Genomic DNA, 115,343 nt, shown 5'->3' on the forward strand with positions numbered 1-115,343 from the left:
ATATGCAAAGCGGCACGGTGAACGCGGCGGGCACCCTGGACGCCAGCGCGCCTGCGGGCGGCAATGGCGGCTTCATCGACACTTCGGCCGCGCACGTGAAGATCGACGATGCGCTGAAGGTGACGACGGCGGCAGCCAAGGGCTTGTCCGGCACCTGGCTGATCGATCCGACCGACTTCAATATCGCCGTTTCCGGCGGCGACATGACGGGCGCCTTCCTGAGCAACTCCTTGAAGTCGGGCAATGTGCAGATCCAGAGCGTGTCGGGCGGCAGCGGCACGCAAGGCAATATCAACGTCAACGACAATATCAACTGGACGGCCAACAAGCTGACCCTGACGGCGCAAAACAATATCAACATCAACAAGGCCATGCGCGGCGCGGGCACGGCCAGCCTGGCCCTCGAATATGGCCAGAGCGCGCTCGCGGCCGGCAATCTGTCCACCTATAACGTCAAGGCGGAAGTCGATTTGCCATCGGGCAATAATTTCAGCACCAAGCTGGGCAGTAACGGCAGCGTGACCGTGTATCAGGTGATCAACAGCCTGGGCGCTTTCAACAGCACGAGCGGCAACGATGTGCAGGGCATGCAGGGCAATTTGTCCGGCAACTATGTACTGGGCAGCAATATCGATGCCAGCGCCACGGGCAGCTGGGACATTGGCAAGGGATTTGTGCCCATCGGCAGCGCCGGGACGCCGTTCACGGGCAAGTTTGACGGCCTGGGGCATGAGCTGTATGGCTTGACCATCAACCGCGCCGAGATGCCGGTGGGGATGTTCGGCAACATCGGTACCGCCGGCAGCGTGCGCAACCTGAGCTTGAGCAATGTCAATATTTCGGGTTCGCAAGCCGTGTTCAGCGCCGCGTATACCGACATCGGCGCGCTGGCGGGGCGCAACAACGGCACCATCGAGAACGTGTCCAGCAGCGGCGCCGTGCATGGTTCCGGCTATATCAACATGGGCGCGCTGGTGGGCACCAATGCCGGTACGCTCAGCAACAGCCGCGCCGCCGGCACCGTCGTTGCCGGCGCGTATGGCGCCGCCGGCGGCCTGGTGGGCGTGAATGCGGCAGGCGGCTTGATCAAGGGCAGTTCCAGCGCCGTGGCCACCACCTCGGCCAATTATTTCGCCGGCGGTCTGGCGGTCTTCAACCGCGGCACGATCAGCGACAGCTACGCCACGGGCGCCGTCAGCGTCGGCAGTGCTGGCGGCAGCTATGGCGGCGGCCTGGCCGCCATTAACGACGCCACCGGCGTGGTGACGAACAGCTATGCCACGGGCAATGTCACGGGTGTATCCGGCCTGGGCGGCCTGCTGGGCAGGATAGAGTCGGGCGGCACGGTCGATAACAGCTATGCCACCGGCAATGTGACAGGCACTGGCAATAACATCGGCGGCCTGGTCGGCTTGTCGTATGGCCCGATACGCAACAGCTACGCCACCGGCAATGTGACTGCCAATTCCACCGTGGGCGGTGTCGTCGGCTACAACCTATCGACAATGACGAACGTCTATTACTCTGGCAAGCTCACGGCGGGGGGCGCCAGCGTCGGCATGATCGTCGGCGATAACAACGGCGGCACGGTGACGAATGCCTATTTCGACAAGAGCTTGAATGGCGCGATCGCCGCCATCGGCGCGACTGGCAACGCGGCCACTTCGAACGCGCTGGGCCTGACCAGCGCGCAGATGTTGCAAGGCAGTAATTTCGCAGGTTTCAATTTCACCAACACGGCCGGTGCGGCGGGCAACAACTGGGTGATCGTCAGCGGCGACGGTTCCATCAATGGCGCGAGCGCCGGCACGCGCCCCATGCTGGCGTCGGAATGGTCGAACACCATCAATTCCACGCACCAGCTGCAATTGATGGCAATGAACAAGGCCGCCAGCTACACGCTGGGCAGCAGCTTCAGCGCAGCCAGCACGGCCGCGAACGGCAACGACGTGTGGGGCAGCACTGGCTTTATTCCCGTCGGTACGGCAGGTTCGGCCTTCACGGGCAGCCTCGATGGTACCGGGCATATTGTTTCCAACCTCAATATTATCAAGTCGGGCGTGGCGGGCGTGGGCTTGTTTGGCGTCGTCGGTAGCGGCGGCGTGATCGCCAATGTGGGCTTGTCTGGCGGCGCAATCAGCGGCGGCGACAACACGGGCGCCCTGGCCGGCAGCAATGCGGGCACGATCAGCGGCAGCTTTGCCACCAGCGCCGTCACGGGCGCCAACAACGTTGGCGGCCTGGTGGGCACGAGTACGGGCACGCTCAAGGATAGCTATGCCAGCGGCGCGGTGACTGGCAGCAGTGGCGCGGGCGGCTTGGTGGGCAGCAACAGCGGCACCGTCGCCACCAGCTATGCGAATGGCAGCGTGAGCGGCGCGGGCGGCGGCCTGGTCGGCGCGGGCGCGGGCAGCGTCACGGGTAGTTACTGGGATACCACGGCCAGCGGCAAGGCAACGAGTGCGGGCGGCACGGACCTGACCACGAGCGGGCTCAAAACGCTGTCGAACTACACGGGCGCCGGCTGGGAATTGGCGCAGATGTGGGTAGTCTACGATGGCCAGAGCGCGCCTTTCTTGCGCTCGTTCATGAAGCAGATCACCGTGCGCGTTTCCTACGACAGCAAGGTGTATGACGGCGTGGCCTACGCTGGCGGCAGCAACAGCGTCAGCTACTCGAATACGGTGGCAGGCGCCAGCCTGCTGGGCACGCCCGTGTATGCGGGCAATGCCGCTGGCGCCGTGAATGCGGGCACGTATGGCGTGTCGGCCAGCGGCCTGTACTCTTCGGGCGGGCAGTCCGGCTATGCGATCAGCTATATCGACGGCGGCCTGGTGATCACGCCCAAGTCCGTCACCCTGAATGGCGCGGCCGTGAGCGGCAAGGTGTACGACGGCACCACCACGGCTTCCATCAGCGGCACCCTGAGCGGCGTGCTGGCCGGCGACCTGGCCAATGTGAGCTCGACCGTGAATGGCACGTATGCGAGCAAGAATGCGGGCAACGGCATTGCCGTGACGATCGACGCCGCCCTGGGCGGCAGCGCCGGCGGCAACTATGCGCTCGCGCCTGTCGTTGGCTTGACGGGGGATATCAGCAAGGCCACCATCAGCGGCGTGACCGGCATCGTCGCCGGCAACAAGACGTATGACGGCAGCGCCAACGCCAGCCTCAACACGACAGGCGCCACGTTTGCGGGCATGGTGGGCGGCGACAGCCTGAGCGTATCGGGCGCCAGCGGCAGCTTCGGCGACAAGAATGCGGGCACTGGCAAGACGGTCAGCATCAGCGGTATCGTTCTGGGCGGCACGGACGCGGGCAACTACAACCTGACCGGCACCACGGCCAGCAGCACAGCCGATATCGGCAAGGCCACCATCGCCAGCGTGGGCGGCATCGTGGCCGGCAACAAGACGTATGACGGCAGCGCCGCCGCCAGCCTGAACACGGCAGGGGCCACGTTTGCGGGCATGGTGGGCGGCGACAGCCTGACGGTGTCGGGCGCCAGCGGCAGCTTCGTCGACAAGAATGCCGCCAACGGCAAGACGGTCAATATCAGCGGCATGACCTTGGGCGGCACGGACGCCGATAACTATACTTTGGCCAGCAGCACGGCCAGCACGACGGCCAACATCAGCAAGGCCACTATCAATGGCGTGACCGGCATCGTTGCTGAAAATAAAGTGTATGACGGCAATGCCGCTGCCAGCCTGAACGCGGCGGGCGCCGCATTTGCCGGCATGGTGGGCGGCGACAGCCTGAGCGTGTCGGGTGCCAGCGGCAGCTTTGCCGACAAGAATGCCGCCAGCGGCAAGACGGTCAGCATCAGCGGCATCGCGCTGGGCGGCACGGACGCGGGCAACTACAGCCTGGCCAGCAGCACGGCCAGCAGCACAGCCGATATCAGCAAGGCCACCATCAGCGGCGTGGCCGGCATCGTAGCCGGCAACAAGGTGTATGACGGCAGCGCCGCCGCCAGCCTGAATACGGCGGGCGCCTCGTTTACGGGCATGGTGGGCGGCGACAGCCTGACGGTGTCGGGCGCCAGCGGCAGCTTTGCCGACAAGAACGCCGCCAACGGCAAGACGGTCAATATCAGCGGCATGACCTTGGGCGGCACGGATGCGGGCAACTACAACCTGGCCAGCAGCACGGCCAGCAGCAGCGCTAATATCAGCAAGGCCACCATCAATGGCGTGACCGGCATCGTTGCTGAAAATAAAGTATATGACGGCAATGCCACTGCCAGCCTGAATACGGCGGGCGCCGCATTTGCGGGCATGGTGGCCGGCGACAGCTTGAGCGTGTCGGGCGCCAGCGGCAGCTTTGCCGACAAGAATGCGGGCAATGGCAAGACGGTCAGCATCAGCGGCATCGCGCTGGGCGGCACGGATGCGGGTAATTACAACCTGACCGGCAGCACGGCCAGCAGCAGCGCCGACATCGCCAAGGCCACCATCGCCAGCGTGAGCGGCTTGGCGGCCGGCAACAAGGTGTATGACGGCAGCATGGCCGCCAGCCTGAACACTGCAGGCGCCGCTTTCAGCGGCATGGTGGCCGGCGACAACCTGACGGTGTCCAACGCGGTCGGCACGTTCAGCGACAAGAACGCCGGCAATGGCAAGGTCGTCAATGTCAGCGGTATCGTGCTGGGCGGCACGGATGCAGGCAATTACAACCTGGCCAGCGACACGGCCGCCAGCAGCGCCAATATCAGCGCCAAGGCGTTGACATTGACGGGCTTGAGTGGCGGCAATAAAGTCTACGACGGCACGGCCAATGCGAGCCTGGCCGGCGGCACCTTGAATGGCCTGGTCAATTCGGAAACCCTGGCCTTTATCGTCCAGGGCGCCAGCTACAGCGACAAGAACGCGGGCACGGGCAAGACCATTACGGTTGGCGGCGTGACCTTGAGCGATGGCACTGGCCTGGCCGGCAACTACACGCTGAATGCGCCTGCCAGCCTGACGGGGGATATTGCGAAGGCAACGATTTCCGGCATTAGCGGTTTGAGCGCCCTGGACAAGGTCTATAACGGCAACCTCAACGTCAGTCTCAGCCCCAGCTCGGCCGTGATTAATGGCAAGATTGCCGGCGACGATGTGCAGCTGTTCAGTGCGAGCGGCGCATTTACGGATAAAAACGTGGGCAGCAACAAGGCCGTCAATATTAGCAATATCGCCTTGTCCGGCAGCGACGTGGGAAATTATATTTTCACTAATAATTCTGCCACTGCCACGGCCAGTATCACGCCCAAGGCCGTCACGCTTTCCGGTGTGACGGCAGGCAATAAGGTCTACGATGGAACGACGGCGGCAATCTTGTTGGGCGGCAACTTGAGCGGCATGGTCGCGGGTGAAACGCTGGGCTTCAGCGGCGGCGTCGGCACGTTCAGCGACAAGAACGCGGGCACAGGCAAGCTGGTCACGATCAGCGGCACTGTCTTGCAGGACGGCACTGGCCTGGCCAGCAATTACACCTTCAGCAGCCCGGGCAATGTGAATGCCGACATCAGCAAGGCAAGCATTAGCGGCGTGACGAACGTGGGCGTCAATAACAAGACTTACGACGGCCTGGCGGATGCCACGCTCACCGGCGCGGCGACCTTCAATGGCAAGATTGGCAACGACAGCCTGACGCTGGCCGGCAATGGCGCCTTCAGCGACAAGAATGCGGGTACCGGCAAGACTGTCAGTGTGAGCGGCATCACCCTCGCTGGCGCCGATGCGGGCAACTACAACCTTGTCAGCACTGTTGCCAGCAGCACGGCCGACATCGCCAAGGCGGACATCAGCAGCGTGACGAACGTGGGCGTCAACAACAAGATCTACGATGGCTTGACCACGGCCACGCTCAATGGCGCGGCTATCTTCAACGGCAAGATCAGCGGCGATGTGCTGACGTTGGCCGGCAGCGGCGCCTTCGGCGACAAGAATGCGGGCACGGGCAAGACGGTGACGGTCAGCGGCATCACCCTCGGTGGCGCGGATGCGGGCAACTACAATCTTGTCAGCAATGCTTCCAGCGGCACGGCCGATATCGGCAAGGCAACTATCGGCAGCGTGACGGACGTGGGCGTGAACAGCAAGACTTACGATGGCTTGAGCACGGCCACGCTGAACGGCGCGGCGACCTTCAATGGCAAGATCGGCGGCGATACGCTGACGCTGGCCGGCACCAGTGCCTTCAGCGACAAGAATGCGGGCACGGGCAAGGCGGTGACGATCAGCGGCATCACGCTCGCTGGCGCCGATGCGGGCAACTACATTCTGAGCAGCAATACCGCCAGTGGCACGGCCGATATCACGCCAAAAGCCCTGACGCTCGTGGGCCAGCTAGCGGGCGACAAGGTGTATGACGGCAATGCGGTGGCGCAGCTGAGCGGCGGCAGCCTGTCCGGCCTGGTGGCGGGCGAAACCCTGGCCATCGCCGGACAGACGGCAGCGTTTGGCAACAAGAACGCGGGCAATGCCAAGGCCGTGACGGTCAGCGGCACCACCTTGCTGGACGGCTCCGGCTCGGCCAGCAACTACACGGTCAGCAATCCCACAGGCTTGACGGCCAACATCACGCCGGCGTCCATCAGCGCCATTTCCGGCATCGTGGCAGCGAACAAGGTGTACGACGGCGGCACGGCAGCCAGCCTGAACCTGGCGGGCGCCAGCTTCAATGGCATGGTGGCCGGCGACGCCTTGAGCCTGGCTGGCGGCCCCGTCCTTGGCGCATTCGGCGACAAGAATGCCGCAACGGGCAAGACCGTGACCATCAGCGGTCTGGGCCTGGGCGGCGCCGATGCAGGCAACTATGTGCTGGCCAGCAACCTGGCCAGTACCACGGCGGATATCACGCCAGCCACGCTGACGGTGAGCGCCAGCGGTGTCAACAAGGTGTATGACGCCACGACGAATGCCGTCGTCTCCCTGCGCGACAACCGCATCGGCAATGATCAGCTGAGTATTGCCAGCAATGGCGCCAGCTTCGGCGACAAGAATGCGGGCGTGGGCAAGACGGTGACGGTGGCCGGCATACGCCTGAGCGGCGCGGACGCGGGCAATTACGTGGTCAACGGCACCGCCAGCACCACGGCCACGATTACGCAGGCAGCGCTGACGGTGAAGGTCGATAACGCCGAAAAAGACCAGGGACGCGCCAATCCCGACTTCAGCGCCGGCTACAGCGGCTTGCTCGGTGGCGATACGCTGGCCGCTGAAGTGAGCGGCAAGCTGGCGTTCGGCACGCCGGCGACGACGGCTTCCGCGGCAGGCAGTTATCTGGTGTCGGCATCGGGCCAGGCGTCGACCAACTACGCGCTGAACTATGTTGACGGCGTGCTGACAGTCAAGCCGACGGAAGCGCTGCAAAGCGCGGTCGCGAGCGTGATCGCGGCTGTTGCCGTGGCGCCGTCGCAGGGTAATATGGTGCAGGCCGACATGATCGCCAGCGGCGAGGCGGCGCCAGGCAAGTCCGCCGCCACGCAGGATGCGCCGCGCGAGGCAGAGCAGGGCGCCGCGGGCAGCGCACCGGTGGTGCAGCTGGCGGGCAATGTCGTCAACAATGTCCTGCCCGGCTTGCGCCTGAGCGTGGTCGATAGCGGGCTGCGCCTGCCGGTCGAAGCTGGCGGCAACACGCGCCAGGACAGCCAGTAAGGCACGTGGCGTCTCCTTGCGGGGACGCCGGAGATGCCGCTTCGTGTTTCGAAGCGGCATTTTTTATGCCGGCGCGCCGTTGCAACGCTCATATAATTGCTGCACCATCGTTGTTTTCCATCAGAAGCGCAGCGCTGAACTGAAAGTACAATCGCATGACATCCAATTTCATCGGCGTGGCCGGCCTGCCGCGCGCCGGTTCCACCTTGCTGTGCCAGTTGCTGGCGCAGCATCCCGACCTGCATTGCGAAGGCAATAGTTCCCCCTTGTGCAACGCCTTGCTGGGCATGCGGCGCATGGTCAGCGACGATGCTTTCTTCCTGTCGCAACTCGATACGACATTCGAGACCAGCTACGGTCACCTGAAAACGGCCATGCAGGGTTTCTTGCGCGGCTGGTACCAGGACTGCGGCAAGCAGGGCGTGGTCGACAAGAACCGCGCCTGGCTGCACTGCGTGGAAATGCTGCTGCAACTGGCGCCGGAAGCGAAAATCATCGTTTGCGTGCGCGAACTGGGGCAAGTCTATGGCTCCATCGAGGCCCAGCACCAGCGCACCATCCTGCTCGACTTCGTCGATCACCTGGCCGACTTCGACCGCCTGGGGCGGGCCGACATGCTGTTTGCCAAGGACCGCACCATCGGTGCCCCATTGAGTTCGCTGCATGCCGTGCTGGACCTGCCCATCGAGGTGCAGCAGAAACTGTATTTCGTACGCTTCGAGGACTTGATGGCGCGGCCAGTGGAATGCATGTCGCACCTGTATACATGGCTGGGGCTGGCACCATTCCAGATCGATCCGCAGGCGCTGGCGGTCGGCATCCAGGAAAGCGACAGCCACTACCGCATGAAATACACGCACCGCCAGCAAGCCACCATCAGTGCGCCCAAGCAGCATGCGATTCCGCCGCGCATCCAGGCGCAAATCGAAAGTGCGTACGGCTGGTTTTATGAGCTGTATTATCCGGAAAGAGTGCAGGCGGCGCCGAAACCGGCCTGATTCTGGCGCGGCAGTGCTAATACCACTTGCCGCGCCATCGTTTGCGCGGTATTGCCGCTACCGCTCGCAGAATCTTCTTTTTTTCCTTTCCTCATTCTTCGCCTGCCACAGCGTGGCCAGACCGCCTGAAGTCACTGGTGTTGTAAAAAACACCGTTATATAAAACCACTTGACTACCAATTTTTAGCGTCGCATTCTCTGTGCAGAAAGCCGACGCTTCGCTGTGCTTTCTTTACGTACAACATAAAAGCTACTTCGATAGTTTTCGTATAACGTTCAGGAGACATTGTGAAGACACGGCAAATTAGCCGGCTGGCCTCGCCTTTGATGGCTGGCCTGCTGGGCAGCGCGCTGCTCGCTTGCGGCGGCAATTCCACCACCGAACCCCCATCGACCCTGCTGGCCGCCACGGCCGCCAGCGACAGTTGCGCGGCCTGGAGCGCCGCTGCCGTCTACACGGCGGGCCAGTGCGCCGTCTACGACGGCAAGGTGTACCGGGCCAAATGGTGGGTGCAGGGCACGGCGCCGAACAACGACCAGTGGGGACCGTGGAGCCTCGATAGCACCACGCCGACACCGACTCCCACGCCGACACCGACTCCCACGCCGACCCCGACACCGACTCCCACCCCGACGCCCACTCCAACACCGACGCCTACGCCTACGCCCGGCATTCCCACCAAGGCCCAGGCCGAAGCGAACGAGGCGGCGCTGACGAATAACGATTTCTTCCGCAAGGTCAAGGCCTCGATCCGCACCCTGGGCAATGCGGCCGTCGAAGCCGTGCAGCCCGGCCTGACCAGCAATCCCCTCAATGTCAAGCGCGTCGAGCGCCTGTTGCCGGCGGCGAAGTGGGATTACTATTTTGCCGCGCGCGACGCCAGCTATACGTATCAGCGCTTCCTGCAAGCGGTGGCCAAGTTCCCGGCCGTGTGCGACGACTACAGCGACGGGCGCAATGCGGACGCCATCTGCCGCCACAGCCTGGCGACCATGTTCGCCCATTTCGGGCAGGAAACGGGCGACCATAACGCCAGCAGCCCGCTGCCGCAATGGCGCCAGGGCTTGAAGTATTTGCGCGAACTGGGCTGCGACGAGACGGGCGCCGGCTGCGGTTACAACATCGAGTGCGCCGATCCCGTCTTCAACAAGGTGTGGACCTGCGGCAAGAATGCCGACGGCAGCTTCAAGAAGTATTTCGGCCGTGGCGCCAAGCAGCTGTCGTACAACTACAACTATGGGCCGTTTTCGCAAGCCATGCATGACGGCGATCAATCCGTGCTGCTGAAAAATCCGGACCTGGTGGCCTCGACGTGGCTGAACCTGGCGTCGGCCACGTTCTTCTTCGTCTATCCGCAACCGCCGAAACCGTCGATGCTGCATGTGCTCGATGGCACGTGGGTGCCGAACGCGGCCGATACGACGGCTGGCGCGGGCAATAACTTTGCCACCACCATCATGATCATCAACGCCGAATGCGGGCAGGGCACGGAAAAGCAGGCCGCGCAAAACCGCATCGATTACTACAAGCAATTTGCCGCCGACATGGGCTGGGATTATTCCGGCGAACAATTGTCTTGCGCCAACATGCAGCGCTTCACCCCGGCCAGTTCCGCCTCCTACAACATCTATTGGGAAAAGAACTGGAGCGCGGGTGGCGAGAACCAATGCCAGCTGGTCAGTTACCAAACCCCGTACAGCGCCTTGCTGGCCGGAAACTACGTGAAATGCGTGGAAGCCAACTGGAATGTGAAGTTGCAGTAGCAGTAAATGCAGGAATAGCCGGCCAGGGATAACAGTTGACAAGAGCCCCTTCAGGGGCCTGCAACAGCTCACAACGTACAACCTGTACAACCATAACGGAGACCAATACAACATGAAATCGAATGCATTATTGATGGCCCTGCTCAGCGGCGTGCTCGTCGCTTGCGGCGGCGGCCAGGAAGGCACGACCGCCACGCCCAACACCTTGCTGGCCGCCGCGGAAGCGTGCGCCGTCTGGGATGCCGCCACCGTCTACACGGGCGGCCAGTGCGTGCTGTACCAGGGCGTCACCTACAAGGCCAAGTGGTGGACGCAGGGCAATGTCCCCAGCGCCACCGACCAGTGGGGCCCATGGGCCGTGACGGATACCCCGACGCCGACACCGACCCCAACGCCGACACCGACCCCGACCCCGACCCCGACCCCGACACCGACACCGACACCGACACCGACACCAACGCCGACCCCGACGCCAACGCCGACACCGACCCCGACGCCGACACCGACTCCAACGCCCACACCGACGCCAACCCCCACGGCTTGCCGTCCGGACGGCTTGATCTCGGCCGTGCCGAATGTGCCGTATTGCAAGGTGTACGACGCGAATGGCCGCGAAGTGCTGGGCAATGGCTTGAACCGGCGCATCGTCGGCTATTTCGCCAGCTGGCGCACGGGCGCCGATGGCAGCCCGACTTACCTGGTGAACAATTTGCCGTGGGATAAGATCACCCACTTGAACTATGCGTTTGCCTCCGTCGATCCGGCCACGTCAAAAATCGCCATCGGCAGCGGTGCGGCCAATCCCGATACGGGCCTCACGTGGCCGAACGTGCCTGCCGCCGCCATGGACCCGTCGCTGCCGTACAAGGGCCACTTCAACTTGCTGTCGCAATACAAGAAGAAGTATCCGGGCGTGAAACTGATGATTTCCGTGGGCGGCTGGGCCGGCAGCGGCGGCTTCTATACGGCCACGACGAACGCGGACGGCAGCATCAACACGGCCGGCATCAACACCTTGGCCGATTCCATGGTGGCCTTCGTGCGCCAATACAACTTCTTCGATGGCGTCGATGTCGATTACGAACATCCGACCACCAACAATGAAGCAGGCAATCCGAACGACTTCGCCGTCTCGAAGCCGCGCCTGGCCGGCTTGATGACGAGCTACAACGTGCTGCTGAAGGTGCTGCGCCAGAAGCTCGACGAAGCGGCCGTGCAGGACAATAAATATTACCTGCTGACCATCGCCGGCTCGGCCTCGGGCTGGGTCTTGCGGGGCGAGGAAAACATGTCGGGATTGAAATATCTCGATTACGCCAGCCTGATGTCGTATGACTTGCACGGCGCGTGGAACCAGTACGTGGGACCGAACGCGGCGCTGTTTGACGACGGCAACGACGGTGAGTTGCGCGCCGGCAACGCCTACCAGTTCCAGAACATCGGCTATCTGAATACGGACTGGGCCTACCGCTATTACCGTGGCGCCATGCAGGCGGGGCGCATCAATATCGGCGTGCCGTTCTACACGCGGGGCTGGAAGGATGTGACGGGTGGCACGAATGGCTTGTGGGGCACGACGCCGTTGATCAGTTCCACGGTCACCTGTGCCGGCACCAAGACGTGCGGCACGGGCGCCACCGGCATCGACAACGTGTGGTATGACCTGGATTCGCAGGGCAAACCGACGCCAGGCGGCGGCAACCCCATCTGGCATGCGCTGAACTTGCAGAACGGTATCGTGCCGAGCTACCTGGATGCCTATAAAGTCACGGACAAGGCGCTGGTGGGTACGTATGTGCCGTATTACAGCAGCACCATGGTGGCGCCGTGGCTGTGGAATGCGACCAAGAAAGTATTCATTTCCACGGAAACCACGCAGTCGATCGCGGCCAAGGCCCAGTACATCGTCAACAACAATATCGGCGGCGTGATGATCTGGGAAATGGCGGGCGACTATGCCTGGGATGCCACGCGCAATGGCGGCAAGGGCGAGTATTTCATGGGCACCACCCTGACGGACGTGCTGTACCAGGCTTTCCGCACGGCTGGCGTGTATGGCAACAAGCGCGCCGAAATCGCCATGCCGGGCACGGCGGCCAATGTCAGCATCACCCTGGGCGGCTGGAAGCTGGGCGACAACAACTTCCCCATCAATCCGGTGATGACGGTGAAGAACAACACGGCATCGACCTTGCCGGGCGGCACCGTGGTGGAGTTCGACTATCCCGTCTCGGCGCCGTCGGACATGAGCGACCAGTCCGGCTTCGGCTTGACGGTGATCAATGCCGGCTACACGGGGCCGAACAATATCGGCGGCTTCACGAAGAACTACAACCGGGCCCGCTTTGCGATTCCCGCCTGGCAATCGCTGGCGCCGGGCGGCTCCGTGGCGCTGACCTTGAATTACCGCTTGCCGATCTCGGGACCTGCCAACTACACGGTCACCGTGGGCGGCACCAAGTATGCACTGACGCAAGAGTATCCGGAATTGCCGGTGGCGCTGCCGTAAGTTGAATCCGGTAGTGTAAACAGAGAAGGGCGGAACCGCGGTTCCGCCCTTTTTAGTTTCTGGCGTTAGCTAAGCTGGCTTAGAACCACGTTTCCACCTGGAAGCCGTACGAGGTGCCGCTGGTATTGTTGTTGTAGATCGGGCCGCCGTTGTTCGACGCATTGACCGAGGCGGTGGCCGCATCGTTCCATTTGCCGTAGGTCACGAAAGCGCGCAGCTCAGGACGCGACCACAGGCCAGGACCGGCCGAGATCGTCGGGGCGATGGTCAGCTTGGTCAGGCGCTTGGCCGGCAGGCCGCCCGCTTGCGTCACGCGGTCCGTGCCCAGTTCGCCCACCAGCTTGAAATTGTCGGTGAATGCGTACACGGGACGCACGCCGACCGAGGTCCAGGTCGACGAACCCTTGGCGTTCGACTCGTCTTTTTGCCACAGGGCGACGAATTCCATGCCGAAGTTGGCCATTGGCTGGATCGCCATGTCATTGAAGATACGTGTGCGTTTCACGTCCGAACCGAAATTGGTGTCGCCCGAAGCGCCGAACTGCGCACCCTGGCCGGTGCCGGGACCGACGCCGTACTGCACGCCGAAGGTATTGCCGCCGCCAAACACTTTACCTTGACGGTGGAAGGCCGACAGCTGCCAGCCATTATTGCGCTTGCCAGTGGCGACGTCATCCTTGCCTTCGCCGATGATGTAGGTCGCGGCCAGGTCCAGGGTGCCGTTTTCATTGACGGGAATCTCGCCAAAGATGAAGTTCTGACGCACGGCCGATTTGGTGTTGACGCCGCCGTTCGGCAACGCGACCTTGACGTCGTTGTCCTTGAAGAAAGCATACGAGAATTTACCCGGGCCAGCGGGAATGCGGTCCAGGCCGGCGCCCGTGCCGTTCATATTGATGTATTGCAAGTCCAACATGTGGATGTCAGGACGGTAGTAGAAGCGTTTACCGATCCAGGCCGTGCCGCCGTTCAGGAAATCGAGTCCCTGCGCTTCGACGTAGGCCTTGACGATGCCCAGCTTGTTGTCGCCGAAATCCGAGTTTGGCGCGTAGGCGTTGACCCAGATGGTGGCCAGGTAGTTCACGCCGCCGGACTTGGCGACGGACTTGGTGTAGCCGAATTCCGTGTAGGCGTCGCACTCATTGCCCAGACGGTATTTCATGGTATTGCCACCCAGGCCGAAGCAGCCTTGCGAACCGCCGTCGCCCGACGTATTGCTGCCAGCGCCGGCGCGCAGGTAGCCGTGGAAGCCTTCGGAGTCGGATGGGTACATCGGGTCGGCCATGGCGGAAGCGCTGGCGATGGCGAGGAGCAGGGCAGGCAAGGTTTTCAAGGCAGTGCGGTTCATGCGGTCTCCAGAAAAATGTAGGTGGTAGCGGTGGCGCCCCGGAAGGCTGTCACCGCACACGGTCTAATGCCGAAAACCAAGTCTAGCAGCGCTTTTTTAACCACCCTGATACAAAACGAACAAGTGACGATACTTTCTTTCAAAGTGTTGTTTTTATCCAATGTCGATACTCTTGCGCATAGTGGGCTTGCAAAGGAGTATCGAATTGCGGTTTTGGAGTATCAGAAAGTATCAAAGTCTGGTGCTACATTGTGGTCGTGGTGCTAAGTACCTGAGCATTGCCAACGACAAAAAACACTGGAGACACACAATGAAACGTTCCGCCATTGCCGCGCTGTGCGCCGGCTTCCTCAGTTCGTCCGCCTTCGCCGCAACCGACCTCGTCATCGCCACCGTCAACAATGGCCACATGATCGAAATGCAAAAGCTCAGCAAGTTCTTCGAGCAGGCCAATCCCGACATCAAGCTCAAATGGGTGACCCTGGAAGAGGGCGTCTTGCGCCAGCGCATGACCACCGATATCGCCACCAAGGGCGGCCAGTTCGACGTGATGACCATCGGCCTGTATGAAACGCCCATCTGGGGCAAGAAAAACTGGTTGATCCCTATCAAACCGGACGCCAAATACGATATCGACGACTTGCTGCCCGCCATACGCGAAGGCCTGTCCGGCGACGGCAAGCTGTACGCGTCGCCGTTCTATGGCGAAAGCTCGATGATCATGTACCGCAGCGACCTAGTCAAAAAGGCGGGCGTGACGATCGAGGACCGTCCTTCCTGGAACCAGTTGCGCGACGTGGCGGCCAAGCTGCACGATCCGGCCAACGGCGTGTACGGCATCTGCCTGCGCGGCAAGCCGGGTTGGGGCGACAACATGGCGCTGATCACCACCATGGCCAATTCCTATGGCGGCCAGTTGTTCGATATGCAATGGAAGCCGCAATTTACCAGCAAGCCGTGGAAAGACGCGGTCAATATGTATGTCGACCTGATGAAGAAATACGGCCCGCCGGGCGCGGCCGCCAACAGCTTCAATGAAAACCTGGCGCTGTTTAACCAGGGCAAGTGCGGCATCTGGATCGACGCGACCATCGCCGCTTCCTTCATCACCGACCCCAAGCAAAGCAAGGTGGCCGACAAGGTGGCGTTCGCCCAGTCGCCCGTGGGCGTGACGGAGCGGGGCGCCAACTGGCTGTGGATCTGGTCGCTTGCCATCCCGTCCAGCTCGAAGCACCCGAACGAGGCGCAGCGCTTCATCAACTGGGCCACCTCGCCCGACTACGTGAAACTGGTTGCCAAGGAAACGAGCTGGGCCAACGTGCCGACTGGCACGCGCAAGTCGACGTATGCGAGCCCCGAATTCCAGAAAGTGGCGAAGTTTGCCGCCGCCGAAGGCAAGGCCCTGGCCACCACGCGCGCCGTGCAAAGCACCTTGCCGCCGTCGCCGTACGTGGGCGTGCAATTTGCGTCGATTCCCGAATTCCAGGTGATCGGCGTGGCGGCCGGCCAGCAGATGGCGGCGGCGCTGCTGGGCAAGGTGACGGTGGACCAGGCGCTGGAATTGTCGCAGCAGACGGCTGAAAGAGAAATGCGCAAAGGCGGGTACTACAAATAAGACGTCTCCGGTCTTGCTGTGCCATTTGCTTTGTCAACAGGTGATGTGATCGGCCTTGCTGTTCAGCGGGCCGTCACTCCCTCACGTCCCAAGAGTATCCTATGAAACGCATTATCCCCCGGACTTTGCTGACGCCGGCCGTGGTCTCCGTCTCCGTCATTTCCGTGATCCCGCTGCTGATCACCCTGTATTACTCGTTCGTGCGTTATTCCATGCTCGATCCCAGCGGCCATCCTTTCCATGGCCTGGCCAATTTCCACTTTTTCTTTACGGATGCCTCGTTCCTGCCGGCCCTGCAGAACACGTTTACCCTGCTGTTTTCCGTCATGCTGATCACGGTGGTGCTGGGCACGGCGCTGGGCTTGCTGATCAATGAAGCGTTTCCGGGGCGCGCCGTCGTGCGCGTGCTCTTGATTTCGCCGTTCCTCGTCATGCCGGCCGTCAATGCCCTGATGTGGAAGAACATGCTGCTCAACCCGATCTACGGCCTGTTCGCGCAGATCAGCCTGTTCTTTGGCGCCACGCCCGTCGACTGGCTGTCGGCCCACCCCCTGTTTTCCATCATCATGATGGTTTCGTGGCAATGGCTGCCGTTTGCCTGCCTGATCTTCATGACGGCGCTGCAATCGATGGACCGGGAACAGCTGGAAGCGGCCCGCATGGATGGCGCCACGTATCTGCAGCAGTTGCGCTACCTCTACATTCCCCACCTGGGACGCGCCGTCTCGGTGGTGCTGATGATCGAAATGATCTTCTTGCTGTCGATCTTTGCGGAAATCTTTACCACCACGGGCGGCGGTCCCGGCTTCGACACGACCACCATCACTTTCATGATTTACCAGCAGGCACTGCTGTCCTATGACGTGGGAGCGGCCTCGGCCGGCGCCCTGTTCGCCGTGCTCATCGCCAACATCGCCGCCTTCTTCCTGATGCGCGTCATCGGCAAGAATCTGTCGAAATAAGGAGACCTTGATGCATAGCAAACTTAACTTATATGGCCGCACGGCTGCCGCCTGGCTGTTCGCGCTGCTGCTGTTCTTCCCCATCTTCTGGCTGGGCCTGATGGCCTTCAAGACGGAAGGGCAAGCCATTTCCACGCCGCCGCTGCTGTTCTTCACGCCGACGCTCGACAGCTTCCGCGAAGTGCTGGCGCGCGACAATTACTTCGGCTACGCGTGGAACTCGCTGTTTACCAGCGTGCTGTCGACGGCCATCGGCCTCCTGATTGCCATCCCGGCCGCGTATTCGATGGCTTTCTTTCCCACGGGCGGCACCATCGGCTTGCTGAAATTCATGCTCAGCTCGCGTTACATGCCCGGCGTGGGCGCCTTGATGCCGATCTATATCTGCTACCAGTACTTCGGCCTGCTCGACACGCGCATCGGCCTGACCATCATGTTCATGCTGATGAATTTGCCCATCATGATCTGGCTGTTGTACACGAGCATGAAGGAGTTGCCGCGCGAAATCCTGGAAGCGTCGCGCATGGATGGCGCCACCGTGTGGGACGAATTCCGCCACGTCGTGCTGCCCCTGTCCGTGGGCGGCATCGCTTCCACGGCCCTCGTGTGCATGGTGTGGTCGTGGAATGAATCGTTCTGGTCGCTGAACCTGGGCGCGTCCAACGCGGGCACCCTGGCCTGGCTCATCGCTTCATATTCCAGCCCGGAAGGCTTGTTCTGGGCGAAATTGTCGGCCGCTTCCCTGATGGCCATCGCGCCCATCATGGCGCTGGGCTGGTTCTGCCAGAAGCAGTTAGTCCAGGGTATGACCTTTGGCGCAGTCAAATAAACTACAGAATAGAGACACACATCATGGCTTACCTTCAACTGAGCAATATCGAGAAATTCTTTGGCGAGCACCGCGCCATCAAGGGCATCGACCTGGAGATCCGGCAGGGCGAGTTCGTCGTCTTCGTGGGACCTTCGGGTTGCGGTAAATCAACCTTGCTGCGCCTGATCGCGGGCCTCGAACCGATCGACGGCGGCAAGCTGTCGCTCGACGGGCGCGACATCACGGCGCTGCCATCGTCCAAGCGTGACCTGGCGATGGTGTTCCAGTCGTATGCGCTGTACCCGCACATGACGGTGTTCCAGAACATGTCGTTCGCGCTGAAACTGGCCGGCGTCGATCCGGCCATCATCCGCGAAAAAGTCGACAAGGCGGCCGCCATCCTCGACCTGGGGAAATACCTGGAACGCACGCCCAAAGAATTGTCGGGCGGGCAGCGCCAGCGCGTGGCCATCGGCCGCGCCATCGTGCGCGACCCGAAAGTGTTCTTGTTCGATGAACCGTTGTCCAACCTCGACGCGGCCCTGCGCGTGCAGACGCGCATCGAGATCGCCAAGCTGCACCGCGAGCTGGGCGCCACCACCATCTATGTCACGCACGACCAGGTCGAGGCGATGACCCTGGCCGACCGCGTGGTGGTGCTGCGCGACGGGCAGATCGAGCAGCATGGCTCGCCCCTGGAACTGTACGACCGTCCCGCCAACCGCTTCGTCGCGCAATTCATCGGCACGCCCAGCATGAACGTGGTGCCGGCCGACGCGGCGCCGCAGCTGCTGGCGCAGGCGGGCAGCGCGGCGCAGGCCGATGGTTTTGTCGGCATCCGCCCCGAGCACGTGCACCTGGGGGCGGCACAGCCGGGCAGCGTGCCCGTCACCGTCGACCTGGTCGAATCGCTGGGCGTGGAAACCCTCACCTATGTGCGCCTGCCGAACAATGTGCAGCTGGTGTCGCGCGGCGCGGAGCGCAGCAGCCTGCAGCCGGGCCAGCAGACGCACCTGACGTTCGAGCCGGGCTTCGTGCATTATTTCGACCGCGCCGGCAAGACCTACGCGGCAGCGAAAGGAGCGCTGTAATGGACGCCATCGCCTTGAACCAGGCAAACCTGGCAACGCTGCCAGGGACCGTGGCCGTGCCAGCGTATGCGCGCGGCGCGCTCGTGCCCAGCATCGTGCATATCGGCGTGGGCGGTTTTTTTCGCGCCCACCAGGCCGTGTACCTCGACGACTTGCTGGCGCTCCAAGGCCAGGAGCATGCGCAGTGGGGCTATTGCGGCGTGGGCTTGCTGGCGCATGACGCGGCCATGCGCGACGCCATGCAGGCGCAGGATGGCTTGTACACGGTGGTCGAGCGCAGCGCGGCCGGCGATAGCGCGCGCATCATCGGCAGCATCGCCGAATACCTGTATGCGCCCGACGAGCCGCAAGCCGTGCTGGATAAGCTGGCCGACCCTGGCACGCGCATCGTCGCGCTGACCATCACGGAAGGCGGCTACTACGTGAACCAGGGCACGGGCGAGTTTGACGCCGGTCATGCCGACATCGCGTACGAACTGGCGCACCCGGAGGCGCCGCGCTGCTCGTTCGGCTACCTGGCCGCGGCGCTGGCCCTGCGCCACCAGCGGGGCCAGGCGCCGTTTACCATCATGTCCTGCGATAACCTGCAAAACAATGGCGACGTGACGCGCAAGATGCTGCTGGCCTTTGTCACCCTGCGCGACGTGGAGCTGGCGCGCTGGCTGGCCACGCACGGCAGCTTCCCCAACAGCATGGTCGACCGCATCACGCCGGCCACCACGGACGAACACCGGGCGCTCGTGCGCGAGACCTTCGGCATCGTCGACGCCTGGCCCGTCGTGTGCGAGCCGTTCCGCCAGTGGGTCATCGAAGACGAATTCCCGCAGGGCCGTCCCGCCTGGGAAAAAGTCGGCGCGCAGATGACGCACGACGTGCTGCCGTATGAAAAGATGAAGCTGCGCTTGCTCAATGCCAGCCACCAGGCCCTGTGCTACATTGGCATGCAGCTCGGTTACACGTTTGCGCATGAAGCGATGGGTGACCCTGGCATCCGCGCGCTCGTGCGCCGCATGATGGATGACGAGGTCACGCCCTTGCTCGGCGAAGTGGAAGGCATACATCTGGACAGCTACAAAGACACGCTGATCGAGCGCTTCTCGAATCCGGCCGTGCGCGACCAGCTGGCGCGCATCGGCACGGAAGGTTCGGCGCGCATCCCGAAATTCGTGCTGCCGTCCGTGCGCGAAGCGCTGGCGCAGGGCGGCGCCATCACGCTGCTGGCGTTTACCGTGGCATGCTGGTTCCGCTACCTGGAAGGCCACGACGAGCAGGGACGCGAGATGCCTTTGAGCGATCCGTACGCGGCGCGCCTGCGTGCGCTGGCGCTGCAGGGCGGGGCGGACGCCGCGGCGCTGCTGTCCTTGCGCGAGCTGTTCGGCGACCTGAGCGACACACCGGCCTTCACGCAGGCGGTGGGGCAGTCACTGGCCAGCCTGTATGGGCTGGGCGCGCGCGCGGCGCTGGAACAGATCGTCGCCTGACGGGGGAGGGCGCGCCATGCAACGCAAGGCCGAATATCCGCAACCGCAGATGGAGCTGGAACAGCAGCGCGACGCCACGCCCGGCTTCGAACCGAAAGGCAGTTTCGGCTTCATCCGCTACCTGGAGCACGGCTTTCCGAATTCGCTGGTGCGCTGGCATTACCACGACGAGTATGAGCTGCACCTGATCGTCGAGAGCAGCGGCAAGGTGTTTGTCGGCGACTACATCGGCCAGTTCGCGCCCGGCCACCTGGTGCTGACGGGGCCGAGCGTGCCGCACAACTGGGTGTCACTCGGCACGCCGCCGGAAGGCGTGGCCTTGCGCGACATGGTGATCCAGTTTTCGCACGCGCCGCTGGCGTCGATGGCCGCCGCCATGCCCGAGTTGAAGGATATTTTCCCGCTGCTGCAGCGCGCCCTGCATGGCGTGGAATTCTTTGGCGTCAGCGAACAGTCGCTGCGGCGCTTCCGGCGCATCCGCGACAGCAGCGGCTTGCCGCGTCTGATCGAATTTTTGAGCCTGCTGGGCGAACTGGCGCAGACCAGCGACTACCAGCTGCTGTCGACGGTACCCATGCAGTCGAGCGACGACGACGTGGCCCTGGCGCGCATCAGCTCCGCCATCAACTTCATCGTGCACAATTACAGCAGCCAGTTTTCGCTGAAACAGCTGGCCGAGCAGGTGGACATGCCCGAGCGGACGTTTTCGCGCTTCTTTCGCCACGCCACGGGCAACAGCTTCACGGACTTCGTCAACCGCCTGCGCATCAACAAGGCGTGCCAGCTGCTGATGGAAACGGAGCGCTATGTCAGCAACATCTGCTACGAGGCGGGATTCAACAACGTGGCCAATTTCAACCGGCGCTTCCTGGAATTGAAGGGCATGACGCCGAAGGAGTTTCGCCAGCAGGCGCTGGGCCGTTTTGGCGAGTGAGGCTTTTTGAGGTACATTGGATGGCACAGGCGGGGACAGCCTGGGAGAGACGAGCATGGAACACCTGTGGCAGAAGGACAGCGAGCGCAAGGCGCCCGAACTGGAACGCGAAAGCTATGACGGCATCATCAACTACCTGGAACACGGCTATCCCAGCTCGCGCGTGCGCTGGCACTGCCACGAGGAATACGAGCTGCACCTGATCGTCGCCACCAGCGGGCGATTGTTCGTGGGCGACTATATCGGCGAGTTTTCGCCCGGCCACCTGGTGCTGACGGGCCCGCGCCTGCCGCACAACTGGATTTCCAACGTGATGCCGGAAGGCGGCGTGGCCCTGCGCGACATGATCGTGCAATTCGCCCACACGCCGCTGGCGGGCGCCGCGCGCGTCATTCCCGAATTGCGCGAGTTGCTGCCGCTGCTGGAACGCTCCAGCTATGGCGTGGAGTTTTTCGACATGGGCGCGGAAGCGGAGCGGCACCTGGCGCGCATCCGCGTCACGCATGGCGCCGAGCGCTTCGCCGAATTCGTGCAACTGATGAGCAAACTGGCGCGCACGGCCAATTACCGCTTGCTGTCGAGCGCCTCCCTGCGTTCGTACGACGACGATGCGACTCTGGCCAAGGTGAATTCCGTCCTCAACTACATCACGGACAATTACCGCGAGCCGATTTCGGCGGAAATGCTGGCCGAGCAGGTGGGCATGTCGCTGAGCAAATTCTCGCGCTTCTTCCGCAAGGCGACGGGCAACAGTTTTACGGATTTCATCAGCCGGCTGCGCATCAACAAGGCGTGCCAGCTGCTGATGGATACGGACCAGTATGTGTCGAACGTCTGCTACGACGTGGGCTTCCAGAACGTGGCCAACTTCAACCGCCGCTTCCTGCAGGTGAAGGGCGTCACGCCGAAGGAATTCCGGCGTCAGGCCGATGGCCGTTTTGGCGGCATCGGCGGGCCCGTGGCGGATATGCCACAGGCCTAGCCGCTGTCATTGCCTTGTCACTTTGATTAGTTATGCTCCACGGCTACTCCACCCACCTTAGCCGAGGAATGCATGAATACTGCCGTAACGCCGATCCCGAAACTGACCCTGTTGGCCATCGCCGCCGGCCTGGCCCTGGCCGCGTGCGGCGGCAGCGACAATCCGCCGGCGGAGCCTTCCAAGCCTGTGGCGCAGACGGGCGTGTTCCTCGATGGCGCGGTGGAAGGACTCGATTACGTGGCGGGCAGCGCGGCCAAGGCCAGCACCAATGCCAAGGGCGAATTCGTTTGCAATCCGGGCGAGACGGTCGCCTTCAGCGTGGGCGGTCTGGCCCTGGGCTCGGCGCCGTGCGGCGCCGTCGTCACGCCGCTGGCGCTGGCCGCCAGCACGAATGTGGCGGACGACAAGGTCGTCAACCGCCTGCTGGCGCTGCAATTGCTGGATGATGACAGCGATCCGTCGAACGGCATCAGGCTGACGGCCGAAGTGAAGGCTGCGCTGGCCGGCAAGACCCTGGACTTCGCCGCCGCCCCGGCAGCTTTCAACGCGGCCCTGGCCGCGCATCTGGCAACGGTGGGCGCGAAATTCGCCGGCCGCACGGTCGATGCGGAGCGCCGCGCCCTCGTGCGCGAGCATTTCGAAGACACCCTGGCCTCGAAAGCGGGCGCGCCCGTCAACGAAGCGCTGACGCAAGCCAATCCGGTGGGCGAAGTGAAAGTGACCGTGACGCGCTACCAGATCCAGGCGGCCGACAAATTCTACGTGCCGTACGAAGGTGCGAACGCGAAGATCAAGGGTGAATTCCCGAACGGCTTCCTGCCGTCGTACGGCTCGGGCCTGGCCTACAAGGGCAAGAATGCGGCCGGCGACCTGGAATTCTATGGCTTGACGGACCGCGGCCCGAACGGCGACGGCCCGCTGGTGCCCGATCCCTCGGGCAAGGGCACCATCGGCAGCAAGATCTTCCCGTCGCCCAGTTTTACTCCGTCGTTTGGCGTGATCACGGTGGGCAAGAACGGCGCCGTGCTGGCGTCGAGCACGCCGATCAAGGTGTCGGCTGCCGTCAACAGCTCGGGCTTGCCCGTGCCCGTGGGCGCGGTCGGCAATTCGGCCGAGATTCCCGTCATGGATGCGATGAAGTTCGATGCTAGCGGCAAGGCCGTCTTCAACGCGGGCGGCCTCGATTCGGAAGCCATCGTCGTCGATGCGAAGCGCAATGCGCTGTGGGTATCGGACGAATACGGCCCGTTCATCATCAAGATCGATGCGGCCACGGGCGTCATCCAGGCCAAGTACGAGCCGGGCAAGGGCTTGCCGGCGCTGTTCGCCAAGCGCCGCGCGAACCGCGGCATGGAAGGCATGACCCTCGACACGAGCAACGACAAGCTGTACGCCTTCCTGCAAAGCCCCTTGAGCGATGGCACGGCCATGTATTCGGTGACGAAGAAGGCGGAGCAGGTGGAGCGCTTCGCCCGCTTCACGCGCTGGATCGAATTCGACCCGGTGACGGGCACCAGCGGCAAGATGTATGCGTATCCGCTCAATGCGGCCGACTACCAGGATGGCCGCACGGGCAATGCCAAGCTGGGCGACATGGTGGCGCTGGGCGGCGGCAAGTTCCTCGTCATCGAGCAGGGCGCCGCGCCGTCGGGCAAGGTCTTCAACAAGCTGATGCTGGTCGAATTGAAGGGCGCCACGGACATTTCCGCCGCCGCCTTCAATGCGACGACGTCCGACCTGGAGAAGAGCAGCATGGGCGGTGCTGGCGTCAACGGCGCCGACTGGGCCGCCGTCACGCCGCTGAAGAAAACCCTGCTGCTGGACTTGAACGCCATCGGCTGGGCGGCGGAAAAGGCGGAAGGCCTGACCCTGATCGACGACTCCACCATCGCGCTGGCCAACGACAATGACTTCGGCCTGAAGACGAAGATCTTTGACGCGAATGGCGTGGAAGTCGATGGCGCTGACGTCACGAAGTGCACGGTCGATGCCAACGGCACCATCGTCACCAGCAGCGCGGCCGGCTGCAACGCGGCCAACACCATCCGCGTGGCGCGCGGCGACGACCGCGAGCGTCCTAGCCGCTTGTGGATCGTGAAGTTCGCCAAGGCGCTCAATACGTATTGATGGCGTATTGATTTGGCCTAATTGATGGATGAAAAAAAGCCGCACAGTGCGAATTGTGCGGCTTTTTTACGCTGGAACAGGCTTACTTTTTAGTGTAGGTGTTGAGCCAATCGAGCACCGTGTGATGCCACAGCAGCGAATTGGCCGGTTTCAGCACCCAGTGGTTCTCGTCCGGGAAGACCAGCAGCTTGCTCGGGATGCCCTGGCGCTGCAGCGCCGTGAAGGTGCCCAGGCCTTGCGCGGTAGGGATGCGGAAATCCAGGTCGCCCTGTACCACCAGCATCGGCGTCTTCCAGTTCTTCACGAAATTGACGGGGTTGAACTGTTCGTGCTTGGCCGGCGCGTCGTAGTACGGGCCGCCGTTTTCCCACTCGGTGAACCACAGTTCTTCCGTCGCGTAAGCCATGCCGCGGTTGTCGAACACGCCGTCGTGGTTGACCAGACACTTGAAGCCATCCGGCCAGTTACCGGCGATCCAGTTCATCATGTAGCCGCCGTAGGACGCGCCCAGCGCGCAGCTGCGCTCGCGGTCCAGCCACGGGAACTTCTTGGTGGCCGCTTCCAGGCCCTTCTGCAAGTCGACCAGCGGCTTGCCGCCCCAGTCGCCGCTGATGGAATCCGTGAATTTCTGGCCATAGCCGGTCGAACCGTGGAAGTCGATGAAGACGGTGGCGTAGCCGGCGCCCGCATACACTTGCGGGTTCCAGCGGTAGCTCCAGCTGTTGCCAAAGCTGCCTTGCGGGCCGCCGTGCACCAAAAAGGCGACCGGATATTTTTCGCCGGCCTTGGCGTTCCATGGCTTCATGACGTGGCCGTAGACGGTTTCGCCATTCGCACCCGCAAACGAGAACTGTTCATATTCGCCGAAACGCACGTCGGCCAGGGCCGCCGCATTCTGCTTCGTCAGCTGCACCATCGGCGCGTTTTCCGACTTCGCATCGAGCTTGCGCGTGTACAGCTGCGCGCCCGAGGCCAGGTTGGCTTGCGCCAGCACGATGGTATTGCCGCGCACGTCGAAGTCGCCCACGGCGCCCTTGCCCGTCAGCGCAGCGACCTTGCCGCTGGCCGCGTCGATGTGGAACAAGCGGTGCTGGCCCACGTCATCGGCGGCGACGAGGAAAGCCTTGCTGTCCGGCGTCCAGCGGAAGTCGGCCACGGAACGGTCCCAGTCATCGGCCAGGGTGCGCTTCTTGCCGGTGGCGACATCCATCAGCACCAGATGAAAACGGTCCGCTTCGAAGCCCGGCTTGGTCATGGCGACATAGGCCAGGGTGCGGCCATCGGGCGAGTAGGTGGCTTTCGCATCCCAGGCCGGATTGTCGGCCGTGAGGTTGCGCGGCGCCTGGCCGCCGGCGGCAGGAATCGTGTAGACGTCGAAGTTGGTCGACCACGATTCCGTGCGGCCGGCCACGCGCACGGAGAAGGCTACCGTCTTGCCGTCCGGGCTGAAGTGGTATTCGCCATTGTCGCCGAACGGTTTCGAGGGCGCGTCGCCGTCGAGGGTGCCGCTCAGGCTCACGGGCGCGGCGCTGACCTTGCCCGTGGCGTCGATCGGCGCCGAGTACAGCGCGTTGCGGCGGCCATCGGCCCAGGTATCCCAGTGGCGCACGAACATCTGGTCGTAGACCATGCCGCTGGCCTTGTTTTTCGCTTTGTCATCGAGGCGCTTCTTTGTGCAGGCGAGGTCCGCGCAATCGAGGAAGACGCCCATGCTGAAGGCCAGGCGGTCGCCCTGCGGCGACAGGCGGTAGGTGTCGACGTCCAGCGCCAGGTCGGTGACCTTGGCCGCTTCGCCGCCGTTCAGGGGCAGCTGCCACACTTGCGAGGAGCCGGAACGGCCGGACAGGAAGTAGATGGCGTCGCCGTTCGGCGACCATTGCGGGTCGCTGGAGCTCGCTTCGCCACGCGTGAGCTGGCGTGGCGCCGCGTTCGGCGCGCGCAGGTCGATCATCCACAGCTGCGTGTTGCCGCGGTTCTTGTCCAGGTTGGTGGTGCGCACCGTGTAGACGACGCGCGTGGCGTCCGGCGACAGCACGGGGCTGCCCACACGTTCCATGGCCACCATGTCTTCCACGGTGAAACCGCGCGGCGCGGCCAGGGCCGGCACGGCGGCGGTGGTGGCCATGGCGGCACTGAATGCTCCCAAGAGCAGCAGACGTAAACTCATTCAAACTCCCGATTTTTATGACGACGTTATCGATATGGTATTGATGTGGCCGGCTGTACCGCCGGCAGCCCGACATCATAGCAATAAAGACGCGCCTGCTGCGGGAGTTGACCGCCGGTTAGCCGGCCGGCACTGCCAGTTGGTCGAGCGCCACGTGGCCCAGGAAGCCGCCCTGGCTGGTGGCCGGCAAGCCGTCCTCGATGGCGTGGGCAAAGCGGATGCCGGGGTCCTGTTCCAGCGCCGCCAGCACGCGTGCCGTGTCCGGATAGTCTGCCAGGCGCGCCAGCTGCAGCGGTTCGGCCCAGCGCGCCGTGGCGGCCAGGTAGGCGTCGGCGATGGTGGGGCCGGTATCGGAAGCGAGCCAGGTGCGGCCGGCGAGCAGGCGCTCCAGGTGCGCCAGGCTTTTGTTGACCTTCTCGACGGCCATCTCGCGCCAGACGGCCGCGCGCGCGTCGGTTTCCGGCGCGTGCGATGCCTGGAAGGCGGGCATGAAGGCCGCGTGGAAGGTCGTGTGCAAAAAGGAGAGCACGCTGTTCAGGCGGTCGTATTGCGGCGTGCCCTGCGCAAACCCCAGGCCGCTATTGGGTGCGCGCGCGGCGATATGCAGCAGGATCGCCATGCTTTCCAGCAGCGGCGCGCCCGCGTGCGTGAGCAGGGCCGGCGTCTGGCCCAGGGGATTGATGGCGAGAAAGGCGGGATGCAGCTTGCTGGCCGGGTCGCGCGCTTCCACGCGGGCAAGTTGGTACGGCAGGCCGCTCCATTCGAGGGCGGCGATGGCGGCAAACGAGCAGCCGAACGGCACGCTGTAGATCAGGGTGGTTTCCATGCTGGAGCTCCGGTGAGATAAAAGAAGGGCAGTCTAATCGTGATGGTTACTATTTGGAAGAAGGCAGAATAATGTGGTATAGGTACATTTTTTATACCAGATGGAAAGCCAACCATGAAAGACAATGTCTCCGGCTGCGCCGTGGAAGAAGCCATGCGACTGCTGGGTGGGCGCTGGCGCATCGTGCTGCTCAGCTATCTGATGGCGGGGCCGAAGCGCTTCAGCGAAATCCGCCGCGCCGTGCCGAATATCTCGCAGCGCATGCTGACCCTGGACTTGCGCGCGCTGGAAGAGGCGGGCTTGCTGACGCGCACGATTTACGCGGAAGTGCCCGTCAAGGTGGAATACCGGCTGACGGACGAGGGCTTGCGCTTGCGGGAGCTGGTCGAGATGCTGCGCGCCATCGGCTTGCGCCTGCGCGGACAGGCGGATGGGGGTGGCGCCTTTCTCACGCCCGATGGCGATGATCATTCTCAATAGAAACAACTGTCTTTATGCAAAGTGCTAGACTGCCGGCCTTTGCTCACTACTCTCGATACCCATGCGCCTGACTTCCCTCGCCCTGACCGCCGCCGCCCTGTTTGCCGCCTTGCCGGCCCAGGCGGCCACCATGCCGACGCTCGAACAAATCCACGCCGCCGTGCAGGTGGGCGTGGCCAAGACCCGGGCCAAAATGCAATCGACTGTGACGGTACCGATCGCCGTCAAGGTCACCAGCTTGACCGGCTGCCAGGATTCGCAGGAAGTGCCGGGCGAAGTGGTGTGCCTGGTCGCCATGAGCGGGGGCATGCGCGATGCTTTCATGGTGCTGCCGTTGCGCAACGAGAACGGTACCTGGGTGGGCGTCGAGCGCAAGGATGCCAAGTTCGCGGGACCGTCGCCGGCCGAGGCGCAAGCCATGATACGCGCCTGGGCCAAGGAAGAAGTGGCGCGCAATCCGGAAGCGGCCAAGGATGTGCAGATGCAGGAAGCGCAGAGCACCATGCAAGTCAAGGCCATCAACGAGTGCGAGGTCAAGCGCAAGACGGGCTATCTGGTATGCGATACGGAATTGAGCGTGCCGAGCCGTCCGGAAGCCATCAAGACGGAACTGACCTTCATGCTGGAAAACGCCAACTGGCGCTACGTGCCGCGCTAAGCCGCCGCGTTGTTTGCCGCCGGGACAGTCACGCTGTTCCGGCACCGTTCCCGCCATCCCCCTGCGGCCACGCTGCCGCCTGCAATATTTGCAGATTCGCAAGGCAATTTCGCCAGTGAAAATTGCCGATTTAAATTAATAATTAGATATTAAAATTAATGTATCGGTGCAGATTGCCGCCGGCTTCCTGCCGCCTTGCATTTGCCCGCTTCCCCGTGCCTGCACGGGCTACCTTTGAGGATGTGACCATGCGACTCAATCTTCCCGTCAGCGATACCGAAATCAACCTGAGCGATACCGAGACCATCGTCTCGACTACCGACTTGCAAGGCAATATCACCTATGCCAACCCGTATTTCATCGCCGTCAGCGGTTACAGCGCGGAAGAATTGATCGGTGCGCCGCAGAACATCCTGCGCCATCCCGACATGCCGGTCGAAGCGTTTGCCGATTTCTGGGCCACCATCCGTTCGGGGCGCTCGTGGAGCGGCATGGTGAAAAACCGCTGCAAGAATGGCGATTACTACTGGGTGCTGGCGAACGTGACGCCGGTGGTGGAAGACGGCGTGGCCGTCGGCTACATGTCAGTGCGCACCAAGCCCACGCGCCAGCAGGTGGCGCAGGCCTCGGCCCTGTACGCGCGCATCAAGGCGGGGCAGGCCGACGGCATCGTCATCAGCCAGGGCGCGGCCGTGCGGACTGACTGGCTGGCCAGGTTCGCGCGCCTGCGTGACTTGCCGCTGGGCAAGCGCATCGGCTGGAACCTGGGCTTGCTGAGCCTGGTATTGCTGCTGCAACTGGCGTGGAATGCGGGCGTGCTGCCGGCCGGCGCGGCCGGCTGGCTGACGGGGCTGTCCGTGGCGGCCTTGGGCGCGACCCTGTATTTCTGGCACAGCCTGCACCGCGCCGTGCTGCAACCGTTGCAGCAGGCGCGCCAGGCTTGCGACGTGATGGCGGGCGGCGACCTGACGGGCGAGCTCGATACGACGCGGCGCGACGAGATGGGGCAACTGCTGCGCTCCCTGCGCCAGCTGCGCGTAAACTTGCATTCCATCGTCGGCGACGTGCGCGGCAATTTCTTGCGTATCAGCATGGCCAGCCAGGAAATCGCCGCCGGCAATATGGACTTGTCGGGCCGCACGGAAGCGCAGGCGTCAGCTCTGCAGCAGACGGCGTCGAGCATGGAACAGCTGGCGGCCACGGTGCAGCAAAACAGCGGCAACGCCGTGCAGGCCAGCGACATGGCGGGCAAGGTCCACGGCCTGGCCGGGCGCGGCGGCGAGATCGTCGGTCAGATGGTGAGCATGATGGCCGATATTGACGCTTCATCGAAGAAGATCGGCGACATTACGGGCATTATCGAAGGCATCGCCTTCCAGACGAATATCCTGGCCCTGAACGCGGCCGTGGAAGCGGCGCGCGCCGGCGACCAGGGGCGGGGCTTTGCCGTGGTGGCGGGCGAAGTGCGCAGCCTGGCCCATCGCAGCGCGGCGGCGGCCACGGAAATCAAGCAATTGATCACGGCGTCGTTGGCGCAGGTGCAGGCGGGCGCGAAGCTGGCCCAGCAGGCGGGCGCCAGCAGCGCCGAAATGCTGGGCGCCGTGCAGGGCGTGCACGGCATCATGGAAGAGATCGCCTCCGCTTCGCGCGAGCAAAGCCACGGCATCGGGCAAGTCAACATGGCCGTCACGCAGATGGATGAAGTGACGCAGCAGAACGCGGCGCTGGTGGAGGAGTCGGCGGCCGCCTCTGCGTCGCTGCAAGACCAGACCTTGCAGCTGGAGCAGGCGATGGCCTTGTTCAAGCTGGAACGGCGGCGCGGCGGCCAGGTAGGCTCCGCCACGCCCCCGCGCACGGGGGAGCGCCGGCGTGCTACAGCAGGCGCTCTGACAACGCCTTGAAGGGCACCTTGGGCACGAGAAAGGCAAACGGCTGGGAGACGGGCGGCAATTGCGCCAGCAAGCCGCAGTCGGCGCGCAAGGCTGTCAGCGCTTGCACTTGATCCAGATCAACGGGCAAGTCGATTTCGCCGAAGACCAGCTTGCCGTTGCGCGGCACGTGCGCGATGGCCGCATCCTGGCAGGCGAGGAAGGCGACGGCGTCGCGCCAGTTGCCGAACAGCGCTTGCCAGCCGGCATCGAGGGCATGGTCGGTTGCGATGTCCGCCTGCACGTCCAGCGATGGCGCGCTGCCGTTGCCGCTGGCAATGCTGCAGCGCGCTTGCGTGGCGCCGACTTCCAGCGTCATGCCGGCGGCCAGGTGGGTCGGAAGGATGTCGCTGAACAGCCGCGTGCCCAGCGCATGCGGCAAGCTGTCCATGATGTTTTTCAGAAAGTACACGCAGGGCACGGCCGGCGAGCCCGCTGGCGTGTGGTCCAGATATACACGCCAGTTGCTTTGCAATGGAGACGGCAGCATCCGGCGCAGGGGGCCGGGCAGGGCCGGGCCGAAATGCCCGTGACGGTAGGTCAGCACGGTAAATGGCGTCTTGCCGTCGCGCTGCCACAGGGTCACGCCGGCGGGCAGCAGTTGCTGCGCGGCAGCGGCGTCGACCAGCCAGCTCACGTAGACGACGTCGCGCACGTCGCTGTGCAGGGTCAGGAAGGGCAGGCGGGACATGATCGCCTGGCGTAGGTTGGCAAAGCGCGTGGAATTGGCGAGCGCGGCAAACAGGCGCCCCGGCCAGCCCGCGCGCGGGTGGCGGTAAGTGTTGTCTTGCAATTAGGAACTTTCGGGGTAGATACCGGGGGAATACGCTGATGCAAAAGCACCCGTCCACATCATCGCGAGCGGCAGCGATGTGTGGCCGAGACGCGCAGCTGTGCTGGAGCACAGCGAGCATCGCAGGCCGCACAGGGCGCCGCGCAGCCGATGTGGGCGGGCGTCACTATTATTGCATGTGCCAGCCGTGGCTCACGACGATCGATTGGCCGCTCAGGGCGTTCGACGGGAAAGCTGCCAGGAACACGGCCGTTTGCGCCACGTCTTGCGTGGTGGTGAATTCGCCGTCAATGGTGTCTTTCAGCATGACTTTCTTGATCACGTCTTCTTCGCTGATGTTCAGTTGGGCAGCCTGTTCGGGGATTTGCTTGTCGACCAGCGGCGTGCGCACGAAGCCGGGGCAGATGACGTTGGCGCGGATGCCATCCTTGGCGCCTTCCTTGGCCACCACCTTGGCCAGGCCCAGCAATCCATGCTTGGCGGCAACGTAGGCGCTCTTGAACGGCGAGCCTTCGTGCGAGTGCACGGAGCCCATGTAGATGATGGCGCCGCCGCGGCCCGCCTTGATCATTTCGCGCATGCAGGCGCGCGTGGTGAGGAAGGCGCCGTCCATGTGAATGGCCAGCATCTTTTTCCATTGATCGAACGGGTAGTCGACGACGGGGCTGATGATCTGGATGCCCGCATTGCTGATCAGGATATCGATGCCGCCGAAGTGGGCGGCGGCATCGGCCACGCCCTTGTCCACTTGTTCTTCGCTGGAGACATCCATGGCGACGGCAAACGCCTGGCCGCCCGACTGCTTGATTTCCTCGGCCGTCTTGCTGGCCGCTTCCAGGGCCAGGTCGGCGATGACGACCTTGGCGCCTTGTTTCGCGTATTCAATAGCCATTTCCTTGCCGATACCACTGGCGGCGCCGGTAATCAGTGCGACTTTGTCTTTGAGTTGCATATTAATCCTTTGCATTGCGGGTTGGAGTGATCGTGGAAAACCTGACTATGCCAGTATAGCCAGAAAACGCGCCGCGCATGCCCCGCGCACGCCTATGGGGCTTGCTGCCGGTCAAGCTGCCTCTCTTGCATTTCCTGCAAGCGCCAGGCGCCGGGATTGGTACCCGCCCAGGTGCGGAACGCGTGATTGAACGCGCTTTGCTCCTGGTAGCCGAGCAGGAAGGCGATGTCGACCAGCGACAAATCCGGCGCGCGCAGATAATCGCGCGCCAGGCCGTACCTGGCCTGGTCCAGCAAGGCCTGGAAGCTGGTACCCGCGTCGGCCAGCTTGCGCTGCAGGGTGCGCGGCGTGACGGCCAGTGCGGCGGCAACGGTGGCCAGCCGCGCCGACCCGTGGCGCAAGCCCGCGACGATGGCCGCGTGGACTTGCGCGTCGATGGCGCCGCCAGTGTCGGTTTCAGCCTGGCGCTGCGCCAGCAGTTGTTCCGCATGCTGGCACAGCACGGGGTACAGGCTGACGTCGGCGTTCGGCACGGGCCAGTCCAGCAATTGCGCATCGAAGGTGGCCGTGTTGGCGGGGGCATTGAAGGCGGGCAGGCTGCCCAGCACGCGCACATATTCGTCGCGGTGCGCCGCGTGGCGCAGCAGGTCGCCGCCGCCATCGTGCGTGAACGCCAGGCGGGCCGGCGGCAGCGGCATGCCCGCCAGCCAGTCGCCGCACACGCGGATGCCGGCAAAGACGCTGTCGACCAAGTGCCGGCTGGCGCCCGGGTAATTGCTTGCCCAGCGGTAGTGCGCGACGGCGCCGTCGCGCTGCAGGGTCGAGCGGCCCAGGTCGTGCGCCAGTCGTTCATAGCGGGCCGTCTGTTCCAGCGCCTGGCCCACGTTGCTGCAACTGAGCAATATCAAACCGTAGGCGCTGTAGGTGCCCATGCGCACGCGCTGGCCCACGTGCAGGCCGAAATGCGCATCGCCCGCCAGTTGCGCGCCCGCATCGAGCAGGCGCACGTAGTCGCACGCGGCCAGGCTGGCTGCGGACGCTTCCAGGCTGTGCGGCGCCACGCCGGCCGCCTGCGCTAGGGCGGCAACGGGGATGCCGTGCGCGCCGGCCGCTTCCAGCAGCGGCTGCAGATAGGCGCCGGCGACCCGGCCTTCAGTGCTTGTCATGATGGAACAATGCGATTGTCATGAAAAACCAATACCCTTGGCCTGTGGCGGCATATGCTGTTGAACAGGCAAGAACAGTATAGCAAGCCGCCGTGGCGCGCAACTGGCCGAACACAGGGGATGTCGATGCAACGCTGGAATGGCTGGGGAGACGAGAGCATCACGTATGCGCTGAGCGAGGACGCGCTGGCCTTCCTGGGCGAGCGCCTGGGGCCGGGCAGCGCCATCGACGACGCCACCTTCGACGACGCCTGCGCGCGGGTGCCTGCTTCGCGCCTGGCGCCGCATCCGCTGATCGACACCCTGCCTGCCACGCGCGTGCGCCATGCGCTCGGCCAAAGCCTGCCCGACTGGTTCAAATTGCGCCATGGCCGCATCGGCGCCGTGCCCGATGGCGTGGCCTTTCCCGACAGCGCGCTGCAGGTGCGCCAGTTGCTCGCGTATGCGCGCCAGGCGTGCATGGCCGTCATCCCGCACGGCGGCGGCACCAGCGTGGCCGGGCATCTGACGGTGGCGGCGGGACCGCGCCCCGTGCTGGCGCTCAGCCTCGTGCGCCTGTGCGCGCTGGGCCACCTGGACCGCGAGGCGCAGCTGGCCACGTTCGGCGCGGGCGTGTATGGCCCCGACCTGGAAGCGCAGTTGCGCGCGCATGGCTACACCCTGGGCCACTATCCGCAATCGTTCGAGTATTCGACGCTGGGCGGCTGGATCGCCACGCGCTCGTCGGGCCAGCAATCGCTGCGCTATGGCCGCATCGAGCAGCTGTTTGCGGGCGGCGAAGTGGAAACGCCGGCCGGCACCCTGAGCATCCCCACGTTTCCCGCTTCGGCGGCCGGCATCGACCTGCGCGAAATGGTGCTCGGCTCCGAGGGCCGGCTGGGCATCGTGACGCAGGCGACGGTGCGCGTCTCGCCGCTGCCGCCGTATGAAGCATTCCACGCCGTGTTTTTCGCCGACTGGGGCCAGGCGCAAGCGGCCGTGCGGGCGCTGGCCCAGTCGCGCCTTCCGCTGTGCATGCTGCGCCTGTCGAATGCGCTCGAAACGCAGACCATGCTGACCCTGGCCGGGCACAAGAAGCTGGTGGGACTGCTGGAGCGCTATCTGTCGCTGCGCGGCTGCGGCGAAGGCAAGTGCATGCTGATGCTGGGCGTCAGCGGCGAAACCGGGCCGGCGCGCGCGGCCCTGCGCGGCGCCCTGTCGCTGGCGCGGCGGCACAAGGGCGTGCACGTGGGGCGGCACATGGGCGACAAATGGAAGCAGGGGCGCTTTCGCAACGTCTACCTGCGCAACGGCGCGTGGGAACACGGCTATGTCATCGATACGGTGGAAACGGCCGTCGACTGGCCGCGCGTCACGGCGATGATGGCGGCGCTGGAGCAGGCGGGCACCAAAGCGCTGGCGCGGCATGGCGAGCAAGTGCATGCGTACACGCATTTGTCGCACGTGTACGCGCAGGGCGCCAGCGTCTACACCACATATGTGTACCGGCTGGCGCCCACCTTCGAGGAAAACATGGCGCGCTGGCGCAATCTGAAGGATGCGGCCAGCGCCGCCATCGTCGCCCATGGCGGCACCATCAGCCACCAGCATGGCGTGGGCACGGATCACGCGCCATGGCTGGCGGCGGAAAAGGGAGAGCTGGGCATCGCCGCCATGCGCGCGCTGCTGCGCCAGTTCGACCCGCAGGGCATGATGAATCCCGGCAAACTGCTGCCTGAAGCGGGAGGCGGCTTGTGAACGCGGCCCCGCGCAGGGTGGATTTGCCTGACGTCCTGGCGCGCGAGTGGGACATCTTGATCGTCGGCGGCGGCATCACGGGCGCCGGCATCCTGCTGGAAGCGGCGCGGCGCGGCTTGACGGCGCTGCTGGTGGAGCAGCGCGATTTCGCCTGGGGCACGTCGAGCCGCTCCTCGAAGCTGGTGCACGGCGGCTTGCGCTACCTGAAGCAGGGACAGTTCGCGCTGACGCGCGAGTCGGTGCATGAGCGGCAAGCCTTGCTGACGGATGCGGCGGGGCTGGTCGAGCCGCAGGGCTTTGCCTTTGGCGATTACACGGGCCGGAAGCCGGGCCGGCGCCAGTTCATGCTGGGCCTGGCCATCTATGACGTGATGGCGGGCCGGCGCGCGCGCCGCTATGTCGATGCGGCGGATTTCGCCATGCTGGCGCCGCATGTCAACCGCGATGGACTGCGGGGCGGCATGTTGTACCAGGACGCCAAGACGGACGATGCGCGCCTGGTGCTACGCGTGCTGCAGGAGGCGCGCCGCCATGGCGGCGTGGCCGTCAATTACCTGGGCGTGGCATCGCTGCTGCGTGACGATGGCAAGGTCGCCGGCGCCACCTTGAACGATGCGGTCGATGGCAGGGCACTCACAGTGCGCGCGCGCCTGGTGATCAGCGCCACGGGCGCCTGGGCCGACGGCTTGCGCGGCCAGGTGGGAGAACAGCCGAAACTGCGGCCCCTGCGCGGCAGCCATCTGCTGCTGCCGGCCTGGCGTTTGCCGCTGGCGCAAGCCGTCAGCCTGATGCACCCGCGCGATGGCCGCCCCGTGTTTGCGTATCCCTGGGAGGGCGTGACCCTGGTGGGCACCACCGATGTCGACCATGGCGCCAGCCTGGACCTGGAGCCGGCCATCACGCGCGGCGAACTCGATTATCTGCTGGCGGCGCTGCGCTGGCAGTTTCCGCAGCTGGCGCTGGGCGAAGACGATGTGCTGGCCACGTTTGCCGGCGTGCGCCCCGTGATCGACAGCGGCCAGCTTGACCCGTCGAAGGAAGCGCGCGAACATGCGCTATGGCTGGAAAACGGCTTGCTGACGGTGGCGGGCGGAAAATTGACGACGTTTCGCGTGATCGCCCTCGACGCCTTGCGCCGCGCCGCGCCGCTGCTGCCGGGCTGGCAGGCGGATTTGCGCCCCTTGCCGATCTTTGACCCGTCGCCGCCCTTGTCGGGCAAGGCCTTGGCGCTCGATGGCGAGCAGCGCGCACGCCTGCTGGGCCGTCATGGCGCGGCCGCGCAAGCGCTGTGCGATGCGGCGCAGGAGGGCGAACTGGCGCCGGTTCCCGGCACGCAGACTTTATGGGCGCAGCTGCGCTGGGGTGCGCGCAACGAGGACGTGCAGCACCTGGACGACTTGCTGCTGCGGCGCACGCGCCTCGGTTTGCAGCTGGCCGGCGGCGCGCTTGCTATCATGCCGCGCCTGCGCGCCATCTGCCAGCAGGAACTGGGCTGGGACGATGTGCGCTGGGAGGAAGAGCAGCAGCGCTACCTGACCCTGTGGCGCCGCCATTACAGCGTGCCGCGAGGCGCATGAAGCAACGATAAAAACTATAAAAGAGGAGAACATCATCGAGACCACCCTGTTTGGCCAGCCCCTGGCGCTGGGCGACGCCCGCATCACCTACGACAGCCTGTCGCCGCTGGACTTGCGCCAGCCCGTGGATGCCCTCGCCGACGATCTGGGCGAAGACCTGCTGCAAATCACGTGCGCGAATGGCGACATCGTCGACGTGGGCTGGTATCCGGCCTGGAATGCGCAGGGACGCTTGCGCGTGGTGGCCGTGCGGGGACAGGACTGGGACGCGCCCGTGTTCAGCGCGCAGCCAGACAAGGATCCGCAGGCGCTGCTGCAGGCGCTGCGCGCCGCGCTGGCCAGCGTGGCCTGAGCCATGACCTCCGCAGCGGGCGATGGCCCGTACATCCTCTCCATCGACAATGGCACGCAAAGCGTGCGCGCGCTGCTGTTCGACCGCGACGGCAAGCTGGCGGCCAAGGCGCAAGTCTTCCTGGAAGCGTATTACTCCGACCACCCCGGCTGGGCCGAGCACGATGCCGACGGCTACTGGCAAGCCGTATGCGAAGCGTGCCAGCAGCTGTGGCGCGGCACGGACATAGCCAAATCCTCGGTGGCCGGCGTGGCCGTCACCACGCAGCGCGGCACGGTGGTCAACGTGGATGAACATGGCGCACCATTGCGGCCCGCGATCACCTGGCTGGATCAGCGCAGCACGCGCGACATTCCCCGGCTGGCGCCATGGTGGCGCGCCGCCTTCCGCGCCACGCGCCTCGACGGCACGATACGCTACTTCCGCCGCGAGGCCGAGATCAACTGGATCAGCGCGCACCAGCCCGACATCTGGCGCCGCACGCACAAATTCCTGCTGCTGTCGGGTTTTCTGAACCACCGGCTCTGCGGAAAGTATATCGATTCGACGGGCTCGCAAGTGGCGTATATTCCCTTCGACTACAAGCGCCACGCCTGGGCCGGGCGCTTCGACTGGAAATGGCAGGCGCTGGCGATTCGACGCTCGATGCTGCCCGAGCTGGTAACGCCGGGCACGCGCATGGGCGCCATCACCAGGGCCGCCGCCGCGGCGACGGGCATCCTGGAAGGCACGCCCTTGCTGGCGGCGGCCGCCGACAAGGCGTGCGAGGTGCTGGGCGCCGGCTGCGTCGAACCGCACGTGGCGTGCCTCAGCTACGGCACCACGGCCACCATCAACACGACCAACCGCAAGTATGTGGAAGTGACGCGCTTCATTCCGCCGTATCCGGCCGCCATGCCGGGCGCCTACAGCACGGAAGTGCAGATATTCCGCGGCTACTGGATGGTCAACTGGTTCAAGGAGCAGTTCGGCGACCGCGAACGGGCGGCGGCCGCCGAAGACGGTGCGGGCTTGTCCGCCGAAGCGCTGTTCGACCGCCTGGTCGAGGCCGTGCCGCCAGGCTCCATGGGCCTGATGCTGCAGCCGTACTGGAGTCCCGGCATCAAGGTGCCGGGGCCGGAAGCGAAGGGCGCCATGATCGGCTTTGGCGACGTGCACACGCGCGCGCACATCTACCGCGCCATCCTCGAAGGACTCGCGTATGCGCTGCGCGAAGGCAAGGAGCGCATCGAGCAGCGCAGCGGCATCGCCATCACGGAGCTGCGCATCGCGGGCGGCGGTTCGCAAAGCGATGCGGCCATGCAGCTGACGGCCGACATCTTCGGCTTGCCCGCCGCGCGCGCCCACGTGTATGAAAGTTCGGGCCTGGGCGCGGCCATCGCCGCTAGCGTGGGCCTGGGCTGGCATGCGGACTTTCCCGCCGCCGTGCAAGCCATGACGCGCAAGGGCAAGGTATTCCAGCCTGATCCCGGGCACAGCAAGGTCTATGAAAAACTGTACCGGCGCGTGTACCGCAAGATGTATGCGCGGCTGCAGCCCCTGTACCGCGAAATCGCCGACATCACCGGCTATCCTGAAAAGTGACCGGCTAGCGCAGGACGAGCGCTTTCACCGTTTCCCAGGCCGCGCTGCCCGATTGCGTGACGCGCACCTGGTTGCGGCCCCCTTCCTTGGCCACGTACAGGGCGCGGTCGGCGGCGACGAACAGCGCTTCGCGGTCGTCCAGCTGGTGTGGGCGGATGGTCGCCACGCCGATGCTGACGGTGATCCACGGCGAGGTGATCGATCGCGGGTGCGGCAGTTGCAGCGCCTCGATGTGCGCGCGGATGGCTGCGGCCAGGTGCAGGGCGCCTTCGGCATCCGTGTCGGCGAACAGCAGGACGAATTCCTCGCCGCCGTAGCGGGCAGCCAGGTCGCCGGGACGTGCGGCGTGCGAGGCGATGGCTTGCGCCACTTGCTGCAGGCAGGTGTCGCCGGCCGGATGGCCCAGGCTATCGTTGTACAGCTTGAAGTGGTCGACATCGAGCACCACCAGCGACAGGACGCCGCCGCCGCGCACGGCGCGCTGCCATTCCTTTTCCAGGAAGCTGTCGAAATGCCGGCGGTTGGCGATCTGCGTCAGCGGGTCGAGATAGGCGGCGCGCTGCAAGGCGTCTTCCGACTGCTTGTGGTGCGTGATGTCGTGCAGCAGGCCGATATACAGGGGCTGGCGCAGATACATGGGCGTCAGGGTCAGGTCCATGCTCAGCGCCTCGCCGTTGCGGTGGCGGATCGCCACTTCGCGCGTGCCGTGGTTGTGCGCTTTTTCCGGATTGGCCGCGTGCATGGCGAAGTAATCGAGGTATTCCTGCGTCACCAGGGGGCTGAGCAACTCGCCGATGGAGCGCCCGGCCAGTTCGTTTTCGCGGTAGCCCAGGTACTGGTCGCAGGCGGGATTGGTGTACTGGATGCGGCCATCGGCTTCGATGATCAGCAAGCCCTCGGCCATGTTGTTGACGATGGTGCGCAGGCGCTCGGCCTGTTCCTGCTGGGTTTCATTGTTGCTGCGGATTTGCAGCTGGGCGCGCACGCGCGCGCACACTTCGGCCATGCGCAGCGGCTTGCTGATGTAATCGACGGCGCCGCAGTCGAAGCCGGCCACCACGTCTTCCGTTTCCGTCTTGGCGCTCATGAAGATGACGGGGATACCCTGCGTCAGCGGGTGCTGCTTGAGGCGGCGGCACGTTTCGATGCCGTCCATGTCCGGCATCAGCACGTCGAGCAGGATCAGGTCGGGGTGGGCGCGCTGGGCGATCGCCAGCGCCCGTTCGCCGGACGTGGCGACATAGGTTTGATAGCCTTGCTCGCTCATCAGTTTGCGCAGCAGCTCAAGGTTGGCCGGCGCATCGTCGACAATCAAAATGGCGGCCTCGCGCCGCTGGGAATGCTCCACACTGCCTGGACTCATTGCTTCCGGCCTTCTCGATGTACTTTGCGATGCCAGCGATTGCTGCACTTTCGGTGATGCTGACCGGGTTCAAATCTGCGACAGCGGTCAAATCATACCGCCTTGCCAATTTTTTGGGTGAAAAAATCGACGTTGCACGAGGCGGTAAAATATTATTTTTATGCTATTTTTAAAAATAAATACACGCAATTGCTATCGTGAAGGCGGTTTTTGGGCGAAAAAGACGCGTGCCCCCTGGAGTTGGGGCAGCTGGGACACGCCCCGCGGCAGGCGGGGCGTGGGGAGTGCAATTACATTTTTGCGGCGATCAGTTTGCCGAGGATGGCGATGCCTTCGCGGATGCGTTCCGGCGGCACCGTCACGAACGACAGGCGCAAGGTGTGCGTTTCCGGCGTGTTGGCGTAGAACGGCGCGCCCGGCACGAAGGCGACCTTGTTGGCGATGGCTTCATCGAGCAGTTTCATCGCATCGATGTGCTTCGGCAGGGTGACCCAGATGAACATGCCGCCTTCAGGCTTGGTCCACGTGACGCCGGCCGGGAAGTGCTCTTCCAGCGCCGACAGCATGGCCTGGCACTGGTTGCCGTACAGGCTGCGGATGCTGGGGATATGCCGGTCCAGGAAGCCATCCTTGATCACTTCATGCACGACCATCTGCGTCAGTTGCGACGTGTGCAGGTCGGCCGCCTGCTTGGCCAGTTCCAGGCGGCGCACCAGCGGCATCGGCGCCACCACGTAGCCGAGGCGGATGCCGGGCGTGAGCACTTTCGAGAACGAGCCCATGTAGATCACGCCGTCCGGATTCATGTTGATCATCTTCGGATACGGTTCGCCGCTGTAGCTCAGGGCGCCGTACGGATCGTCCTCGATAAGCGGCAGGCCGTGGCGGGCGCAGGTTTCCACCAGTTCCACGCGGCGCGCCACGGACAGGCTGCGGCCCGTCGGGTTCTGGAAGTTCGGCAGCGCGTACAGCAGGCGCGCGCCATCGGCGACGGGGTTGACCGACGACGGCACCAGGCCTTCGTCATCGGTATCGACGGAAACGAATTCGGGACGGTAGACGGAAAACGCCTGCAGGGCGCCCAGGTAGCTGGGGGTTTCCACCAATACCTTGCTGCCTTCGTCGATCAAGACCTTGCCCAGCAAGTCCAGCGCCTGCTGCGAGCCGGACGTCATCAGCACTTGTTCTGGCATGATGGTGCTGCCGTTGGCGGACAGGGAATCGGCGATCCACTGGCGCAGCGGCAGGTAGCCGTCGGTCGGGCCGTATTGCAGGGCGACCTTGCCATTGTTCGACAGGACCTTGTCGAAGGCGGTTTTCATTTCTTCCACGGGGAAGGTGGCGGGCGAGGGCAGGCCGCCGGCAAACGAGATGATCTCGGGACGCTGCGTGATCTTCAGGATTTCGCGGATGAACGAGCTTTGCAGCTGTTCCGCGCGTTCGGCAAAGCGCCATTGGATCGGATTCGGATTTTCAATTTTCATACGAGTCTCACAGAAGATGCCGAGCTGCGCCGGCTGGATTTGTTGGCCCGCTTGTGGCGGTGCGTGCGCAAGCGGCGCCGGATAGGCGTCGCCATGGTGCTGCGGTATTGTACGGCTTGCACGCCGCTCTGCCCATCCGCACGCGCAACGGCGTTGCAAATGGGCGTCAGGGAGCGTTACTTCAGCTTGCGCCCGATCCCTACCACGGCGATCACGGCGCCCGCAAACAGCAGGCTTTCACCCGTCAGGGGTTCGTGCAGCAGCACGGCCGCGCCCAGCAGGGTGAGGAAAGGCTGCAGCAACTGCGTCTGTCCCACGCGCGCCACGCCGCCCAGCGCCATGCCCCGGTACCAGAAAAAGAAGCCGATAAACATGGAAAACACGGAAATGTAGGCGAAGCCCAGCCAGGCGGCCCCGCTGGCCTGCGCCATCAGCGCGCGTTGCGGCCAGGCGTTCCACAGCACCACGGGCAAGACAAATGGCGCGGCCAGCAGCAGCGCCCAGGAAATCACATGCTGGCCCGGCATGGCTTGCGCCAGGCGCCCGCCTTCGGCATAGCCGAGTGCGGCCAGCAGTACTGCGGCAAAGATCAGCCAGTCGGCCAGGTGGAAGCTGCCGCCGCCCTGGCGTAGCGCGAAGGCCACCACCAGCGCCGTGCCGAGCAGGGCCATCAGCCAGAAGCCCAGCGATGGGCGCTCCTTGCCGCGCAGCACGGCAAACACGGCGGTGGCCAGCGGCAGGATGCCCACCAGCACGGCGCCGTGCGAGGCGGGCAGGCTGCGCATGGCGATCGACGTCAGCCAGGGGAAGCCCAGTACGCAGCCCAGCGACACGAGCGCCAGCGGCAGCCATTGTTCGCGGCGCGGCATCGGCGCGCGCTGCTGCCATAGCCACAGGCCGGCCAGGACGGCGGCCACCAAGGCGCGGCCCAGGGCGACGAAGGTGGGGTCGAGTTCGGCCACCGCCAGCCGCGTAAAAGGCAGGGTCAGGCTGAAGAGGGCGACGGCGATCAAGCCCAGCAACAGGCCGGTGCGGTCGGCGCCGAGGCGCGGTGGATGGTTGGAAACGATGGTGCTGGTGTGCGAAGACATGGGATTCCCGAGGCTGGCGTGACAAGGTCTGGGCATGGATTAGACTGCCCGATACTGCTATCCTAGGGTGCAATAGCAATACAGTACAAATACACTTCCACGCATAATTTCACATACTGTGATGGTCATATGAGCAATACACTCCCTTTGCTGTCGCGCGTCTCGGGCGAAACCCTGATCGACCAGATCGTGCGCTCGCTGGCGGCGCGCATCGACGACAAGCTGCTGCGCGGCGGTGCGCGCATGCCGTCGATCCGCCAGTGCGCCGCCAGCCTGAGCGTGTCCTGCGCCACGGTGGTGGCCAGCTACGACAAGCTGGTGGCGCGCGGCTACCTGGAATCGCGGCGCGGCGCCGGCTTTTTCGTGTGCGAGCGCTCGCCGTTGAACACCCCCTTGCCGCCCGCTGGCGCGCAGGATGCGGCGGCGCAGCCGATGGACGTGGTGTGGCTGATCCGTAATATGTTCCGCCAGACGCCGGCCATCCCCGCGCCAGGCTCGGGCATGCTGCCCGCCGAGTGGCTCGATGGCGACCTGGTGGCGCGCGCCTTGCGCGACGTCAGCCGCCAGCCCGGCAGTTTGCTGCTGGGCTACGGCGCGCCGCAGGGTTTCCTGCCGTTGCGCCAGCAGTTGCAGCTGAAGCTGGCGGGGCTGGAAATCGGCTGTCCGCCCGAGCAGATCGTCACCACGGTGGGCGTGATGCAGGCGCTGGATCTGGTGGCGCGCGAGTTTGCCCGTCCCGGTGAAACGATTTTCGTCGACGATCCGGCGTATTGGCTGATGTTCGGCGCTTTTGCCGCCATGGGCATGAATGTCATCGGCATCCCGCGCTTGGCCGACGGCCCCGATATCGCCGTGCTGGCCGAGCTGGCGGCGCTGCACCGTCCCAGGCTGTACGTGATCAATTCGGTGCTGCACAATCCCAGTTCGACGTCGCTGTCGGCGGCCAAGGCTTTCCAGGTGCTGCGCCTGGCCGAACAGCACGATTTCCTGATCGTCGAGGATGACATTTATTGCGACATGCACCCGGGCGGCGCGGTGCAGCCGGCCACCCGCCTGGCTGCGCTGGACCAGCTGCGCCGCGTAATTTACCTGGGCGGCTTTTCCAAGAGCCTGGCGGCGAACCTGCGCGTGGGCTTCATCGCCACCTCTGCGGAGCGGGCGCAGCGCCTGGCCGACCGCAAGATGCTGGCGACGCTCACCACCAGCGACATCGGCGAGCGCGTGGTGTATAAAATCCTCTCGCAGGGGCTATACCGTAAGCATGCGGAGCGCCTGCGCGCGCGGCTCGACAAGGTGCGCGAGGGCACGTACCGCAAGGTCGAGCAGGCGGGCTTGCGCTTCGATCCGGCATCGGCGGGCATGTTCGTATGGGCCGATGCGGGCTGCGACACGAATGTATTGGCCGAAAAGGCGCTGGCCGAGGGCCTGGTGCTGGCGCCGGGCAGCCTGTTTTCGCCGCGCCAGTTGCCGTCGACCCGCATGCGCCTGAACCTGGCCACGGTGCAGGACGATCGCATCTGGGCGTTTTTCGACCGCGCACTGGGGTAAACTGGGCATTGCAGGACATTCGGCTGGGGCTCTTGAAATCGCTTGGACCATCCCCAACTCCGTAGAATCCGTCCCATCCACAAGACTATGAGGTAAAAATGGCTGTCTCCGAAAAGCAAACCCTGGGTTTTCAGACCGAAGTGAAGCAAATGCTGCACCTGATGATCCATTCCCTGTACTCGAACAAGGAAATCTTCCTGCGCGAATTGATCTCGAACGCGTCCGACGCGGCCGACAAGTTACGCTTTGAAGCGATCGATAACGACGCCTTGTACGGCAACGATCACGAATTGAAGATCAAGGTCAGCTTCGACAAGGATGCGCGCACCATCACCATTTCCGACAACGGCATCGGCATGACCCGCGACGAGGCAATCTCGCACCTGGGCACCATCGCCAAGTCGGGCACCAAGGAATTCTTCGGCAAGCTGTCGGGCGACCAGCAGCAGGACGCGGCCCTGATCGGCCAGTTCGGCGTGGGCTTCTATTCCGGCTTCATCGTCGCCGACAAGATCACCGTCGAAACGCGCCGCGCCGGCGTCGACGCCTCCGAAGGCGTGCGCTGGGAATCGGCCGGTGAAGGCGATTACAGCATCGAGACTATCGAAAAAACGGGCCGCGGCACGGACATTATCCTGCACCTGCGCGAAGGCGAAGACGAATTGCTGTCGAGCTGGAAGATCAAGTCCATCATTCGCAAATATTCGGACCATATCTCGCTGCCGATCGTGATGCAGAAGGAAGAGTGGGACGACGAGAAAAAAGAAACTGTCCTGAAAGACGAATTCGAAACCGTCAACCAGGCCAGCGCCCTGTGGGCCCGCAACAAGGCCGACATCACGCCGGAACAGTACGACGAATTCTACAAGCACGTGTCGCACGACTTCCAGTCGCCGCTCACGCACACGCACAACCGCGTGGAAGGCCGCAGCGAGTACACGCAGCTGCTGTACATCCCGGCCAAGGCGCCGTTCGACATGTGGGACCGCAACAAGCGCGGCGGCATCAAGCTGTACGTCAAGCGCGTCTTCATCATGGACGATGCCGAGCAGCTGATGCCGACCTACCTGCGCTTCGTGCGCGGGGTGATCGACTCGGCCGACCTGCCGCTAAACGTATCGCGCGAAATCCTGCAGGAATCGCGTGACGTGAAAGTGATCCGCGAAGGCTCGACCAAGCGCGTGCTGGGCATGCTGGAAGAACTGGCGAACGCGGATGAGCAGGACAAGAAGGACAAGTACGCCGTCTTCTGGAAGGAATTCGGTCAGGTGCTGAAGGAAGGCATCGGCGAAGACGCGGCCAACAAGGAGCGCCTGGCCAAGCTGCTGCGCTTTGCCTCGACGGCCAACGACAGCGACGAGCAAATCACCTCGTTCGCCGACTATGTGGCGCGCATGAAGGAAGGCCAGGACAAGATTTACTACGTCACGGCCGACAACTACGCCGCCGCCAAGAACAGCCCGCACCTGGAAATCTTCCGCAAGAAGGGCGTCGAAGTGCTGCTGCTGACGGACCGTGTCGATGAATGGATGCTGTCGTTTATCCAGGACTTCGAAGGCAAGGAACTGGTCTCCGTCGCCAAAGGCGGCCTGGACCTGGGCGCGCTGGAAGATGAAGCGGAAAAGAAAGAGCACGAAGAAACGGAAACCTCGTACGCCGACCTGGTGGGCAAGATGAAGGCCGTGTTGGCCGACAAGGCCAAGGATGTGCGCGTGACGTTCCGCCTGACCGATTCGCCAGCCTGCCTGGTGGCCGATGAAAACGAATTGTCGGGCAACCTGCTGCGCATGCTCAAAGCTGCTGGCCAGAGCGCGCCGGAATCGAAGCCGATTTTGGAAATCAACCCGAACCACCCGCTGGTGACGCGTTTGAAGTACGAAGATGCGGAAGGCGGCAAGTTTGGCGACTGGGCCAACATCCTGTTCGACCAGGCCATGCTGGCTGAAGGCGGTTCGCTTGCCGATCCGGCCAGTTTTGTGAAACGCCTCAACGAATTGCTGCTCAATTCGGCGAAGTAATCGCCTCGCTGCAGATGTAATCAAGCCGGCCCTTTCCTCGTGAAAGTGCCGGCTTTTTTTATGCTACAGTGCGCGATTATTTTATTTTATGGAAAAAGCAATGGCGCATTGCCCGGCATGTGACAGTTCCAACGTTCAACGCCTCTCCATGGTGCATGCCTCCGGCATTTCCGGCACCTCTACCCATATGTCGGGCAGGATCGATGGCGATTTCATCCACGGTCATGCGCATACGCGCAGCCAGACCTTGCTGTCACGCCAGGCCGCCGGGCCGACGATGCAGACCCACCAGAAGGCAGGGCTGATCGTGTTGGGCGTGATCATTTTTGTCATCGCCGCCGTCGTCTTTTACCAGGCCGGCGCGAATGGCCTGTTCTGGATCTTCGTGGCAGGGGGCGTCGTCTCCATCGCCTTGTCGCAAACGACCTTCGTCGCCAATTGGGACAAGGAGGCTGCCGCCTTGCAGGACAAATATGCGCGTACCTTCATGTGCCATGCCTGCGGCCACCGCTTCATTCCCGTACTCAAGCAGCCATGAAGATCCGGCTGATGGCGGGCCTGGGCGCGCATGCGCTGGGCTGTCTGCTGTTTATCGCATTGAGCTGGCTGGGGTTTTACCTGTACACGCAACTGTTCGGCAGCCTCGGCTCGCGCGGCGTGGCCGGCGGCCTGGCCCTGCTGCTGGTGTTTTACGTGTATGCGGGTACCAACCTGGTGCTGGCGCTGCTGCCGCCCGGCAGGGTGAAGTCGCTGCTGTGCGGTTTGCTGGGCGCGGCCGTGCTCGCGTATCTGTTGCCCCAGCATCCGTTGCGGGCGATTTACTTCAGCGTGCTGGCGGGCGGCTTGAGCTGGCTGGCCGTGCTGGCCGGCACGCGTTTAAGCGGATACCTGCGCGGCTGACAGGGCGTTGACAAAGGCGGCGACGGCGACGGTGGCCGCTTCCGGCGCCGCCTGCAGCAGCATGTGCGGCGCGGCGATGTCGGCCAGTTGCGCTCCGGGTGCCAGGCGCAGTATCTGCAGGGCGTTCGCCGGCGGCACCAGGCGGTCGTGCCGGGCGCGCAGATACAGCACGGGCAAGCTGCCGCGCGCGAAGCTGCGCGAGGCGTCGGTTTCCAGCACGGCGCGCAGGCGCTGGCGCAGCACGCTGGGAGGCACTTGCGCCAGCGCTGCCGCCAGTTCCGCCTGCAGTTGCGGCGTGGCGCAGGGCGCCAGCAGCGCCTGGCGCAGGGCGAAGCCGGGCATGGCGCCAAAGGGCACAAGGCCGAGCAGGTGGCGCAGTGGCGCCAGCATCGGGCGCGGATTGCGCACGAATGAACAGCACAGGATCAGGGCGCGCATGCCGGGCGGCGGATCGGCGCGCAGGGCGGCCCCCAGCGGCCCGGAAAACGATTCGGCCAGCACCACGAAAGGGCGATCCTGCGGCAAGCGCTCGCGCACGAATGCTTCCAGCGCCGCGTAACCGAGTGGCGCGGCCGGATAGGCGATGGCCAGGGTATCGAGGGCGGCCTGCGCGCGCAGGGCGGCGTCAAAGCGGTCGAATAGCCGGGCCGTGCCATCCATGCCAGGCAGGAGGACAAGCAGGGGCGAGGCGTGGGTTGGTGTCGTCATTGCGGCCATCATAGCAGCCGCGCCGGCATATGGGCCGTCCGCCAGCCGCACCGCATGGGCGCTGGCGCCATGCTAGAATCGCCAGCGCGCCCTGCGTGGCCGCAATTGCGGCCAAATCCCCGACAGACAGAATCATGCATATCATTTTTTCGAATTACCGTACTCTGGGCGGCGCCTTGCTGGCAGCGGCCTGCGTCCTTTCCCAGTCCGCCGGCGCCACGGCGGCACCCTCCGCGCCGGCCGGGAAAAGCCTGTCCTCCTTGCTGGCCGGCGGCCCCTTGCCGCGCCTGAGCGACGATGCGCAGGTGCGGGCCGCCCTGTTCGACTTCTTCGGTTACGCGCGCGGCAGTTACACGGAAGACGATGAATTGCTGCTGGCGCAGGCGCTCGAAGCGATCAGCGAAAAGCGCGACGCCACGCGCACCGTGCTGGCCGATGGCCGCCAGTTGCTGGCGTCGATGAATGACCGCAAGCAGGGCCGCGAACGGGGTGCCATGCTGCTCGACAAGCGCGGCGCCATCATCGCTTTTGGCCTCGTCAACGGGCATTGCCACCTCGAGGGCCAGCCGCTGGCAAAAGTCTGCAATCCCGATCCGAACGCGGTGTTGACGGTGTTCCACCGCAAGGGCATGCTGGTCGGCGAAGCGGCGCCCTTGCTGGCCTGGGCCCGGCAATTGCCGCCCATGCTGGCGCTGATCGCGGGCGACAAGGAAGCGGGCGCCGATGGGCAAAAGATCGCCAGCGTCGAATATGTGCTGGCGCAGCCGGCCCTGCCGGGCTGGAACCGTGCCCAGTTGCCGCCCGCCTATCCGCCGGCGCTGCTGGCGCTGCTGCTCGATAAGTCCACGGTGCTGACGTCGGCCGGCGCCGGCGTGTTTGCCTATCCGCTCACCTTGAAGGGCAAGAAACAGAACAATGTGCTGGACCATGCCGAAGGCCGCCCGCCGCGCGACCTGGAAGTGGCGCTGCGCAGCTATGCCAGTTTCGACACGGTGGTGGAGCGCTACCGCCAGCTGGCCAAGGGCGCCAGGCTGCAGCGCAACGAGCGCACGGCCTACCTCGATGGCGACATGGGGCAGGGCAGCTACCGCGTCTACATCCGCAACACGGGCGCCGATGGCGTGATGATCGACGTGGCGCTGTGGCAGCGCAAGCTGGCGGCCGGCCGCTGATTTCAGCCAGGGCGCGCCGGTTCGTAGCCCAGTTGTACCAGCTGCGCGGCGATGGCGTCGTCGCGTGTTTTCCTGCCGGTGCGCAGGCGCGCATGCGTCAGGGACGCGGGCAAGCCATGCGCCAGCAATGCGTCGATGTCGAGCATGGTCTCGGATGCCGACAGCTGGCGCAGGGCGGGCAAGGTGGCGAGGCCGGGCAGGCTGTCGAGCGTCTTGCAGGTGTGCAGGTTCAGGCGTTCGAGCACGGGATTGGCCCCCAGCGCGATCTGCCGCAGCTTGATCTGGTCTTCCACCCATAGCGCCTGCAGCAACGGGAAGCGGCCGATGTCGCCCAGCGTTTCCAGGCCGCGCACGCGTATCACTTCCAGTTTCTTCAACAGCGGCGCCTCGATGTGGGCGAGCGATTCGCGGCCGCCCAGCTGCAACAGCAGCCTGTCCAGACGGCCCATCTCCGAGATGAAATCCAGCGGCACCTTGTTCTTGATGCGGTACAGCGACAGCTCGTGCAGCGCCGGCAGGCCGGCCAAGGTGTCGATGCGCTGGTGGTGGCCTTCGAGGACCAGGCTGGCCAGGTGCGTATAGTGGCGCAGGGGTGCCAGGTCGATATTGTTTTTGGCCGACTCGCCCAGATGCAGGTATTCGAGGCCGCGCAAACTCTCCAGCTGCAGGATGTCGGCTTGCGCCAGCTCGTACACGCCCAGGCTCAGGCGCTTGAGATGCCGCAGCTCGCCCAGCGCTTCCAGATGGATGGCTTGCCGGTGGTAATCGATGGACAGGCTGGCTACATGCGGCAGCGCGCGCAGGATGCTGGCATCGAACACCCTCGGGTCGTAGCCGTAGATGCGGATGGTCAGCGCCGTGCCGCAGGTGGCGGCCAGGGCGTCGAGGTCGGCCAGCAGCGGTTCCGGCTTGGCCAGGGTATTGAACTGCACCAGCACCTGCTTGCCAGCGGCAATGGCGGCGCGGATCGCCGCGGCGTCTATGTGCTCGGGGTTCTGGATGCACTGTGGCCGTTCTGCTTGCGTCATCGTCACAATCCTATGGGGTAGGTTACCTGCCTGGGGGGCGGACAGCCTTCCGGGCCCGGGAACGTCTGCTTGCCCGTGTCATCGTAGCGCTTGCCGCATTCCACGAGCACGCGCTTGCGGAAGGTGTAGATGCTGGCCACCTTGCCGTTCGGGTGGTAGCAGATATTGTCGCCGTCGCGGTCGGCCGACGCGTAGCTGTTCATGGTCTGGCCATTTACCGTGCGCGTGCTGTGGCCGCTGCGCGGCTCCGTGCATTTGAGCTGGCCGCTTTCGTAATACACGTTGAAGACGGAGGTGTCGGCGGCGCGGTCGACCAGCAGCTCGTCCTTGCGCTTGCCGTTCGGGTAGTTCTCGTATCCTTCCTGGCGCTGGCCGTACTGGAAGGCGTAGTAAGACTGCGGCTTGCCGTCCGGGTAGTACATGTGGTGGTACTCGCACACGTCGTCGCGCGTGCTGCCGTATTCCTGGAAGGTGCAGCGGTGGATGTCGTTGAACAGCTGGCCGTCTTCATAGTACTCTCGCAGGTGCGTGAGCAGGCGGCCCTGATCTATGACGGCCAGGCGCTCCGGCTTGCCGTTCGGGTAGTAGCGCGCGTCCAGCCCCTGCTTCTTGCCGTTGTTCCACAAGGTGTCGAGGCGCAGGATCTTGCCGCTGTCGTCGAACGCCTGTTCGCGCCCATCGAGCTGGCCGTTGCGGTAGGTGACCGTGTAGACCACGTATTCCTTGCCCGCCGGGCCCAGATAGCGCGTGCGGCTGCCATCGAGCACGCCGGCCTGGTAGTGGTCGCGCACGCGCAGCGCGCCTTGCGCATCCGTGTCGACCGCCTCGCCCTGTTTCTTGCCTTGCACAAAAGTGACGCTTTGCGTGACCTTGTCCTTGAGCCTGAGTTTCCACGGCCCGTCGCGCAAGCCGTCGATAAAGCTGCCGTCGCCGTCTTCCGTGATCCACGCGCCATGGCGCGCGCCGTTGACGTAGTTGCCGCGCGTTTGCAGCTTGCCGCCCATGCTGCGCTCGTGCGGACCATTGAGCTGGCCGCCCGTGTAGGTGTCGAAGCCCGTCACTTCCTCTGCATCGGCATAGTTGACGACCGTCCAGCGGCCTTCGCGCTTGCCGGCCCGGTACATGCCGCTCTCGCTCTGCCTTGGATAATCGAAGCGCCACAGGCCTTCCTGCAAGCCGTTGACGAAATGTCCCTTTTCGCTGCCTTCGTGCATGCCTTCGCGCACCCACAGTCCCTGGCGCTTGCCCTTCACGTACTGGCCCCGTTCGACCACCGAACCGTCGTCCCAGGCCAGGCTGTAAATGACGGACGGGCCGTCTGCGCTGCCCGTGAACTGCCGCGGGGCCGTTTCCCACGTCACTTGCCATAGGCGGTAGTTGGGCAGGATGCCCGCGCCCGCGTCGCTGTACAGGGTGTAGCTGGCCGTCAGGTAGTGGTCACCTTTTTTCAGGAAGGTTTTCTTGTAGGTGATGGCGTCCTTGTCGCCAGCGGCCACGGGCTTGCCGTCATCGCTGTAGTAGCCGACGATGGTGCCTTGCGTATGGTCGATGGCGTCGAAGTCCGCATTGCCGCTCTTGCCCCGGGCGACGCTGTAGTCCATCGGTGCCAGTTTCGCCAGCGCGGCCTTGACCAGTCCCGCGTTGGGACTGGCGCTTTGCGCCGCGATGCGGTTCAGGGCCGGCTGCAAGCCATCGAGGCGCCGGTACTTGCCGGAACTGCGGTGGTAGCGGTAGGCGCGCAAGCCATTTTTGTCGCCCTGGCGGAACAGCACCAGCATGGTTTGCACGCTGTCGTCCGTTTCCTGGTCCAGCGAAGCGTAGAAGACGGAGCGGATGACGGCATTGCCGAACTGGTCGAGCAAAATGGGTTTCGCGCTGCCGCTCTTGCACTCGCAGTAATAGCCGTTGACGCCATCTTTTTCCTTGAGGAAGGCGATGTCGAAGCCGCTGTCCTGCGAGGCGCTGATGGCGGGATGGGCGAGGCTCTTGCCTTCATAAAAGGGCGCGCCATGGGCCAGCGCGGAGCAGAGGAGCAAGGGCAGAAGCAGACGTTTCATCGAGTGGCTGGCGCCGGGGCGCCGCAATGGAAAGGCCACGATTCTGCCTGCGTTCTTACTTGTGGGCAAATATGCGCCTATTGTGCGCAGGTGCACGCCCTGCGTGTCAGGGCTGGTGCGCGGCGCAGAAGTCCAGCAGCAGCTGCTCGCCGTCCGGCCACGGGCCGTAGCCGGCGTCGCCGTTGATATGGCCGGCGTCGCCGATCAGGGTGAAATCGCTGCCCCAGGCGGCGGCAAACGCGCGTGCGCGCGCGAAGCTGACGTAGGGATCATCGCCGCTGGCGACCACCAGGCTGGGGAATGGCAAGGCTTGCAGCGGCATCGGCGCAAAGCCCGTCGTGCCGGATGGGTAGGAGGGTGCTTCCACATCGCTGGGGGCGACGAGGAAGGCGCCGGCGATCCTGTGCGGCGAGCCGCTGGCCGCCCAGTGGGCCACCAGCGTGCAGGCCAGGCTGTGCGCCGCCAGCACGGGAGGGCGCTCGCAGGCGGTGATGGCGCGGTCGAGCTCCGCCACCCATTCGTCCTTGTCCGGCGTCTGCCATTCCCCGTGCGGCACGCGCGACCATTGCGGGTGGCGCGCTTCCCAGTGGGTTTGCCAGTGCTGCGGCCCCGAATTCCACAGGCCGGCCAGGGTCAAGACGAGAGGCGACATCATTTCTCCTTATAAATAAAATGCCAGACAAAATCGTAGCGAGCGGCAACGTATTGTGGCCGAGACGCGCAGCTGTGCGCATGCACAGTGAGCATCGCAGGCCGCAAGGCGCGCCGCGCAGTAGATTTGGTCTGGCATTTTTATAGCTCCGTGCGCAGGGCGAACAGCTCCGGGAACAATACCACGTCGAGCATCTTGCGCAAATAGCTCACGCCCGCCGTGCCGCCCGTGCCCGTCTTGAAGCCGATGATGCGCTCCACCGTCGTCACATGGCGGAAGCGCCAGAAGCGGAAGGCCGTTTCCAGGTCCACCAGCTTTTCGGCCAGCTCGTACAGGGCCCAGTGTTTCGACGGGTCGCGGTAGACTTCCAGCCACGCCGCCTTGACCGAGGCGTCGGAGGCGGTCGGCAGGGTCCAGTCGGCGTTCAATCGTTCGGCGGAGATGGGCAAGCCGCTGCGCGCCAGCAGCTTGATGGCTTCATCGTAGACGGAGGGCGCGCGCAGGGCGGCGTCGAGCACCGCATAGGTTTCCGGCGCCGTCGTATGCACGTTGAGCAGGGCGGCGTTCTTGTTCCCCAAAATGAATTCGATTTCGCGGTACTGGAAGGACTGGAAGCCGGACGAGGCGCCCAGGTAGGGGCGGATGGCCGTGTATTCGGGCGGCGTCATGGTGGCCAGCACGTCCCAGGCATGCACCAATTGATCCATGATGCGCGCCACGCGGGCCAGCATCTTGAAGGCGGGGGCCAGGTCGCCGCTTTGCAGGTTGGCGCGCACGGCGTGCATTTCGTGCAGCATCAGCTTCATCCACAATTCGCTCGTCTGGTGCTGCACGATGAACAGCATTTCGTTGTGGTTCGGCGACAGCGGATGCTGGGCCGTGAGGATGCGGTCCAGCGCCAGGTAGTTACCGTAGCTCATAGATTCGCTGAAATCCATCTGCGCGCCATGCCACTGCGCGTCCTGGGCGCCGGCATGCATGGGGCAGCCGCTGGTGTTTTCCTTGTTCATAGTCTTGTCGTCGCTCATGGGATGGTTCAGGTGACCGCATCGCGCTTGGCGGCGATGTCGTAGGCTCGTGTGTCGAGGATGTCGCGCAGGATGTCCACGGCATCCCATACGTCGGCAAAGCTCGTGTACAGGGGCGTGAAGCCGAAGCGCATGATGGCCGGTTCGCGGTAGTCGCCGATCACGCCGCGCGCAATCAGCGCCTGCATCACGGCATAGCCGTGCGGGTGCGTGAAGCTGACCTGGCTGCCGCGCCGCGCATGTTCGCGCGGCGTGACGAGGCCCAGCGGATGGCTGGCGCAGCGCTGCTCCACCAGCGCGATGAACAAATCGGTCAGGGCCAGCGACTTGTGGCGGATGGCTTCCATGCTCGTTTGCGCAAAGATGTCGAGGCCGCATTCGACCAGGGCCAGCGAGAGTATCGGCTGCGTGCCGCACAGGGCGCGGGCGATGCCATCGGCGGGTGCGAAGCCCGGATCCATGGAGAACGGCGTGGCGTGGCCCCACCAGCCGGACAAAGGCTGACGGAAGCGCGCCTGGTGTTTTTCCGGCACCCAGATGAAGGCGGGCGAGCCTGGGCCGCCGTTCAGGTATTTATAGGTGCAGCCGACGGCCAGGTCGGCGCCGGCGCCATTCAGGTCCAGCGGCACGGCGCCGGCCGAATGGGCCAGGTCCCACAGCGCCAGCGCGCCATGCGCGTGGCAATGGCTGCTGATGGCGGCCATGTCGTGCTGGTAGCCGGTGCGGTAGTTGACGTGCGTGAGCATGGCGACGGCGCAATCGGCGTCGATGGCTTGCGCCAGCTCCTCGGGACTGTCGACCAGGCGCAGCTGGTAACCCCGGTCCAGCCAGGTGGCCAGGCCCTGTGCCATGTACAGGTCGGTGGGGAAGTTGCTGCGTTCGCTGACGATGCTGCGTCGCGCGGCCTGCGCCGGGTCGCTGGCCTGCATCTGCAGGGCGGCGGCCAGGGCCTTGAACAGGTTGACGGAGGTGGTGTCGGTGATCACCACTTCGCCTGTGCCGGCGCCCAGCAGCGGGGCCAGGCGGTCGCCCAGGCGCTTGGGCAAGTCGAACCAGCCTGCCGTATTCCAGCTGCGGATCAGGTCCGTGCCCCATTCTGCCGTGATGACGTGCTGGGCGCGGGCCAGGGCCGCTTTCGGCCGCGCGCCCAGGGAATTGCCATCGAGGTAAATCACGCCTTGCGGCAAGTCGAATTGCTGGCGCAGGGGCGCCAGGGGATCGTCGAGGTCGCGCGCGCTGCAGTCATGTCGAGAAATCATGGTGGCTTTCATATTGATACTTGTCTGGATGGCATGATATTGCTTGAGGCTTAAAGTATCACGCGGAAGTGGCAGTGTAGCAAATCCCCGTCGCAAAACGTGTTTCCTGGCATGGACAGGCGGCGAAAAAATGCCTGCTTGTGGGGCGTCAACGAAAAAAATCACGATTTTTAAAAATATTTTCAAATAGCCCTAAAGTTTTGCCAGGCGCCGCCGTCAACGATTACATGAACGGCGTCAAACCGACGGAAAAAGAATGCAGCTTTTTTAAATATTTTTTAAAAAAGCCCTAAAGTTCCTGCCAAGGCAGCCGTTATCTCAGTAGACAGGCTTGATTCTTATCAAGTTGTTGTAAAAAAGTGATATTTTTTACAGGCCAAAAGTCGGGCAAATCCGGCACAGAGCCAACCTCCCACATCCGCGCCGTTGCTGGCGTGCGACCATGATCGAGCAGTGTTTGTCAGACAAACACCTACGATCCCATCCGCTATTCCCCGACCAAAAATACAGCGCTTTGCCTCTGTTGCGTTTAATGTTGCTCCTGCAGAATGTATCTCACTGGCAACACACAACGCCAGCTGAATTCAACGGATTGAGGAGATGGAAATGACTGCTAACGACATGATGGCTGAGATTCGCGACGCTAACCTGAGCTACCTGATGCTGGCCCAGCAAATGATTCGTGCGGACAAAGTAACGGCCATCTTCCGTTTGGGCATTGCCGCCGAAATCGCCGAACTGATCGAGGGCATGAGCAATGCGCAGATCCTGAAACTGGCAGGTGGCAACATGATGCTGGCCCGCTTCCGCTTCGACGACAGCGCCATCCTGGGCATGTTGACGAACTACAATAAAGACCGCTCGCTGGCCCAGTCCCATGCTGCCATCCTGATGGCCGGCCAGGGCGTCGAAGAAATCGCTTAAGGTTTCCGACCTTATCAGTCAGTATCAGTCAGTAGTGGAGTACACAGCATGGCCAAGAAAAGTGTCGTATCGGAAGCGCAGGAAATCCAGCTGGCCATCGAATTGATACAGCTGGGCGCCCGTTTGCAACTGCTGGAGACGGAAGTCTCGCTGTCGCGCGAACGCCTGCTGAATCTGTACAAGGAATTGAAGGGCGTCTCGCCGCCCAAGGGCATGCTGCCGTTTTCCACCGACTGGTTCATCACCTGGCAACCGAATATCCATTCCTCGCTGTTCATCAATATCCACAAATTCCTCGTCGACCACGCCGGCGCCACCGGCATCGAAGCCGTGATGAAGGCATATAAGCTGTATCTGGAGCAGATGCCGCCCGAAGCGGGTGAAGAGCCCCTGCTGTCGCTGACGCGGGCCTGGACCCTGGTGCGCTTTTTCAGCAGCAAGATGCTGGACATGGCGCCCTGCGGCAAGTGCGGCGGCAAATTTGTCGTCAACTGCCTCGACCTGAACGCCGATTATGTGTGCGGCCTGTGCCACATGCCTTCGCGTGCCGGCAAGACCAAGAAGGCGCGCGATGAAGCGGCCGCTGTCGCGCCGCCGGGCGTCGCCGCTTGATGCTGCTTCAATAGCTGCCCGAATAATAGCCTCAGTGAAAACCGGAGCGGTCGCGAGACCGGACTCCGGTTTTTTCATGGTGCTTTCGCTTACACTGGCGTTTTCCTCCTTTGACTGCCCCATGCTGCAACAAATCCTGCGCGCGCCCGCGCTCAAGGCCATCCTGATCCAGGTGCTGGCCTTTCCCTTGATGTTGCTATTTGTATATGTTCTGGCGCGTGCCGGCGTGGCCATGTCGTTGCCGGCGGTGGCGTTGGTGCAGGGCGTGCTGGCGGCACTCATCACGTGGCGCGCGGGGCTGGCGCGCTGGTGGTGCGCCATCGGCCTACTGTTTGCGCCCGCCTTGCTGGCGGCCAGCCTGCTCGATTTGCCGCCGGCCGTGTTCCTGGCGGCCTTTGTCTTCCTGCTGAGTTTGTACTGGTCGACGTTTCGCACGCAAGTGCCGTTTTATCCGTCGGGGCCGAAGGTGTGGCAGGCGGTGGCCGAGCTGATCGCGGACCGTCCCGGCGTGCGCCTGGTCGATATCGGCAGCGGCCTGGGCGGCCTGGTGCTGGACCTGGCGCGGCGCCGGCCCGACGGGCAGTTTTCCGGCATCGAACTGGCGCCGCTGCCGTGGCTGGCAAGCCGCTTGCGCGCAGGGCTGGCGGGCAGCCGCGCGCGCTTCCTGCGCGGCGACTACGAGGCGCTCGATTTCGGCCACTACGATGCCGTCTTTGCCTACCTGTCGCCGGCGGCGATGGCGGCCCTGTGGCGCAAGGCGGAAAGGGAAATGTTGCCCGGTAGCATGCTTCTTAGTTACGAATTCCAGATTGCGGCACGCGAGCCCGATAAGACCATCGCCGCCACAGAGGGTGGCCCTTTACTTTACATATGGTGCTTTTAAGCAATTGTCTGCGTTATTTGCTTGCCCGTAGGGCAATCTCACGTTATTGTAGTTCCACACGGCATTTTCTCGGAATTGCATTGAAAAGCAGCGCATTTCAATTAACTTCCGGTTGCTTTTTTTGCCGCTGTCTTTGCCGGCGGCGCAGCCGCCAGAAGACAGGAACAGGTTTGAACACGCCGGGCATACAGTCCCGGCCATTATTGGGAGTCAGGGCACTTGTTAGTCATAATCGGATACATCATCGTCTGCGCCTCGGTCTTTGGCGGCTTCGCGTTGGCCGGCGGCCATCTGGCGGCGCTGTTCCAGCCGCTGGAGCTGCTGATGATCGGCGGCGCCGCCCTGGGCGCCTTCCTTGTTGGTAACAATAACAAGGCCATCAAGGCGACGATCGCCGCCTTGCCCAGCCTGTTCAAGGGGTCGCGCTATACCAAAGAACTGTACATGGAACTGATGTCGCTGCTGTTCGAAGTGCTCAGCAAAGTGCGCAAGGAAGGCTTGATGTCGATCGAAGGCGATATCGACAAGCCAGAGGAAAGCCCGCTGTTTTCCAAGTATCCGGCCGTGCTGGCCGACCACCACATCGTCGAATTCATGACCGATTACCTGCGCCTGATGGTGTCGGGCAATATGGATGCGTTCCAGATCGAAAACCTGATGGACAACGAAATCGAAACGCACCATCACGAAGGCGCCGTGCCGGCCCACGTGATCGCCAAGGTGGGCGATGGCTTGCCCGCCTTCGGTATCGTCGCTGCCGTGATGGGCGTGGTGCACACGATGGAATCGGTGGGTATCCCGCCGGCCGAACTGGGCATGCTGATCGCGCACGCGCTGGTCGGCACCTTCCTCGGCATCTTGCTGGCATATGGTTTCGTCGGACCGCTGGCCAGCCTGCTGGAACAGAAGCTGGAAGAGTCGAGCAAGATGTTCCAGTGCGTGAAAGTGACCCTGCTGGCCAGCCTGAACGGCTATGCGCCGGCGCTGGCCGTGGAGTTCGGCCGCAAGGTGCTGTTCTCGACCGAGCGCCCGACGTTCAATGAGCTGGAAGACCACATCAAGAAATCGAAAACGAAGTAAGCAGTGAATATACGCCTGGACACCATGAGTCATTTGCAGCACACGGAAGGGGGACGCCATGGCCGATGAAGGCATGCGCCCGATTATCGTCAAGCGTATCAAGAAGACGGCTGGCGGACACCATGGCGGGGCGTGGAAAATCGCCTACGCCGACTTTGTCACGGCCATGATGGCCTTCTTCCTGCTGATGTGGCTGCTGGGCTCCACCTCGAAGGGCGACTTGAACGGCATTTCCGAATTCTTCAAGACGCCGCTGAAAGTGGCCATGGCGGGCGGTTCCGGCAGCGGCGAAAGCAATTCCGTGATCCAGGGCGGCGGCCAGGACTTGTCGCGCCAGGATGGGCAAGTGCGCAAGGCGCAGGAAGAGCAGCAGCGCAAGTCGTTCGATCTCAATTCCGCCAAGGCCGCGCTGGAACGCGAAGAGGGCAAGCGCCTGCAGGCGCTCAAGGCGCGCATCGAAGCGACCATAGACGCCAATCCTCTGCTGAAAAAATACAAGAACCAGTTGCTGCTCGATATCACCAGCGAAGGCTTGCGCATCCAGATCGTCGACGAGCAGAACCGTCCGATGTTTGCGCTCGCCAATGCGAATCTGCAACCGTACACCAAGGAAATCCTGCACGCCATCGGCTCCGTGCTCAATGAAGTGCCGAACCGCATCGGCCTGTCCGGCCATACGGATTCGACGCCCTACATGAGCGATGCCGGCTACAGCAACTGGGAATTGTCGGCCGACCGCGCGAACGCGTCGCGGCGCGAACTGGTGATTGGCGGCATGAAGGAAGAGAAAGTATTGCGCGTGGTGGGACTGGGCTCGGCCGCCCACCTGGACAAGCTCGACCCCTTCAATCCGATCAACCGGCGCATCAGCATCATCGTCATGAACAAACGCACGGAAGAAAATGTCCTGCGCGATGGCTCGGCGATCGAGCTGCCGGTGACCGATGCTGCTGCCGCCGCTGTCGCTTCAGGGCTGGCGGCCGGTGCGCCGCCCGCGGCGGCGCCAGCCCCCAGCCCGGTAGCGGCGAAAAAATAACACGCAAGGCTGTCGACGCGTGGTGTATTGAAACAATGAGACCTTTATGACAAGAAAGAAAATACTTGGCTCGCATGTAAAGCGCCTGCTGTCTGGCGTGTCGGACCATGGCCGCAAGCACTTGACGGAGGTGGAAACCGACCTGGTGCAGACCGGCATCTTGCTGGAAGAGGCGATCGAGAAGCTGTCCTTCAATTTCATGGCGATACACGCAGCTGTTGCTGCGCAGCAAGATACCATCGCCTTGCTGCTCGACGGCGGTATTCCGGCCGAGCAGCAGCGGGAAAAACTGCTGGCGTTGCAGGATGAGGTGGGGGGCTACGTGAATGCCGCCATCACCAGCCTGCAGTTCCAGGACATGACCAGCCAGCTGATCGAGCGTACCTTGAAGCGCGTGACGGGCTTGCGCGAGTTCCTCGGAACCCTGGGCTCGCATGGCGCGGAGATGTTGCCGGAGAGCGACAATGAAGAAATTGTCGCCTTGCTGGGGCGGGTCAGCATGGCGCTGGCGATTCAAAGCCTGGAGTTGCGCAGCGTGCTGCGCAAGGCTGTCAGTCAACAGCATTTGGAAAGTGGCGACATCGAGCTGTTCTAGCATGCCAGTGCGGAACGCTTGTGGTTGCATGGATTGATTAATCAAATACTCGGGCAGGATGCCCGGAATAAGTGGGAGCAAAGATGGCCAAAACGATACTTGCAGTGGACGATTCCAGCTCATTGCGCCAGATGGTGGCGTTCAGCCTGAAAGCCGCCGGTTACCAGGTGGTGGAGGCCGTCGACGGCCAGGATGGACTGGAAAAAGCCAAGCTGCAAACCGTGGACCTGGTATTGACGGACCAGAACATGCCGCGCATGGATGGCCTGGAGCTGATCAAGCTGCTGCGCGAACTGCCGACCTACCAGAAGGTACCCATCCTGATGCTGACGACGGAGTCGTCGGACGAGATGAAATCGAAGGGACGTGCCGCCGGCGCCAATGGCTGGCTGGTCAAGCCGTTCGATCCGCAACGCCTGATCGAAGTGGTCAAGAAGGTGATCGGCTGATGCCAGCCGCGCAGCACAACGATGCAATTGACGGAGTCACCCTATGACCATCGATATTAGCCAGTTTTTTCAGGTCTTTTTCGATGAGGCCGAAGAACTGCTGGCTGAAAAAGAACGGCTGCTGCTGGCCGTTGATATTGCGGCGCCCGACGCCGAAGACCTGAATGCCATTTTCCGCACCGCCCATTCGATCAAGGGCGGTGCATCGACGTTCGGCTTGAGCGACATGAGCGAGGTAACGCACATCCTCGAGTCGCTGCTCGACCGCATCCGCCAGGGCCAGATGGCCCTGACAGCGGAACACGTCGACGCCTTCTTGGCGGCCAAGGATATCCTCAAGATGCAGCTCGACGGCCACCGCCTGGGCAGCGCCGTCGACCAGGATGCCGTGGCCAATGTGCGCATGATGCTGCAGTCGTTCTCGCAGGACGTGCCCGTGGCCGCGCTCACGCCCGTCGCGCCGGCTTTCCATACGGCGGAAAAGGCCGCCGTCAGTCATGCCGGCGGCCATCGCATCCGCCTGGAGCTGCCGGCCATGGAGCCGCGCGAAGTCGATGCGCTGGCGGCCGAACTGGGCTTGCTGGGCGACGTCGTGGTATCAAGCCTGCCCGACGCGCGCAAGGTGCTGGAAGTGACGACGCATGAAAGCCTGGACGATATCCTGGCCATCTGCTCCTTCGTGCTCAATCCGGACGACATGGTGATCACGCAGGCGCCGCCACTGGCGCCAGGCGAAGCCGAAGCGGCCCGCGCGGCGCAGGAAAAAGCCCAGGGCTACGGCTTCTTCGACCCGCTGCCGGGCGCGCAGGGCGCGGCCGATCCCGGCTACGGTTTCTTCCAGCCGCTCGAGGACATCCGCGCCGCCGCAGGCGTGCAGAGCGAGGCCGAACAGGGCTACGGTTTCTTCCAGCCGCTCGAACAGATTCGCGCCGACGCGGCCAAGGCGGGCAACGCCAGCGCCGCGGCCACGCCGGTCGTGGCCAGCGCCGTGGCCGAAGCGGAGCAGGAAAAGAAACCGGCCAAGAAAGAGGGCGACAAGGCCGGCGCCGAATCGTCGTCGATCCGCGTCTCGATCGAAAAAGTCGACCAGCTGATCAACCTGGTGGGCGAACTGGTGATCACGCAGGCGATGATCGAGCAGCGCGCCAGCGCGCTCGACCCGATGCTGCATGAAAAACTGCTCGACAGCGTCAGCCACCTGACGCGCAATACGCGCGACTTGCAGGAAGCGGTGATGTCGATCCGCATGATGCCGATGGATTTCGTCTTTTCGCGCTTCCCGCGCATGGTGCGCGACCTGGCGACGAAACTGGGCAAGAAGGTCGACTTCATCACGAATGGCGCCGCCACGGAGCTGGACAAGGGCCTCATCGAGCGCATTGTCGATCCGCTCACGCACCTGGTGCGCAACAGTATCGACCATGGCGTGGAAATGCCGGCCGCCCGCGTGGCAGCCGGCAAGACCGAGGCGGGCCGTTTGTTCCTCTCGGCCAGCCACCAGGGCGGCAACATCATCATCGAAGTATCCGATGACGGCGCTGGGCTGAACCGCGAGCGCATCCTGGCCAAGGCCGCGCAGCAGGGCCTGGACGTGTCCGAGACGATGAGCGACGCCGACGTGTGGCAGCTGATTTTCGCGCCCGGCTTTTCCACTGCCGAAGCGGTCACCGACGTGTCGGGCCGCGGCGTGGGCATGGATGTCGTCAAGCGCAACATCAGCGCCATGGGCGGCGTCGTCGACATCCGTTCGGCGAAGGGTTTCGGCACGACGATTTCCATCTCGCTGCCGCTGACCCTGGCCATCCTGGACGGCATGTCGATCCGCGTCGGCGACGAAGTGTATATTTTGCCGCTGGGCTTTGTCATCGAATCGCTGCAGCCGGCCGTTGAGGATATCAAGGACATCAGCGGCAAGGGCCAGGTGGTGAAAGTGCGCGGCGAATACCTGCCCTTGATCCCGCTGTACCAGATGTTCGACATCGCGCCGCGCTTTACCAGTCCCTCGGAAGGCATCTGCGTGATCCTCGAGACGGAAGGGCGCAAGGCGGCCCTGTTTGTCGACGACCTGGTGGGACAGCAGCAGGTCGTGGTGAAAAACCTCGAATCGAATTACCGCAAGGTGGTGGGCATTTCCGGCGCCACCATCCTGGGCGATGGCGGCGTGTCGCTGATTCTCGATGTCGCCGCCCTGATCCGTTCCTCTCGCCAGCTGGCCGACGAGTCCATTTTTTCGTAATACCGATAGATAAAGATAGGAAAACGCACCATGTCAGATACTCAACAAACATCCGGAAGCAATGCGGGCGACGGCAAGGACATCGCCGGCCGTGAATTCCTGGCCTTCACCCTGGGCTCCGAAGAGTACGGCATCGATATCCTGAAGGTTCAGGAAATCCGCGGCTACGAAGCGGTCACCCGTATCGCCAACGCGCCAGAATTCATCAAGGGCGTGATCAACCTGCGCGGCATCATCATCCCCGTGGTCGACATGCGCATCAAGTTCAACCTGGGCACGCCCGTGTACGACCAGTTCACGGTGGTGATCATCCTGAACATCGGCGGGCGCATCGTCGGCATGGTGGTCGACAGCGTTTCCGACGTCACCACGCTGACGCCGGAGCAGGTGAAGCCGGCGCCGGAAATGGGTACCGCCTTCTCGACCGACTACATGATCGGCCTGGGCACCATCGACGAGCGCATGCTGATCCTGGTCGATATCGACAAGCTGATGTCGAGCAGCGAGATGGGCCTGATCGACAAGCTGGCGGCGTAAGAGGTCGCATGGCAGCAAGGCGGCGCCCGGTGCGCCGCCGTTTTGGCACGCAAAGAATCACTACAGATATGCATGTACCGGTGCGACTAGAGGCGCGCCGGCAGGCTGCAAGGTCCGTCAGAGACCAGGCCATAACACGGCGCCGTCCGGTTGAACGGGCGCCGTTCACATAAATATTGGAGACTGTAATGAGTTTGCGCGATTTCAAGATAGGCACCCGGCTGGGGATAGGTTTTGGCAGCATCCTCGCCATCCTGGTGGTAGTGATCGTTTCGGCGAATGCACTGAATTACCGTAACAAGGCCCAGTTGCTCACGGGTCTGGAGCTGGCAAGCGAAAAGAATACGCAGGCGTCGCTGATGAAAAGCGCGATGCTGGAAACGGGTATCGCCATGCGCAATATCGGCCTGCAGGGCGATGTGGGGCTGATGCAGGTGGAAGAGGGCAAGGTGCGCGAGCAGCGCAAGCTGTACGACGGCGCGCGCGGCAAACTGGCCAGCCTGGGGCTGTCCGAGGGCGAGAAAGCGCTGCTGGCTAATATCGCCAAGGTTGACGGCGAAGTCGATGCGGCCTTCAAGGAAGCGATGGGGCAGGTACTGGCGTTTAACAGCGAGGGCGCGGCGAAGGTTATTGCCACCCGCATCGATCCCTTGAACAAGACGACCCTGGCCGACATCAACAAGCTGCTCGACTTGCAGCATGTGGCGCAGCAAAGCTTCATGGACGACTCGCTGGCGGCCGATGCGCGCCTGATGACGGTGTTGTTCATCCTGGGCGGCGCGGCGGTGGCGATCGGCGCCTGGTGCGCCATCTTCATCACGCGTTCGATCACGGTGCCGTTGTCCGGCGCCCTGGCCGTGGCGCAGAAGGTGGCTGCCGGCGAGCTGACGGCGCGCGTGGTGGTCGAAGGCAAGGATGAAACGAGCGCCTTGCAGCAGGCGCTCAAGGACATGAACGCGAGCCTGGTGCAGACGGTCAGCGACGTGCGCCAGGGAACGGATACGATTACCGTGGCGTCGCGCGAGATCGCCAGCGGCAATGCGGACCTGTCGGCGCGCACGGAAACGCAGGCCAGTTCGCTCGAAGAGACGGCATCGTCCATGGAAGAACTGACGTCGACCGTGAAGCAGAACGCGGACAACGCGCGCCAGGCCAACCAGCTGGCCGTGTCGGCGTCGTCGGTGGCGGAGCAGGGTGGCAAGGTGGTGGCGCAAGTGGTCGATACCATGGGTTCCATCAAGGACAGTTCACGCAAGATCGTCGACATTATCGGCGTCATCGACGGCATCGCGTTCCAGACGAATATCCTGGCCTTGAATGCGGCCGTCGAAGCGGCACGCGCCGGCGAGCAGGGACGCGGCTTTGCGGTGGTGGCGTCGGAAGTGCGCAACCTGGCGCAGCGTTCGGCTGGTGCAGCGAAAGAGATCAAGGGCCTGATCGGCGACTCGGTCGACAAGGTCGACGCGGGCAGCCGCCTGGTGGACGAGGCGGGGCAGACCATGGGCCTGATCGTTACGTCGATCCGGCAGGTGGCCGACATCATGGGCGAGATCACGGCGGCAACGCAGGAACAGAGCCATGGCATCGAGGAAGTGAACCAGGCCATCGCGCAGATGGACCAGATGACGCAGCAGAACGCTGCGCTGGTCGAGGAAGCGGCGGCGGCGGCCGAAAGCATGCAGGACCAGGCGCAGAAACTGGCCGACGCCGTCAGCATCTTCAAGCTCGATGGCGAGAGCGGGGCGCAGGCGGCCATGCCCACACCCGCGCCAGTAGTCAAGATGGCTGCACGGCCGGCACCAAGTGTGGCGGCAAATACACGGCGGTTGGCAAAGACGGCGCAAGCCGGCACGCCACCGCCCGCGAAAAAGCTGGCGGCGGCCGGCGGCGACGATTGGGAAGAGTTCTGACGCCAACCCGGTCCCGCTAGTTATACTTGCAAAGGCATTGGTCAGAGTAGTCATAGAGAGGTAAAAACAAAATGCCGCAAACTAAAACGGATTCGGTCAAGGAATTTGATTTCACCGGCAAGGACTTTGAACGGGTCCGCGCCATGATTTACAAGCGGGCCGGCATCGCGCTGGCCGACAGCAAGCAGGAGATGGTCTACAGCCGCCTGGCGCGGCGCCTGCGCGCGACCGGCATCTCCTCGTTCGTCCGCTACCTGGACGACCTGGAAGCGGGCCGCATGGGCGACGAATGGGAAGCGTTCACGAATGCGCTGACGACCAACCTGACGTCGTTCTTCCGCGAGGCGCATCACTTTCCGCTGCTGGCCGAGCATGTGAAAAAACTGAGCGGGCCGATCACCATCTGGTGTTCGGCCAGTTCCACAGGCGAGGAGCCGTACTCGATCGCCATGACGGTGTGCGAGGCATTCAATACGCTCACGCCGCCCGTCACCATCATCGCCACGGACATCGACACGAACGTGCTGGCCACGGCCGCCAATGGCGTCTACAACCTGGATCGGCTCGACAAGATGCCGGCCGACCGTGCGCGGCGCTTTTTCTTGCGCGGCAAGGGCGATCGCGAGGGGCAGGTGCGGGTGCGCCCGGAACTGCGCCAGATGATCACCTTCAAGCCGCTCAACCTGCTGGCCGACAGCTGGCCGGTGACGGGCCAGTTCGACGTCATCTTTTGCCGTAACGTGATGATTTATTTTGACAAGGCGACGCAGCGCAAGATCCTGTCGCGCTTTGTGCCGTTGATGAAGCCGGATGCCCTGCTGTTTGCGGGCCATTCGGAGAATTTTCTGTACGTGTCGGATTCATTGAAGCTGCGCGGTAAAACAGTCTATGAGCTCGATCAGCCTCGGGGCACCGCGCCCAAGGCATCGTCGCATCGTACATGAGAGTGAAATATGAGCCTGGAATCCAAAGAGCAATTCGCCACTAACGTCTATTACGACAGGACGTTCAATTGTGACGCCGCCAAGATCTTGCCTGGTGAGTATTACTTTACCAACAAGGACATGCTGATCGTCACCGTGCTCGGCTCCTGCGTCTCGGCCTGCATCCGCGACCGGGTCACGGGCCTGGGCGGCATGAACCATTTCATGCTGCCCGACGGCGGCAGCGATCCGAATAGCCCGATTTCCGCGTCGATGCGCTATGGTACCTACGCCATGGAGATCCTGATCAACGATTTGCTGAAGGCGGGCGCGCGGCGCGAGAACATGGAAGCGAAAGTGTTCGGCGGCGGCGCCGTGCTGCGCGGTTTCACGGCGATCAATGTGGGCGAACGCAATGCGGCTTTCGTCATCAATTATCTGAAGGCGGAAAAGATGCGCGTGGTGGCCGAAGACCTCAATGACATCCACCCGCGCAAGGTGTATTTTTTCCCCCGCAGCGGCAAGGTGCTGGTGAAAAAGTTGATGCAGACGCATAACGATACGCTGGTGCGCCGCGAACTCGATTACGCAAGCCGTCTCAAAGTCGCGCCAGTCGGCGGCGAAGTCGAGCTGTTCTGACAAACACCAGACCAAACCTGCTGCGCGTCGCGCTGTGCAGCTTGCGGCGATTTTGTCCGGTGTACTAATTTAATAAAGAATAAGGGCCGCAAGGCCTGGAAGGATAACTATGAAGATCAAAGTATTGATCGTGGATGATTCGGCCTTGATCCGCAGCGTGATGACGGAAATCGTGAACAGCCAGCCCGACATGGAAGTGGTGGGCGCTGCGCCCGATCCGCTGGTGGCGCGCGAGATGATCAAGCAGACCAACCCCGACGTGCTGACCCTCGACGTCGAGATGCCGAAGATGGATGGCCTCGACTTCCTGGAAAAACTGATGCGCTTGCGTCCGATGCCGGTATTGATGGTGTCGTCGCTGACCGAGCGCGGTTCGGAAATCACCATGCGCGCGCTGGAACTGGGCGCCGTCGATTTCGTCACCAAGCCGAAGATTTCCATCCAGAGCGGCATGCGCGAGTACACGGACATGATCGCCGACAAGATCCGCGCCGCCTCGAAGGCGCGCATCCGTGCGCGCACCCTGCCGTCGGCCAGCGACAAGGTGGCCGCGCCGCTGCCTGCGCTGCGCAGCCCGTTGACGTCGAGCGAAAAGCTGATCATCGTCGGCGCCTCCACGGGCGGCACGGAAGCCATCCGCGAATTCCTCATGCAGATGCCGTCCGATTGTCCCGGCATCCTGATCACGCAGCACATGCCGGAAGGCTTTACGCGCTCGTTTGCGCGCCGCCTCGATTCGCTGTGCAAGATATCGGTGCAGGAAGCGGCAGGCGGCGAACGCGTTCTGCCCGGCCACGCCTACATCGCGCCCGGCCATTCGCACCTGACCCTGACGCGCAGCGGCGCCAACTACATGACAAAGATCGACCAGGGTGAGCCGGTGAACCGCCACCGCCCGTCCGTCGACGTGCTGTTCCGTTCGGCCGCGCAATCGGCCGGTAAAAATGCCGTCGGCGTGATCCTGACCGGCATGGGCAAGGATGGCGCACAAGGCATGTTGGAGATGAAGGCTGCAGGAGCGTATAATTTTGCGCAGGATGAAGCCAGTTGCGTGGTGTTCGGCATGCCGCGCGAGGCGATCGCCGTCGGTGCTACGCATGAGGTCGGCGCTCTGACGGCGCTGCCTGGCATGGTGCTGGGACACCTGGCTGCACATGGCATGCGTGCTTTGCGCGTGTAAGCCACGTTTTATATGATCTGAGGCAAGTTTGTTCGCCTAAAAGCAACGAAAATGCTATCCTACAACTTGCTGCCGTAGTGTCGACCATAATGTCGGCATTCATGTCGATATTATTAACAAACCGCTACAGAAACAACGGAGTTATTCATGGCTGATCCAAAGATGAAATTTTTAGTCGTTGACGATTTTTCGACGATGCGCCGCATTGTCCGGAATCTGTTGAAGGAACTGGGTTATGCCAACGTCGATGAGGCGGAAGACGGCGTGATGGGCCTGGCCAAGCTGCGCGCGGAATCGTATGATTTCGTCGTGTCGGACTGGAACATGCCAAACATGGATGGCCTGACGATGCTGCAGCATATCCGCGCCGATCCCGCACTGGCCAAGCTGCCCGTGCTGATGGTCACCGCCGAAGCGAAAAAAGAGAACATCATCGCCGCCGCCCAGGCTGGCGCCAGCGGTTATGTGGTCAAGCCGTTCACGGCCGCGACCCTCGATGAAAAGCTGAACAAGATTTTCGAGAAGCTGGAAAAAGCCGGCGCCTGATCACGGCTTGATACTGATCAAGAAAAACGCTGCCAATGCGAATTGGCAGCGTTTTTTTTCGTCCGCAAAAAACTCAGACCAGCCCGCCATTCGCGCGTAACGTTTGTCCATTCACCCAGCGGCCATCCGGCCCTGCCAAAAAGGCCACGGCGGCGGCGATGTCGTCCGGCGTGCCCAGGCGTTCCAATGGCGCCATCTTGCCCATGCGCTGTATCGTTTCTTCCGTCTTGCCGTTCAAGAACAGCGCCGTGGCCGTGGGACCGGGGGCGACGGCGTTGACGGTGATGTTCTTGCCGCGCAACTCCTTGGCAAAGATAGCCGTCATCGTCTCGATGGCCGCCTTGGTGGCGCCGTAGACGGCATAGCCGGGCAGGGCCAGGCCGATCACGCTGGTGGAGAAATTGACGACGCTGCCGCCGTGGCGCAAGCGCGTCGCCGCCTGGCGCATGGTGTTGAAGCTGCCCTTGACGTTGATGGCGAACAGGCTGTCGAAGGTGGCGTCGTCCGTGTCGGCCAGGGCCGGCAGCGCGGGCGGCATGATGCCGGCATTGTTGACCAGCACGTCGACGCCGCCGTAAGCCGCCTCGGCCGCATCGAACAGGGCTTGCACCTCGCCCGCGTCGGCGACGTTGGCCTTGACGGCGATGGCGACGCCGCCGTCGGCCACGATGGCCGCCACCAGCTGCTCCGCTTCCACGTTGCCGCTGGCGTAATTGACGACGACCCGCATGCCATCGCGCGCCAGGCGGCGGGCGATGGCTGCGCCGATGCCGCGCGAAGCGCCCGTGACGATGGCGACCTTGGCCGGTATAGCTGCTGTGTTCATGGGTGTTCTCCTGTCGTGGTGGGAGGCCCGCATGCTGTCGCTGCGAACCAGTACAGCCATTGTCATCTTTATCGATTGATGGATAAAGCTGGGTTTGATGATTTCAGTGTGCAAATTACATTAACAATTCTCCCAGGCATGCGGGGTACGAACAGAGATGATCCCGCGGCCTGCAGATAATTGCGCAAAGGAATGAAATATTTCCCAAAGTTAACTTTACACGTCAAATAATTTGGCCCATGATCGCTGCAGTATTTCCCCTTTGTCCCCGACCCCGACAAGAAGGAGCGCACGATGCGCCGAGCACCCGTATTATTTTTCGCCCTGGGCACGGCCCTGTTAACGGCCTGCGGCGTGAGCCTGGAGCAAACCGCCGTTGCGCCCGTCGCGTCGCTCGAGATGCAGGAGCCTGCCGCGCAGCCGGTAATCGAAGCCGATGGCCGGCATGCCTATTTGCATCGCGTGGGCGGCCATGACTATGTCAGCCTGAGCCAGCATGGCCCGCAGGGCGGCTTGCCGATACTCACGGGTACGCAGCGCCATGCGCACGCCATCCGCCTGCTGGCGGCCGATCCGGCCCAGGCACGGGCCATCCTGCGCAGCCTGAGGCTGCCTGCGAACCAGCGCAAGCTGTGGGCGGGAGAAGAAATCGTGCTCGATGCGGCCAGCTATGACATGTTGCAAGCGGCACGCGGCAGCAACAGGCCGCTGTTTGCCGAACTCAAGCTGGTAGGGATGGAGAAGTAAGGAAAAGAAACAGAAACAGAAACGGGACCGAATGGCCCCGTCGAGGTGACGCTTGGAGATGGCGCTTAAATTTCCAGATTGTCGATGAGGCGAGTCTGTCCCAGCTTGGCGGCGGCCAGCACCACCAGCGGTTCGCCGGCGGCCAGCTCTGCCGCGTTCGGCGCCTGCAGGTTGGCGCGCTTGCGCACGGCGATGTAGTCCGATTTCCAGCCGCGGCCGTCCAGCAGCTGCATGGCCGCCTGTTCCAGTTCGCCGACGGCAAGGTTACCCTTGCGCACTTCCTCGGCGACGAAATTGAGGCCCTTGAACAGTTCCGGCGCTTCCGCGCGCTCGCTTTCCGACAGGTACATATTGCGCGAGGACAAGGCCAAGCCATCGTCTGCGCGGTAGGTCTCGGCGGCGATGATTTCCGTCGGCAGCGCGAACTGGCGCGCCATGTTGCGGATGATCATCAGTTGCTGGTAATCCTTCTTGCCGAACACGGCCACTCTCGGACCCACGCAGGAAAACAGTTTGGTGACGACCGTGCACACGCCTTCGAAGAAGCCGGGACGGAATTCGCCTTCCAGGGTATTGCCCAGGTCATCGGGCGGGCGCACGCGGTATTCCTGCGGCTCCGGGTACAGTTCCTTTTCCGTCGGCGCGAACAGCACGTACACGCCTTCCTTTTCCAGCTTGGCGATGTCGGCCGCCATGGTGCGCGGATATTTCTCGAAGTCTTCGTTCGGGCCGAATTGCAGGCGGTTCACGAAGATCGAGGCGACGACGGGGTCGCCATGCTTGCGCGCCAGGCGCATCAGCGACAGATGGCCTTCGTGCAGGTTGCCCATGGTGGGGACGAACGCCGTGCGCAGCTGTCCGCTGAGCTGGTCGCGCAATTCTTCGATGTCGGAAATAATTTTCATGGATTGCTTTCGCTAAAACCCCGTTGTACGGTGGTCAGTGACAAAGGGAAGGAGTCAGGCGGGCGAATAGGCCAGCCGGACGTAGATGGGGGCAAACGGTTCTGCCTGTGTGATTTCGATCAGGGTTTCCTTGGCCAGTTCCAGCAGGGCCACGAAGTTGACCACCACCACGGGCACGCCGCCGGCAATGTCGAACAACTCGCTGAATTCGACGAAGCGCGACGATTGCAAGTGGCGCAGGATGCTCGACATGTGCTCGCGCACGGACAGTTCCTGGCGGCTGATGCGGTGATGCTGGGTCAGTTTGGCGCGTTTCAGCACGTCGAGCCACGCCTGCTGCAAGTCCACCGGTTCCACGTCGGGCCAGGTGGGCGTCAGGCTTTGCTCGATGAAAATCTGCGTGCGCACGAAATCGCGCTCGAACTGCGGGATGGCGTTCAGGTCGTAGGCGGCCAGCTTGATCTGCTCGTATTCGAGCAGGCGGCGCACCAGTTCGGCACGGGGATCGCCGCCATCTTCCTCGACGTCGCTCTTGCGCGAAGGCAAGAGCATGCGCGACTTGATCTCGATCAACATGGCCGCCATCAACAAATACTCGGCGGCCAGTTCCAGGTTGCGCACGCGGATCTGGTCGACATATTTCAGATATTGCAGGGTCACCTGCGCCATCGGGATATCGAGAATGTTGAAATTTTGCTTGCGTATCAGGTAGAGCAGCAAGTCGAGCGGGCCTTCGAAGGCTTCGAGGAAGATTTCCAGCGCGTCCGGCGGAATGTACAAATCCGTCGGCATGCGCATCATCGGCTCGCCATACAGGCGGGCGATGCCCAGCGGGTCGGCGGCGGGCGCCGCGTCCGTTACTGCCGTGGCGGATGCTGCAGGGTCGCCGCTGCCATCGCCGCCAGCGGCGGGTTCGGGCGACTCGATGACTGCGCCGGCGCCGGAAGCGTCGGCTTCCGGCGTGACTGCAGACTCTTCAGGCAACATCGTGCCGGTTCCAGATCTTAGTTCTTGTTCTGGTAAACGTAAGCCTGTTGCTTGACGGCCGACGCCAGCTGGCGCTCCTGCTCATCGATGCTGACGGCCGGCTTGTCCCACAGCAGGGCGCGGCCCGCTTGCTGGCCCGCTTCCATGCCAGGATTCTTGGCCTTCAGTTCAGCGATGAACAAGGTGTGGTCGGATACGTAGTTGTTGTGTTTTGCAGGCAGTTTCATATTCTCTTCTGAGTGTCTTATAGGTAAGGTCAGCCGGCCGTATTTTACCGCGCCGTGCCGCCTGGCGGGTTGTTGTATCGGCAAGTCCGGGGCGAAATTGCTAAAAATCAATAACGCAATAAACGCCGCATCACCATCGGCGCCGGTTCGGCGGGGTTGGCGTGCGAATATTCCAGTTCTTCGGCCAGGTCGAATTCGAAGGCCGCATAAAAATCGATCAGCTTGCGCTGGTCGCGCCGCACGGCCAGGCGCAATTCCTCCGCCTGGCACGACAGGCCGTGATGAATGATGGCTTCCAGCAAATGTTGCGAAACGTGGCTGCCCCGGTAGGCGGGCAGCACTCCCATGCGTGAAATCTTCCAGATGGCCGGATCGCTGTCGAGCGGCATCCAGCGCAGCGAACCGGCCGGAATGTCGTCGATCAGCAACAGAAAACCGCCGCCGTGGCGCAATTGCTCTTCCACCTGCTGCGCCGTCTCGTGGTGTCCACTGGACGAGGCCGCCACCTTGCCGGCCCACGCAGCGCGGGTCAGCTCGGCCATCAGTTGTGCATCGGCATTCGTTGCTTCGCGCACCACGATATTCATCATCGGTCCTTGTGCGGGCTTAGCGGATGCGCATGCCAGGTTCGGCGCCTGGCCAAGGGTTCAGGATATAGATGCCCGGATTCGCCTTCTCGTCGGCGCTTGATGCGGCCATGACCATGCCTTCCGAAATGCCGAACTTCATCTTGCGCGGCGCCAAGTTGGCCACCAGTACCGTCAGCTTGCCGACCAGCTCTTCCGGCTGGTAGGCCGAACGGATGCCGGAGAACACATTGCGCAAGCGGCCTTCGCCCGCGTCCAGGGTCAGGCGCAGCAGCTTGTCGGAGCCGTCGACCAGTTCGCAGTTGACGATTTTCGCGATGCGCAAGTCGACCTTGAGGAAGTCGTCGATCTTGATCTCGGGCGCCAGTTCCTCGATGGCAGAGGCCGGTGTTTCAGCGACCGCTGCGGCGTCGTTCGCGGCATCGCCAGCCGGCGCCGCGATGGCGGCAGCTTGCGGTGCGTCAAACAGCGCTTCGATCATCTTTGCATCCATGCGCGTCATCAAGTGGCTGTAGGCGCCGATGGTACGGCCCAGCATGCTGTTCGAGACGGCGTCGCCGAACACTTGCGTATCGGCCCAGGTGAATTGCTCGTCGTTGAGGAACGAGGCCACGTTCCTGGCCACGCCCGGCAGGACTGGCGACAGCAGGATCGTCAGCTGGCGGAACAGGATCAGGGCCGTCGTGCACACGTCGTGCAGTTCGGCCGTCTTGTCCGCATCCTTGGCGAGGATCCACGGCTTGTTTTCATCGACGTACTGGTTGGTGATGTCGGCGATTTCCATGATCTCGCGCAATGCCTTGCCGAATTCGCGGTTCTCGAAGTGCGCGGCGATGCTGGCCTGGCGCTCGACGATGACGCCGTTGGCGTCCGCCGTCAGCGCGCGGTTGATCCAGCTTTGCGCGCCTTCCGACAGCGTCGATGCCAGCTTGCCGTCGAAACGCTTGGCGATGAAGCCGGCGCAGCGGCTGGCGATGTTCACGTATTTGCCGATCAGGTCGCTGTTCACGCGGGCCACGAAATCGTCGCCGTTGAAGTCCAGGTCTTCCACTTTCGAGTTCAGCTTGAAGGCGATGTAGTAGCGCAGCCATTCCGGGTTCATGCCCAGGTCCAGGTAGCGCAGCGGCGAGATGCCCGTGCCGCGCGACTTCGACATCTTTTCGTTGTTGACTGTCAGGAAGCCATGTACATTGACTTTCAGTTTGTCGATCACCGGGTGGCCGGCGAATTTCAGCATGGCGGGCCAGAACAGCAAATGGAAGGAAACGATGTCCTTGCCGATGAAGTGGATTTGTTCCGTGGCAGGATCGTTCAGCAAGGCGTCGAAATCGAGGCCTTTCTTGTCGCAATAGTTTTTCAGGCTGGCCAGGTAGCCGACCGGCGCGTCCATCCACACATAGAAGAACTTGCCCGGCGCATCGGGAATCGGGATGCCGAAATAGGGTGCGTCGCGCGAGATATCCCAGTCGGCCAGCTTTTCGCCCGCTTCGCCCAGCCATTCGCTGACCTTGTTGACCATTTCAGGCTGCAAGCGGCCTGGCGTGTTGAGCCAATCCTTGAGGAATTCGAAGCAGCGCGGGTCGGACAGCTTGAAGAAGTACTGTTCCGACGGCTTCATTACGGGCGTCGCGTTGGTGAACACGGAGAACGGGTTGACCAGGTCGGTCGGCTGGTAAGCCGCGCCGCACACTTCGCAATTGTCGCCGTACTGGTTCTTGGCGCCGCATTTCGGGCATTCGCCCTTGATGTTGCGGTCGGCCAGGAACATGCCCTTGACTGGATCGAAGAAGCGGTCGACGGTTTTCGTGACGATCAGGCCCGTATCGCGCAGTTTGCGGTAGATCGATTGCGACAGATCGACGTTTTCCGGCGAATCGGTCGAATACCAGTTGTCGAAGGCGATATGGAAGCCATCGAGGTACTGGGCGCGGCCGGCCGCGATGTTGGCGACGAATTGCTGCGGCGTAATGCCTTCCTTTTCGGCGGCGATCATGATGGGCGTGCCATGTGTATCGTCGGCGCCCACAAAGTGCACTTCACGGCCGGCTGCACCATCGCGTTGCATTCGCTGGAACCGGACCCAGATATCGGCCTGGATGTATTCCATGATGTGGCCAATGTGAAAAGCGGCGTTTGCGTAAGGCAGGGCAGTGGTGACGAACAGCTTGCGAGTCATGATTGATGCACTTTTGGGATGGATAATAGGTCATTTTAACAGCGGAAAGGCAATATGAGCAGATGCAGCGCTGGCAAGTGATGCTTTTGCCGCCATCGCGCCATGCAAATTTGCGCTAGACTGCGCGTATTGCACATATGTAGTACACACGGAGATTTACATGAGCATCACAGTAGAAGACGTCAAGGCCGCGCTGGCCCAGGTTATTGATCCAAATACACATAAAGATTTCGTTTCCAGCAAAACCGTCAAGAATCTGAAGGTCGATGGCGATGATATTTCGCTCGACATCGAACTGGGCTACCCCGCCAAAAGCCAGATCGACCTGATCCGCAAATCCGTGTTGGCCGCGCTGCGCGTGCTGCCGGGCGTGGGCAACGTCAGCGTGGGCGTGTCGTCGAAAATCATTTCGCATACGGTGCAGCGCGGCTTGAAGCCGATGAGCAACGTGAAAAACATCATCGCCGTCGCTTCCGGCAAGGGCGGCGTTGGCAAATCGACCACGGCGGTCAACCTGGCCCTGGCCCTGGCGGCCGAAGGCGCCACCGTCGGCATGCTGGACGCCGATATCTATGGCCCGTCGCAGCCGATGATGCTGGGCATCAGCGGCCAGCCGAAGACCCTCGACGGCAAGAGCATGGAACCGATGGAAAATCACGGCCTGCAAGTGTCGTCGATCGGCTTCATGATCGATCCGGACGAGCCGATGGTATGGCGCGGCCCGATGGTCACGCAAGCCTTGCAGCAATTGCTGGACCAGACCAACTGGCGCGACCTCGATTACCTGATCGTCGACATGCCGCCAGGCACGGGCGACATCCAGTTGACCCTGTCGCAAAAAGTGCCCGTCACGGGCGCCGTGATCGTCACGACGCCGCAGGACATCGCGTTGCTGGACGCGCGCAAGGGCTTGAAAATGTTCGAGAAAGTCGGCATCCCTATCCTCGGCGTGGTGGAAAACATGAGCACGCACATCTGCTCGAACTGCGGCCATGCGGAAGAAATCTTCGGCGCCGGCGGCGGCGCGAAGATGTGCGCGGACTTCGGCGTGGAATTCCTCGGCGCCTTGCCGCTGACCATGGCGATTCGCCAGCAGACGGATTCCGGCACGCCGACCGTCGTGGCCGAGCCGGAAGGCCCCGTCGCCGTGATCTACAAGCAGATCGCCCGCACCATCGCGATTAAAGTGGCGGAAAAGGCGAAGGATATGACCAGCAAGTTCCCGAGCATCGTCATCAAAAACGATTAAACGTTGGGCTTGGCGCTGCCACGCGCCATTGTCAGCAGGAATATGGTTTCATGCAGTCCGTGTTGTTATTAAACAAGAGGAGACATCATGCAATTGACCACCGTATTCCTGCGCCAAGCCGCAGCCGTGATCGCGGGCAGCCTGCTGGCCGCCAGCGCGTTTGCGCAATCCGTTTCGTTCGTCGAGCCCGTCGATGGCGCGACAGTGACCAGCCCGTTCAAAGTGAAATTTGCCGTCAGTGGCATGGATGTCAAGCCGGCCGGCGACATGACGGCCAAGACGGGCCACCATCATTTGCTCATCAATATGGGGCCGATGAAGGCGGGCGAAATGATACCCATGGACGATAAACATTTGCACTTCGGCAAAGGACAGACGGAAACGGATGTCACCTTGCCGCCGGGCCAGTACACCCTGACGATGCAGTTCGCCAACGGCGCGCACCAGTCGTATGGGCCGGAGTTGAGCAAAAGCATCAAGGTGACGGTCAAGTAAGCCAGGCAAGTAAGTCAGGCAAATTCATCTGTTTCAGTAAAGGCCGGGTTCTAGCGATGGAGCCTGGCCTTTTTCATATTGTTGCCTCTTGTCATTATTGTGTCATATAGTCGGCGTATGCTGGCCGGTGGCCTAACTTTTGATGAGCGGATATGACGAAACATTTCTCCCTTTCCCGGCAACTGGCGCAGGCGCTGCTGCTGGCGGCTGGCGTGGCGGCGAGCCAGGTGCATGCGGCCAAGGCCGTTCCTGCTGTTTCTGCCGGTGCGGCGCAGCCGAAGCTGGTGGTGGTGCTGGTAGTGGACGGCTTGCCGCAAGAGCAGGTGACGCGCTACCGCGACCAGTTCGGCCAGGGCGGTTTCCGCCGCCTGCTGGAGCAGGGCGCGTGGTTCAGCGACGCGCACCAGGCGCATGGCATCACGGTCACGGCCATTGGCCATTCGGCCGTGCTGTCGGGCGCCTATCCTTACCAGCATGGCGTGATCGGGAATAACTGGATCGATCCCGTCACGAAAAAATCCGTGTACTGCACCGAAGATGGCAATTTCCATTACATCGGCGAAGACACGCAGCCCGACGACGGCACGGCGCCGACCAAGCTTCGCGTGAGCACCCTGGGCGACGAGTTGCGCTATTCCACGGGCGACAAGGCGAAGGTCGTCACGGTGTCGGGCAAGGATCGGGGCGCCATCCTGCTGGCCGGGAAAACGGGCACGGCGTATATGTACATGGAAAAGACGGGCAATTTTGCCAGCAGCACCTATTATATGCAGCAGCACCCGCAATGGGTGCAGCGCTACCAGGCGGCCAAGCCGCAGGACCGTTATTATGGCAAGAGCTGGACGCCGCTGCTGGCCGATTCCGCCTATGCGCGTGATGCCCGCGATGATCTGGTGCCAGCCAAGCCGGGCACGCGCAACACATTCCCGTTCGCCTACTACAGCGACAGCGGCAAGCTCGATGGCGAGTACTACAGCCGCCTGAAGGCCGGTCCCTTCCTCGATGAACTGACCTTGGAATTCGCCCGCGCCGCCATCGATGGCGAAAACCTGGGCCACAACCCGGCCGGCGTGCCCGATATCCTGGGCGTGAGCCTGTCCGCGCACGATTATGTGAATCACGCCTACGGCCCGGAAAGCAAGATGTCGCACGACCACCTGCAGCGCCTGGACCGCATGCTGGCCGGCTTCTTTGCCGACCTCGATAAAAAAGTCGGCATGGATAACGTGCTGGTGGTGCTGACGGCCGACCATGGTTTTGCCAACGTGCCGGAATTCGCCGAAACGCGGGGCTTCTCGGCCAAACGCATCGACGGCGCCAAACTGGTCGATGCCTTGAACCAGCATCTGGCGACCAACCTGGGCATCGATAAACTGGTGACAACGTCGTCGCTGCCGAATATCTACCTCGATTACGCGCTGGCGGAGAAGGGCGGCGTCAATCACGCCGTCCTGGAAGACGCGGCGGCCCGCTTCCTGCTGCAGCAGGACGGCCTGGCGCAAGTCTATACGCGCTCGCAGATGGAAGCGGGGGCCGTAGTCACGCGGATGGACACCCTGATGCGCCGCGCCTGGAACCGCCAGCTGTCGGGCGACCTGATGGTCGTGACAAAGCCGGCCTGGTACTTCGGCAAGGGCGCGGGAGGCACTTCGCACGGCACGCCTTACACCTATGACACCAACGTGCCGCTGATGGTGTTCGGCCCCCGCTGGATCAAGCCGGGCGCCTATGGCCAGTATGCGGAAGTGGTTGATATCGCGCCGACCCTGGCGCACCTGCTGCGCATACGCCAGCCGTCGGCGTCGGAAGGGCGGGTGTTGATGGAGGTGGTGCGGTAGTTCAGGCATAGAGGTGTATCGTTGATGTAAAGGCCAGGCTTGCGTTTTCACGGAAGCCTGTTTTTTTATTGATTTAAGAGTTGTAAGTCGACAAATATCAATAGGCACGCAAAGTTCTTGACGGATAGTGAAATTTCTTTATTTCACGATGAGGACGTCAATGAACAGTTCACTATTCAAATGTTGTTGTATGGCATTGATGTGGATTTCGCTGCCGGGGTGCGTCGTGCCACACTTCGATCATGCCTCATATGACTATTATTATGCCGTACCCTTGAAGGCCGACAAGCCGTGGCTAAGTCTGAGCAACGGGCTTGATCTGCATGCCTATAACAAATGTGAGCATAGTGAAGTGCCGCCAAAATGTGACCCGCCGGGTTTTTGGGTGATGGAGCGACCGCAGAAGCCGGATTGGCATGAGATAGGTCGCTACAGAGTGAGCGTGTGGCATCCCGGCAAGTTGCAGTTTCAACCAATGCTTTCGGCCTATGCCAACACGACGTATCGTGCAGTTAGTCTTGCTAAAGAAGAATCACGCAAAATATATTTGCTTCGGCCTGGGTTTGGCGGTGACGAGCGCCGATCACTGGAAGGAAACGACGCTGGTGTTGTTGCAATCGATTTGCGGCCAAACGCATTATGTAGCACGGATGAGCCTGTACCACGCCTTATTGTCTTTGATGCCGATAATATATGGGTATTTGCGGAGTATGAATCAGACTGCCGAAAGGATCTGCAGGCCGATTTCGCCCCGCTTGATATATTGAACTTTGAGGACAGCGATCAGTTTAATGCTATTTTGCGTAAACCGATGAAACTGTTTTACCTCAGCTCCAGCGTGGTAGGTCAGTCAGATTTTGGTCAACCGCGCACGGTTTTACGGGATGCTGATCTCCCGAATGAAAGTACGCGCAAGACCGTGCGCTTGTCCGAGGTCGTCCGATTACAGAGCACGATGTTCCGGCTTGAGACCACACCGGCGCCACCTCTGTTGCCAGTACCGGATTATCCCAATTTTTATTGTCACTACTCAGATACGGTTATTGGTTTGAGAATGATATTTTTTGATGGTGAGAAACCATACCCCGACCTTAAATATTGTCGGCCATTTCGCGGGAAATGACATAGGCTGCGTGCTTTACAGTAGCCAATCAATCGGCAGCACCGACAGTATCGCCACCCCGATGCGCTTCCACACGCTGGCGCCCGGCTCCGTGTCGTAGCGCGTGGTGGCGCCGCTGGCGTCGCGGGCGATCCAGTACAGCGCGCCGTCGTCGCCCAGCAGTACCTGGTAGGCGCGCCGCGGGATGGTGGTGCGCATGGCTTGCCCCAGCTGGCTGGCCAGCGCGGGGCTGTCGATGACGAGGCCCATTTCCGTGTTCAACTCGATCGAGCGCGGGTCGAAGTTGAACGAGCCGACAAAGATGCGCCGGTCGTCGACGGCAAAGGTCTTCGCATGCAGGCTCGATGCGGAGCTGCCGAAGCGGCCCGGCTGTTCGCGCGCATCGCCGGCTTCCCACGAGCGGCGCGACTCGTACAGCAGCACGCCCGCTTCCAGCAGCGGCTTTCTCCACTTCGCATAGCCCGCATGCACGGCCGCCACGTCGGTCGCTTCCAGCGCATTCGTCAGGATGCGCACGCCCACGCCTTTTTTCGCCAGGTCGGCAAAGGCTTGCGTGCCCGACTTGCCGGGCACGAAATACGGCGATACCAGGTCCACTTCCTTTTCCGGTACGCCCAGCAGGTTTTTCAGGTTGTCCGCCACGCCCGTGCCTGGCCGGGCCTTGTCCAGCACCTTGGCCGGGTCGTCGCTGACCATGCGCGTCCTGGCCCATTCGAAGGGCAGGGTGCGCTCCATCATTTGCCGGACGAAGGGCGAGGTGCGCAGCGCCTGCACGTATTCCTCGGCTGCCTTGGTATCGTCGATGCGGTCCGCCTCGGCGGCGATGGTGGCCGCGTCGCCCTCGACAGGGCTGGTCAGCAGCAGGCTGGCGGGGTAGGCCGAGGCGCTGTTCCAGTAACGGTCGAAATCGCGCGAAACGTCGTCGACGACGGGGCCGACGGCCAGCACGTCAAGGTCGGCGAACAGCACGTCGCCGGCCGCGCCAAAATATTCGTCGCCCACATTGCGCCCGCCGACGATGGTGGCCTGGTTATCGGCCGTGAACGATTTGTTGTGCATGCGCCGGTTGAGGCGGGAAAAATCGGTGGCAAAGGCCAGCGCGCGCGGCGCGCGGGGCATAAAGGGGTTGAACAGGCGGATTTCCAGGTTGTGCTGTTTGCCCAGCATCGCCAGGGTCTGGTCCAGGCCCGCCGTGTTGTTATCGTCGAGCAGCAGGCGCACGCGCACGCCACGCTCGGCCGCCTGGCGCAGGGCGTCGAACAGCAGGGTGCCCGTGATGTCCTTGTGCCAGATGTAGTACTGCACGTCCAGGCTGCGCTGGGCGGCGGCGGCCAGCAGGGCGCGCGCGGCAAAGGCGTCGCGTCCATCGGCGAGCGGGTAAATACCGGACACGCCGGGATGCTGCGCCACCATGGGCGCAATGGCCGTGGCCAGCTGGGTGTGCTTTGTGTCGGCGATGACGCTGGATGCCACGCGGCCTTCCAGCGAAGGCAGCGAGGCGCAGCCGGCGAGGACGGCGGACAGCAGCAGTGGCAGCAGCAGCCGGGTGGCGCTGTGGAAGGGAAGTGCTTGGGCGGGCATGGCGGGCTTTCATCGGGTTGCCCCGATGTTAGCAGATGCGCATGCCCGCACGGGGCAAGGTGTTACAGTTGTTCCAGCGCGATCAGCTCGGCCACCGTCTGGCGGCGGCGGATCAGGCGGGATTGTTCTCCGTCGACCATGTATTCGGCCGCATGGGGGCGGCTGTTGTAGTTCGACGACATCGACGCGCCATACGCACCGGCGCCTTCGAAGACGACGTAATCGCCCACCTGCGCTGCCGGTAGCAGCCGGGTTTCCACCACGCCGCCGTCGCGCTGCGTAAACACGTCGCCCGATTCGCACAGGGGGCCGCCGACCACGGTGGCGCGCTGTGTGTCCAGTGCGCGGCCGTCATGCGCGATGACCGACATTTCATGGTAGCTGCCGTACATGGCAGGGCGCATCAGTTCATTGAAACCCGTATCGAGCAAGGTGAAGTGGTTGCCGCCCATTTGCTTGGTGGCGCGCACTTCGGCCACCAGCAAGCCCGCGTCGGCCACGAGGAAGCGGCCCGGTTCGATTTCCAGGTGCACGGGATGGCCCAGGTGCGCCTCGATCTGCTTGCGCGCCGCATTCCACAGCTGGAAGTAGTGGTCCGTGTCGACGGGTTGCTCGCCTTCGCGGTAGGGCACGGACAGGCCGCCGCCCGTGGAAATGGCTTCGATGTCGTGGCCCATGTTTTTCACCAAGTCGACCATGGTGCCGCAGACGGTTTCCAGGTGGCTGTAGTCGACGCCGGAGCCGATGTGCATGTGCAGGCCCACCAGGTGCAGGCCATGTGCGCGGATGACGGCCAGCGCCTCCGGCAGCTCTTCGTGCCAGATGCCGTGTTTGCTGTTTTCGCCGCCCGTATTGGTCTTGTTGCTGTGGCCATGGCCATAGCCGGGATTGATGCGCAGCCAGACGCGGTGGCCGGGCGACAGGGGGCCTAGTTGGCGCAGCATGTCGACGGAGCCGCAATTGACTTCGATCTTTGCCGCCGCCACGCGCGCCAGGGTGGCGCGGTCGAACAGGTCGCAGGTGAAGACCACGCCGGCGGCGCCATTCGTTTGCGCCGGCGCAAAGCCTGCCTGCAGCGCGCGTTCGATCTCGCCCAGCGAAACGGCGTCCACGTGCACGCCCGCTTCGCGCATCAGGGTCAGCAGGTGGATGTTCGAATTGGCTTTTTGCGCGAAGCGCACCGTGTCGAACTGCGCCAGCTGCGCGATGCGCGCGCGGATGGTGGCCGCGTCATACACCCACAGGGGCGTGCCGTGTTCCTGGGCGAGTTGGGCGAGGGTCTGGTCGGTGACGGGCTTCATCGTGTGCTTTCGGTGGAATGAGGAGATAGCGCATGATGGCCGATTGTGCTTCGACTATAAAATATCTATTTGAGGCTACCTTATTCATTTATGATATGGCCATGACTATCTCCCTGCGCCATATCGAAGTCTTCCGCGCCATCATGACGACGGGCAGCGTGACGGCCGCCGCCGCCATGCTGCATACGTCGCAGCCCACCGTCAGCCGCGAACTGGCGCGCCTGGAACACTTGACGGGCCTGACTCTGTTCGAGCGCGAGCGGGGGCGGCTGCGCCCCACGGCCCAGGCGCTGCAGCTGTTCGAGGAAGTGCAGCGCGCGTATTTCGGCCTGGAGCGCATCATCAGCACGGCGGCGGCCCTGCGCCAGTTCGACCAGGGGCAGCTGTCGATCGCCTGCCTGCCCGTGTTTTCCCAGTCGCTGCTGCCGCAGGCGTGCAAGCGTTTCGTCGCCGATTTCCCCAAGGTGAGCATCAGCATCACGCCGCAGGAGTCGCCGCTGCTGGAAGAGTGGCTGTCGGCGCAGCGCCACGATATCGGCCTGACGGAAGTGGGCAATGCGCCGCCGGGCACCGCGCTCGATACCTTGATGTCCGTCGATGAAGTGTGCGTGCTGCCCGACGGCCATGCGCTCGCCGGCAAGGCCGTGCTGCAGCCGGCGGACTTTGCGGGCCAGCCTTTCATCAGCCTGGCCGCCGTCGACCCCTACCGCCAGCAGATCGACGCCATCTTTGCGCAGGCCGGCGTGGAGCGGCGCATGGCGCTCGACACGCACAGTGCTGCCTCCGTGTGCGCCATGGTGCGCGAAGGCGTGGGCCTGGCCATCGTCAATCCGCTCACGGCGCTGGACTACGCGGGGCAGGGCTTGCAGATCCGCCGCTTCGGCGTTTCCTTGCCATTTACGGTGAATCTCGTGAAACCTTTGCACCGGCCCCTGTCGCAACTCGTCGCCCTGTTCGAGCAGGCGTTGCATGCGCAGGCGGCGGAGGTGAAAAGGCGCTTGCTGCAGCTGTGACGGTGCTTGTGGAGCGGCGGCGGTCAACAGAGTAAAATGGCGTTTTACTTATTCAAGCCTGATTACTTCGATGACCACAACCGCTACTCCTGTCCGTACCCGTTTCGCTCCCAGCCCGACTGGCTATCTGCACCTGGGCGGCGCCCGCACCGCTTTGTACAGCTGGGCGTATGCCCGTCACTTCGGCGGCACTTTCGTGCTGCGCATCGAAGACACGGACGTGGAGCGTTCCACGCCGGAAGCCGTGCAAGCCATCATCGAAGGCATGAAGTGGCTGGGCCTGGACCACGATGAAGGCCCGTTCTACCAGATGCAGCGCATGGACCGCTACCGCGAAGTGGTGGCGCAGATGCTGCTTGAGGGCACGGCATATCACTGCTACTCGTCGCCGGAAGAAGTCGAAGCGATGCGCGAGCGCATGCGCGCCGCCGGCGAAAAGCCGCGCTACGACGGCACCTGGCGTCCGGAGCCGGGCAAGACCCTGCCGGCCGTACCGGCCGACCGCAAGCCCGTCGTGCGTTTCAAGAACCCGCTCGACGGCGACGTGACATGGGACGACGTGGTCAAGGGCACGATCACGATTTCCAACCGCGAGCTGGACGACTTGGTGATCGCCCGCCCGGACGGCACGCCGACGTACAACTTCTGCGTGGCCGTCGATGACTGGGACATGCAGATCACGCACGTGATCCGCGGCGACGACCATGTCAACAACACCCCGCGCCAGATCAACATCCTGCGCGCCATCGGCGCACCGCTGCCGCTGTACGGCCACCTGCCGATGATCCTGGGCGCGGACGGCGAAAAGCTGTCGAAGCGCCATGGCGCCGTCAGCGTGATGGATTACCCGGCGCAGGGCTTCCTGCCGGAAGCGATGCTGAACTACCTGGCGCGCCTGGGCTGGAGCCATGGCGACGATGAAGTGTTCTCGACCGAGCAGTTCTGCGAGTGGTTCAACCTGAACCACCTGTCGAAATCGGCGGCCCAGTTCAATAATGAAAAACTGGCTTGGCTGAACAACCACTATATCAAGCAGGCCGACAATACCCGCCTGGCCGACCTGGCGCGTCCGCAAATGGTCGCCGCCGGCGCCGTCTTCGAAGGCGCGCCGGACCTGGCGCAAGTGCTGGGCATGATGAAAGAGCGCGCCAATACCATCAATGAGCTGGCCGCCGCCTCGATGCTGTTCTTCCGCGAACCGCAGCCGGAAGCGGAACTGGTCACGCAGCACATCACGGATGCCATCAAGCCCGTGCTGGCGCAGTTTGCCGAGCGTATCGCCACGGTGGAGTGGAGCAAGGAAGCCGTCGCCGCCATGATCAAGGAAGTGCTGGCCGCGAACACCATCAAGATGCCGCTGCTGGCCATGCCCTTGCGTTTGATCTTGACGGGCCAGCTGCAGACGCCTGCGATCGACCAGGTGGTGGTGATGTTCGGCCGCGAGACCGTGCTGGCGCGCCTGGCAAAGTGGCTGTAATCGCCGCGCCGAATTGAGCGTGTAAATGCGGTGCGGAAACCGCCCCTATGAAAAGTTGCTCATAGACGAAAAAGGGTATTTGCAGAGTGAAACTTCTTTGCTATACTCTTGTTTCTGCACCAACGGGGGTATAGCTCAGCTGGGAGAGCGCTTGCATGGCATGCAAGAGGTCAGCGGTTCGATCCCGCTTACCTCCACCAGCAGCAAAATCGCAGTCGGGTTTTGTTAGTCGTTGAAGTGGTGCAGATGTTGTTTGGAAGTTCCGCGGTCCCCATCGTCTAGAGGCCTAGGACATCACCCTTTCACGGTGAGTACAGGGGTTCGAATCCCCTTGGGGACGCCAGGTAGTTGTGGTATAGTAGTGGCAGTTGTTTGTACTGATTGTTGTAAGTTCAGGCCCGTAAAAAGCGGAATCTGGATGGAAAGCAAGTAGTGGAACAAAGTCGCCAAGTGCGGCTTTTATTATTTCTGCGCCCGGGGGGTATAGCTCAGCTGGGAGAGCGCTTGCATGGCATGCAAGAGGTCAGCGGTTCGATCCCGCTTACCTCCACCAACAGCGCAGAAGTAAGGTGGTAAAACTGTAGTACCGAGGTCCCCATCGTCTAGAGGCCTAGGACATCACCCTTTCACGGTGAGTACAGGGGTTCGAATCCCCTTGGGGACGCCAGTTCAGTCTGGTGTTGTGGTTGTAAAGAAGTAGCAGTGTTTCTGCGCCCGGGGGGTATAGCTCAGCTGGGAGAGCGCTTGCATGGCATGCAAGAGGTCAGCGGTTCGATCCCGCTTACCTCCACCAACAGCGCAGAAACAGGTGGTAAATGGTAATGAATAAATCAAAGTCGCCTCGAGCGGCTTTTTTTATTTCCGAAGCATTTGTTGTTATGCCTTTCAGGGAAGTATGGTTTAACTGTTGGGATGTTTGTATGGCAGGCAAGAGGCGAGTGTTTGATCCCGCTTGCGTTTGCCAATGGGGTGGAAATGGAAATACATCAAAGTCGCCTCGGGCGGCTTTTTTTGTGCCTATTGGTTGCATGGATATAACTGACAGTGATTTGCGGAGTGGTTACATTTGGCAGGCGGCTTGATTTCATCATGCCCGCGGATAAAAAATGGACCATTACACTGAGGAGACAGGATGCACCGCGTATTTGCCAGTTTTTTTCTTGCTGCCGTTATGCACGTTCCCGCGCACGCGGAGGCGCCGCCTGCGGCGAAATTCGATCCTGGTGCGCTGAAGTTGCAAAAGGGGCCGTTCAATGACGTGCTGGTGCTCGGTTCGCCCCATTTGGCGCAATTGCCAACATCGTTTGATCCGTCTCAATTGAGCTTGCTCAACGAGCGCCTGGCGGGCTGGCGGCCGGATGCGATCGCGATCGAGGCGCTTTCCGGCTTGCAATGCGCTTACCTGCGCGCCTATCCGCAACGCTATGACGATACGGTGAAAGCGTATTGCTATGACACTTCCGCCGCGCGGGCCGCCACGGGGCTCGATGTGGTGGCGGCCACGGCGCAGGCCGAGCGTTTGCTGGCCGCCTGGCCGGCGGCGCCGTCCCCCACCCAGCGGCGCACATTGGCTTCCCTGTTCCTGGCCGGTGGCGAGCGTGCATCGGCGCTGGTGCAATGGCTGCGCCTGCCCGCAGATGAGCGGCGCGCCGGTGACGGCGTGAGCGAGCCCCTGGCCGCGAACCTCAATTCCCTGCTGGGGCAGCGCAACGAGAGCTATCAGATTGCTGCCGTGCTGGCGGCGAAGGGCGGGCACGAGCGGGTGCATGGCATGGATGACCATACGTCCGATATGCCTGTCGACGATGAAAAGGCGTATGCCAAGGCGATCAGGGCGGCCTGGAATAATTCCTCTTCGGCCGAGCGCAAGCGCATCCATGCCGGGTTTGAGGAGCAATGGAATACGCCCGCCGGTGTGCTGGCGATCTACCTCGCCTATAACGGACGCGCAGAGGCGGACCTGGCCTTCCGCGGCGACTTTGGCGCGGCGCTGGAAGAGCCGTCGCCGCAGCGTTATGGTCGCAACTACGTAGCCTCCTGGGAGGTGCGCAACTTGCGCATGGCGTCGAATATCCGCGAAATCATGGCGGCGCGCCCGGGCATGCGCGTGCTGGTCATCGTCGGCGCATCCCACAAGGGCTACCTGGAGGCGTATCTGAACCAGATGCATGACGTGCGCATCGCCAATGCGGACGATATCTTGCGCTAAGGAATACTTTTGCCGCGCCAGATGGTTGGCGCGGTTTTCCCTGCGTGCCTGGCGTGCTGCCGCTTCCATATCTTCCTGTCATCATCCTGTCTCCATAGGGAGCGATGATACAAATAAGGTGGAAAAAAGAAGGCCGGCAGTTGATTTCGTGAATCGCTTCGTGTTAAACTTCGCGCACGCTTTTTTGAGGGGCTAAGCAAAGCCTTCAACGAAGAGTCCGCTGAGAGTAAAGCCAGCACAGGTCCCCATCGTCTAGAGGCCTAGGACATCACCCTTTCACGGTGAGTACAGGGGTTCGAATCCCCTTGGGGACGCCAGGATTTAGTTGTAAAGTAAGAGTGCAGTGCTGAATGGGCCTGACAAGTCAGGCTTTTTTTGTTTCTGCAATATTGCTGCAGTACCGGGTCAGGATGCAAATAGTGCATTCAGGACAGATTTCTGTCCCCATCGTCTAGAGGCCTAGGACATCACCCTTTCACGGTGAGTACAGGGGTTCGAATCCCCTTGGGGACGCCAGATTCGCAAGCAGTAACAGGTCGGGATGCGGAATAGTGCATTCAGGACAGATTTTCTGTCCCCATCGTCTAGAGGCCTAGGACATCACCCTTTCACGGTGAGTACAGGGGTTCGAATCCCCTTGGGGACGCCAGACCGGCTGAATCAGCCAACAAAAAAGCCGCCTGGTAACAGTGCGGCTTTTTTGTTATGGGCTGCCATGCCACATTTTTCTCTTCCCCTTTGAATATGCCATTAGCTACCGATCACGCGCCAACCTTGGCCATCTTCTGCAAAGTCGTCGACAACTACGGCGATATCGGCATTTGCTGGCGCCTGGCGCGGCAGTTGAGCGGCGAGCATGGCGTGGCTGTCACCCTATGGGTCGATGATTTGCCGAGTTTCCGGCGCATCTGTCCGGAAATCGACGTGGCGGCGCCAGTGCAGCAGACCGGCGGCGTCACGGTACGCCACTGGCGCGACCAGGAGGGCGCATTCGCGCCGGCCGACATCGCCGACATCGTCATCGAATTCTTTGCCTGCGACATTCCACCCGGCTATATCGCCGCCATGGCGCAGTGCGCGCCGCATCCCGTGTGGCTGAACCTGGAAGGCTTGACGGCGGAAGAGTGGGTCGAGGGTTGCCACGCGCTGACGTCGCCGCGCCACGGCATGATCAAGCATTTCTTCTTTCCCGGCTTCACAAACAAGACGGGCGGCCTGCTGCGCGAAGCGGCGCTGGACGAGAAAAGGCTGGCGTTCCAGGCCGATGCGGGCGCCATGGCGGCATTCCTGGGGCAATTCGGCGTGACGGCGGCGGAAATGTCCGCCTTGAAAATATCGCTGTTCTGCTACCCGTCCGCCCCGGTCGCCGAGCTGTTTGCGGCCTGGCAGGCGGGCAGCGAGCCCGTGACGTGTCTGGTGCCGGAAGGCGTCGCGTTCGATGCCGTTCAGGCGTTTATCGGCGACGATGCGGCGCTGGCCGGTGCGGCGCGCACGCGCGGCGCGCTCACCGTACGGGTGCTGCCGTTCGTGCCGCAAGACGATTACGACCGTCTGCTGTGGGCTTGCGACGTCAATTTCGTGCGCGGCGAGGATTCCTTCGTGCGCGCGCAATGGGCGGGCCAGCCGTTTCTCTGGCATATCTATCTGCAGGATGAAAACTTGCATCACGTGAAATTGCGCGCCTTCCTGCAGCGCTATGCGGCCGATGCGGACGGCGCCATCGACAGCCTGGTGCGGGCGGCGCTGGCCTGGAATGGCGCCAGCGCGGACGCCTTGCCATGGGCGCAGCTGTGGCCCGCTCTGCAAGCCGACCTGCCGCGCATCCGGGCGCGCGCGCAGGCCTGGCAGCGGCAGATGCAGGCCAATGGCGATCTGGCAAGTAACCTGCTGGCGTTCGCTGGCGCGACGAGATAGGCGCTTGCCAAAAATTAAGGTAAAATGCCCGGTTATTTCTAACGTATTTTTAACCGATCAAACGCAAGCTTGCGGCGCCGATGGCGCACAGGCGGCAGATGGTCTTCATGCAACCCACTTTTTACGTACATTCCTATGAAACCCGCAAAAGAAATTCGTGTTGGCAATATCATCATGGTCGACAGCAAGCCAATGATCGTGTTGCGTTCTGATGTCAACGGTTCGAGCCGCACGGGCTTCACCTACAAATGGAAGATGAAAAATCTTCTGACGAACACCCCGATGGAAAACGTGTTCCGCGGCGACGACAAGTTTGACGTTGTTGTTCTGGATAAAAAGCCAGTGACGTATTCGTACTTCGCCGACCCGCTGTTCGTGTTCATGGACACCGAGTACAACCAGTACGAAATCGAAGAAGAAAACCTGGGCGAAGCGCTGAACTACCTGAAAGATGGCATGGAATGCGAAGCCATTTTCTACGACGGCAAAGCTATCTCCGTTGAACTGCCTACGACCATCGCCCGTCAAGTGGTGTACTCGGAGCCAGCGGTCAAGGGCAATACTTCGGGCAACGTCCTGAAAGAAGCCAAGATCGAAAACGCCATCGACGCACACCGCCACACCGTGCAAGTGCCGCTGTTCGTGGCACAGGACGACGTCATCGAAATCGACACCCGTACCAACGAATACAAGCGTGTCGTACGCAACTGATAGATTCTTGCACTGCGCCGCGCGCATGGCCCGGCAGATGCCGGTCTGGTTTGCCTCAGTGCTTGATCACCAAGAAACGCTGCCTTCGGGCGGCGTTTTTTTTTGCTTAAAAAATAATTCCCTTCAACAACAATTGTGTTGCAAGGACTGCTATGCTATGGCTACAACATTATTGCGGTAGAAACATTGAAGTTTCCTGGAGATAGCATGCAGCGCAGTCAGATGTTACGCAGTGGCGCGTCCCGGGGCGTGGCGCGTCCCGTATTGGCCCGTGCCACGGCGCCCGCCAGCCCCATGGCCCATCTGCTCGATGCGGGCGTGTTGCCGCAACAGCAGATGATGCAGGCAGGCAAACTCAGTTCCCATGCGCTGACGTCGCAGTACCTGGGGCGTATCCGTTCCCTTTGCAGCATCGGCGCGCGCGCCTATCCCGGCATTGAAATCAACCCTGATGCGCTGAAAATCGCCCTGGAAATGGACCGCGAACGGCAGGTGCACAAGGTGCGCGGTCCCTTGCACGGCATTCCCGTCGTCTTGCGCGACAATATCGCCACGGGCGACCGCATGAAGACGCGCACGCAGGCGCCCCTGGCCACGCATGCCAGCTGCGATTCCTTTGTGGCGGCGCGCTTGCGCGCGGCCGGCGCCGTCATTATCGGCAAAAGCAATTTGCGCCAATGGGCCGCCGTCAGCGTGCCGCATGCGAGTGCCAGCTGGGCCGGGCTGACCATCCTCGCCGTCGACAGCGCGGCGGACGGTTCCATCGTCGCGCCGGCTTCAAACTGCGGCCTGGTCGCCATCAAGCCCACGGGCAGGACTGCCGCGGGGCAGGGCGGCGAGCCAGCCACGGCCGGACCGATGGCGCCCAGCGTGCGCGAGGCGGCCTGGCTGCTCGCGGCCCTGAGCGGCGAACGCCTGGCCGATGGCGTGGTGTTGGATGCCGCCGGCTTGCATGGGCGCCGCATCGGCGTGGCGCGCAGCCTGTTCGGCCTGTGCGCCGGGACCGATGCCGTGATCGGGCAGGCGCTGCTGGCGTTGTGCGAACAAGGGGCGGAATTGATCGAGATGCCGCCCGCGCCCGAACCCGGCGGCATCGAAGCGCTGCTGGACTCGCATAGCCTCGATGCGCTGGTGGGGCCCACCTGCCATGGTGTGGCGCAGGCGCCATCGGCCTTGCCGCACATCACGGTGCCGGCCGGCGTGGCCGGGGGCTTGCCGGTCGGCTTGTCTTTCATCGGCCCTGCGCACGGCGACATGCAACTCATCGCGATGGCGTATGCCTATGAGCAGGCGACTTTGCACCGGCGCACGCCAGCGTTGCCGTCGAGCATTACCCTGGCGTTGCGCCTGCCATGATGATTTTTTTCGTTTTCTTTCGATAAACTATGCTTGCAACCTTGCTGCTGACTGCGGCCGTGACGGCCATTCCGACTCCTTTTGATGCCGCGCAATTGTCTGGCAGCTGGTCCGACAGCGTCAATACGAATAGCGTTTGTGAAGAAGCGCGGCACTTTACGCGCATGCAGCTGTCTGACGATCATCAGCGGCTGGCGATCTTCAGCGACCGGACGTGGAAAAGCAAGCTGGGTGAAACCAACCGCTTTGCCGCGACGGTGGTGGCGGAAACGGAGCGCAGCCTGACTTTGCGCTATGACAATGAAACCCGCCTCAATGCCGCTGGCAAGCTGGTGGAGTGGCAGTTGATCATCGTCGCGCCCGGCGTGTACCGCTGGCGCGAGACGGGATGGGCGGAAGGCAAGGTCAACGGGGTCGTCGGTATCCGCTGTTCTCCCTGAGACGGGCGCACAAGCATGCCATTCTGCTATGCTGCCCGCATTACTGTATGCTTTTAGGAGATTGCATGTCCGCACGTTTGTTCCTGCCCCTGTTCCTGGGCGCCGCCGTGGCGCTGGCCACCCTGCCGGCGCACGCGCGTACGCCGCAACTGTCGCTGATCGAGCAGGCGCAAAGCTGCGACGGCGGCTACACCTGCCCGTACTTCCCCGACGTCTACAAGGCGGACTATGCCTTTCGCAAGGCCTTCAATATCGGCGTGAAGAAGGCTGGCCTGAAGCGGCAGCGCTGGGTGCCGAATGGTGTGGCGAGCCCGCTCAAGCCCGTCGAGATCGACGGCAAGGCGCGTCTGCTGAGCAGTGTCTGCGAACCGCACAATTGCGGCCACCGCTACTCCATCCTGTACGACCCGGCCGAGCGCAGCATGACGGGCGTGTATATCGGCAGCGATGGCAAGGGCGGCTCGCGCACCGTCTACTTCGGCGAACCCAGCATCGCCGAAGCCGACCTGTTGTTCAAGAACTGATGCACGCGCCACTGCGCATTTCCAGCGAACGCGGCGAGCTGGACGTGGCCATGATCCACCGCTATCTGAGCGAGCAGTCGTACTGGAAGCGCGGCGTGGCGCTGGAAACGGTGCGCAAGGGCATCGCCAACGCGCTGTGTTTCGGCGGTTATGTTGATGGCCAGCAAGTGGCGTTCGCCCGGGTCATCACCGATTACACGGATTTTGCCTACCTGCGCGACGTGTTTGTGCTGCCGCAATACCAGGGGCGCGGCTATGGCAAGCAGATCGTGGCCGCCGCGCTCGACGATGCGCGTGTGCGCGATGTCGTCTGGATGCTGGGCACCGATGACGCGCATGGCCTGTATGCAAGCTTTGGTTTTGCGCCACTGGAGGCGCCACACAAGTACATGCGCCGTCCTGCGGCGTGAGAATTATCAAAACAACCTTTAGGTGTCAAGAGAACTATTAACATTATTGTACGCAATAATGTTGCATTGATAATGACATCATGTCATTATGCGCGCTCTGCAGCTTACGCAGCGGTGCGTTGCTGGTGCTGTGCTTTGCCGTCGCTATCTGGCGGGGCAAAGGTGGTGAGCGGTCCGATTGGTCGTCCCTGGCACGTTTTCTCGTCACTTTAAAGGAATACATCATGAAACAATATGGCGCCGAATTTCTCGGCACGTTCTGGCTGGTCTTCGGCGGTTGCGGCAGCGCCGTGCTGGCCGCCGCCTTTCCCGGCCTGGGCATTGGCTTTGCCGGCGTAGCGCTGGCCTTTGGCTTGACGGTGCTGACCATGGCTTACGCCATCGGCCACATCTCGGGCTGCCACCTGAATCCTGCCGTCTCGATCGGCCTGTGGGCAGGCGGCCGCTTCCCCGCCAATCAACTGTTGCCATATATCATTGCGCAAGTGCTGGGCGCCATCGTGGCCGGCGGCGTGCTGTACGTGATCGCCAGCGGCCAGGCCGGTTTCGATGTCAGCAAGGGCTTTGCCTCGAACGGCTTCGGCGCCCATTCGCCGGGCGGCTATTCGATGCTGTCGGCGCTGGTCATTGAAATCGTGCTGACGATGTTCTTCCTGATCGTCATCCTGGGCGCCACCGACAAGCGCGCACCGGCCGGCTTCGCCCCGCTGCCGATCGGCCTGGCGCTGACCCTGATCCACCTGATCAGCATTCCCGTCACGAATACCTCCGTCAACCCGGCCCGCAGCACGGGCGTGGCCCTGTACGTGGGCGACTGGGCCACCAGCCAGCTGTGGCTGTTCTGGCTGGCGCCCATCATCGGCGCCTTGCTGGGCGCGCTGGCCTACCGCTTGATTGCTGGCGAAAAAGAATCAGCTTGAACATGAAAAAAAAGCAGCCCGCGGGCTGCTTTTTCGTTTAGTCGGCGGCGCGCCACTCGCTCAGGTAATGCTGCGGCGTGCGGCCCAGGATGCGGCGGAACATGGCGCTGAAGGCGCTGGGGCTGGCGTAGCCCAGCGCATAGGCGATGGCCGCCACGCCTTCGCCCCGGTCCAGGCGGCAGAAGGCCTCGGCCAGGTGGACTTGCTGCAGCCATTGGCGGTAGTGCAAGCCCGTTTCCTTGGGGAATAAGCGGATCAGGGTGCGCGCGCTGGCGCCCGCATCCTGCGCCCAGTCCTCGATGTTGCGCCGGCTGCCGGGCGCGCTCATGATGGCCGAACAGACGGCCACCAAGCGCCGGTCGCGCGGCCAGGGGATGGCGATGGGCACGGTATCGGCCGCCGTCAGCTCCGACAGGATCAAATGCGCCAGCCAGTCGCCGCGGCCCGCCAGCGCATATTCGATCGGTTCGGCCAGCAAGGCCAGGATCAGCTCGCGCAACAGCCGGCTCACTTCCAGCACCTTGCAATCGGCGCCATATTGGGCCGCCACCTGCGCATCGATGTACACGGTGCGCATGCTCAGTTCGCTCAAGATGTGGACTTCATGCACCACGCCCACGGGGATCAGCAGGGCGCGCCGCGGCGGCAATATCCACACGCCGTGCTCGGTGGAGACGCGCATCACGCCTTCCGTCGCATACAGCAGCTGCGCCCGCACGTGGCTGTGCGGCGCCGTATAGTCGCCCGCCGCATATTGCCTGGACATGGCCGTCACGGGGCGCGGCACGTGCTGGTAGTCGTGCGAGCTGGTGCTGCGGCTGAACGGCACGCCATCGGGATGGGTCTGGGCGGGTTGCTGGGTGTACATGTGGGGCGCGGGCTTGTCTCTTGGTTGTCACTTGGGCGACGATTATTGGAAGTTATCAGTTCAGTGACCATACTATACTGGCTTCTTTGCCGGGCCGCCCGCCGTGCCCGATTATTGCGGATGACACATGCACACAACCACACCAGCCCCAGCATTGGCCACGCCCGTGCCGGCGGCGCCCTCGCTTCATAGTTCCCAACAACAATCCGGTCTGGCCATGCACATCCTGGGCGCCGTCGCCTTCGTGCATTTGCTCAATGACTTGATCCAGGCATTACTGCCGTCGATTTATCCGATGCTGAAAGCCGAGTTTTCACTCAGCTTTACCCAGGTCGGCCTTATAACCCTGACGTTCCAGTGCACGGCATCGTTGCTGCAGCCCTGGATCGGCTTGTACACGGACCGCCGTCCGCTGCCGTTCCTGTTGCCTGTCGGCATGTGCTTTACCCTGGCCGGCGTGCTGATGCTGTCCATCGTCTCGACCTTCCCGACCCTGTTGATCGCGTCGGGCCTGATCGGCGTCGGTTCGTCGACTTTCCACCCGGAAGCGTCGCGCGTGGCCCGCATGGCGTCGGGCGGACGCTACGGCTTTGCCCAGTCGCTGTTCCAAGTGGGCGGCAACGTCGGTTCCGCGCTGGGGCCGCTGCTGGCGGCCGCCGTCATCGTGAATCGCGGGCAGGGCAATATCGCCTGGTTCAGCTTGCTTGCCGTGCTGGCCATCGGCGTGCTGTACAAGGTCAGCCACTGGTATAGCGGCCACCTGGCCAGCTTCAAGCCGAAGGCGGGCGGCCATGGACCGAACTTGTCGCGCAACAAGGTGATGGGTGCCCTGGGCGTGCTGGCCTTGCTGGTGTTCTCGAAATACATCTACATGGCCAGCCTGTCGAGCTATTACACGTTTTATTTGATCGACAAGTTTCACCTGTCGATCGGCGCGGCGCAACTGTACCTGTTCCTCTTCCTCGCCGCCGTGGCGGCCGGCACCTTCATGGGCGGCCCCATCGGCGACCGCATCGGCCGCAAGCGCGTGATCTGGATTTCCATCCTGGGTGCCGCGCCATTTACCCTGCTGCTGCCGTATGTCGACCTGCTCTGGACGGCTGTATTGACGGTGATCATCGGTTTCGTCATTTCTTCCGCGTTTTCCGCCATCGTTGTGTTTGCGCAAGAACTGGTGCCGGGCAAGGTGGGCATGATCGCGGGGATCTTCTTTGGCCTGATGTTCGGCGTCTCCGGCATCGCCGCGGCCGCCATGGGCCACCTGGCCGACGTATCGGGCATCGCCTATGTGTATAAAATCTGCTCTTACCTGCCGCTGCTTGGCATCTTGACGGTGCTGCTGCCGCATATCGAGCAGGCGAAAAAATAAGACAGTGGCGCCGGCGGGCTTGACGGCCAGCCGGCCCGCATGCGATATTCTCTTCATGATTTCTTCCATCTTCCATCCAGTCCTTGCATACCGCCGCGCCGCCGCTGCGCTGTGTCCGTGTACCTGGCTTCGTGAGGATGCGGCCCGGCGCCGTTAAATTTTTACTCCTCATTCCGATGGCCACAGTGTTGAAAAACCTGTGGCCATTTTCTTTTTCCGCAGCGTTCACGAGAGTCCCGCATGACACTACACCTGTACGACACCTATAGCCGCAGCCTGCGCCCCTTCGACCCTCTCGCCCCGGGCCAGGCGGGCCTGTATGCCTGCGGTCCCACCGTCTACGACTACGCGCACATCGGCAACCTGCGCACCTATCTGTTCGTCGACGGCTTGCGCCGTGCGCTCGAATTCAACGGTTTGCAGGTGCGCCACGTGATGAACATCACGGACGTGGGCCATCTGACGTCGGATGCGGACAGCGGCGACGACAAGGTCGAGGCCCGCAGCGCCCGCAGCGGCAAGTCCGCCTGGGATATCGCCGCCGAATTCACCCGCGCGTTCGAGGGCGATCTGCGCCAGTTGAATATCCTGCCGCCCACCGTCTGGTGCCGCGCCACCGACCACATTGCGGAGCAGATCGCATTCATCCTCGACCTGGAAGCGAAGGGCTATACCTACCACACGGACGACGGCATCTATTTCGATACGACGCGCCAGGACAGCTATGGGAAACTGGCACGCCTGAATCGCGACGGCCTGCAGGCGGGGAAACGAGTAGACCTGGGCGAGAAGCGCGATATCTGCGACTTCGCGCTGTGGAAGTTCAGCGGCGTGCCGGGCCGGCGGCAAATGGAGTGGGACAGTCCCTGGGGCCTGGGTTTCCCTGGCTGGCATATCGAATGCTCGGCCATGGCGGAAAAACACCTGGGTGCGTATTTCGACATCCATTGCGGCGGAGAAGACCACGTGGCCGTCCACCACAGCAACGAGATTGCGCAAACGGAAGCGCGCCATGGCACGCGCCTGGCCAACTTCTGGCTGCATGGCGCTTTCCTGAAAACGCAGGACGCGAAGATGTCGAAGTCGTCGGGTGACTTTTTACGTTTGCACAGCCTGGTGGAGCAGGGCGTCGATCCGCTGGCCTACCGCTACCTGTGCCTGGGTGCCCACTACCGCAGCAGCCTCAATTTCACGGACGAGGCCCTGCGCGCCGCTGCCAGCGGTCTGGCGCGCTTGCGCTCTACCGTGCATGGCCTGGGCCAGGCGGATGGCGAGGCCGACCCCGCGTGGCTGGCGCGTTTTGCGGCCTGCGTCAACGATGACCTGAACTACCCGCGCGCGCTGGCCGTGGCCTGGGAGCTGCTGAAAAGCGAGATGCCCGACGGCGTGAAAAAGGCCACGATGGCCCACTTCGATACGGCCCTGGGGCTGGACTTGCTGGCCTGGCAGCCGGCGCAGGTGGAAGTGCCGCAGCAGGTGCAGGCGTGGATGGCGGAACGGGCTGCCGCCCGCCTGGAGCGCCAGTGGGCCGAGGCGGACCGCTTGCGCGCACTGGCGCGCGCGGCCGGCTATGAGATCGACGATACGCCGCAGGGGCAACAGGCGCGGCCTTTGTGAAGATGTCCTGCATAATGGCCGCCTGATGAAACTGGAGATGCCGTGAAGCGTCGTTTGCTGCTATTGAGTTGTTGCCTTGCCTTGTCTAACTCCGTCCAGGCGGCCAGCGCCTGCCCCGGTTTTCCCGCGCTGGCTACATCGAGCGAGGCGCTGCTGGCGCAAGTGCGTGCACTGCCGCCCGTCGGCGTCGACCGCGAACGGCAGGCGTGTGCGCCGGCGACCGTCATCGATTTCGCCTACAGCGGCGGTACCTTGTGCAGTTTTGGTGGTGAGGTCGAGGCGGCGACGGCCGCCGTCACGCGCCTGGCGGACGGCGGCGAACTGGTCGAGTACCTGTATCTGTTCCCACATGCGCCGGCCACGCATGCGCGCCTGTTGGCGCTGCTGGCCACGCAGTTTACGCCCGTCGACAAGGCGGCTTGGCCGGCCTTCCTGCAGGGGGCCAGGCCAGGCAAGGAAACCACGGCCCTGTTCACCGACGGCGCTTACTATATTTCGCTGGGCAAGCCCACCGAAGGCGATCCGGCCGCATGGTATTCGAATGTGATCTTTGAAAAGGTGGATAAACCTGCGCTGGGCGTGCGCAAAGTGTGCCAGGAGGAGCGCGATGCTTGAGGCAGGCGCCTTTCCGGCGGCATTGGCCGGCACTGTGGCGCAGCTGCGGCCCGCGCTGGGGAGTAGCCAGGCACACCCGCCATTTGCCGTATGCCAGGATGGCGAGGCATTGCTGATCCCGACGCGCACGTATTACGACCGCCAGCGATTGCTGGCCTGTACGCGGCTGCCCGACGACGCGGGCGTGATAGCCCTGTGCCTGGGCACGCGCCACTACGATGGCCATCTGCGCGAAGCGTGTTTAAAACAGCTGTTGCTGCAGGAGCGGGCGTGGACGGTGCCGTTCGTCGTGCACCTGTGCGGTGAGTACGTGCTGGAGATCGTCGAAAGAATCGGGGCGGCGCTGCCGGCCTGGAATGCGCAGGCGCTGGCGCGCTACCTGCGGGAGAACCCCGCGTATGTGGATACGCTGCAGCGGCGCGCCGTCAGTTACTGGAGCTGTTACTACCGCGGGCGCTACCCGGCATGGGACGATTATCCGGGGTGCAGGGCCATGGCGGCCCTGCGGGCATTACAGCGGCTTACGCCTCGATAAAGCGCATCTTGAAGCTGCGGCCCTTGATGTTGCCGAAGTCGCGGCCCAGGGAGTTACCGGCGTTGAGGCGCTTGAAGGCCGCTTCGGCCACCTTGCGGTCGAGCGCCACGTAGGTCATGAACTCGAACACGTTGATCTTGCCCACTTGCTCCTTGGTGAGGCCCGCGTCGCCCGTCAGCGCGCCCAGCAGGTCGCCCGGGCGCAGCTTGTCCTTCTTGCCGCCCATGATGCACAGGGTGACCATCGGCGCCGGCAGCGCTTCCATCCCGTCATCTTCCGCCAGTTCCTTCAGGTCGTGCCATTCGGCGGCGCTGTTCTGGTATTGCTCGATCAGCTTGACCCATTTTTTCTCGTTCGGCGCGCACAGCGACAGGGCCAGGCCCTTCTTGCTGCCGCGGCCCGTGCGGCCGATGCGGTGGATGTGCACTTCCGTGTCCTTCGACACGTCGACGTTGATCACGGCACCCAGGTCGGAAATATCGAGGCCGCGCGCGGCCACGTCGGTGGCCACCAGCACGGAGCAGCTGCGGTTGGCGAACAGCACGAGGATTTCATCGCGCTCGCGCTGTTCCAGCTCGCCGTACAGTGCCAGCGCGGAAAAGCCCTGCTGGCGCAGTTCTTCGGCCAGTTCGCGGCAATGCACCTTGGTGTTGCAGAAGGCCAGGGTCGATTCCGGCTTGAAGTGCTTCAACAGCTTGCCGACGGCGCTATTGCGCTCGTCGAAGCCGATTTCATAGAAGCGCTGCTCGATCTTGTCGTTGTCGTGCTGCGCTTCGACCGTCACTTCCAGCGGGTTGACGAGGAACGACGCCGTGGCGCGGCGGATGTCTTCCGGATACGTGGCCGAGAACAGCAAGGTCTGGCGGCGTACAGGGCAGGCGCTGACGATGCCGGCGATTTCCTCGTAAAAGCCCATGTCCGTCATGCGGTCCGCTTCATCGAGCACCAGCGTTTGCACGTGATTCAGGTTGATGGTGCCGCGGCCCAGGTGGTCGCGCAGGCGGCCCGGCGTGCCGACGACGATGTGGGCGCCGTGTTCCAGCGAAGCGATTTGCGGGCGCATCGGCGCGCCGCCCGTCAGGGTCAGGATCTTGATGTTGCCGGCCGCGCGGGCCAGGCGGCGCAATTCATTGGCCACCTGGTCGGCCAGTTCGCGCGTGGGGCACAGCACCAGGCCTTGCACGGCAAACCAGGCCGGATTGAGCTTGTGCAGGATGCCGATGCCGAAGGCGGCCGTCTTGCCGCTGCCTGTTTTCGCCTGGGCGATCAGGTCGCGGCCATCGAGCACCGCCGGCAGGCTTTGCGCCTGGATGGTGGTCATCTCGTGGTAGCCGAGCGAGTCCAGGTTGGCCAAAAAGGCGGGCGTCAGCGGCAGGCTGGCAAAGGAAGTGGTGGTGTCAGTGGTGGTGTTCATAGGGGCGGAGCCGGTAAAAAGCGGGTGGATGGGCACAGTCTACAGGCGTTCTACGCCCTTGTGCGGATGGTGGTGTGGAAGCCGGCGGCAAACGGCCGCCGGCATGGGGTGTTAATTGTCGGGCGCCCAGATGGGCAAGCCGGTCAGATCGAGGCCGGCGTCGCGCGTCCACACGGGCAGGCCCGTGGCATCGGTCGGCTCCAGCAATTCGAGCTGCACCTGCTTCAAGGCCACCTTGCGCGCACGCGCGCGGCGCTGCGGTTCTGGCGCCGGCTCTGGCGCCTCGGGCGCTGGCGGCGGGCCGAAGCCGGGCAAGTCGATGGTGGCGTTGTCTTTTTTATCTCTCATTTGCTAACCTCTGTCCCTGGCTTGCGATGGCCAGGGGGCGGGCAAGGTGCTGCCCGCCTATGTCTATACGCTTTAACTTCATCCACAAAACAAAAGCCCGGCTACTGGAGTCGGGCTCATTGTTGGGATAACCTGCAGGAAAACTTGTCCTGCGGATTTAAGTGCGGCACGCAGTGTATCACAGGCGTGCCGCACTGTGTGGGGCTCAGCGGAAGCTCAGGGCACCCGTCAGGTCGCCTGGCGGCAGCGCGCCGCGTGACGCGAACGCGTCGTTGCGCACCTTCAGGCCTTCGAGCAGCGGCAAGTCGTGCAGGCGCGTGATCAGGCGCAGGATCGACGTCGTGTCATAAAAACTGTGGTCGACGGCGCCTTTCTTCGCGTAGGGTGAGACGACGATGGCGGGAATGCGCGTGCCCGGCCCCCAGCGGTCGCCCTTCGGCGGCGCCACGTGGTCCCACCAGCCGCCGTTTTCATCGAACGTGATCACCACGATCATGTCTTTCCACTGCGGCGATTCCTTCAGATGCTGGATGACGTTGGCCACGTGCTGGTCGCCCGACTCGATGTCCGAATAACCGGCATGCAGGTTCAGGTTGCCCTGCGGCTTGTAGAAGGTCACGGCCGGCAGCTTGCCCGCCACGGCCGCGGCGAGGAATTTGTTCGAGATCGGGCTGTCGCCCGTGCCGCCGTCGCGCAGGTGTTCGGCGCGCGCGGCCGTGCCGGGAGCGAACTGCTTGAAATAGTTCAGCGGCTGGTGGTGGAACTGGAAGTTCGGCTTGCTGCCGCCGCCCTTGTGGTCGAGCGCCGCTTGCCAGCCGCCGCCATACCACGCCCAGCTGACGCCCTTGCGCGACAGCAGGTCGCCGATGGTGTCATAGGTTTGCGGCGGCAGCGTATTCGCGTCGGCCGGGTCGGCGTGCAGCGGGTCGCCATCGAAGGCCGGGCGGATGTAGCTCGGTTGATATGGCGGCGCCATGGTGTTGACGGCATAGCCGTCCGGAGTCAGGGCGCCGTCGTTGACGTATTTCGGCTTGCCGTCCAGCGCGGAGGCGGGGCAGTCGGGCGAGATCGCCAGGCGCACGCCTTGCGGGCCGTCGGATAGCACGGCGATCTTTTTCTTCGCCGCCGTCTCGGAAGCATTGAAATATTCGTTGGCGCGGCCCGTCACGAGGAACTGGTGGTTCATGTAGGAGCCGCCGAAGGCCGCCATGAAGAAGTTGTCGCACAAGGTGTACTGTTCGGCGATCTGCCACAGGTTCAGGTTTTTCGACGTTTCGCCGTAATGGCCCATCACCAGGCCGCCGCTGTCGGCCCACGCGGCAAAGCCGTCGTTCTTGCCGCCGTTGATCTGCATCTGATTGTTATAGAAACGGTGCACGAGGTCGCGCGTGATGATGCTCTCGGGCAGGGGCTTGCCGGCCGCGTCGCTCAATTTGTAGGGCGCGTTGGGCAGGCCGGAAATCTGGTCTTCCTTGATCAGGTAATCGATGCCGCCGATATTCTGCTGGTTAGGCACCAGGCCGCCCCAGATCTTCGGCAGGGTGGCCAGCGGCTTGCCGTTGCGGTCCAGCTGCTGCGCCTGTTCGGCCGTGACGGCGGACAGGGGGGCGCTGGTGCCGGGGAAGTTGGCGAACAGGTTGTTGAAGCTGCGGTTTTCCAGGTAGATCACGACCACGTTCTTGACGTGCGCCTTGAGTTTCGCGTCGAGCGACCCCTTGGCGATGGTCTTCCTGGCTGGCGCGGCATCGGCCAGCGCGGGCAGGCTGGCGGCCAGGCCGACTGCGGAAGCGGCCTGGAAAATGCGCCGGCGCGAGGGATTGGCGGGTTGGTCGGCCGGATCGGCTGGCAGGGCGGGGGCGAGGTCCTTCACACATTCTCCTTGGGTGTCATTCGTTTGCTGGTGCGCGAAAATTGTATCACCGTGGCATGGCAAATGTGAAATTTCACGGCTGCCTGGAGGGCGACGTCGCCGCATGGCGATGGCCGTTCGCGTTGCCGCAGTCCTGCACCAGGCTAAATAATCCATCCGTGTCGCATGGATTCAAGCCTGCCTGGCCTGCGCATGAAAAGATGGGGCATCCGAATGGCGATGGTCGCCATTCTCGTGGCGCGACGTCCGGCGTCATTGCATGGACGTCTGCGCGCACCCATATACGCAGGGAGGCGCTCATGTGGCTGGTCTTGAAGTTATTGCTGTTTATCTTTTTTGTCCTGCCGTTTGCCTTCGGCTTGACGCTTATTTTTTTACCCTATTCCATTCCCGTTGTCCTGTGCCTTGTGTGGTGGTGGCGGTCGCGTGTGCGCGCGGAGCGCGCGCGGGACAAAGTCGTCAGCGTCGGGGGGATAGAGGGGCGGACGTGGGTCCTGGAATCGGCGCGCTTCACGATGGAGCTCGATTATGCCAGCGCCCAGCTGCGCATCCGGTCCAAGGGCAAGCGTTCCTACGTTACCTCGGGAGCCAAACGTCAGGTGCGGCGTGGCGCTTTCGACGTGTTCTTGCCTGCTGAAAACATTTTCATTTATGCATCTGAGAATATGGTAGAGCATTACCTGACGAAATGGAAACCTTCAGTTGAAATCACCGATCGCGGCTTCGAGCATGTGATCGTGGAAATGCCGGACGGAGTGCATACGCAGGGAACCGGGAAATCTGATTTGACAATCACGTCGCCCATATTTTCGGGACATACATTGGCTGGACGGCGCTTGCGCGACAGCGAGGCACAGGGACCGTTTTCGGCCATCTTTCTCCGCATGCCGCTCGCCACGGCCGTGTGTGTCAAGGAAGAGTGGCAAAAGGCCCGTGCGCGGCTGCAGGAGATGCAGCGCCAGCGCCCGGCGGCGCCAGGACAGGCATCGACGGGCATATAGAACATTCTAATGTTTTCAAAAATACCATTTCGCGATGTTTTCATTGTATTATGGCAACTAACGAACGCGGCATCGTGATGCAGGCCTGACCGGGCAGACAGATGCCTGCGGCCCCTTCACCGATGCTACAGGATGCCAGGAATGTCGAACTCGCTTGCGTATCACGTGGTTGTCCATGCACTGGAAGGGCGGGCCGGCTGGACGCCCATGGCGCGCTTCGCTTCGGCCGTCTCGCACGTGATCCAGGGACATTTGCCTTATCAGCGCTACCATGCCGCCGGCATGGCCAGGAGTCCCAAAGGATCGGCACCAGGCGTCATCGAACGCCTGGTGAATGACTTCCTGGCGACCGACATCAATCCCAGCTATCTGCTGCTCTCCTCATTCCGGCGCGAAGCCGACGTGTTCGTCGCGTTCAATGCCTATAACCAGTCTGCGAACCTGGGCGTGCAGACCAGCCTTGGCGGGCAAGGGGCCGGCAATGTGGCGCGCGGCGCGGCGCGCGCTTCCCGCGTGGCCGCCAGCGACCCCGATAGCTGCCGCCATGGCACCCTTGCCATCATCGACACCATGCTGGCGACCACGCGCGCCAATGCGGCTGCGCCGGACGGCGCACCAAAGCGCAGCCTGGGTGCGCTTGCCCTGTTGCTGGGCATCGAATCGTCGACGGCGGCGGAAGTGGCGTTCGTCTTTGAAAACGAAGGCCACTTCCCTATCGGCCAGCTTGCCGGCAGACTGGGTTGCCATCAGCGCACGCTGGAACGCCGATTGCGCGAAGTGGGTATGACGGCGGAGGCGTTGCGCCAGGCCGCGCGCCTTGTGCGTGCCGCGCATCGGCTGCCGTCCGCCGATAGCCTGACGATGATCGCCGCCGACGAGGGGTTTTCCGATCTTGCCCACATGACGCGCGCCTTTCAGGCCGCGGCAGGCATGCCTCCCAGCTTGATCCGCAAGCTGGGCAAGGGTCAGAACTGATAGCGCACGGTCAAAGCCACCTTGCGCGCCGGGCCATGCATGCCCGACAACCACCAGTCCGACACGGAAGCCGTGTACTGCTTGTCGAACAGGTTGGCCACGTTGACGGTGGCCGACAGCTTGTCGCTGACGTCGTAGCGCGCCATCAGGCTGGCCACCGAGTACGCCTTCTGTTCCCAATGCAGGGTGCGGTCGACCTGCCACGCATCGATGTCGGAATACACGCGGCTTTGCCAGTTCATGCCGCCGCCCACCGTCAGGCGCTTGAATTCGCCGGGCAGGCGGTAAGTGGTCCACAGTTTCACCAAGTGGCGCGGGAAGGTGGCCAGGATGGTCTTGCCCGTATTGTCTTCCGTCTGGCTGTACGACCACGAGGCCGAGATGTTCCAGTCCTGCGTCAGGGCGCCCGTCGCTTCCAGGTCCACGCCCTGGGTTTTGGCACCCTTGATGGCGCGGTTGGCGGAAATCTTTGTGCCAGGCACGTAGTAACCTGGATCCGACTCGGCCAGATTGTCCTGGCGGATCTGGTACAGCGCGGCGGCCGTGTTCAGGCGGCCATCGAACCAGCCGCTCTTGACGCCTGCTTCCAGGGTCTTGCCTTCGCGTGGCGCCAGCAGCTTGCCATAGCGGTCTTGCGATGCTTGCGGCTGATAGATGGTGGAATAACTGGCGTAGGCGCTGTGCGTGCCGTCGATGTCGAACACCAGGCCGCCATACGGCGTGACGACGCGGCTTTCCGAGGCTGGCGCCGCATTGTAATAGGACTCGGCAGGCGTGTCCGAGATGTAATTTTCGTCGTAGCGCAGCACTTTTGCCCCGGCGATCAATTTCAGGCGCTCGGAGAGATGGAGGCGCGTGGCGGCATACACGCTGGCCTGGCGGCGCGTGCTGTCGTTGGTGCCATAGGTGCCGCCAAACACGGGCGTCGCCGTGCGATTCCAGCGGTACAGGTTGACAGGCGTGCGCTCGATGCTATTGTCGAAACGGGCATCCGTCGTGCTTTGAAATTCGCTGTAGTCCATGCCCAGCACCAGTTCGTGCTGGCGGCCGAATGCGCTGAATGGGCCGCGCACGTTGACGTCCACGCTGTTGACCTGGAGCTGGTAGTCGCGGTAGTCGGCGTTCAGGCGCAGGCCATCGCCCGTGGCCTGGTTGGGCAAGCTTCCGCTGACGTTCAGGTAGACGGAGCGCTCTTCCTGCGACGACTGCACGCGGTTGGCCGAGACTTTCAGCTTCCAGTCGTTCGCCAGCGCGTGTTCCACAGTGGCGAAGACGTCGGTCGAATTGGTGTCGAAGCGATTCGACGTGGCCGCCGGGCTGAAGGAACGGGGCAGGTTCGTCATGCTGCCATTGCTGTAGAACAGGGGAAAGCCCAGGTAGGACAGGGATCCGTTCGAGCGCTTGCGCTGGTGCGTGACGCCGGCCGTCAGTTTCGTGTCGCTTGAGATGTCCGCCTCGAGCACGCCGTAGACCACTTTCTTGTCGCGGCTGTAGCCGTCGACGATGCTGTCGCCTTCCTCGTACACCGTCACGAGGCGGCCGCGCACCGTGCCCGCGTCGTTGAGCGGGCCGGCAACGTCGGCCATGGCGCGCCGCTCATCGTGGGAACCCAGCTCGCCCTCGACGGACGCCTGGAATTGCGCCGTCGGCTTCTTGCGCACCATGTTGATGGCGCCCGAGGCATCGCCCGCGCCCGTCATCAGGCCCGAGGCGCCGCGCAGCACTTCGATGCGGTCGTACAGCGCCATGTCGGCCAGGCTTTGCGACGGTATCGCATTGAGGCCCATGGTTTCCGAGTGCGTGCTGACGCCATCGAGCTGGTAATTGGTGATCGAATAGCCGCGCGAAGTAAAGCCCGTGCGTTCGCTGCCCAGCGAATACAGCGTGATGCCCGGCGTTTGCGCCATCACTTGCGCGATCGTGCTCAAGCCCTGGTCCTGCATGCGCTGCTGCGTGATGACGCTGACCGACTGCGGCGTTTCCCGGATCGACAGGCCCAGTGGCGTGGCCGTGGCGATCGGCAGGGTGGAGACATACGCGCCCGAGCCTTCGGTGGCATCCTGCTGCGCCTTGACCGACACTTCCGGCATCATCGACAGCGCTTCGCCACCCGCCGCGGCATCGGCCGGGCGCAGCACATAGCTGCCGTTGGCGCTGCGCTCGGCCTTCAGGCCCGTGCCGCGCAGCACGCCGTTCAGGGCGGCCAGCACGTCGTGGCGGCCGCTCAAGCCGGTCGACGTCTTGCCGCGCGTCTGCTCCGGCGTGAAGCTGAGGATGACCCGCGACTGGCTGGCGACCTGGCGCAGCGCCGTCGCCAGGTCGCCGGCCGGCACCTGGAAGTCGAGGCTGGCCGCTGGCGCTGCTGCGCTTTCCTGCGCCAGGGCTGGCGCCTGGGCGTTCAGCAGCAGGGCCGAACCGATGAAGACGAGTTGGATGGCATACGCCATGCGCTTGATGCGCGGCTTGGAGTGAATGGCAAGAGACATGGTTACCTTGTGGTGTAGTCGTCAAAAAGGACGTTGCCTACACAGGTCACGCGAGAAGCGAAAGCGGGTACCTTTTTTTGCGTCGGCCTCAAAATAAATGGTCAGCGCTGCTGGCGCGCTTCCACCTGCACCCAGTAGCGCGTGCGCAGGCGCACGTCGACGGGCAGGGAATTGGGCAGCGACAGCAGCACGGCGTCCAGGTCGGCCAGCGGGAAGACGCCGGAAATGCGCAGGCCGGCGACGGCGTCGTCGCAGCCCAGCAAGCCGTGGCGGTAGCGGCTCAGTTCATGCAGGAAGTCGCGCAGCGGCATGGCGTCGGCCAGCAGCAAGCCCTGGCGCCAGGCCCAGATATCGGGCGAAACGGCGTGCGCGGGCAAGACCTGCTGCGCCGTCATGCCGGCGCCCTGGCCAGCGCGGAGGAGCAGATTGCCATCGCCCTGGCGCGGCAGCAGCCGGACGGCGCCTTCTTCGACGGCGACCTCGGTGCTGCCGTCCGCCTGGCGCACTGAGTAGCGCGTGCCCAGCGCCTGCGCGCGGCCGTGCGTCGTTTCGACGAGGAAGGGGCGGTAGGGCATGTCCGTTTCGCGGGCGGTGGCGATGAAGACTTCGCCCTGCACCAGTTGCAGCAGGCGCTGCGTGCCCGTGTAGCGGATGTTGACGGCGCTGCCGCTGTTCAGGTGCAAGCGGGTGCCGTCGGGCAGGGTCAGCTCGCGGCGTTCGCCCACGCCGGTGGACAGGTCGGCCAGCGCGGCGCGGGCAAAGTCGGGCGCGTATTCCGAGCGCGCGCCGAACCAGCCCGTGAGGCCGATGGTCGATGCCCACGCCAGCAACCGCAGGCTGCTGCGCCGCGAGACCGGGAGCGAGGTGGGACGTTGCAGCAGTGCCTTGCGGCTGGCCTGCGCATCGAGTTCCCGCAAGCCGCCGCTGACGCTTTCGATGTGTTTCCACGCGCGTTCATGGTCGGGGTGCGCCTGGCGCCACTGCTGCCAGGCCGTTTTTTCCGCCGGCGTGGTGGCACCGCTCATCAGGGTGGCCAGCCATTCGGCCGCCTGCATGGCGATGGCCAGGTCGATGGGCTGGCCCTGGGCGTAGACGGTGGCGCCGCGCATGTCAGGGGCCGGCAAAATCGGGCACGGCAAAAAAGCACAGTAGGTTGGCCTTGCTCAGGTATTTTTTGACGGAATGCGTGGTGGTATCCAGTTCGGAGGCGATCTCGGCATAGGTCATGCCGTCCAGGTGGGCCAGCAGGAAGGCGGCCCTGGCCTTGGCGGAAAGCTGGTCCAGCGCGCGGTCGACCAGTTGCAGCGATTCGAGCAGGAGGGACATCGCTTCCGGCGATGGCGTGCAGGCTTGCGGCTGGTGCAGCAGGGCGTCGAGGTAGGCCCGTTCGAGCGCTTCGCGCCGGCAGTGGTTGGCCAGCAGGCGTTTGGCGATGGTGGCCAGGAAAGGGCGCGGCTGCGCGATCCCGGCACTGCTGCGCGCAACGAAGATCTTCAGGAAGGTATCCTGCGCCAGGTCGCCCGCCAGCCCCGCATCGTGCAGGCGGCGCTTCAGCCAATGCAGCAGCCAGGAATGGTGCTCGGCATACAGCGACTGGAAATCGGACGGCGGGGAAGGGGCGGACAGCATGCGTACGGGGCGGCTTAATCTAAATGAGAATTGTTCTCATAATAGCGTAGCGGCGCCCGCCAGGCAATTGGGAAAACGCGGCGTTGCTGAAATGCGACTGCCCTCCAAGTCGTGTGCGGCGGTGGATTTGCGCCCGCGCACGGCAGATGTAAAAGTTTCCTTGGCGCAAGCTTTCATGTGAGAAAATGCGGGCTGTCGATGTGGTGCGGAGCGAAAAATGATGTGGATGGTTGGCGGTGCCCTGGTTCTCCTGGTCGCCCGATTCTTATGGTTGGCCTTTTTCCACCGGGTCAACGCGATGTCGCGCCAGGCGGAACTGATGAACTGGCTCGATATCGGCCGGGTGTCGAATGCCGATGGCGGCAAGGATATTCTGTTGGCGAGAAATGAGCGCGGCGCCCGGATCGACTGGCGCACGGGCGAGGTCTGGCTGATGAATCCCAAGGTGGCCGAGCCGTTTGCCGATTTCCTCGCCGTCGAACGCTGGCTGACCCTGCGCGACATGCCGCCGGCGGACAAACCGGCCGCAGCCGCGCCTGCGCCAGTGGAGCCGGAACCCGACGCGGCGCCGGACGCCGGCCCCGTGCGCGATACCTTGCCGGCCTTCCAGCAAAAGGTCGATGCGTGCCTGGCCAAGGCGGAAGGCGGCCAGGAATTACTGGAAACGAAGCAGGCGTTCGAGGCGGGCAGCGAGCCTTACCTCGAAGCATCGACGGAATTGAGCAAGACGGCGCTGGAGCTGGAAGTGTCGCCGGCGATGGTGGCCACGTTTCATATCAGCGCCTTTGCCGCCCTGGCCGAAACGGCGGGAGCCGACAAGCTGGAACGGGTGGCGGCCAGCCTGCATGCGGCGGCCAGGCAGATCAGGGCCAGCGTCGCCGTATAAAGGCGGCCAGGAATGAAAAAACCGCTGAATCCCTTGCAGGAATCAGCGGTTTTCAAATATTGGTTGCGGGGACAGGATTTGAACCTGTGACCTTCGGGTTATGAGCCCGACGAGCTGCCAGACTGCTCCACCCCGCAGACAAATTATAACCGAGTTTGTTGCATTGCGAAAGAGCGGAGCGCAACCGGGGGCATTTGGCTTGCATGATGGTCGCGGGCATAGCGCGCCGCAATGGAAAAAGCCGCTGGTCCCTTTGCAAGAATCAGCGGCTTTCAAATATTGGTTGCGGGGACAGGATTTGAACCTGTGACCTTCGGGTTATGAGCCCGACGAGCTGCCAGACTGCTCCACCCCGCAGGCGAATTATAGCGGGGTTTGCTGCAATGCGCAATGGCCGGGTTTCAGGCCCTCGATTATGCCGCCGCCAGGCGCCACAGCGACGTGACTTCCTGCGAGCGGGCCGCGTGCAGGCTGTCCGTCGCATCCTGCGCGCGCGGGTGCGTGGGTTTCACGTCCAGGCGGTCGACGACTTTCAAGCCCGCTTGCGCTATCCATTCGAGCAATTGCGCGCGCGGGCGCAGGCCCAGGTGCTCGGCCAGGTCGGACAAAATCAGCCAGCCTTCGCCGCTGGGCTCCAGGTGGTCGGCCAGGCCGGCGAGGAAACCGCGCAGCATGCGGCTGTCCGGATCGTAGACGGCGTATTCGATCGGCGAGCTGGGACGGGCCGGCAGCCAGGGCGGATTGCACACGACCAGCGGCGCGCGGCCGGCGGGGAACAGGTCGGCCTGCACGACGTCGACCTTGCCCTGCAAATCGAGGCGGGCCAGGTTTTCGCGCGCGCAGGACAGGGCGCGCGGGTCCTGGTCGGTGGCGACGATGCGTTCGATGCCGCGCTGCGCCAGCACGGCGGCCAGCACGCCCGTGCCCGTGCCGATATCGAAGGCCAGCTTGGCGCGCGCGGGCAGCGGCGCTTCCGCCACCAGGCCCACGTACTCGCCGCGGATGGGCGCGAACACGCCGTAATGCGGATGGATGCGCTGGCCCAGGGCCGGCAGTTCCACGCCCGTGCGGCGCCATTCGTGCGCGCCGATCAGGCCCAGCAACTCGCGCAGCGAGGCGACGAACGGCTCTTCGCCGCGGCCATACGCTTCATTGCAAGCCAGTTTCACGTCCGGCGCGCGGCGCAGCGGGATCGTGTAGTCGGCGTCGAAGGGCAGCAGCAGCATGGCCAGGGTGCGGGCGCGCTGCGACTGGGCCTGGCGGTGCAAGTGGAAGGCTTCCGTGGCAGTCGGTTCGGGTTTCGCCAGCTTGGCGGCCTTGGCTTTCTTGCTTGGCTTGTCGTTCTTGTGGTCGGCGCGCCGCGCCAGCGCCTGCAGCAACTGGCGCGCGTTCTGGAAGTCGCCGCGCCACAGCATGGCCGTGCCTTCGCAGGCCAGGCGGTAAGCCTGGTCGGCCGTCGTGCGGTCATCGGCGATGACGACGCGCTTGGGCGGCGGCATGCCGCTTTCCGAGCGCCAGCGGGCCGAATGCTCGGCGCCGTTTTCGCTCCAGTGGATCTGCGGGTGGACGGTAGGTGAAGAAGTGTCGGACATGGGATTCAATCGATAGAAGGGGGCGCGCGGCATGGTCGCCTGCGCAGGCCGTCTTCCATTATACGTCGCCGGCCGTGCTGCTAGCGGTGTCCGTGCCATAGGCGAGGGCCAGCGCACGGGCGCGCGCCTGCTCTTCCGGCGTGGTTTCCACGGCTTTCCTGTCGACTTTGGCGGTCTCGGTGGCATGGTCCGGCTGCACCAGCTTGAGCAAACGCAAGCTCAGGCTGCCCGCCAGGTCGCCATCCTTGCCGCTGGCGCTGGCGCCATCGGACGTGCCCTGATAGAGATTGCTTTGCAATTGCTGGCCCAGCAGCTTGAACAGGTCGTGCAGATCGCCGCCGAAGTGCGTGGCGGGCAACTCCCTGGCGGGCGGGCTGGCGTCGTCGGAGCTGGCTTCTTCGCCGGCTTCTTCGTCTGCTTCTTGCGTTTGCTCAAGGACGCCCGCGCTGATGTTCGATTGATATTGCACTTCCACTTCGAAGTCGAAGGTCTGGCCATCGGCCGTCGTGATCTTGCCCTTGCCGATGAAATGCGCGTTTTCATCGAGGCTGAAGGCGGCTGCGTGGCTGCTGCCGTTGGCGCCCGAGACGCTGGCGCTGCCACTGCTGAAGCTGGAACCGGCCTGCAGGTCGACGGAATCGAAGGCAACCGTGGCGCCGTCGCCGAACAGCTGGCGCGTCATGCTGGAGAGGAAATCCTGCGCCACGTCGACGGTCGCGTTGCCCAGCGCGTCGGTCCGTTGCGACAATCCCTTGGCCGACAGGTCCAGGCCATTTTTCGACAGCGCCACCACGTCTTGCGCCGTGCGCTGCATCAGGGGCGAAGCGGCCAGGCCGGACGCGCCGGCGCCTGCTTTTGGCGGCGTTTGTCCTGCCAGGGGATTGGCGGCGGGCTGGCGCGAGCCGGAAAGGAGGGCGGGGAGCTGGGACATGGTCGGTTCAAATGGGGAAGATAGGCGAATTAACGGCAATATCGCCCCATTCTTTAACCATTAGTGGTGGTGCGACCAGCTACCGTCTGCCGATTCCAGGTAGGACTTGACGGCATCGGCCTGGCCCGTGGCGTGACGCTTGAGTTCGCCGCATGCGCAAATGCCCTGATACGGCTGGATATGCGAGCAGGCGGAGACTTTTTGCAGGTAAACCTGCATGGATTTGTGACATTTTACGCACTTGAAGGTGAGGCTGCGGGCGGCTTTCATGGGGTTCCTTGAACTGTTGCGGGGCGTAGAGTTCGTCTACGCGAAGGCGGCGATTTTAACGCACTCCGGCCATCGTTACACGTTGTTGCATCTGCGCCACGCGCACGTCAACTGAATCCGCGCCGTGACGTTGAACGTATATAGGAGGTCGTCTGACCGCCATTGAAGAGGTAGCACCATGGACAAGCGTGACAAGGAAAAGCCTGTACAGCCCGCCAAGGAGCTGGTGAGAAAATGGTTGAAAGCGGAGCTGGAACAGCGCCGTCCCCCGCCCGACCCCGAGCAGATCCGCCGCGAACTGGGCTGGGATTTGCTCCGGCTGGGACGCGAGCCGCTACCTCGATGACGCCTTTGCCACGCCCTTAGAGCCTATCCCGGTAGATGAATACATCCCCTGTTGGCGCCCCTCAGAAGCGGGGACGGCGTTGCTCGTCGTCGCGTGGCTCGCCACGCGTCCTCCTCACCCCTTGTCCGCGCTCCTGATGCGCTGCCAGCAGAAGACGCTCCCTACCGGGATAAGCTCTTAGCGCACCGTCACCACGCTCTTGCCGCCGGACCCAGGCTGCACGAGGATGCGGGTGGCGATGCGCTCCGTCATTTCCTGCACGTGCGAGATGACGCCCACCTTGCGGCCCATCGCTTGCAAGCCGTCGAGCGCATCCATGGCCACGCGCAGGGTTTCCGTGTCCAGGCTGCCGAAGCCCTCGTCGATGAACAGCGATTCCACGCGCACCCGGTTCGAGGATAGCGAGGCCAGGCCCAGCGCCAGGGCCAGCGAGACGAGGAACGATTCGCCGCCCGACAGCGAGTGCACGGAGCGCAGCTCGCCGCCCATGTCCTGGTCGCGCACCATCAGGCCCAGCGACGGGTTGTTCGGGTTGTCGATGCGTTCGAGCTGGTAGCGGCGGGCCAGGTGGGCCAGGTGCGCGTTGGCATAGCCGAGCAGCACTTCCAGCGTGAATTGCTGCGCGTAGTTGCGGAATTTCTTGCCGTCGGCCGAGCCGATCAATTCATTCAGGCTGGCCCAGCGCCGCTCGATGACGGCTTGCGCCTCGATCTGCGCCAGCATCGCTTGCGCGCTGTGGCGCCGCGCGTCGTCCTGCGCGATGGCCAGGCGCAAGCGCGTCGCTTCCTGGTTGGCCGCCTGGCGCTCGGCGCCAAGCGCGTCGAGCGCCGCCTGCAACACGGCCTCGTCCATTTCCAGCGCTTCCGGCGGCTGCTGCACGTGCGCGGCCAGTTGCTGCCGGCGCTCGGCCAGCACGGAAACGGCCGCCGTGTGGCGGTCGGCGATCACTTGCAAGGCATCGCGCTCGGCGCGCATGGCGTCCATGGAGATGGTCAGGCGCGCGCGCAGCTCGTCGAGCGTGGCAGGCGCGTGGCCGGAGTGACGCTGCCGGAATTGCTGCAGCCAGTCGTGCAGGGCGACGGTGGCGCCGTGTTCCTGTTCGCGCAGGGCGGCCAGGCGCTGCGCCAGCTGCGCGCACGCTTCGTCGAGGCGCGTGCGCTGCGCGCTGGCCGCGTGGGCTGCCGCCTGCTGCTGCGCCAACTGGTCTTTGGCCTGCGCGATGGCCGCCGCCAGGCTGCGTTCCACCTCGGCCACGCTCTGCCCCTGCCACAGCGCGTTGCGCTCCGCTTGCAGTGCCGTGAGTTGTTTGTCGGCGGCAGCAAAGGCGGCGTGGGATTCCTGCGCCGCTTGCCGTGCCTTGCCGGCGGCCAGTTGCGCCGCTTCCAGCTGCGCGGCCAGGGTCGCCAGCGCGTGGCCGCGCTGGTCCTGGTCCGCCTGCTGTTTCAGCCACTGCCGGCTTTCCGTTTCGCGCGCCGCGCGGAAGGCGGCGGGGCCGGCGCGCCAGCTGTCTTTCCAGCCTTCGGCGTCTTCCACGTCGGCAAACGCGGCATCGAGCTGCGCCAGCAAGCCGTCAAGCGCGCCGCGCGACGTTTCCGCCTTGTCCAGACTGGCCGCCTGCTGTGCCTGCAATTGCGCCAGACGCGTCTGCGTTTCGGCGACGGCGCTAGTGCAGTGCGCGTGTTCGGCGCCGGCCAGTTCGTGCGCCGCCTGCGCCTGCTCACGCCGCGCGCCGGCCTGGCGCAGCGCCGCCTCCTGTTGCGCCAGCGCTTGCAGGGCTGCTACATTGGCCGTCAGCTGCTGCGCGAACCAGTCCGCGCGCTGGTTTGCCGGCGGCAGTTGCAGGGTGTCCGCATGCGGCTGCCATTGCGCGTTCAAGCTGTCGATGGCGGGCGGCAGGATGGCCAGTTCCGCATCCGTCTGCGCCTGTTCGCGCGCGGTCGCGGCCAGCGCCGCCTTGTGCGTGGCCAGCCGTTCCAGATTGCTGCGCGCCTGCGCGCGGCAAGCCAGTACTTCATCCTGCAAGCTGGCCAGCATCGCCTGCAGGGCGTCATCGGCGTGGCTGTACGGGTGTTCCAGCGCGCCGCAGACGGGGCAGGGCTGCTCGTCCTGCAAGGTGGCGCGCAGTTGCTCCACGCTGGCCGCGCATGCCGCTTCCGCCCTTTTCAAGGATTTTTCCGCTTGCGCCAGGCCCGCTTCCAGCAGCGCCGTTTGTGCTGCCAGCGCCGCCAGTGCCGTCGCTTCCGTTTGCGCGGCCTGCGCCAGTTGCGCCGCCCCCGCTTGTCCGTGCGCCAGCTCCTGCTGCTTGCGCGCCAGCTCCGTCCACGTCTTTTCCGCCGCATTCAACTGGCGCGCATGGTCTTCCAGCTGGCCGCGCTGCTGCTGCAGCAGCTGTCCATCGATGGCTTGCACGGCGCACTGCGCCTCGCGCCGCTGCGCATCGTGTGCGGCGAGCGTGGCGGCGGCCGCCGTCAACGCGGCCTGTGCCTCCTGGCCCGCGACGCCTGCCGCGCGCACCAGCTGCGCCGCGTCGGCCGCTCTGGCGTCGGCCGCATCGGCTTGCGCGGCCGCCTGGCCGGCCTGGGCGAACAGCTGGTCCGACAATTGCCATGACGCGGCCAGCGCTTGCCAGTGCTGGTGCGACGCCAGCCACAGGCGGCCCGTTTCCTGCTCCGCCTGCATGGCGTGCTGGTGCTGCTGCCGCTCGTGCAAGGTGGCGCGCGCCGTTTCGTTGGCCTGGTCGGCCGCCAACGCGCCATCCTGCGCCTGGCGGTGGGCAGGCAAGTGTGCCGCAATGCCGGCATCGAGCGCCTTGGCTTGATCGAGCAGGGGCGCCGCGTCGCGTTGCGCCGCTTCCCTGGCTTGCAAGGCCGCCGTCGCCAGCTGCACGCTGGCAGCCAGTTGCGTTTCGTTGGCCACGGCTTGCGCCGCCTGCGCGCGCGACGCTTCCAACGCGGCGCCGGTGCCAGCGATGTCGTTCGCCAGGCGCGCCACGTCGTCGATGAGGGGCCGCGCCGGCTGCAGCAATTCCCACTGCGCCAGCGCCGTGCGGCGCGCTTCGGCCGCGGTGCGTTCGGCATCCGCGCCATCGAGCGTCTCTTGCGCCGCCGCTATCTGGCTTTGCAGCTTGTGCGTCTCCTGGTGCCAGCGCTGCTGCAGCTCCAGCACCGCCTTGCGCAAGTCGATGGTTTGCAGGGCGGTGTCGGCAGCGCCGCACAGCGCCTCGGTCTCG

Annotated in this window: 95 protein-coding genes and 10 tRNA genes (1 of these 105 running past the window's edge); 69 read left to right on the forward strand and 36 right to left on the reverse strand. The window is 63.3% G+C overall.

What is annotated here, in order from left to right; translation table 11 throughout:
- The first annotated feature begins 17 nt into the window (after positions 1-17).
- The 4 genes from O3301_RS17415 to O3301_RS17430 all read left to right on the forward strand — a co-directional run bounded on the left by O3301_RS17415 (position 18) and on the right by O3301_RS17430 (position 12,917).
- Positions 18-7,646, forward strand: coding sequence for a YDG domain-containing protein (locus tag O3301_RS17415; protein WP_305057004.1), 7,629 nt, complete (start codon positions 18-20; stop codon positions 7,644-7,646).
- A gap of 155 nt (positions 7,647-7,801) precedes the next feature.
- Positions 7,802-8,644, forward strand: a complete 843-nt coding sequence (locus tag O3301_RS17420) for a sulfotransferase (protein WP_289911894.1) — start codon at positions 7,802-7,804, stop codon at positions 8,642-8,644.
- Positions 8,645-8,932: 288 nt separating this feature from the next.
- Positions 8,933-10,408, forward strand: a complete 1,476-nt coding sequence (locus O3301_RS17425; protein WP_305057005.1) for a glycoside hydrolase family 19 protein — start codon at positions 8,933-8,935, stop codon at positions 10,406-10,408.
- 112 nt (positions 10,409-10,520) lie between these two features.
- Positions 10,521-12,917 (forward strand): glycosyl hydrolase family 18 protein, encoded by a 2,397-nt coding sequence (locus O3301_RS17430; RefSeq protein ID WP_305057006.1) that lies wholly within the window; start codon positions 10,521-10,523, stop codon positions 12,915-12,917.
- A gap of 79 nt (positions 12,918-12,996) precedes the next feature.
- Here the strand turns inward: O3301_RS17430 and O3301_RS17435 are convergent, their stop codons facing one another.
- Positions 12,997-14,265, reverse strand: coding sequence for a carbohydrate porin (locus O3301_RS17435; protein WP_305057007.1), 1,269 nt, complete (start codon positions 14,263-14,265; stop codon positions 12,997-12,999).
- A 310-nt stretch (positions 14,266-14,575) separates the two neighbouring features.
- Between O3301_RS17435 and O3301_RS17440 the strand changes: the two genes are divergently transcribed.
- The 8 genes from O3301_RS17440 (at position 14,576) to O3301_RS17475 (ending at position 24,268) form a co-directional block, all read left to right on the forward strand.
- Positions 14,576-15,880, forward strand: coding sequence for a sugar ABC transporter substrate-binding protein (locus O3301_RS17440; RefSeq protein ID WP_099664784.1), 1,305 nt, complete (start codon positions 14,576-14,578; stop codon positions 15,878-15,880).
- Positions 15,881-15,981: 101 nt separating this feature from the next.
- The gene (locus O3301_RS17445) at positions 15,982-16,842 is read left to right on the forward strand and encodes a carbohydrate ABC transporter permease (RefSeq protein ID WP_305057008.1); all 861 of its coding nucleotides are present in this window, start codon (positions 15,982-15,984) and stop codon (positions 16,840-16,842) included.
- Between the two features lie 10 nt (positions 16,843-16,852).
- Positions 16,853-17,671 (forward strand): carbohydrate ABC transporter permease, encoded by an 819-nt coding sequence (locus tag O3301_RS17450; RefSeq protein ID WP_034777945.1) that lies wholly within the window; start codon positions 16,853-16,855, stop codon positions 17,669-17,671.
- Positions 17,672-17,694: 23 nt separating this feature from the next.
- Entirely contained in the window at positions 17,695-18,744 is a 1,050-nt protein-coding gene (locus tag O3301_RS17455; RefSeq protein WP_305053420.1) for an ABC transporter ATP-binding protein, read from the forward strand.
- The gene (locus O3301_RS17460) at positions 18,744-20,225 is read left to right on the forward strand and encodes a mannitol dehydrogenase family protein (protein WP_305057009.1); all 1,482 of its coding nucleotides are present in this window, start codon (positions 18,744-18,746) and stop codon (positions 20,223-20,225) included. The genes O3301_RS17455 and O3301_RS17460 overlap by 1 nt, the downstream gene beginning before the upstream one ends.
- 16 nt (positions 20,226-20,241) lie before the next feature.
- Complete coding sequence (locus O3301_RS17465; protein WP_305057010.1) at positions 20,242-21,159, forward strand: AraC family transcriptional regulator; 918 nt, start codon at positions 20,242-20,244, stop codon at positions 21,157-21,159.
- A 55-nt stretch (positions 21,160-21,214) separates the two neighbouring features.
- On the forward strand, positions 21,215-22,141 hold the full coding sequence (locus tag O3301_RS17470; RefSeq protein WP_289906559.1) for an AraC family transcriptional regulator: 927 nt from the start codon (positions 21,215-21,217) through the stop codon (positions 22,139-22,141).
- 72 nt (positions 22,142-22,213) lie between these two features.
- Positions 22,214-24,268 (forward strand): esterase-like activity of phytase family protein, encoded by a 2,055-nt coding sequence (locus O3301_RS17475; protein WP_305057011.1) that lies wholly within the window; start codon positions 22,214-22,216, stop codon positions 24,266-24,268.
- Positions 24,269-24,350: 82 nt separating this feature from the next.
- Here O3301_RS17475 and O3301_RS17480 read toward each other — a convergent pair whose 3' ends face one another.
- Together O3301_RS17480 and O3301_RS17485 are read right to left on the reverse strand one after the other, a co-directional pair.
- Complete coding sequence (locus O3301_RS17480) at positions 24,351-26,435, reverse strand: prolyl oligopeptidase family serine peptidase (protein ID WP_369812207.1); 2,085 nt, start codon at positions 26,433-26,435, stop codon at positions 24,351-24,353.
- A gap of 118 nt (positions 26,436-26,553) precedes the next feature.
- Positions 26,554-27,261 carry a glutathione S-transferase family protein gene (locus O3301_RS17485; protein ID WP_305057012.1) on the reverse strand — a complete coding sequence of 236 codons (708 nt, stop codon included), beginning with the start codon at positions 27,259-27,261 and terminating at the stop codon, positions 26,554-26,556.
- Positions 27,262-27,375: 114 nt separating this feature from the next.
- On the opposite strand from O3301_RS17485, the gene O3301_RS17490 reads away from it, so the two are divergent.
- The 3 genes from O3301_RS17490 (at position 27,376) to O3301_RS17500 (ending at position 30,300) form a co-directional block, all read left to right on the forward strand.
- Positions 27,376-27,741 (forward strand): helix-turn-helix domain-containing protein, encoded by a 366-nt coding sequence (locus O3301_RS17490; RefSeq protein ID WP_099664775.1) that lies wholly within the window; start codon positions 27,376-27,378, stop codon positions 27,739-27,741.
- A gap of 61 nt (positions 27,742-27,802) precedes the next feature.
- Positions 27,803-28,399 (forward strand): hypothetical protein, encoded by a 597-nt coding sequence (locus O3301_RS17495; protein ID WP_099380592.1) that lies wholly within the window; start codon positions 27,803-27,805, stop codon positions 28,397-28,399.
- A 248-nt stretch (positions 28,400-28,647) separates the two neighbouring features.
- Positions 28,648-30,300: a PAS domain-containing methyl-accepting chemotaxis protein gene (locus O3301_RS17500; protein ID WP_305057013.1), complete on the forward strand. Its 1,653-nt coding sequence runs from the start codon at positions 28,648-28,650 to the stop codon at positions 30,298-30,300.
- Here O3301_RS17500 and O3301_RS17505 read toward each other — a convergent pair.
- The 3 genes from O3301_RS17505 to O3301_RS17515 form a co-directional block, all read right to left on the reverse strand.
- The gene (locus tag O3301_RS17505) at positions 30,272-31,120 is read right to left on the reverse strand and encodes a DUF2071 domain-containing protein (protein WP_305057014.1); all 849 of its coding nucleotides are present in this window, start codon (positions 31,118-31,120) and stop codon (positions 30,272-30,274) included. The genes O3301_RS17500 and O3301_RS17505 overlap by 29 nt on opposite strands.
- Positions 31,121-31,289: 169 nt before the next feature.
- A complete protein-coding gene (locus tag O3301_RS17510; protein ID WP_034777971.1) occupies positions 31,290-32,072 on the reverse strand; it encodes a 3-hydroxybutyrate dehydrogenase in 783 nt (260 codons plus the stop codon).
- 92 nt (positions 32,073-32,164) lie between these two features.
- Positions 32,165-33,238 carry an AraC family transcriptional regulator gene (locus O3301_RS17515; RefSeq protein ID WP_305057015.1) on the reverse strand — a complete coding sequence of 358 codons (1,074 nt, stop codon included), beginning with the start codon at positions 33,236-33,238 and terminating at the stop codon, positions 32,165-32,167.
- Between the two features lie 126 nt (positions 33,239-33,364).
- Here O3301_RS17515 and O3301_RS17520 point away from each other — a divergent pair, with 126 nt between their 5' ends.
- The 4 genes from O3301_RS17520 to O3301_RS17535 all read left to right on the forward strand — a co-directional run bounded on the left by O3301_RS17520 (position 33,365) and on the right by O3301_RS17535 (position 38,488).
- The gene (locus tag O3301_RS17520) at positions 33,365-34,975 is read left to right on the forward strand and encodes an FAD-binding oxidoreductase (protein WP_305057016.1); all 1,611 of its coding nucleotides are present in this window, start codon (positions 33,365-33,367) and stop codon (positions 34,973-34,975) included.
- Positions 34,972-36,552 carry a glycerol-3-phosphate dehydrogenase/oxidase gene (locus tag O3301_RS17525; protein ID WP_305057017.1) on the forward strand — a complete coding sequence of 527 codons (1,581 nt, stop codon included), beginning with the start codon at positions 34,972-34,974 and terminating at the stop codon, positions 36,550-36,552. The genes O3301_RS17520 and O3301_RS17525 overlap by 4 nt, the downstream gene beginning before the upstream one ends.
- A gap of 124 nt (positions 36,553-36,676) precedes the next feature.
- Entirely contained in the window at positions 36,677-36,904 is a 228-nt protein-coding gene (locus O3301_RS17530; RefSeq protein WP_289911874.1) for a hypothetical protein, read from the forward strand.
- Between the two features lie 3 nt (positions 36,905-36,907).
- Complete coding sequence (locus O3301_RS17535) at positions 36,908-38,488, forward strand: FGGY-family carbohydrate kinase (protein WP_305057018.1); 1,581 nt, start codon at positions 36,908-36,910, stop codon at positions 38,486-38,488.
- A gap of 4 nt (positions 38,489-38,492) precedes the next feature.
- On the opposite strand, the gene O3301_RS17540 is transcribed toward O3301_RS17535, so the two are convergent.
- The 3 genes from O3301_RS17540 to O3301_RS17550 all read right to left on the reverse strand — a co-directional run bounded on the left by O3301_RS17540 (position 38,493) and on the right by O3301_RS17550 (position 42,426).
- Positions 38,493-39,851 carry a diguanylate cyclase domain-containing protein gene (locus O3301_RS17540; RefSeq protein ID WP_305057019.1) on the reverse strand — a complete coding sequence of 453 codons (1,359 nt, stop codon included), beginning with the start codon at positions 39,849-39,851 and terminating at the stop codon, positions 38,493-38,495.
- A 290-nt stretch (positions 39,852-40,141) separates the two neighbouring features.
- The gene (locus O3301_RS17545) at positions 40,142-41,335 is read right to left on the reverse strand and encodes a PLP-dependent aminotransferase family protein (RefSeq protein WP_289911871.1); all 1,194 of its coding nucleotides are present in this window, start codon (positions 41,333-41,335) and stop codon (positions 40,142-40,144) included.
- A gap of 176 nt (positions 41,336-41,511) precedes the next feature.
- On the reverse strand, positions 41,512-42,426 hold the full coding sequence (locus O3301_RS17550; RefSeq protein ID WP_305057020.1) for a DMT family transporter: 915 nt from the start codon (positions 42,424-42,426) through the stop codon (positions 41,512-41,514).
- Positions 42,427-42,555: 129 nt separating this feature from the next.
- Here O3301_RS17550 and O3301_RS17555 point away from each other — a divergent pair, with 129 nt between their 5' ends.
- The 4 genes from O3301_RS17555 (at position 42,556) to O3301_RS17570 (ending at position 46,892) form a co-directional block, all read left to right on the forward strand.
- Positions 42,556-43,974 carry a PLP-dependent aminotransferase family protein gene (locus O3301_RS17555; protein ID WP_305057021.1) on the forward strand — a complete coding sequence of 473 codons (1,419 nt, stop codon included), beginning with the start codon at positions 42,556-42,558 and terminating at the stop codon, positions 43,972-43,974.
- A gap of 98 nt (positions 43,975-44,072) precedes the next feature.
- Positions 44,073-45,992 (forward strand): molecular chaperone HtpG, encoded by a 1,920-nt coding sequence (htpG, locus tag O3301_RS17560; protein WP_289899153.1) that lies wholly within the window; start codon positions 44,073-44,075, stop codon positions 45,990-45,992.
- A gap of 148 nt (positions 45,993-46,140) precedes the next feature.
- Positions 46,141-46,530 (forward strand): hypothetical protein, encoded by a 390-nt coding sequence (locus tag O3301_RS17565; protein WP_251351884.1) that lies wholly within the window; start codon positions 46,141-46,143, stop codon positions 46,528-46,530.
- Positions 46,527-46,892 carry a hypothetical protein gene (locus O3301_RS17570; RefSeq protein WP_305057022.1) on the forward strand — a complete coding sequence of 122 codons (366 nt, stop codon included), beginning with the start codon at positions 46,527-46,529 and terminating at the stop codon, positions 46,890-46,892. The genes O3301_RS17565 and O3301_RS17570 overlap by 4 nt, the downstream gene beginning before the upstream one ends.
- Here the strand turns inward: O3301_RS17570 and O3301_RS17575 are convergent.
- Positions 46,869-47,600 carry an alpha/beta fold hydrolase gene (locus tag O3301_RS17575; protein WP_305057023.1) on the reverse strand — a complete coding sequence of 244 codons (732 nt, stop codon included), beginning with the start codon at positions 47,598-47,600 and terminating at the stop codon, positions 46,869-46,871. The two genes, O3301_RS17570 and O3301_RS17575, sit on opposite strands and share 24 nt — an antisense overlap.
- A gap of 134 nt (positions 47,601-47,734) precedes the next feature.
- Between O3301_RS17575 and O3301_RS17580 the strand changes: the two genes are divergently transcribed.
- Entirely contained in the window at positions 47,735-48,772 is a 1,038-nt protein-coding gene (locus O3301_RS17580; RefSeq protein WP_305057024.1) for a hypothetical protein, read from the forward strand.
- Between the two features lie 2 nt (positions 48,773-48,774).
- Here O3301_RS17580 and O3301_RS17585 read toward each other — a convergent pair whose 3' ends face one another.
- The 5 genes from O3301_RS17585 to kynU form a co-directional block, all read right to left on the reverse strand.
- Positions 48,775-49,800, reverse strand: coding sequence for a hypothetical protein (locus O3301_RS17585; protein ID WP_305057025.1), 1,026 nt, complete (start codon positions 49,798-49,800; stop codon positions 48,775-48,777).
- A gap of 2 nt (positions 49,801-49,802) precedes the next feature.
- On the reverse strand, positions 49,803-51,857 hold the full coding sequence (locus O3301_RS17590; protein ID WP_305057026.1) for a toxin-antitoxin system YwqK family antitoxin: 2,055 nt from the start codon (positions 51,855-51,857) through the stop codon (positions 49,803-49,805).
- A 106-nt stretch (positions 51,858-51,963) separates the two neighbouring features.
- Complete coding sequence (locus tag O3301_RS17595) at positions 51,964-52,509, reverse strand: alpha/beta hydrolase (RefSeq protein ID WP_305057027.1); 546 nt, start codon at positions 52,507-52,509, stop codon at positions 51,964-51,966.
- A gap of 140 nt (positions 52,510-52,649) precedes the next feature.
- A complete protein-coding gene (gene kynA / locus O3301_RS17600) occupies positions 52,650-53,537 on the reverse strand; it encodes a tryptophan 2,3-dioxygenase (RefSeq protein WP_099664756.1) in 888 nt (295 codons plus the stop codon).
- A gap of 8 nt (positions 53,538-53,545) precedes the next feature.
- On the reverse strand, positions 53,546-54,796 hold the full coding sequence (gene kynU, locus O3301_RS17605; RefSeq protein WP_305057028.1) for a kynureninase: 1,251 nt from the start codon (positions 54,794-54,796) through the stop codon (positions 53,546-53,548).
- A 606-nt stretch (positions 54,797-55,402) separates the two neighbouring features.
- On the opposite strand from kynU, the gene flhD reads away from it, so the two are divergent.
- From flhD to cheY, 14 genes are all read left to right on the forward strand, one after another.
- Positions 55,403-55,720: a flagellar transcriptional regulator FlhD gene (gene flhD / locus O3301_RS17610; protein WP_034758381.1), complete on the forward strand. Its 318-nt coding sequence runs from the start codon at positions 55,403-55,405 to the stop codon at positions 55,718-55,720.
- Between the two features lie 48 nt (positions 55,721-55,768).
- Positions 55,769-56,332 carry a flagellar transcriptional regulator FlhC gene (gene flhC, locus O3301_RS17615; protein WP_099664754.1) on the forward strand — a complete coding sequence of 188 codons (564 nt, stop codon included), beginning with the start codon at positions 55,769-55,771 and terminating at the stop codon, positions 56,330-56,332.
- A 121-nt stretch (positions 56,333-56,453) separates the two neighbouring features.
- Entirely contained in the window at positions 56,454-57,215 is a 762-nt protein-coding gene (locus O3301_RS17620) for a class I SAM-dependent methyltransferase (protein ID WP_305057029.1), read from the forward strand.
- Between the two features lie 219 nt (positions 57,216-57,434).
- On the forward strand, positions 57,435-58,295 hold the full coding sequence (motA, locus tag O3301_RS17625) for a flagellar motor stator protein MotA (RefSeq protein WP_077401985.1): 861 nt from the start codon (positions 57,435-57,437) through the stop codon (positions 58,293-58,295).
- Positions 58,296-58,353: 58 nt separating this feature from the next.
- Positions 58,354-59,331 carry a flagellar motor protein MotB gene (motB, locus tag O3301_RS17630; protein ID WP_077401988.1) on the forward strand — a complete coding sequence of 326 codons (978 nt, stop codon included), beginning with the start codon at positions 58,354-58,356 and terminating at the stop codon, positions 59,329-59,331.
- 46 nt (positions 59,332-59,377) lie between these two features.
- Positions 59,378-59,926 (forward strand): chemotaxis protein, encoded by a 549-nt coding sequence (locus O3301_RS17635; protein ID WP_077401991.1) that lies wholly within the window; start codon positions 59,378-59,380, stop codon positions 59,924-59,926.
- An 83-nt stretch (positions 59,927-60,009) separates the two neighbouring features.
- Positions 60,010-60,375, forward strand: a complete 366-nt coding sequence (locus O3301_RS17640) for a response regulator (protein WP_034758362.1) — start codon at positions 60,010-60,012, stop codon at positions 60,373-60,375.
- A 43-nt stretch (positions 60,376-60,418) separates the two neighbouring features.
- Complete coding sequence (gene cheA, locus O3301_RS17645) at positions 60,419-62,611, forward strand: chemotaxis protein CheA (protein WP_289906583.1); 2,193 nt, start codon at positions 60,419-60,421, stop codon at positions 62,609-62,611.
- A 30-nt stretch (positions 62,612-62,641) separates the two neighbouring features.
- On the forward strand, positions 62,642-63,148 hold the full coding sequence (locus tag O3301_RS17650) for a chemotaxis protein CheW (protein WP_034758356.1): 507 nt from the start codon (positions 62,642-62,644) through the stop codon (positions 63,146-63,148).
- A gap of 188 nt (positions 63,149-63,336) precedes the next feature.
- Positions 63,337-65,058, forward strand: coding sequence for a methyl-accepting chemotaxis protein (locus O3301_RS17655; RefSeq protein ID WP_305057030.1), 1,722 nt, complete (start codon positions 63,337-63,339; stop codon positions 65,056-65,058).
- A 71-nt stretch (positions 65,059-65,129) separates the two neighbouring features.
- Positions 65,130-66,002, forward strand: coding sequence for a CheR family methyltransferase (locus O3301_RS17660; protein WP_251351875.1), 873 nt, complete (start codon positions 65,130-65,132; stop codon positions 66,000-66,002).
- A 9-nt stretch (positions 66,003-66,011) separates the two neighbouring features.
- Positions 66,012-66,620: a chemoreceptor glutamine deamidase CheD gene (gene cheD / locus O3301_RS17665; RefSeq protein ID WP_034758343.1), complete on the forward strand. Its 609-nt coding sequence runs from the start codon at positions 66,012-66,014 to the stop codon at positions 66,618-66,620.
- Between the two features lie 109 nt (positions 66,621-66,729).
- Positions 66,730-67,800 carry a chemotaxis response regulator protein-glutamate methylesterase gene (locus tag O3301_RS17670; RefSeq protein ID WP_034778028.1) on the forward strand — a complete coding sequence of 357 codons (1,071 nt, stop codon included), beginning with the start codon at positions 66,730-66,732 and terminating at the stop codon, positions 67,798-67,800.
- Positions 67,801-67,947: 147 nt separating this feature from the next.
- A complete protein-coding gene (gene cheY, locus O3301_RS17675) occupies positions 67,948-68,346 on the forward strand; it encodes a chemotaxis response regulator CheY (RefSeq protein ID WP_010396677.1) in 399 nt (132 codons plus the stop codon).
- Between the two features lie 73 nt (positions 68,347-68,419).
- On the opposite strand, the gene O3301_RS17680 is transcribed toward cheY, so the two are convergent.
- On the reverse strand, positions 68,420-69,172 hold the full coding sequence (locus O3301_RS17680) for an SDR family oxidoreductase (RefSeq protein WP_305057031.1): 753 nt from the start codon (positions 69,170-69,172) through the stop codon (positions 68,420-68,422).
- A 294-nt stretch (positions 69,173-69,466) separates the two neighbouring features.
- On the opposite strand from O3301_RS17680, the gene O3301_RS17685 reads away from it, so the two are divergent.
- Complete coding sequence (locus O3301_RS17685; protein ID WP_305057032.1) at positions 69,467-69,919, forward strand: hypothetical protein; 453 nt, start codon at positions 69,467-69,469, stop codon at positions 69,917-69,919.
- A 65-nt stretch (positions 69,920-69,984) separates the two neighbouring features.
- Here O3301_RS17685 and panC read toward each other — a convergent pair whose 3' ends face one another.
- The 5 genes from panC to metG all read right to left on the reverse strand — a co-directional run bounded on the left by panC (position 69,985) and on the right by metG (position 74,801).
- A complete protein-coding gene (panC, locus tag O3301_RS17690; RefSeq protein ID WP_099664747.1) occupies positions 69,985-70,824 on the reverse strand; it encodes a pantoate--beta-alanine ligase in 840 nt (279 codons plus the stop codon).
- A gap of 54 nt (positions 70,825-70,878) precedes the next feature.
- On the reverse strand, positions 70,879-71,811 hold the full coding sequence (locus O3301_RS17695; protein ID WP_077402012.1) for a ScpA family protein: 933 nt from the start codon (positions 71,809-71,811) through the stop codon (positions 70,879-70,881).
- 17 nt (positions 71,812-71,828) lie between these two features.
- Positions 71,829-72,038, reverse strand: coding sequence for a DUF3460 family protein (locus O3301_RS17700; RefSeq protein WP_034778041.1), 210 nt, complete (start codon positions 72,036-72,038; stop codon positions 71,829-71,831).
- Between the two features lie 107 nt (positions 72,039-72,145).
- The gene (locus O3301_RS17705) at positions 72,146-72,625 is read right to left on the reverse strand and encodes a GNAT family N-acetyltransferase (RefSeq protein ID WP_034778216.1); all 480 of its coding nucleotides are present in this window, start codon (positions 72,623-72,625) and stop codon (positions 72,146-72,148) included.
- Positions 72,626-72,644: 19 nt separating this feature from the next.
- A complete protein-coding gene (metG, locus tag O3301_RS17710) occupies positions 72,645-74,801 on the reverse strand; it encodes a methionine--tRNA ligase (protein ID WP_305057033.1) in 2,157 nt (718 codons plus the stop codon).
- Between the two features lie 160 nt (positions 74,802-74,961).
- Between metG and apbC the strand changes: the two genes are divergently transcribed.
- From apbC to O3301_RS17730, 4 genes are all read left to right on the forward strand, one after another.
- Complete coding sequence (apbC, locus tag O3301_RS17715; RefSeq protein ID WP_034758315.1) at positions 74,962-76,050, forward strand: iron-sulfur cluster carrier protein ApbC; 1,089 nt, start codon at positions 74,962-74,964, stop codon at positions 76,048-76,050.
- 87 nt (positions 76,051-76,137) lie between these two features.
- Complete coding sequence (locus tag O3301_RS17720) at positions 76,138-76,545, forward strand: DUF4399 domain-containing protein (protein ID WP_034778045.1); 408 nt, start codon at positions 76,138-76,140, stop codon at positions 76,543-76,545.
- Positions 76,546-76,697: 152 nt separating this feature from the next.
- Complete coding sequence (locus O3301_RS17725) at positions 76,698-78,383, forward strand: alkaline phosphatase family protein (RefSeq protein ID WP_305057034.1); 1,686 nt, start codon at positions 76,698-76,700, stop codon at positions 78,381-78,383.
- Between the two features lie 160 nt (positions 78,384-78,543).
- The gene (locus O3301_RS17730) at positions 78,544-79,506 is read left to right on the forward strand and encodes a hypothetical protein (protein ID WP_305057035.1); all 963 of its coding nucleotides are present in this window, start codon (positions 78,544-78,546) and stop codon (positions 79,504-79,506) included.
- Positions 79,507-79,521: 15 nt separating this feature from the next.
- Here the strand turns inward: O3301_RS17730 and O3301_RS17735 are convergent, their stop codons facing one another.
- Positions 79,522-81,087: a phospholipase D family protein gene (locus O3301_RS17735; protein ID WP_305057036.1), complete on the reverse strand. Its 1,566-nt coding sequence runs from the start codon at positions 81,085-81,087 to the stop codon at positions 79,522-79,524.
- A 62-nt stretch (positions 81,088-81,149) separates the two neighbouring features.
- The gene (gene lysA / locus O3301_RS17740) at positions 81,150-82,388 is read right to left on the reverse strand and encodes a diaminopimelate decarboxylase (RefSeq protein WP_305057037.1); all 1,239 of its coding nucleotides are present in this window, start codon (positions 82,386-82,388) and stop codon (positions 81,150-81,152) included.
- Positions 82,389-82,489: 101 nt separating this feature from the next.
- On the opposite strand from lysA, the gene O3301_RS17745 reads away from it, so the two are divergent.
- The 18 genes from O3301_RS17745 (at position 82,490) to aqpZ (ending at position 93,362) form a co-directional block, all read left to right on the forward strand.
- A complete protein-coding gene (locus O3301_RS17745; protein ID WP_251351870.1) occupies positions 82,490-83,401 on the forward strand; it encodes a LysR family transcriptional regulator in 912 nt (303 codons plus the stop codon).
- A gap of 70 nt (positions 83,402-83,471) precedes the next feature.
- Positions 83,472-84,878 (forward strand): glutamate--tRNA ligase, encoded by a 1,407-nt coding sequence (gene gltX, locus O3301_RS17750; protein ID WP_305057038.1) that lies wholly within the window; start codon positions 83,472-83,474, stop codon positions 84,876-84,878.
- Between the two features lie 124 nt (positions 84,879-85,002).
- Positions 85,003-85,078 (forward strand) — tRNA-Ala (locus O3301_RS17755).
- A 67-nt stretch (positions 85,079-85,145) separates the two neighbouring features.
- Positions 85,146-85,221: transfer RNA gene (locus tag O3301_RS17760), tRNA-Glu, on the forward strand.
- A gap of 134 nt (positions 85,222-85,355) precedes the next feature.
- A tRNA-Ala gene (locus O3301_RS17765) sits at positions 85,356-85,431 on the forward strand.
- A 38-nt stretch (positions 85,432-85,469) separates the two neighbouring features.
- Positions 85,470-85,545, forward strand: a tRNA-Glu gene (locus tag O3301_RS17770).
- Between the two features lie 50 nt (positions 85,546-85,595).
- Positions 85,596-85,671, forward strand: a tRNA-Ala gene (locus tag O3301_RS17775).
- A gap of 378 nt (positions 85,672-86,049) precedes the next feature.
- A complete protein-coding gene (locus O3301_RS17780; protein WP_305057039.1) occupies positions 86,050-87,087 on the forward strand; it encodes a DUF5694 domain-containing protein in 1,038 nt (345 codons plus the stop codon).
- A 241-nt stretch (positions 87,088-87,328) separates the two neighbouring features.
- A tRNA-Glu gene (locus tag O3301_RS17785) sits at positions 87,329-87,404 on the forward strand.
- A 123-nt stretch (positions 87,405-87,527) separates the two neighbouring features.
- Positions 87,528-87,603: transfer RNA gene (locus O3301_RS17790), tRNA-Glu, on the forward strand.
- A 57-nt stretch (positions 87,604-87,660) separates the two neighbouring features.
- Positions 87,661-87,736 (forward strand) — tRNA-Glu (locus O3301_RS17795).
- A 95-nt stretch (positions 87,737-87,831) separates the two neighbouring features.
- Complete coding sequence (earP, locus tag O3301_RS17800) at positions 87,832-89,001, forward strand: elongation factor P maturation arginine rhamnosyltransferase EarP (RefSeq protein WP_305057040.1); 1,170 nt, start codon at positions 87,832-87,834, stop codon at positions 88,999-89,001.
- A 135-nt stretch (positions 89,002-89,136) separates the two neighbouring features.
- Entirely contained in the window at positions 89,137-89,712 is a 576-nt protein-coding gene (locus O3301_RS17805; protein ID WP_034758247.1) for an elongation factor P, read from the forward strand.
- A gap of 207 nt (positions 89,713-89,919) precedes the next feature.
- Positions 89,920-91,068, forward strand: a complete 1,149-nt coding sequence (locus O3301_RS17810; protein WP_289911843.1) for an amidase family protein — start codon at positions 89,920-89,922, stop codon at positions 91,066-91,068.
- A gap of 29 nt (positions 91,069-91,097) precedes the next feature.
- Complete coding sequence (locus tag O3301_RS17815; RefSeq protein WP_251351828.1) at positions 91,098-91,508, forward strand: hypothetical protein; 411 nt, start codon at positions 91,098-91,100, stop codon at positions 91,506-91,508.
- A gap of 65 nt (positions 91,509-91,573) precedes the next feature.
- Positions 91,574-92,032 carry an Ivy family c-type lysozyme inhibitor gene (locus O3301_RS17820; protein WP_305057041.1) on the forward strand — a complete coding sequence of 153 codons (459 nt, stop codon included), beginning with the start codon at positions 91,574-91,576 and terminating at the stop codon, positions 92,030-92,032.
- Positions 92,032-92,442 carry a GNAT family N-acetyltransferase gene (locus O3301_RS17825; protein ID WP_251351827.1) on the forward strand — a complete coding sequence of 137 codons (411 nt, stop codon included), beginning with the start codon at positions 92,032-92,034 and terminating at the stop codon, positions 92,440-92,442. The genes O3301_RS17820 and O3301_RS17825 overlap by 1 nt, the downstream gene beginning before the upstream one ends.
- A gap of 224 nt (positions 92,443-92,666) precedes the next feature.
- The gene (gene aqpZ, locus O3301_RS17830; protein ID WP_289899133.1) at positions 92,667-93,362 is read left to right on the forward strand and encodes an aquaporin Z; all 696 of its coding nucleotides are present in this window, start codon (positions 92,667-92,669) and stop codon (positions 93,360-93,362) included.
- A gap of 37 nt (positions 93,363-93,399) precedes the next feature.
- On the opposite strand, the gene O3301_RS17835 is transcribed toward aqpZ, so the two are convergent.
- Complete coding sequence (locus O3301_RS17835) at positions 93,400-94,230, reverse strand: helix-turn-helix domain-containing protein (RefSeq protein ID WP_305057042.1); 831 nt, start codon at positions 94,228-94,230, stop codon at positions 93,400-93,402.
- Positions 94,231-94,357: 127 nt separating this feature from the next.
- Here O3301_RS17835 and O3301_RS17840 point away from each other — a divergent pair, with 127 nt between their 5' ends.
- From O3301_RS17840 to O3301_RS17855, 4 genes are all read left to right on the forward strand, one after another.
- Positions 94,358-95,599: an MFS transporter gene (locus O3301_RS17840; protein WP_369812208.1), complete on the forward strand. Its 1,242-nt coding sequence runs from the start codon at positions 94,358-94,360 to the stop codon at positions 95,597-95,599.
- Between the two features lie 240 nt (positions 95,600-95,839).
- Positions 95,840-97,216, forward strand: a complete 1,377-nt coding sequence (gene cysS, locus O3301_RS17845) for a cysteine--tRNA ligase (RefSeq protein WP_305057043.1) — start codon at positions 95,840-95,842, stop codon at positions 97,214-97,216.
- A gap of 81 nt (positions 97,217-97,297) precedes the next feature.
- Positions 97,298-97,831, forward strand: a complete 534-nt coding sequence (locus tag O3301_RS17850; protein ID WP_305057044.1) for a hypothetical protein — start codon at positions 97,298-97,300, stop codon at positions 97,829-97,831.
- A complete protein-coding gene (locus O3301_RS17855) occupies positions 97,824-98,366 on the forward strand; it encodes a hypothetical protein (protein WP_305057045.1) in 543 nt (180 codons plus the stop codon). Before O3301_RS17850 ends, O3301_RS17855 begins: the two co-directional genes overlap by 8 nt.
- Here the strand turns inward: O3301_RS17855 and dbpA are convergent.
- The 3 genes from dbpA to O3301_RS17870 form a co-directional block, all read right to left on the reverse strand.
- Positions 98,353-99,780, reverse strand: a complete 1,428-nt coding sequence (gene dbpA, locus O3301_RS17860) for an ATP-dependent RNA helicase DbpA (protein ID WP_289916066.1) — start codon at positions 99,778-99,780, stop codon at positions 98,353-98,355. The genes O3301_RS17855 and dbpA overlap by 14 nt on opposite strands.
- Before the next feature lie 111 nt (positions 99,781-99,891).
- The gene (locus O3301_RS17865; RefSeq protein ID WP_077402076.1) at positions 99,892-100,128 is read right to left on the reverse strand and encodes a hypothetical protein; all 237 of its coding nucleotides are present in this window, start codon (positions 100,126-100,128) and stop codon (positions 99,892-99,894) included.
- Positions 100,129-100,333: 205 nt separating this feature from the next.
- On the reverse strand, positions 100,334-101,998 hold the full coding sequence (locus O3301_RS17870; protein WP_289916064.1) for an acid phosphatase: 1,665 nt from the start codon (positions 101,996-101,998) through the stop codon (positions 100,334-100,336).
- Positions 101,999-102,054: 56 nt separating this feature from the next.
- Between O3301_RS17870 and O3301_RS17875 the strand changes: the two genes are divergently transcribed.
- Together O3301_RS17875 and O3301_RS17880 are read left to right on the forward strand one after the other, a co-directional pair.
- Positions 102,055-102,999: a hypothetical protein gene (locus O3301_RS17875; RefSeq protein WP_289916063.1), complete on the forward strand. Its 945-nt coding sequence runs from the start codon at positions 102,055-102,057 to the stop codon at positions 102,997-102,999.
- Positions 103,000-103,140: 141 nt separating this feature from the next.
- Positions 103,141-103,974: a helix-turn-helix domain-containing protein gene (locus tag O3301_RS17880; protein ID WP_289916062.1), complete on the forward strand. Its 834-nt coding sequence runs from the start codon at positions 103,141-103,143 to the stop codon at positions 103,972-103,974.
- On the opposite strand, the gene O3301_RS17885 is transcribed toward O3301_RS17880, so the two are convergent.
- From O3301_RS17885 to O3301_RS17895, 3 genes are all read right to left on the reverse strand, one after another.
- Complete coding sequence (locus O3301_RS17885) at positions 103,965-106,460, reverse strand: TonB-dependent receptor (protein ID WP_305057046.1); 2,496 nt, start codon at positions 106,458-106,460, stop codon at positions 103,965-103,967. The two genes, O3301_RS17880 and O3301_RS17885, sit on opposite strands and share 10 nt — an antisense overlap.
- 101 nt (positions 106,461-106,561) lie before the next feature.
- Positions 106,562-107,569, reverse strand: coding sequence for a FecR domain-containing protein (locus O3301_RS17890; RefSeq protein ID WP_305057047.1), 1,008 nt, complete (start codon positions 107,567-107,569; stop codon positions 106,562-106,564).
- Position 107,570: 1 nt separating this feature from the next.
- Positions 107,571-108,089, reverse strand: a complete 519-nt coding sequence (locus tag O3301_RS17895) for a sigma-70 family RNA polymerase sigma factor (RefSeq protein ID WP_289916059.1) — start codon at positions 108,087-108,089, stop codon at positions 107,571-107,573.
- A 217-nt stretch (positions 108,090-108,306) separates the two neighbouring features.
- Here O3301_RS17895 and O3301_RS17900 point away from each other — a divergent pair, with 217 nt between their 5' ends.
- Positions 108,307-108,975: a hypothetical protein gene (locus O3301_RS17900; protein ID WP_305057048.1), complete on the forward strand. Its 669-nt coding sequence runs from the start codon at positions 108,307-108,309 to the stop codon at positions 108,973-108,975.
- A gap of 60 nt (positions 108,976-109,035) precedes the next feature.
- On the opposite strand, the gene O3301_RS17905 is transcribed toward O3301_RS17900, so the two are convergent.
- The 5 genes from O3301_RS17905 to O3301_RS17925 form a co-directional block, all read right to left on the reverse strand.
- Positions 109,036-109,112: transfer RNA gene (locus O3301_RS17905), tRNA-Met, on the reverse strand.
- Positions 109,113-109,255: 143 nt separating this feature from the next.
- Positions 109,256-109,332: transfer RNA gene (locus tag O3301_RS17910), tRNA-Met, on the reverse strand.
- Positions 109,333-109,388: 56 nt separating this feature from the next.
- Entirely contained in the window at positions 109,389-110,567 is a 1,179-nt protein-coding gene (locus O3301_RS17915; protein ID WP_099664725.1) for a class I SAM-dependent methyltransferase, read from the reverse strand.
- A 58-nt stretch (positions 110,568-110,625) separates the two neighbouring features.
- Positions 110,626-111,498: a hypothetical protein gene (locus O3301_RS17920; protein ID WP_305057049.1), complete on the reverse strand. Its 873-nt coding sequence runs from the start codon at positions 111,496-111,498 to the stop codon at positions 110,626-110,628.
- Positions 111,499-111,558: 60 nt separating this feature from the next.
- On the reverse strand, positions 111,559-111,768 hold the full coding sequence (locus O3301_RS17925) for a hypothetical protein (RefSeq protein ID WP_034755039.1): 210 nt from the start codon (positions 111,766-111,768) through the stop codon (positions 111,559-111,561).
- 178 nt (positions 111,769-111,946) lie between these two features.
- On the opposite strand from O3301_RS17925, the gene O3301_RS17930 reads away from it, so the two are divergent.
- Positions 111,947-112,114 carry a hypothetical protein gene (locus tag O3301_RS17930; protein ID WP_305053374.1) on the forward strand — a complete coding sequence of 56 codons (168 nt, stop codon included), beginning with the start codon at positions 111,947-111,949 and terminating at the stop codon, positions 112,112-112,114.
- Between the two features lie 177 nt (positions 112,115-112,291).
- On the opposite strand, the gene O3301_RS17935 is transcribed toward O3301_RS17930, so the two are convergent.
- Positions 112,292-115,343, reverse strand: the 3' portion of a protein-coding gene (locus tag O3301_RS17935) for an AAA family ATPase (RefSeq protein WP_305057050.1). 707 nt of this gene lie beyond the right edge of the window; only the last 3,052 of its 3,759 coding nucleotides appear in the window; the start codon falls outside the window, past its right edge; the stop codon is at positions 112,292-112,294.

This window comes from Janthinobacterium sp. SUN211 (assembly GCF_030587315.1).
In the GTDB taxonomy this organism is placed as follows: Bacteria; Pseudomonadota; Gammaproteobacteria; order Burkholderiales; family Burkholderiaceae_D; genus Janthinobacterium; species Janthinobacterium kumbetense.

Excerpts from the sequence above, each read along its gene's own strand:
- O3301_RS17420 (WP_289911894.1), top strand. The coding sequence starts at position 7,802 with ATGACATCCAATTTCATCGGCGTGGCCGGCCTGCCGCGCGCCGGTTCC.
- O3301_RS17430 (WP_305057006.1), top strand. The coding sequence starts at position 10,521 with ATGAAATCGAATGCATTATTGATGGCCCTGCTCAGCGGCGTGCTCGTC.
- O3301_RS17435 (WP_305057007.1), bottom strand. The coding sequence starts at position 14,265 with ATGAACCGCACTGCCTTGAAAACCTTGCCTGCCCTGCTCCTCGCCATC.
- O3301_RS17440 (WP_099664784.1), top strand. The coding sequence starts at position 14,576 with ATGAAACGTTCCGCCATTGCCGCGCTGTGCGCCGGCTTCCTCAGTTCG.
- O3301_RS17445 (WP_305057008.1), top strand. The coding sequence starts at position 15,982 with ATGAAACGCATTATCCCCCGGACTTTGCTGACGCCGGCCGTGGTCTCC.
- O3301_RS17450 (WP_034777945.1), top strand. The coding sequence starts at position 16,853 with ATGCATAGCAAACTTAACTTATATGGCCGCACGGCTGCCGCCTGGCTG.
- O3301_RS17455 (WP_305053420.1), top strand. The coding sequence starts at position 17,695 with ATGGCTTACCTTCAACTGAGCAATATCGAGAAATTCTTTGGCGAGCAC.
- O3301_RS17460 (WP_305057009.1), top strand. The coding sequence starts at position 18,744 with ATGGACGCCATCGCCTTGAACCAGGCAAACCTGGCAACGCTGCCAGGG.
- O3301_RS17465 (WP_305057010.1), top strand. The coding sequence starts at position 20,242 with ATGCAACGCAAGGCCGAATATCCGCAACCGCAGATGGAGCTGGAACAG.
- O3301_RS17470 (WP_289906559.1), top strand. The coding sequence starts at position 21,215 with ATGGAACACCTGTGGCAGAAGGACAGCGAGCGCAAGGCGCCCGAACTG.
- O3301_RS17475 (WP_305057011.1), top strand. The coding sequence starts at position 22,214 with ATGAATACTGCCGTAACGCCGATCCCGAAACTGACCCTGTTGGCCATC.
- O3301_RS17480 (WP_369812207.1), bottom strand. The coding sequence starts at position 26,435 with ATGAGTTTACGTCTGCTGCTCTTGGGAGCATTCAGTGCCGCCATGGCC.
- O3301_RS17485 (WP_305057012.1), bottom strand. The coding sequence starts at position 27,261 with ATGGAAACCACCCTGATCTACAGCGTGCCGTTCGGCTGCTCGTTTGCC.
- O3301_RS17490 (WP_099664775.1), top strand. The coding sequence starts at position 27,376 with ATGAAAGACAATGTCTCCGGCTGCGCCGTGGAAGAAGCCATGCGACTG.
- O3301_RS17495 (WP_099380592.1), top strand. The coding sequence starts at position 27,803 with ATGCGCCTGACTTCCCTCGCCCTGACCGCCGCCGCCCTGTTTGCCGCC.
- O3301_RS17500 (WP_305057013.1), top strand. The coding sequence starts at position 28,648 with ATGCGACTCAATCTTCCCGTCAGCGATACCGAAATCAACCTGAGCGAT.
- O3301_RS17510 (WP_034777971.1), bottom strand. The coding sequence starts at position 32,072 with ATGCAACTCAAAGACAAAGTCGCACTGATTACCGGCGCCGCCAGTGGT.
- O3301_RS17515 (WP_305057015.1), bottom strand. The coding sequence starts at position 33,238 with ATGACAAGCACTGAAGGCCGGGTCGCCGGCGCCTATCTGCAGCCGCTG.
- O3301_RS17520 (WP_305057016.1), top strand. The coding sequence starts at position 33,365 with ATGCAACGCTGGAATGGCTGGGGAGACGAGAGCATCACGTATGCGCTG.
- O3301_RS17535 (WP_305057018.1), top strand. The coding sequence starts at position 36,908 with ATGACCTCCGCAGCGGGCGATGGCCCGTACATCCTCTCCATCGACAAT.
- O3301_RS17540 (WP_305057019.1), bottom strand. The coding sequence starts at position 39,851 with ATGAGTCCAGGCAGTGTGGAGCATTCCCAGCGGCGCGAGGCCGCCATT.
- O3301_RS17545 (WP_289911871.1), bottom strand. The coding sequence starts at position 41,335 with ATGAAAATTGAAAATCCGAATCCGATCCAATGGCGCTTTGCCGAACGC.
- O3301_RS17550 (WP_305057020.1), bottom strand. The coding sequence starts at position 42,426 with ATGTCTTCGCACACCAGCACCATCGTTTCCAACCATCCACCGCGCCTC.
- O3301_RS17555 (WP_305057021.1), top strand. The coding sequence starts at position 42,556 with ATGAGCAATACACTCCCTTTGCTGTCGCGCGTCTCGGGCGAAACCCTG.
- htpG (WP_289899153.1), top strand. The coding sequence starts at position 44,073 with ATGGCTGTCTCCGAAAAGCAAACCCTGGGTTTTCAGACCGAAGTGAAG.
- O3301_RS17565 (WP_251351884.1), top strand. The coding sequence starts at position 46,141 with ATGGTGCATGCCTCCGGCATTTCCGGCACCTCTACCCATATGTCGGGC.
- O3301_RS17570 (WP_305057022.1), top strand. The coding sequence starts at position 46,527 with ATGAAGATCCGGCTGATGGCGGGCCTGGGCGCGCATGCGCTGGGCTGT.
- O3301_RS17575 (WP_305057023.1), bottom strand. The coding sequence starts at position 47,600 with ATGACGACACCAACCCACGCCTCGCCCCTGCTTGTCCTCCTGCCTGGC.
- O3301_RS17580 (WP_305057024.1), top strand. The coding sequence starts at position 47,735 with ATGCATATCATTTTTTCGAATTACCGTACTCTGGGCGGCGCCTTGCTG.
- O3301_RS17585 (WP_305057025.1), bottom strand. The coding sequence starts at position 49,800 with ATGACGCAAGCAGAACGGCCACAGTGCATCCAGAACCCCGAGCACATA.
- O3301_RS17590 (WP_305057026.1), bottom strand. The coding sequence starts at position 51,857 with ATGAAACGTCTGCTTCTGCCCTTGCTCCTCTGCTCCGCGCTGGCCCAT.
- O3301_RS17595 (WP_305057027.1), bottom strand. The coding sequence starts at position 52,509 with ATGTCGCCTCTCGTCTTGACCCTGGCCGGCCTGTGGAATTCGGGGCCG.
- kynA (WP_099664756.1), bottom strand. The coding sequence starts at position 53,537 with ATGAGCGACGACAAGACTATGAACAAGGAAAACACCAGCGGCTGCCCC.
- kynU (WP_305057028.1), bottom strand. The coding sequence starts at position 54,796 with ATGATTTCTCGACATGACTGCAGCGCGCGCGACCTCGACGATCCCCTG.
- flhD (WP_034758381.1), top strand. The coding sequence starts at position 55,403 with ATGACTGCTAACGACATGATGGCTGAGATTCGCGACGCTAACCTGAGC.
- flhC (WP_099664754.1), top strand. The coding sequence starts at position 55,769 with ATGGCCAAGAAAAGTGTCGTATCGGAAGCGCAGGAAATCCAGCTGGCC.
- O3301_RS17620 (WP_305057029.1), top strand. The coding sequence starts at position 56,454 with ATGCTGCAACAAATCCTGCGCGCGCCCGCGCTCAAGGCCATCCTGATC.
- motB (WP_077401988.1), top strand. The coding sequence starts at position 58,354 with ATGGCCGATGAAGGCATGCGCCCGATTATCGTCAAGCGTATCAAGAAG.
- O3301_RS17635 (WP_077401991.1), top strand. The coding sequence starts at position 59,378 with ATGACAAGAAAGAAAATACTTGGCTCGCATGTAAAGCGCCTGCTGTCT.
- O3301_RS17640 (WP_034758362.1), top strand. The coding sequence starts at position 60,010 with ATGGCCAAAACGATACTTGCAGTGGACGATTCCAGCTCATTGCGCCAG.
- cheA (WP_289906583.1), top strand. The coding sequence starts at position 60,419 with ATGACCATCGATATTAGCCAGTTTTTTCAGGTCTTTTTCGATGAGGCC.
- O3301_RS17650 (WP_034758356.1), top strand. The coding sequence starts at position 62,642 with ATGTCAGATACTCAACAAACATCCGGAAGCAATGCGGGCGACGGCAAG.
- O3301_RS17655 (WP_305057030.1), top strand. The coding sequence starts at position 63,337 with ATGAGTTTGCGCGATTTCAAGATAGGCACCCGGCTGGGGATAGGTTTT.
- O3301_RS17660 (WP_251351875.1), top strand. The coding sequence starts at position 65,130 with ATGCCGCAAACTAAAACGGATTCGGTCAAGGAATTTGATTTCACCGGC.
- cheD (WP_034758343.1), top strand. The coding sequence starts at position 66,012 with ATGAGCCTGGAATCCAAAGAGCAATTCGCCACTAACGTCTATTACGAC.
- O3301_RS17670 (WP_034778028.1), top strand. The coding sequence starts at position 66,730 with ATGAAGATCAAAGTATTGATCGTGGATGATTCGGCCTTGATCCGCAGC.
- cheY (WP_010396677.1), top strand. The coding sequence starts at position 67,948 with ATGGCTGATCCAAAGATGAAATTTTTAGTCGTTGACGATTTTTCGACG.
- O3301_RS17680 (WP_305057031.1), bottom strand. The coding sequence starts at position 69,172 with ATGAACACAGCAGCTATACCGGCCAAGGTCGCCATCGTCACGGGCGCT.
- O3301_RS17685 (WP_305057032.1), top strand. The coding sequence starts at position 69,467 with ATGCGCCGAGCACCCGTATTATTTTTCGCCCTGGGCACGGCCCTGTTA.
- panC (WP_099664747.1), bottom strand. The coding sequence starts at position 70,824 with ATGAAAATTATTTCCGACATCGAAGAATTGCGCGACCAGCTCAGCGGA.
- O3301_RS17695 (WP_077402012.1), bottom strand. The coding sequence starts at position 71,811 with ATGTTGCCTGAAGAGTCTGCAGTCACGCCGGAAGCCGACGCTTCCGGC.
- O3301_RS17700 (WP_034778041.1), bottom strand. The coding sequence starts at position 72,038 with ATGAAACTGCCTGCAAAACACAACAACTACGTATCCGACCACACCTTG.
- O3301_RS17705 (WP_034778216.1), bottom strand. The coding sequence starts at position 72,625 with ATGAATATCGTGGTGCGCGAAGCAACGAATGCCGATGCACAACTGATG.
- metG (WP_305057033.1), bottom strand. The coding sequence starts at position 74,801 with ATGACTCGCAAGCTGTTCGTCACCACTGCCCTGCCTTACGCAAACGCC.
- apbC (WP_034758315.1), top strand. The coding sequence starts at position 74,962 with ATGAGCATCACAGTAGAAGACGTCAAGGCCGCGCTGGCCCAGGTTATT.
- O3301_RS17720 (WP_034778045.1), top strand. The coding sequence starts at position 76,138 with ATGCAATTGACCACCGTATTCCTGCGCCAAGCCGCAGCCGTGATCGCG.
- O3301_RS17725 (WP_305057034.1), top strand. The coding sequence starts at position 76,698 with ATGACGAAACATTTCTCCCTTTCCCGGCAACTGGCGCAGGCGCTGCTG.
- O3301_RS17730 (WP_305057035.1), top strand. The coding sequence starts at position 78,544 with ATGAACAGTTCACTATTCAAATGTTGTTGTATGGCATTGATGTGGATT.
- O3301_RS17735 (WP_305057036.1), bottom strand. The coding sequence starts at position 81,087 with ATGCCCGCCCAAGCACTTCCCTTCCACAGCGCCACCCGGCTGCTGCTG.
- lysA (WP_305057037.1), bottom strand. The coding sequence starts at position 82,388 with ATGAAGCCCGTCACCGACCAGACCCTCGCCCAACTCGCCCAGGAACAC.
- O3301_RS17745 (WP_251351870.1), top strand. The coding sequence starts at position 82,490 with ATGACTATCTCCCTGCGCCATATCGAAGTCTTCCGCGCCATCATGACG.
- gltX (WP_305057038.1), top strand. The coding sequence starts at position 83,472 with ATGACCACAACCGCTACTCCTGTCCGTACCCGTTTCGCTCCCAGCCCG.
- O3301_RS17780 (WP_305057039.1), top strand. The coding sequence starts at position 86,050 with ATGCACGTTCCCGCGCACGCGGAGGCGCCGCCTGCGGCGAAATTCGAT.
- earP (WP_305057040.1), top strand. The coding sequence starts at position 87,832 with ATGCCATTAGCTACCGATCACGCGCCAACCTTGGCCATCTTCTGCAAA.
- O3301_RS17805 (WP_034758247.1), top strand. The coding sequence starts at position 89,137 with ATGAAACCCGCAAAAGAAATTCGTGTTGGCAATATCATCATGGTCGAC.
- O3301_RS17810 (WP_289911843.1), top strand. The coding sequence starts at position 89,920 with ATGCAGCGCAGTCAGATGTTACGCAGTGGCGCGTCCCGGGGCGTGGCG.
- O3301_RS17815 (WP_251351828.1), top strand. The coding sequence starts at position 91,098 with ATGCTTGCAACCTTGCTGCTGACTGCGGCCGTGACGGCCATTCCGACT.
- O3301_RS17820 (WP_305057041.1), top strand. The coding sequence starts at position 91,574 with ATGTCCGCACGTTTGTTCCTGCCCCTGTTCCTGGGCGCCGCCGTGGCG.
- O3301_RS17825 (WP_251351827.1), top strand. The coding sequence starts at position 92,032 with ATGCACGCGCCACTGCGCATTTCCAGCGAACGCGGCGAGCTGGACGTG.
- aqpZ (WP_289899133.1), top strand. The coding sequence starts at position 92,667 with ATGAAACAATATGGCGCCGAATTTCTCGGCACGTTCTGGCTGGTCTTC.
- O3301_RS17835 (WP_305057042.1), bottom strand. The coding sequence starts at position 94,230 with ATGTACACCCAGCAACCCGCCCAGACCCATCCCGATGGCGTGCCGTTC.
- O3301_RS17840 (WP_369812208.1), top strand. The coding sequence starts at position 94,358 with ATGCACACAACCACACCAGCCCCAGCATTGGCCACGCCCGTGCCGGCG.
- cysS (WP_305057043.1), top strand. The coding sequence starts at position 95,840 with ATGACACTACACCTGTACGACACCTATAGCCGCAGCCTGCGCCCCTTC.
- O3301_RS17855 (WP_305057045.1), top strand. The coding sequence starts at position 97,824 with ATGCTTGAGGCAGGCGCCTTTCCGGCGGCATTGGCCGGCACTGTGGCG.
- dbpA (WP_289916066.1), bottom strand. The coding sequence starts at position 99,780 with ATGAACACCACCACTGACACCACCACTTCCTTTGCCAGCCTGCCGCTG.
- O3301_RS17865 (WP_077402076.1), bottom strand. The coding sequence starts at position 100,128 with ATGAGAGATAAAAAAGACAACGCCACCATCGACTTGCCCGGCTTCGGC.
- O3301_RS17875 (WP_289916063.1), top strand. The coding sequence starts at position 102,055 with ATGGCAAATGTGAAATTTCACGGCTGCCTGGAGGGCGACGTCGCCGCA.
- O3301_RS17880 (WP_289916062.1), top strand. The coding sequence starts at position 103,141 with ATGTCGAACTCGCTTGCGTATCACGTGGTTGTCCATGCACTGGAAGGG.
- O3301_RS17885 (WP_305057046.1), bottom strand. The coding sequence starts at position 106,460 with ATGTCTCTTGCCATTCACTCCAAGCCGCGCATCAAGCGCATGGCGTAT.
- O3301_RS17890 (WP_305057047.1), bottom strand. The coding sequence starts at position 107,569 with ATGCGCGGCGCCACCGTCTACGCCCAGGGCCAGCCCATCGACCTGGCC.
- O3301_RS17895 (WP_289916059.1), bottom strand. The coding sequence starts at position 108,089 with ATGCTGTCCGCCCCTTCCCCGCCGTCCGATTTCCAGTCGCTGTATGCC.
- O3301_RS17900 (WP_305057048.1), top strand. The coding sequence starts at position 108,307 with ATGATGTGGATGGTTGGCGGTGCCCTGGTTCTCCTGGTCGCCCGATTC.
- O3301_RS17915 (WP_099664725.1), bottom strand. The coding sequence starts at position 110,567 with ATGTCCGACACTTCTTCACCTACCGTCCACCCGCAGATCCACTGGAGC.
- O3301_RS17920 (WP_305057049.1), bottom strand. The coding sequence starts at position 111,498 with ATGTCCCAGCTCCCCGCCCTCCTTTCCGGCTCGCGCCAGCCCGCCGCC.
- O3301_RS17925 (WP_034755039.1), bottom strand. The coding sequence starts at position 111,768 with ATGAAAGCCGCCCGCAGCCTCACCTTCAAGTGCGTAAAATGTCACAAA.
- O3301_RS17930 (WP_305053374.1), top strand. The coding sequence starts at position 111,947 with ATGGACAAGCGTGACAAGGAAAAGCCTGTACAGCCCGCCAAGGAGCTG.